At 65.7% G+C, this 115,343-nt stretch carries 96 protein-coding genes and 4 tRNA genes (1 of these 100 running past the window's edge); 31 read left to right on the top strand and 69 right to left on the bottom strand.

Annotated features, from left to right (window positions below):
- The 5 genes from CZ674_RS03460 to CZ674_RS03440 form a co-directional block, all read right to left on the bottom strand.
- Positions 1–171 carry the beginning of a hypothetical protein gene (locus CZ674_RS03460; protein WP_086991137.1) on the bottom strand. 195 nt of this gene lie to the left of the window's left edge, so the window shows 171 of its 366 coding nt (coding positions 1–171); its start codon is at positions 169–171; its stop codon lies beyond the left edge, outside the window.
- 9 nt (positions 172–180) lie between these two features.
- Positions 181–1,875, bottom strand: coding sequence for a hypothetical protein (locus tag CZ674_RS03455; protein WP_086991136.1), 1,695 nt, complete (start codon positions 1,873–1,875; stop codon positions 181–183).
- Positions 1,875–2,147 carry a hypothetical protein gene (locus CZ674_RS03450; protein ID WP_086991135.1) on the bottom strand — a complete coding sequence of 91 codons (273 nt, stop codon included), beginning with the start codon at positions 2,145–2,147 and terminating at the stop codon, positions 1,875–1,877. The genes CZ674_RS03455 and CZ674_RS03450 overlap by 1 nt, the downstream gene beginning before the upstream one ends.
- 292 nt (positions 2,148–2,439) lie before the next feature.
- Positions 2,440–3,246 carry an FHA domain-containing protein gene (locus CZ674_RS03445; RefSeq protein ID WP_234988405.1) on the bottom strand — a complete coding sequence of 269 codons (807 nt, stop codon included), beginning with the start codon at positions 3,244–3,246 and terminating at the stop codon, positions 2,440–2,442.
- A 103-nt stretch (positions 3,247–3,349) separates the two neighbouring features.
- Positions 3,350–4,165 carry a PP2C family protein-serine/threonine phosphatase gene (locus tag CZ674_RS03440; protein ID WP_086991133.1) on the bottom strand — a complete coding sequence of 272 codons (816 nt, stop codon included), beginning with the start codon at positions 4,163–4,165 and terminating at the stop codon, positions 3,350–3,352.
- Between the two features lie 150 nt (positions 4,166–4,315).
- Here CZ674_RS03440 and CZ674_RS03435 point away from each other — a divergent pair, with 150 nt between their 5' ends.
- Positions 4,316–5,284 (top strand): hypothetical protein, encoded by a 969-nt coding sequence (locus tag CZ674_RS03435; protein WP_086991132.1) that lies wholly within the window; start codon positions 4,316–4,318, stop codon positions 5,282–5,284.
- Positions 5,285–5,320: 36 nt separating this feature from the next.
- Here the strand turns inward: CZ674_RS03435 and CZ674_RS03430 are convergent, their stop codons facing one another.
- From CZ674_RS03430 to rpoB, 25 genes are all read right to left on the bottom strand, one after another.
- A complete protein-coding gene (locus CZ674_RS03430; RefSeq protein WP_086991131.1) occupies positions 5,321–6,448 on the bottom strand; it encodes an ABC transporter ATP-binding protein in 1,128 nt (375 codons plus the stop codon).
- 80 nt (positions 6,449–6,528) lie between these two features.
- Positions 6,529–7,878 (bottom strand): ABC transporter substrate-binding protein, encoded by a 1,350-nt coding sequence (locus CZ674_RS03425; protein WP_086991130.1) that lies wholly within the window; start codon positions 7,876–7,878, stop codon positions 6,529–6,531.
- Between the two features lie 29 nt (positions 7,879–7,907).
- A complete protein-coding gene (locus CZ674_RS03420) occupies positions 7,908–8,753 on the bottom strand; it encodes a carbohydrate ABC transporter permease (protein WP_086991129.1) in 846 nt (281 codons plus the stop codon).
- Positions 8,750–9,673: a carbohydrate ABC transporter permease gene (locus tag CZ674_RS03415; protein ID WP_086991128.1), complete on the bottom strand. Its 924-nt coding sequence runs from the start codon at positions 9,671–9,673 to the stop codon at positions 8,750–8,752. Before CZ674_RS03415 ends, CZ674_RS03420 begins: the two co-directional genes overlap by 4 nt.
- 122 nt (positions 9,674–9,795) lie before the next feature.
- Positions 9,796–10,083, bottom strand: coding sequence for a WXG100 family type VII secretion target (locus tag CZ674_RS03410; protein ID WP_234988403.1), 288 nt, complete (start codon positions 10,081–10,083; stop codon positions 9,796–9,798).
- Positions 10,084–10,272: 189 nt separating this feature from the next.
- The gene (locus CZ674_RS03405; protein WP_234988403.1) at positions 10,273–10,560 is read right to left on the bottom strand and encodes a WXG100 family type VII secretion target; all 288 of its coding nucleotides are present in this window, start codon (positions 10,558–10,560) and stop codon (positions 10,273–10,275) included.
- A gap of 90 nt (positions 10,561–10,650) precedes the next feature.
- Positions 10,651–11,268: a hypothetical protein gene (locus tag CZ674_RS03400; protein ID WP_086991127.1), complete on the bottom strand. Its 618-nt coding sequence runs from the start codon at positions 11,266–11,268 to the stop codon at positions 10,651–10,653.
- A complete protein-coding gene (locus CZ674_RS03395) occupies positions 11,265–11,960 on the bottom strand; it encodes a hypothetical protein (protein WP_086991126.1) in 696 nt (231 codons plus the stop codon). The genes CZ674_RS03400 and CZ674_RS03395 overlap by 4 nt, the downstream gene beginning before the upstream one ends.
- Entirely contained in the window at positions 11,953–12,618 is a 666-nt protein-coding gene (locus tag CZ674_RS03390; protein ID WP_086991125.1) for a hypothetical protein, read from the bottom strand. The genes CZ674_RS03395 and CZ674_RS03390 overlap by 8 nt, the downstream gene beginning before the upstream one ends.
- Positions 12,619–12,649: 31 nt before the next feature.
- Complete coding sequence (locus CZ674_RS03385; protein WP_086991124.1) at positions 12,650–13,939, bottom strand: hypothetical protein; 1,290 nt, start codon at positions 13,937–13,939, stop codon at positions 12,650–12,652.
- A gap of 28 nt (positions 13,940–13,967) precedes the next feature.
- Positions 13,968–14,273, bottom strand: coding sequence for a hypothetical protein (locus tag CZ674_RS03380; RefSeq protein WP_086991123.1), 306 nt, complete (start codon positions 14,271–14,273; stop codon positions 13,968–13,970).
- A 142-nt stretch (positions 14,274–14,415) separates the two neighbouring features.
- Positions 14,416–19,107: an FtsK/SpoIIIE domain-containing protein gene (locus tag CZ674_RS03375; protein WP_086991122.1), complete on the bottom strand. Its 4,692-nt coding sequence runs from the start codon at positions 19,105–19,107 to the stop codon at positions 14,416–14,418.
- Positions 19,108–19,138: 31 nt separating this feature from the next.
- Positions 19,139–19,858, bottom strand: a complete 720-nt coding sequence (locus CZ674_RS03370; RefSeq protein WP_200810033.1) for a hypothetical protein — start codon at positions 19,856–19,858, stop codon at positions 19,139–19,141.
- Positions 19,848–21,365, bottom strand: a complete 1,518-nt coding sequence (locus tag CZ674_RS03365) for a serine/threonine-protein kinase (RefSeq protein WP_086991121.1) — start codon at positions 21,363–21,365, stop codon at positions 19,848–19,850. The genes CZ674_RS03370 and CZ674_RS03365 overlap by 11 nt, the downstream gene beginning before the upstream one ends.
- Positions 21,362–22,678, bottom strand: a complete 1,317-nt coding sequence (locus tag CZ674_RS14110) for an FHA domain-containing protein (protein ID WP_159456885.1) — start codon at positions 22,676–22,678, stop codon at positions 21,362–21,364. The genes CZ674_RS03365 and CZ674_RS14110 overlap by 4 nt, the downstream gene beginning before the upstream one ends.
- Positions 22,675–24,183: an RDD family protein gene (locus CZ674_RS03350; RefSeq protein ID WP_086991119.1), complete on the bottom strand. Its 1,509-nt coding sequence runs from the start codon at positions 24,181–24,183 to the stop codon at positions 22,675–22,677. Before CZ674_RS03350 ends, CZ674_RS14110 begins: the two co-directional genes overlap by 4 nt.
- Positions 24,180–26,471 (bottom strand): transglutaminase domain-containing protein, encoded by a 2,292-nt coding sequence (locus CZ674_RS03345; RefSeq protein ID WP_086991118.1) that lies wholly within the window; start codon positions 26,469–26,471, stop codon positions 24,180–24,182. The genes CZ674_RS03350 and CZ674_RS03345 overlap by 4 nt, the downstream gene beginning before the upstream one ends.
- Positions 26,468–27,808 (bottom strand): DUF58 domain-containing protein, encoded by a 1,341-nt coding sequence (locus CZ674_RS03340; RefSeq protein WP_086991117.1) that lies wholly within the window; start codon positions 27,806–27,808, stop codon positions 26,468–26,470. Before CZ674_RS03340 ends, CZ674_RS03345 begins: the two co-directional genes overlap by 4 nt.
- Positions 27,805–28,788 carry an AAA family ATPase gene (locus CZ674_RS03335; RefSeq protein ID WP_086991287.1) on the bottom strand — a complete coding sequence of 328 codons (984 nt, stop codon included), beginning with the start codon at positions 28,786–28,788 and terminating at the stop codon, positions 27,805–27,807. The genes CZ674_RS03340 and CZ674_RS03335 overlap by 4 nt, the downstream gene beginning before the upstream one ends.
- Before the next feature lie 52 nt (positions 28,789–28,840).
- A complete protein-coding gene (locus tag CZ674_RS03330; protein WP_159456884.1) occupies positions 28,841–34,957 on the bottom strand; it encodes an Ig-like domain-containing protein in 6,117 nt (2,038 codons plus the stop codon).
- A gap of 146 nt (positions 34,958–35,103) precedes the next feature.
- Positions 35,104–41,250 carry an Ig-like domain-containing protein gene (locus tag CZ674_RS03325; protein WP_086991115.1) on the bottom strand — a complete coding sequence of 2,049 codons (6,147 nt, stop codon included), beginning with the start codon at positions 41,248–41,250 and terminating at the stop codon, positions 35,104–35,106.
- Between the two features lie 92 nt (positions 41,251–41,342).
- Entirely contained in the window at positions 41,343–43,040 is a 1,698-nt protein-coding gene (locus CZ674_RS03320) for a hypothetical protein (RefSeq protein WP_086991114.1), read from the bottom strand.
- A gap of 172 nt (positions 43,041–43,212) precedes the next feature.
- Positions 43,213–44,484 carry a YncE family protein gene (locus tag CZ674_RS03315; protein ID WP_143244619.1) on the bottom strand — a complete coding sequence of 424 codons (1,272 nt, stop codon included), beginning with the start codon at positions 44,482–44,484 and terminating at the stop codon, positions 43,213–43,215.
- 175 nt (positions 44,485–44,659) lie between these two features.
- Complete coding sequence (rpoC, locus tag CZ674_RS03310; RefSeq protein WP_086991112.1) at positions 44,660–48,547, bottom strand: DNA-directed RNA polymerase subunit beta'; 3,888 nt, start codon at positions 48,545–48,547, stop codon at positions 44,660–44,662.
- 45 nt (positions 48,548–48,592) lie between these two features.
- Positions 48,593–52,087 carry a DNA-directed RNA polymerase subunit beta gene (rpoB, locus tag CZ674_RS03305; protein WP_086991111.1) on the bottom strand — a complete coding sequence of 1,165 codons (3,495 nt, stop codon included), beginning with the start codon at positions 52,085–52,087 and terminating at the stop codon, positions 48,593–48,595.
- Positions 52,088–52,325: 238 nt separating this feature from the next.
- On the opposite strand from rpoB, the gene CZ674_RS03300 reads away from it, so the two are divergent.
- The 4 genes from CZ674_RS03300 (at position 52,326) to CZ674_RS03285 (ending at position 55,118) form a co-directional block, all read left to right on the top strand.
- Positions 52,326–53,141, top strand: a complete 816-nt coding sequence (locus CZ674_RS03300; protein WP_086991110.1) for a hypothetical protein — start codon at positions 52,326–52,328, stop codon at positions 53,139–53,141.
- A gap of 12 nt (positions 53,142–53,153) precedes the next feature.
- A complete protein-coding gene (locus tag CZ674_RS03295) occupies positions 53,154–54,002 on the top strand; it encodes a spermidine synthase (protein ID WP_086991109.1) in 849 nt (282 codons plus the stop codon).
- A gap of 76 nt (positions 54,003–54,078) precedes the next feature.
- Complete coding sequence (locus CZ674_RS03290) at positions 54,079–54,642, top strand: tetratricopeptide repeat protein (RefSeq protein WP_086991108.1); 564 nt, start codon at positions 54,079–54,081, stop codon at positions 54,640–54,642.
- Positions 54,643–54,659: 17 nt separating this feature from the next.
- Entirely contained in the window at positions 54,660–55,118 is a 459-nt protein-coding gene (locus tag CZ674_RS03285; RefSeq protein ID WP_086991107.1) for a SprT-like domain-containing protein, read from the top strand.
- Positions 55,119–55,121: 3 nt separating this feature from the next.
- On the opposite strand, the gene CZ674_RS03280 is transcribed toward CZ674_RS03285, so the two are convergent.
- Both CZ674_RS03280 and CZ674_RS03275 read right to left on the bottom strand, forming a co-directional pair.
- Entirely contained in the window at positions 55,122–56,165 is a 1,044-nt protein-coding gene (locus CZ674_RS03280; protein WP_086991106.1) for an aldo/keto reductase, read from the bottom strand.
- A gap of 59 nt (positions 56,166–56,224) precedes the next feature.
- On the bottom strand, positions 56,225–57,658 hold the full coding sequence (locus CZ674_RS03275) for an MFS transporter (protein ID WP_086991105.1): 1,434 nt from the start codon (positions 57,656–57,658) through the stop codon (positions 56,225–56,227).
- Between the two features lie 112 nt (positions 57,659–57,770).
- On the opposite strand from CZ674_RS03275, the gene CZ674_RS03270 reads away from it, so the two are divergent.
- Positions 57,771–58,874: a hypothetical protein gene (locus CZ674_RS03270; protein ID WP_086991104.1), complete on the top strand. Its 1,104-nt coding sequence runs from the start codon at positions 57,771–57,773 to the stop codon at positions 58,872–58,874.
- Here the strand turns inward: CZ674_RS03270 and CZ674_RS03265 are convergent.
- Positions 58,822–59,430 (bottom strand): NUDIX hydrolase, encoded by a 609-nt coding sequence (locus tag CZ674_RS03265; RefSeq protein ID WP_086991103.1) that lies wholly within the window; start codon positions 59,428–59,430, stop codon positions 58,822–58,824. The genes CZ674_RS03270 and CZ674_RS03265 overlap by 53 nt on opposite strands.
- A 205-nt stretch (positions 59,431–59,635) precedes the next feature.
- Between CZ674_RS03265 and CZ674_RS14595 the strand changes: the two genes are divergently transcribed.
- On the top strand, positions 59,636–60,334 hold the full coding sequence (locus tag CZ674_RS14595; protein ID WP_086991102.1) for a DUF222 domain-containing protein: 699 nt from the start codon (positions 59,636–59,638) through the stop codon (positions 60,332–60,334).
- Positions 60,335–60,412: 78 nt separating this feature from the next.
- A complete protein-coding gene (locus CZ674_RS14590; RefSeq protein ID WP_086991101.1) occupies positions 60,413–61,030 on the top strand; it encodes an HNH endonuclease signature motif containing protein in 618 nt (205 codons plus the stop codon).
- Here CZ674_RS14590 and CZ674_RS03250 read toward each other — a convergent pair.
- Complete coding sequence (locus CZ674_RS03250; protein ID WP_086991100.1) at positions 60,990–61,529, bottom strand: NUDIX hydrolase family protein; 540 nt, start codon at positions 61,527–61,529, stop codon at positions 60,990–60,992. The two genes, CZ674_RS14590 and CZ674_RS03250, sit on opposite strands and share 41 nt — an antisense overlap.
- 99 nt (positions 61,530–61,628) lie before the next feature.
- Between CZ674_RS03250 and CZ674_RS03245 the strand changes: the two genes are divergently transcribed.
- Positions 61,629–62,291, top strand: coding sequence for an alpha/beta hydrolase (locus CZ674_RS03245; protein WP_159456881.1), 663 nt, complete (start codon positions 61,629–61,631; stop codon positions 62,289–62,291).
- Between the two features lie 20 nt (positions 62,292–62,311).
- On the opposite strand, the gene CZ674_RS03240 is transcribed toward CZ674_RS03245, so the two are convergent.
- The 8 genes from CZ674_RS03240 to CZ674_RS03205 all read right to left on the bottom strand — a co-directional run bounded on the left by CZ674_RS03240 (position 62,312) and on the right by CZ674_RS03205 (position 70,832).
- Positions 62,312–62,962: a LysR family transcriptional regulator substrate-binding protein gene (locus CZ674_RS03240; RefSeq protein ID WP_086991098.1), complete on the bottom strand. Its 651-nt coding sequence runs from the start codon at positions 62,960–62,962 to the stop codon at positions 62,312–62,314.
- A complete protein-coding gene (locus tag CZ674_RS03235) occupies positions 62,959–65,448 on the bottom strand; it encodes a glycoside hydrolase family 65 protein (RefSeq protein ID WP_086991097.1) in 2,490 nt (829 codons plus the stop codon). The genes CZ674_RS03240 and CZ674_RS03235 overlap by 4 nt, the downstream gene beginning before the upstream one ends.
- A gap of 17 nt (positions 65,449–65,465) precedes the next feature.
- Complete coding sequence (locus CZ674_RS03230; RefSeq protein WP_086991096.1) at positions 65,466–66,197, bottom strand: HAD family hydrolase; 732 nt, start codon at positions 66,195–66,197, stop codon at positions 65,466–65,468.
- Positions 66,198–66,234: 37 nt separating this feature from the next.
- The gene (locus CZ674_RS03225; RefSeq protein ID WP_086991095.1) at positions 66,235–66,435 is read right to left on the bottom strand and encodes a hypothetical protein; all 201 of its coding nucleotides are present in this window, start codon (positions 66,433–66,435) and stop codon (positions 66,235–66,237) included.
- Positions 66,436–66,454: 19 nt separating this feature from the next.
- The gene (locus tag CZ674_RS03220; RefSeq protein WP_086991094.1) at positions 66,455–67,324 is read right to left on the bottom strand and encodes a carbohydrate ABC transporter permease; all 870 of its coding nucleotides are present in this window, start codon (positions 67,322–67,324) and stop codon (positions 66,455–66,457) included.
- A 1-nt stretch (position 67,325) separates the two neighbouring features.
- Positions 67,326–68,384 carry a carbohydrate ABC transporter permease gene (locus tag CZ674_RS03215; protein ID WP_086991286.1) on the bottom strand — a complete coding sequence of 353 codons (1,059 nt, stop codon included), beginning with the start codon at positions 68,382–68,384 and terminating at the stop codon, positions 67,326–67,328.
- A 24-nt stretch (positions 68,385–68,408) separates the two neighbouring features.
- A complete protein-coding gene (locus CZ674_RS03210; protein WP_086991093.1) occupies positions 68,409–69,674 on the bottom strand; it encodes an ABC transporter substrate-binding protein in 1,266 nt (421 codons plus the stop codon).
- A gap of 93 nt (positions 69,675–69,767) precedes the next feature.
- Positions 69,768–70,832 (bottom strand): ABC transporter ATP-binding protein, encoded by a 1,065-nt coding sequence (locus tag CZ674_RS03205; protein WP_086991092.1) that lies wholly within the window; start codon positions 70,830–70,832, stop codon positions 69,768–69,770.
- A 96-nt stretch (positions 70,833–70,928) separates the two neighbouring features.
- On the opposite strand from CZ674_RS03205, the gene CZ674_RS03200 reads away from it, so the two are divergent.
- Positions 70,929–71,879 (top strand): NYN domain-containing protein, encoded by a 951-nt coding sequence (locus CZ674_RS03200; RefSeq protein WP_086991091.1) that lies wholly within the window; start codon positions 70,929–70,931, stop codon positions 71,877–71,879.
- 6 nt (positions 71,880–71,885) lie between these two features.
- On the opposite strand, the gene mgtE is transcribed toward CZ674_RS03200, so the two are convergent.
- Positions 71,886–73,229, bottom strand: coding sequence for a magnesium transporter (mgtE, locus tag CZ674_RS03195; protein ID WP_086991090.1), 1,344 nt, complete (start codon positions 73,227–73,229; stop codon positions 71,886–71,888).
- A gap of 61 nt (positions 73,230–73,290) precedes the next feature.
- On the opposite strand from mgtE, the gene CZ674_RS03190 reads away from it, so the two are divergent.
- The 8 genes from CZ674_RS03190 (at position 73,291) to CZ674_RS03155 (ending at position 80,245) form a co-directional block, all read left to right on the top strand.
- Positions 73,291–74,424 carry a hypothetical protein gene (locus CZ674_RS03190; protein ID WP_086991089.1) on the top strand — a complete coding sequence of 378 codons (1,134 nt, stop codon included), beginning with the start codon at positions 73,291–73,293 and terminating at the stop codon, positions 74,422–74,424.
- Between the two features lie 33 nt (positions 74,425–74,457).
- Complete coding sequence (locus CZ674_RS03185) at positions 74,458–75,090, top strand: hypothetical protein (protein ID WP_086991088.1); 633 nt, start codon at positions 74,458–74,460, stop codon at positions 75,088–75,090.
- Between the two features lie 97 nt (positions 75,091–75,187).
- On the top strand, positions 75,188–75,889 hold the full coding sequence (locus CZ674_RS03180; protein WP_086991087.1) for an HAD family hydrolase: 702 nt from the start codon (positions 75,188–75,190) through the stop codon (positions 75,887–75,889).
- 9 nt (positions 75,890–75,898) lie between these two features.
- Positions 75,899–76,906, top strand: coding sequence for a phosphate/phosphite/phosphonate ABC transporter substrate-binding protein (gene phnD / locus CZ674_RS03175; RefSeq protein WP_086991086.1), 1,008 nt, complete (start codon positions 75,899–75,901; stop codon positions 76,904–76,906).
- A gap of 22 nt (positions 76,907–76,928) precedes the next feature.
- Positions 76,929–77,756 (top strand): phosphonate ABC transporter ATP-binding protein, encoded by an 828-nt coding sequence (phnC, locus tag CZ674_RS03170; protein ID WP_086991085.1) that lies wholly within the window; start codon positions 76,929–76,931, stop codon positions 77,754–77,756.
- Positions 77,753–78,556: a phosphonate ABC transporter, permease protein PhnE gene (phnE, locus tag CZ674_RS03165; protein WP_086991084.1), complete on the top strand. Its 804-nt coding sequence runs from the start codon at positions 77,753–77,755 to the stop codon at positions 78,554–78,556. The genes phnC and phnE (CZ674_RS03165) overlap by 4 nt, the downstream gene beginning before the upstream one ends.
- Complete coding sequence (gene phnE / locus CZ674_RS03160; RefSeq protein WP_086991083.1) at positions 78,553–79,407, top strand: phosphonate ABC transporter, permease protein PhnE; 855 nt, start codon at positions 78,553–78,555, stop codon at positions 79,405–79,407. The genes phnE (CZ674_RS03165) and phnE (CZ674_RS03160) overlap by 4 nt, the downstream gene beginning before the upstream one ends.
- Positions 79,385–80,245 (top strand): MurR/RpiR family transcriptional regulator, encoded by an 861-nt coding sequence (locus CZ674_RS03155; protein ID WP_234988402.1) that lies wholly within the window; start codon positions 79,385–79,387, stop codon positions 80,243–80,245. The genes phnE (CZ674_RS03160) and CZ674_RS03155 overlap by 23 nt, the downstream gene beginning before the upstream one ends.
- 4 nt (positions 80,246–80,249) lie before the next feature.
- Here the strand turns inward: CZ674_RS03155 and CZ674_RS03150 are convergent, their stop codons facing one another.
- Positions 80,250–82,310 (bottom strand): MMPL family transporter, encoded by a 2,061-nt coding sequence (locus tag CZ674_RS03150; RefSeq protein ID WP_086991285.1) that lies wholly within the window; start codon positions 82,308–82,310, stop codon positions 80,250–80,252.
- 260 nt (positions 82,311–82,570) lie between these two features.
- On the opposite strand from CZ674_RS03150, the gene CZ674_RS14105 reads away from it, so the two are divergent.
- A complete protein-coding gene (locus CZ674_RS14105; protein WP_159456880.1) occupies positions 82,571–82,738 on the top strand; it encodes a hypothetical protein in 168 nt (55 codons plus the stop codon).
- Positions 82,739–82,806: 68 nt separating this feature from the next.
- On the opposite strand, the gene CZ674_RS03145 is transcribed toward CZ674_RS14105, so the two are convergent.
- The 3 genes from CZ674_RS03145 to CZ674_RS03140 form a co-directional block, all read right to left on the bottom strand.
- The gene (locus CZ674_RS03145) at positions 82,807–83,523 is read right to left on the bottom strand and encodes a hypothetical protein (protein WP_143244617.1); all 717 of its coding nucleotides are present in this window, start codon (positions 83,521–83,523) and stop codon (positions 82,807–82,809) included.
- Between the two features lie 358 nt (positions 83,524–83,881).
- Positions 83,882–83,992 carry an FAD-dependent oxidoreductase gene (locus CZ674_RS14585; protein WP_200810031.1) on the bottom strand — a complete coding sequence of 37 codons (111 nt, stop codon included), beginning with the start codon at positions 83,990–83,992 and terminating at the stop codon, positions 83,882–83,884.
- Positions 83,993–84,056: 64 nt separating this feature from the next.
- Positions 84,057–84,142 (bottom strand) — tRNA-Ser (locus tag CZ674_RS03140).
- An 88-nt stretch (positions 84,143–84,230) separates the two neighbouring features.
- Here CZ674_RS03140 and radA point away from each other — a divergent pair.
- Positions 84,231–85,601: a DNA repair protein RadA gene (gene radA, locus CZ674_RS03135; RefSeq protein WP_086991080.1), complete on the top strand. Its 1,371-nt coding sequence runs from the start codon at positions 84,231–84,233 to the stop codon at positions 85,599–85,601.
- 23 nt (positions 85,602–85,624) lie between these two features.
- Here radA and CZ674_RS03130 read toward each other — a convergent pair whose 3' ends face one another.
- The 5 genes from CZ674_RS03130 to CZ674_RS03110 form a co-directional block, all read right to left on the bottom strand.
- Positions 85,625–86,260, bottom strand: coding sequence for a hypothetical protein (locus CZ674_RS03130; RefSeq protein WP_086991079.1), 636 nt, complete (start codon positions 86,258–86,260; stop codon positions 85,625–85,627).
- 9 nt (positions 86,261–86,269) lie between these two features.
- Complete coding sequence (locus CZ674_RS03125) at positions 86,270–86,773, bottom strand: amino-acid N-acetyltransferase (protein WP_086991078.1); 504 nt, start codon at positions 86,771–86,773, stop codon at positions 86,270–86,272.
- Positions 86,774–86,803: 30 nt separating this feature from the next.
- On the bottom strand, positions 86,804–87,358 hold the full coding sequence (locus CZ674_RS03120; RefSeq protein WP_086991077.1) for a dihydrofolate reductase family protein: 555 nt from the start codon (positions 87,356–87,358) through the stop codon (positions 86,804–86,806).
- Between the two features lie 114 nt (positions 87,359–87,472).
- Complete coding sequence (locus tag CZ674_RS03115) at positions 87,473–89,629, bottom strand: bifunctional metallophosphatase/5'-nucleotidase (RefSeq protein ID WP_086991076.1); 2,157 nt, start codon at positions 89,627–89,629, stop codon at positions 87,473–87,475.
- Positions 89,630–89,799: 170 nt separating this feature from the next.
- Entirely contained in the window at positions 89,800–92,355 is a 2,556-nt protein-coding gene (locus tag CZ674_RS03110) for an ATP-dependent Clp protease ATP-binding subunit (RefSeq protein WP_086991075.1), read from the bottom strand.
- A 187-nt stretch (positions 92,356–92,542) separates the two neighbouring features.
- Here CZ674_RS03110 and CZ674_RS03105 point away from each other — a divergent pair, with 187 nt between their 5' ends.
- The 3 genes from CZ674_RS03105 (at position 92,543) to CZ674_RS03095 (ending at position 95,113) form a co-directional block, all read left to right on the top strand.
- Complete coding sequence (locus CZ674_RS03105; protein WP_086991074.1) at positions 92,543–93,160, top strand: hypothetical protein; 618 nt, start codon at positions 92,543–92,545, stop codon at positions 93,158–93,160.
- Positions 93,160–93,393: a helix-turn-helix domain-containing protein gene (locus tag CZ674_RS03100; RefSeq protein ID WP_086991073.1), complete on the top strand. Its 234-nt coding sequence runs from the start codon at positions 93,160–93,162 to the stop codon at positions 93,391–93,393. Before CZ674_RS03105 ends, CZ674_RS03100 begins: the two co-directional genes overlap by 1 nt.
- 112 nt (positions 93,394–93,505) lie before the next feature.
- Positions 93,506–95,113 carry a CPBP family intramembrane glutamic endopeptidase gene (locus tag CZ674_RS03095; RefSeq protein WP_086991072.1) on the top strand — a complete coding sequence of 536 codons (1,608 nt, stop codon included), beginning with the start codon at positions 93,506–93,508 and terminating at the stop codon, positions 95,111–95,113.
- Positions 95,114–95,134: 21 nt separating this feature from the next.
- Here CZ674_RS03095 and CZ674_RS03090 read toward each other — a convergent pair whose 3' ends face one another.
- Positions 95,135–95,314, bottom strand: coding sequence for a hypothetical protein (locus CZ674_RS03090; protein WP_086991284.1), 180 nt, complete (start codon positions 95,312–95,314; stop codon positions 95,135–95,137).
- 59 nt (positions 95,315–95,373) lie between these two features.
- Positions 95,374–96,909 (bottom strand): lysine--tRNA ligase, encoded by a 1,536-nt coding sequence (gene lysS, locus CZ674_RS03085; RefSeq protein WP_086991071.1) that lies wholly within the window; start codon positions 96,907–96,909, stop codon positions 95,374–95,376.
- A 90-nt stretch (positions 96,910–96,999) separates the two neighbouring features.
- On the opposite strand from lysS, the gene CZ674_RS03080 reads away from it, so the two are divergent.
- On the top strand, positions 97,000–97,341 hold the full coding sequence (locus CZ674_RS03080; protein WP_086991070.1) for a hypothetical protein: 342 nt from the start codon (positions 97,000–97,002) through the stop codon (positions 97,339–97,341).
- 10 nt (positions 97,342–97,351) lie between these two features.
- On the opposite strand, the gene panC is transcribed toward CZ674_RS03080, so the two are convergent.
- The 12 genes from panC to tilS form a co-directional block, all read right to left on the bottom strand.
- Positions 97,352–98,209, bottom strand: coding sequence for a pantoate--beta-alanine ligase (gene panC / locus CZ674_RS03075; RefSeq protein ID WP_086991069.1), 858 nt, complete (start codon positions 98,207–98,209; stop codon positions 97,352–97,354).
- 34 nt (positions 98,210–98,243) lie between these two features.
- The gene (locus CZ674_RS03070; protein WP_086991068.1) at positions 98,244–98,933 is read right to left on the bottom strand and encodes a Rossmann-like and DUF2520 domain-containing protein; all 690 of its coding nucleotides are present in this window, start codon (positions 98,931–98,933) and stop codon (positions 98,244–98,246) included.
- Positions 98,934–100,844, bottom strand: a complete 1,911-nt coding sequence (locus CZ674_RS03065; RefSeq protein WP_086991067.1) for a PH domain-containing protein — start codon at positions 100,842–100,844, stop codon at positions 98,934–98,936.
- The gene (locus CZ674_RS03060) at positions 100,844–101,335 is read right to left on the bottom strand and encodes a PH domain-containing protein (RefSeq protein WP_086991066.1); all 492 of its coding nucleotides are present in this window, start codon (positions 101,333–101,335) and stop codon (positions 100,844–100,846) included. Before CZ674_RS03060 ends, CZ674_RS03065 begins: the two co-directional genes overlap by 1 nt.
- An 18-nt stretch (positions 101,336–101,353) precedes the next feature.
- Positions 101,354–101,818 (bottom strand): DUF3180 family protein, encoded by a 465-nt coding sequence (locus CZ674_RS03055; RefSeq protein WP_234988416.1) that lies wholly within the window; start codon positions 101,816–101,818, stop codon positions 101,354–101,356.
- Between the two features lie 5 nt (positions 101,819–101,823).
- A complete protein-coding gene (folK, locus tag CZ674_RS03050; RefSeq protein ID WP_234988400.1) occupies positions 101,824–102,336 on the bottom strand; it encodes a 2-amino-4-hydroxy-6-hydroxymethyldihydropteridine diphosphokinase in 513 nt (170 codons plus the stop codon).
- Complete coding sequence (gene folP / locus CZ674_RS03045; protein ID WP_159456879.1) at positions 102,333–103,514, bottom strand: dihydropteroate synthase; 1,182 nt, start codon at positions 103,512–103,514, stop codon at positions 102,333–102,335. Before folP ends, folK begins: the two co-directional genes overlap by 4 nt.
- The gene (folE, locus tag CZ674_RS03040; RefSeq protein WP_086991064.1) at positions 103,511–104,086 is read right to left on the bottom strand and encodes a GTP cyclohydrolase I FolE; all 576 of its coding nucleotides are present in this window, start codon (positions 104,084–104,086) and stop codon (positions 103,511–103,513) included. The genes folP and folE overlap by 4 nt, the downstream gene beginning before the upstream one ends.
- 10 nt (positions 104,087–104,096) lie before the next feature.
- Positions 104,097–106,082, bottom strand: a complete 1,986-nt coding sequence (gene ftsH, locus CZ674_RS03035) for an ATP-dependent zinc metalloprotease FtsH (RefSeq protein WP_086991282.1) — start codon at positions 106,080–106,082, stop codon at positions 104,097–104,099.
- Between the two features lie 77 nt (positions 106,083–106,159).
- Complete coding sequence (gene hpt, locus CZ674_RS03030; protein ID WP_086991063.1) at positions 106,160–106,720, bottom strand: hypoxanthine phosphoribosyltransferase; 561 nt, start codon at positions 106,718–106,720, stop codon at positions 106,160–106,162.
- A 47-nt stretch (positions 106,721–106,767) separates the two neighbouring features.
- A complete protein-coding gene (locus CZ674_RS03025; RefSeq protein WP_086991062.1) occupies positions 106,768–107,472 on the bottom strand; it encodes a hypothetical protein in 705 nt (234 codons plus the stop codon).
- A gap of 24 nt (positions 107,473–107,496) precedes the next feature.
- Positions 107,497–108,489 carry a tRNA lysidine(34) synthetase TilS gene (tilS, locus tag CZ674_RS03020; RefSeq protein WP_086991061.1) on the bottom strand — a complete coding sequence of 331 codons (993 nt, stop codon included), beginning with the start codon at positions 108,487–108,489 and terminating at the stop codon, positions 107,497–107,499.
- A 54-nt stretch (positions 108,490–108,543) separates the two neighbouring features.
- On the opposite strand from tilS, the gene CZ674_RS03015 reads away from it, so the two are divergent.
- Positions 108,544–109,089: an inorganic diphosphatase gene (locus tag CZ674_RS03015; protein ID WP_086991060.1), complete on the top strand. Its 546-nt coding sequence runs from the start codon at positions 108,544–108,546 to the stop codon at positions 109,087–109,089.
- Between the two features lie 65 nt (positions 109,090–109,154).
- On the opposite strand, the gene CZ674_RS03010 is transcribed toward CZ674_RS03015, so the two are convergent.
- Complete coding sequence (locus CZ674_RS03010; RefSeq protein WP_086991059.1) at positions 109,155–110,516, bottom strand: M23 family metallopeptidase; 1,362 nt, start codon at positions 110,514–110,516, stop codon at positions 109,155–109,157.
- Positions 110,517–110,786: 270 nt separating this feature from the next.
- On the opposite strand from CZ674_RS03010, the gene CZ674_RS03005 reads away from it, so the two are divergent.
- The 3 genes from CZ674_RS03005 to CZ674_RS02995 all read left to right on the top strand — a co-directional run bounded on the left by CZ674_RS03005 (position 110,787) and on the right by CZ674_RS02995 (position 111,092).
- Positions 110,787–110,859 (top strand) — tRNA-Glu (locus tag CZ674_RS03005).
- Positions 110,860–110,887: 28 nt separating this feature from the next.
- A tRNA-Asp gene (locus CZ674_RS03000) sits at positions 110,888–110,961 on the top strand.
- A gap of 58 nt (positions 110,962–111,019) precedes the next feature.
- A tRNA-Phe gene (locus tag CZ674_RS02995) sits at positions 111,020–111,092 on the top strand.
- Between the two features lie 757 nt (positions 111,093–111,849).
- Here CZ674_RS02995 and CZ674_RS14235 read toward each other — a convergent pair.
- Both CZ674_RS14235 and CZ674_RS02985 read right to left on the bottom strand, forming a co-directional pair.
- Positions 111,850–112,011: a hypothetical protein gene (locus CZ674_RS14235; protein ID WP_200810040.1), complete on the bottom strand. Its 162-nt coding sequence runs from the start codon at positions 112,009–112,011 to the stop codon at positions 111,850–111,852.
- A 582-nt stretch (positions 112,012–112,593) separates the two neighbouring features.
- Positions 112,594–113,556 carry a DUF2332 domain-containing protein gene (locus tag CZ674_RS02985; RefSeq protein WP_086991057.1) on the bottom strand — a complete coding sequence of 321 codons (963 nt, stop codon included), beginning with the start codon at positions 113,554–113,556 and terminating at the stop codon, positions 112,594–112,596.
- Between CZ674_RS02985 and CZ674_RS02980 the strand changes: the two genes are divergently transcribed.
- From CZ674_RS02980 to CZ674_RS02970, 3 genes are all read left to right on the top strand, one after another.
- Positions 113,542–113,943, top strand: coding sequence for a YdcF family protein (locus CZ674_RS02980; protein ID WP_143244613.1), 402 nt, complete (start codon positions 113,542–113,544; stop codon positions 113,941–113,943). The genes CZ674_RS02985 and CZ674_RS02980 overlap by 15 nt on opposite strands.
- Before the next feature lie 105 nt (positions 113,944–114,048).
- Complete coding sequence (locus CZ674_RS02975) at positions 114,049–114,648, top strand: hypothetical protein (protein WP_086991055.1); 600 nt, start codon at positions 114,049–114,051, stop codon at positions 114,646–114,648.
- A gap of 507 nt (positions 114,649–115,155) precedes the next feature.
- On the top strand, positions 115,156–115,343 hold a 188-nt coding region (locus CZ674_RS02970), incomplete at its 3' end, for a transposase (protein ID WP_200810030.1).

The following is a 115,343-nucleotide window of genomic DNA, read 5'->3' as shown; positions in this document are numbered from 1 at the left end:
GGCGAGCGCTGCGTCGAGCAGGGAGGGGTCGGCGGATGCGCCAGCTTCGATCTCGAGGAAGGCGCGGAATGCGGTGCGACCGGGTGATCCGTCGCTCGCTTCGCTGACGCGGGCTTCGCGCACGCCCTCGATGGCGCGCATCGCGTCGGCTGCCTGTTGCGTCCAGCTCACGGCGCCAGCCTAATTGATCGCGGGCTCGGAGTCGCCGCGTCGGTAGACGTACGAATCGCTCGACTCCTCGTCACTGAAGTAGTCGGGCAGATGCTGCTCGCTCCAGACGTCGGCCTGCGAGCCGCCGGTGTCGCCCTGATCCTGCACGCTCTTCGTGTAGGCGTCGCCGCTGTGGGGCACGAACGGGGCGTCGGACGGCGGCTCGACCTGGATGTTCGTGCGGTTCGGGTCGTCGCCGTAGTAGTCGCCGTCGGGGTTCTCGAGCCAGGGCACCGGGTCTGACATCGAGCCGTTGCCCCCGACGTGCTCGAACGACAGCACCGGAATGCTCGTGTCGATGTTGACGTCGTCGATCGGCGAACCCGAGACGACGATGCCGTCGACGCTGTAGGTGCTCGTGAAGTCAGAGTCTGCGGCGAGGTTGGCGGCAGTGATGCCACCGAGGCTCCAGCCCGTCAGCAGCACGCTGTCGCCCGGCTCGATGCCCGCACGCTGCATGGCGTCGATGACGGCCTGCTCGAGCTGGGTCTGCTCGGTGCCGAACTTCGCGTTCGCGTCGGAGCCGATGTCGTTGATGCCGTCGCCGTTCGGCATCCACTGCTGCGTGCTCGGGATGTTGACGCGGTACCGCACCTCGCCGTCGGGGCCGACGACCTCGGTGATCGTGATCATCGACGAGTTGCCGCCGTCGAGGCCGAACTCGCTGAGCACGTCACCGTACTGGCCGTCGACATCGACATTGCCCTGCTGCAGGGCGGCCAGCATGTCGCCCGACGACATCGGCAGGTCTCGCATGAAGTCGGGGTGCTCGTGGTGGCGCTGGAACTCGGGGGTGCCGAGGTCGGTTGCCACGAGCCAGTCGACAATGCCGGGGAACATGGCGTCGATCGTCTTCAGCACGCCTGCGGTGAACGCGGCGCCGAGGTCGCCGGTGTTGAAGAGGGTCTCGAGGAAGGAGTTGGATCCGCCCGTGAGCACCCAGGTGATGAGGCCGATGCCGGCGACGACCAGGAGCACCGCGACGAACGGGCCGGCCAGCACGGCCGCGACGAGCAGCGCGACCCCGGCGAGGATGGCCGCAATCGCCACCACGACCTTGGCGAGGAACTCGAGCACTGCCTGCAGCGCATCGCCGATCCAGGCGAGGGCCTCTGAGAAGAAGCCTTTGACGTCGTCCCACCACGAGTCGTTGATGTCAGCGTCGCTGATGATCTCGTTGATCTTGGCCGCAGCGGCATCTGCCGCCGTGTTCTTGCGCTGGAGGGCGGCATCCCACCCTGCCCGCGCATCCGACTTCGCCTGCTGATACACGGCGATCTGGCTGTCGTACCCGCTGAGGTCGGCGTCGCTGTCGCCGGATTTCGCGGAGTCGCGTGCCTGCTCGGCTCCGGCCAGGCTCGTCTCGGCTGCGGCGTAGCTCTCGATCGCGTCGTCGGCGGCGAGCTGCGCGGCCTGCAGCTCATCGGCGTAGTCGACGAGGGCGACGCCGGTCACGCTGTAGCGCTCGGTCGCCTTTGCGATCTCTTCTGAGACGCGTCCCGACTCATCGCGGACGCGGTCGATCGCCTTCGAGATCGTGGTGTCTTCGTCGCGAATGCGGCGCAGCATCGTGATCGCGTCTTCTATGGCCGCGGCGGTGTTGACGTAGGTCTCGCCGTGCCCCTCGACGACGTGGGGCTGGCCGTCGATCTGCTCGAGTGCCATCAGCCGCTCGCAGAGTCGTGGTCGAAGGCTTTGAATGCGTCGTGGACCTGCTCGATCGCGGCTGCCAGGTCATCGGCAGCGGTGGTGAACTTGCGGCGGTTGTCGTCCCAGTTGTCGGCGAACTCGCGCACTCGGCCGGCGAGCTGGTCGTGGGCGGTGGCGTCGGCGCAGGCGTCTGCGGTGTCGCCGGAGGCCTCGAACTGTGTTGCGACGTACTCGAGGTTCGTGACAGCACCGCGCAGGTCGTCATAGCTCAGCCGGATGTCTGGCATGGGCTCACCGCCTTCGTAGGTCCTGGGACGAGCCTAGGAAGATGCTGAGCGTTTGGCGAGGGTGAGAACTCCCCATTCGTTGGTCTTGTGGATGCCTGGGTTTGGGGGTATGAGAGGAAAACGCGTCGGCGTCATGGAAAGGGGTGCGCAATCATCAGCGGAGTCGGCTTCGTGGCTACGCATTTCATGCTCCGCACCTCCACCAACGTGCGATGACCCAGAAGGCAAGATCCGAAGAACAGAACCTGAACCGCAGCCAGCAGAGGTGAAAGTGGTGGCCAGATGAGGGGCGCTAGACCAGCTCGGGTTTGCGGGCGAGCGCGCCGATCGAGACGGTGAGTCCGTCGCCGAGCACGAGCGAGTCGCCGATCTGCAGGCGCATGGGGTGTCCGGGCAGGAGTCGCTGCGTCACGATCCCGGATCGTGTGACTGCCGTGCCGTTGGTCGAGCCCAGGTCTTCTGCGAGCAGCTGCTCGCCGTCCCAGGTGACAGCCAGGTGGTTACGAGAGACGACATGGCCGTCGCCGCCAAGCGCGATCAGCCGCGGCGGTCGAACCCCGTCAGCACCGCTCGAGTGCGGACGTCTTCCGAGAATGGCGCCCCTGTCAAGAGGGATCAGGTCGCCTGTCGGCAGCGCGAGGGCGAGCTCATCTGCATATGCGACGCTCGATCGGCGTGCCTCGGCGATCTCATCAGAGGTGAACACAGCGATCTCGTCAGTGTCATCGTCGATGCGAATATCTGCGGCTCGTGCAATGACTCCGGGAATCTGCGACGTGCGGCGGTCGAGCGTGACCCGCACTGCGCTCACGTTCGCGACCCCGCCTTCGAGCGGAAGCGTCCCGTCACGCAGCTCATCGACGTTGCCGAACTCGAGTGACGTCGCGTGAACCACCTGCTGCACACCCACGAACTCGGGGGCAAGCGGCACCTCAGCAGCGTCTGCCTGCAGTGGCACATCCTTCCAGCGCACGACCCGCGCACCCTGGCTATCGGCGACGATCACCGCGAAAGGAGTCGCTCCGAGCCGCTCGAGCGAAGCCGCAACACTGTTGGCGCCCCGCGCAGCCGTGAGCAGCGCATGGGCGGCGGACAGCATCGAAACAGGGGTCTCAGGAGCGAATACCGCAACCGCTCCCCTGGCCGTGACTGCCCATGCCCGGCCGGGGCTGAACTCACACCGCATCAGAGTTCGTGCTCCATCATGCACCTCGCGGAACGGTGTCACTGACGAGCAGACGATTGGTGTCTTCCCAACCGTCATCAGAATCGACGGCGTCGACATCGACGACCGCGATGCTGACGTTGTCGCGAGCGCCGGCTTGCAGGGTGAGCTGCAGCAATTCGGCAGCTGCGTTCGCTGGCGACGGATGCGCGCGCAGCACCCGCGCGATGGTCGCGTTGTCGACTTCACCGGTGAGGCCGTCTGAGCAAACCAGCAGTCGTTGGTTGCGCTCCACCGGCACGAGCCAGGTGTCGGGCTTGGTCAGGTATCCGCCACCGATAGAGCGCGTGATCACGTTGCGCATCGGGTGAGCTTTAGCTTCGTCGCTGGTCATCTCGCCCGAGTCGATCATCTCCTGCACGACCGAATGGTCGACACTGATCTGCTCGAGCTGACCGCCACGCAGCATGTATGTGCGGGAGTCGCCGATGTTCACGAAGTACCACTGGATGCCGCAATCGTCCTGCGTCAGAACTCCGCCCGTCAGGGTGGTGCCGGCATTCTCGGCGCCTGCTCCGAGCACGGCTCCGAAGGCACGCTGGATGGCGCTCTCAACCTGGTCGGCCTTCGGCAAGCCAGGGCCCAGCAGCTGCTCGAACGTGCCGAGCGCGAGTGAAGAAGCACGGTCGCCAGCTTGATGACCGCCCATGCCGTCTGCGATCAGAAAGACCGGGAACGAGGCGATCAGCGAATCCTCATTGATCTGCCGGCGCAGCCCCACGTGCGTCGTTGCGCCCCAGCGAATGCTGGCAGCCTCATGGTGATAGCGGTACTCCCGCAAGTTTTGCTCCATGCGGCGCCCCCTTTCACAATTCGACAGACGCAACGACACACCCCCACACAGGGTGGCGCACCGGGCAGCACGTATCTGTCGACTTTACGAGAGCTCTCGCTTCACCGCACCGGGGAGAAGTCCCCTCGGCCATCGAAATTGGGTGGAAGCATGACGCGGAACGCAGAATTCGACCTGGCTCCGTTGCGATCCGCTGTCTCGCAGGCCGACCGCAGCGCCTTCAGGAAGCAGCACGGCAGACACGGCCAGCACGGCACAGGGCTGTGGCTGGCCCCTGTGCTCGTGGTCGTCTCAGCTGCCGGCTTCTTCTTCGGACCGACCTTCGCGGGGCTCGCTGGCGGATTCACGCTCATCATCTTCGCAATGTGGCTGTATCTGCTGTTCTGGCTCCGCCGTGAGTCGACCCTCGGCGTGCGCCTCGCCCGCTTCGCCGAGGCGAACGGCCTCGACGTGATCCCGAGACGCACATCCGCCGAGAAGGACGGTGCCCGCTTCGCTTCAGGCTCCAACGGAGCCGTGCAGTACGAGCTCACGCAGCCTGATGGATTCCAGGTCGGCGTGTGGGAGCTCACCTATGCGCTCGGATGGGGCATCTCACAAGAGACCTATTCCTACATCACGGTGCCGACAGCGCTCGAGACACCGCGGCTGCTCATCGCCCCGAAAGGCAGCTGGCAGGCTGGCAGCTATCAGCACGACGTGGTGAAGGAGTTCGAAGACAGCCACTGGACCGCGGTCAATCTGGTCCCGGAGGAGTCGACGGATGCGCAGGTCGCCGCAGCCGCACAGTCGCTTCCGCTGCGAGAACTCGAGCGGGCGATGCCAGAGGCCGAGAGCGAGTGCCGCGCAAGCGCGGCCACGGTCTACGGCCGCGGCCGCTGGCGCATCAGCGAGGCCGCTGCCTGGAGCGGATTCGCAACGCTCGAGGCAGCTTGGCGGGGTGCGCAGTCGCTGACATCGCTGACGCCACCGCCTGCAGACAGCCCCCCGCAGACGCATCGCGGTATGGGCGTCGGCATGCAAGGCCTGCTGCTCGTGGTGCCGCTGTGCGCGCTCATCCTGGGCGGAGCCTTCGGAGCGATGCTGCTCAGCTTGCAGCTGTTCCCAGACAGCTACTGAGCTGACGCACCCACAACGAGGAGAAGTCCCCAAGCGTCAGACGCCGGCACCCGATCCGATGAGCCGCTGGGTCTGGGCGTCGAAGAACAGCACGCGCCGCGCATCCGCCGTGAGCGTCATGCGCTCCCCCGCGACCGGCTCGTGATCCTTGTCGATGCGGGCGACCAGCTGCTTGTCGTCTTCGGCTCCGTGCACCGATCCGTAGACATAGACGTCAGAGCCGACTGACTCGACCAGTGCGATGTCGATCGTGAAGCGGTCTTCGTCGTGCTCGCCGCCTTCTGCGCCGCCGTGAGCCTGGGTGTCAAGGTCTTCGGGACGCACGCCGACCACGATGTCGTCGTGCTCGAACTCGAGTCCCGCAGGAACCGGCAGCAGGTTGCGACCGACACGAACACGTCTTCCGGATGCGCCGTCCGACTCCAGACGCCCGGCGAGCAGGTTCATGGTCGGGGATCCGATGAAGCCTGCCACGAACAGCGTCTCGGGGCGGCTGTACAGCTCTTTCGGGGTGCCGACCTGCTCGATGCGGCCCGCATTCATGACGACGACGCGGTCGCCCATCGTCATCGCCTCTGTCTGGTCGTGGGTGACGTAGACGGTCGTGACGCCGAGTCGCTTCTGCAGCTGTGAGATCTGCGTGCGAGTCTGCACGCGCAGCTTCGCATCGAGGTTCGAGAGCGGCTCGTCCATCATGAACACCTGGGGGTCGCGCACGATCGCACGGCCCATGGCGACGCGCTGCCGCTGCCCGCCTGAGAGCTGGCGAGGCTTGCGGTCCAGGTACGGCTCGATGTCGAGCAGCCTGGCCGCCTCGACGATGCGCTCCCTGCGCTCGGCCTTCGGCACACCGATGTTCTTGAGCGCGAACTCCATGTTGCCCTCGACCGTCATGTGCGGGTAAAGCGCGTAGTTCTGAAACACCATGGCGATGTCGCGCTCGGCTGCGGGCGCGGTCGTCACGTCTTCGTCGCCGAAGAGGATCGTGCCCTCAGTCGGCAGCTCGAGGCCCGCCAGCATCCGCAGCGTCGTCGACTTGCCGCAGCCCGACGGCCCGACAAGCACGAGGAACTCTCCGTCGGCGATCTGCAGCGAGATCTCTTCGACGGCATTCCTGTCGGCGCCTGGGTAGCGAAGCCCGACGCGTTCGAGTGTGAGGTCCATGACTGATGCGATCCTTTCGTGCCCCGGGCGGGGCGGGAGCAGCCTCCTGGCACTCCCGCCCCGCTCAGTGCGAACGGTGCCTACTGCTCGAGCAGGGGCGCCATGTCGTTGTCGTAGAGATCCTGCAGCGTCGCCTCGAGGTCGGCGAGGGTGGCCTCGACGTCTGCATCGGTCGTGAGGATCTCCTGCAGCGTCTGCGACAGGTTGAGGTCGCCGCCGGGCAGGAACACGCGAGCGAAGTCCTGCGAGCGAGCGTTCTCGAGCTGGTTGACGGCTACCTCGAAGACCGGAGTCTCGGCGTAGACGTCGCTCATGTCGACATCGGTGCGAACGGGCAGGTAGCCGGTTCCTGCCGAGAACGTTGCGGTGTTCTCGGAGTTGGTCACGAAGTCGATGAACATCGCCGCGGCCAGCTGACGCTCGGGCGTCGACTTCGCGGCGATGCTGAGGCCGGCGCCGCCAGTGGGCACGACGGCGTTGTCGCCGCTGGGTCCGAGCGGCAGGAATCCGACGCCGATCTCGAAGTCGGCCGTCTCGAGGATGCCGCTGAGCGATCCGGTCGACGCGACGACCTGGCTGACAGCACCAGCTGAGAAGTCGGTGGCCGGGTCACCGCTGACGACGGTCGCCCAGTCGTCGTTCACTGCGTCCTGTGCGAACTGCAGCGCCTCGACAGTCTCGGGGCTTGAGACAGAAGAGAAGTCCCACTCGTCGCTCCAGGCGCCGCCGTGGCCCCAGACCAGGTTCGACATGGTCCACGCCGGGTACTCGGCCTGCGGCGGGAAGGCGAACGGCGTCGCGCCTGTGTCGGAGTCGGTCAGCGCCTGCGAGTGCGACGCGACTTCCTCCCACGTCTCGGGCGCGGCATCGAGGCCGGCAGCCTCGTAGTGCTCGGCGTTGTAGTAGAACAGCGGGGTCGAGCGCGCATACGGAGCTCCGTAGTGCGAGCCTTCGTAGAGGTAGTCGCCGTACAGGGCTTCCTGGTACGTGCCGGTGTCGGCTTCGATCGCCTCGAACAGCGGGTCGACGGGCGCAAGCGAGCCGTTGAGGTAGTTCGTGAACCAGGTGGCGTCCGAGAGCACGACGACATCGCCGACGTCGCCCGAAGCCTGCGCGGTCTGGAATCGCTCCGAGACCTCTTCGTAGTTGGCGCCCGCGGTCACGTGCTCGACCGTGATGCCGGTCTCGTCTTCGAAGGCCGCGATGAGATCCTTCTCGATATCCATCGAGCCACCGGGGTGGTTCGACCAGAACGTGATCGAGTCGGCGGGCTCGATGCTCGCGAAGTCGGTGTCGACCGCTGCGTCAGCGTCGGCGTCGGCGTCGGTCGAGACGCCGGGACCGCACGCGGTCAGCGCGAGGGTTGCCGCGGCAACGGCCGCGACGAGTGAGGCACCGCGGATGCGGCGGTGCGGGGAGCGATTGGACATGGGGTTCTTCTCCTTGTTCGGGATGGGTGTCACTTGACCGCACCCTGGGTGAGTCCGGCCACGATGTAGCGCTGCAGCGCAGCGAAGATGATGAGCACGGGCACGATGACGAGCACGGCGCCGGCCATGAGGATGCCGTAGGTGCCGGTCTGCCCCTCGATCGAATTGAGCAGGTTCAGCCCCACCGGGAGCGTCATCTTGTCGACCGAGTCGGTGATGATGAGCGGCCACAGGAAGTTGTTCCACTCGTTCACGATCGTCACGAGCCCGACCGTCGCAATGGTCGGCGCCGAGACGGGAACGATCACGCGCCACAGCCGCTTCCAGTGCCCGGCTCCGTCGAGCTCGGCCGCTTCGACGAGCGCGATCGGCACCGTCTTGAACTGCTGCCGCAGCAGGAACGTGCCGAAGGCTGTTCCGAGGCCCGGCAGGATGATGCCCCACAGCGTGTTTCGGCCGCCCAGCCCCGAGATCGTCAGGTAGTTTGGCAGCATCGCGACCTCGGGCGGCACCATGAGCGCGACGAGGATGCCCAGGAAGATCACGTTCTTGAAGCGCACGTTGATGAACACCAGCGCGTAGGCGGTCGTGATCGCCAGCATGACTTTGATCGCAGAGCCGACGGATGTGGTGATGATGCTGTTGAGGAACACCTGCCCCAGCGGCACCCGCTCGGCCACCTGCTGGTAGTTGTCGAACGTCGGGTCCTCTGGCCAGATCGTCGGAGTCACCGTGACGATCTCGCCGACCGGCTTGAACGACGAGATCACCATCCACACCAGCGGCAGCACGATGATGAGCAGTGCGAGCAGCATGGGCAGGTAGCCGCCGAGCACAGCAGACCACAGCTTCTTCGGAGTCAGTGCGCGCTTCATGCGTAGTGCACCTTCCGCTCGACGAACCGGATCTGCACGACGGTGACGATCAGCAGCACGAGGAACAGCACGACCGAGATCGACGCCGAGTATCCGGCTCGCTGATACGCGCCGAAGGACTGCAGGTACACCTCGAACAGGATGGTGTTCGTTCCGTTGCCGTCGGGCGTCATGATGCGCAGCACGTCGAAGGCCTGCATCGAGCTGAGGATGCTGGTGATGAGGATGAAGAACATCGTGGGGCTGAGCAGCGGCAGCACGACCCTGAAGAAGGTGCGGATCGAGCCGGATCGGTCGACGCTCGCAGCCTCGAGCAGATCATTGGGAATCGACTGCAGGCCAGCCAGGAAGATGACGGCACAGTAGCCGAGGTTCTTCCAGATGTAGACGACGATGACCATGACCAGCGCCAGGTCAGGGTCGAGGAACCACTCGGGCGAGTTCTTGCCGAAGAACGCGAAGACGTGACTCAGCACGCCCAGATTCGGGTCGAAGATGAAGCTCCAGACCAGGCCGACGCCCACGCCCGAGAGCACGTAGGGAGAGAACACCGCCGTGCGGACGATGGTCCTGCCCGGAAGGCGGCGGTTGAGCACCACCGCGAGAGCAAGCCCCAGCACCATCGAGCCGACGACGGTCGCAAGCGTGAACACGCCAGTGACTCGCCAGACCTCGGCGCCGGTCTCAGAGGTGAAGAACCGCAGATAGTTGTCGAAGCCGACGAACGAAGCCGTGTCTGCGCCGAGCCGCCAGTTGAGCATCGAGAAGCGGATGTTCGCGAACAGCGGGTAGTAGATGAACAGCAGGATCAGGGCGATGTTGGGGCCTGCGAACAGCAGGAATGTCGTCCAGTTGCGCGCGCTCCTGCGCCGAAGGGCCGAGCGGTGAGCGGAGCTTTGCACGGGATCGAACGTAACCATCCCTCATGGACGGCTTGGGCGCTTGCTGTGAACAGCCGGTGAACTGCTTGTGAATGGACACACAGCATGCGAAAGGGCGGGTGCCCCCGAAGGAGCACCCGCCCAAAAACTCAGCTGGCGTCTTAGCCGGCGAGCTGGTCGTCGAGGTCGCGAATAGCCTGACCCATCTGACGCAGAGCCTCAGCCATGTCCGTGACACCCTCAGCAGCCGACTTCATGCCGTCCGTCAGCTCCTGGTAGCCCTCCTGGAACTTGCCCGAAGCCTTCTCCGTCTTGAAACCATCAGCCACAAGGTCATCAACATAACCCTGGAGCTTGTCCATCAGGTCATCAATCTCGTCCTTGCCGTCATCGAGCTGCTTCGCAGTCGAGTCCATCTCGTCATAGGTGGCGCCGAAATCCGACATCATTCACATCCTTCATATGAGAGTTCAGCCCGACTACGGGCCCTTACAACCACAACACTACGAACCACACCACCCCAGCACAACGAGGAGAAGTCCCCACACAGCGCACGTTCACCTTCGGACAGCGTCTGCTGACATGCGAAAGGGCGGGTGCCCCCGAAGGAGCACCCGCCCGAAAACTCAGCTGGCGTCTTAGCCGGCGAGCTGGTCGTCGAGGTCGCGAATAGCCTGACCCATCTGACGCAGAGCCTCAGCCATGTCCGTGACACCCTCAGCAGCCGACTTCATGCCGTCCGTCAGCTCCTGGTAGCCCTCCTGGAACTTGCCCGAAGCCTTCTCCGTCTTGAAACCATCAGCCACAAGGTCATCAACATAACCCTGGAGCTTGTCCATCAGGTCATCAATCTCGTCCTTGCCGTCATCGAGCTGCTTCGCAGTCGAGTCCATCTCGTCATAGGTGGCGCCGAAATCCGACATCATTCACATCCTTAAAATTCAGCCCGACTCCGGGCCCGTACAACAACCACACTACGAACCACACCACCCCAGCACAACGAGGAGAAGTCCCCATTAGGACTTCGGTTCGATCCATCGCAGGGAGCTGACAATTGCGTCGAAAAGAGCGCGGATGCGGACTGCGGGCTCGTCGTCGGCCGGCACATCGACAGGCCTCATGAACGAAGCAGTCAACTGCAATGCCTTCTGACGCTTCGAGCCCGGCACAGGCGTGAGGTAGGTCACGGTGTCAATGATGATCTTCTCACCCTGCATGTCCTCTTCCCGCTCAGTCCGGAATCGCATGATTCTCGGATCACCGAACAGCGGCTGCGCGTTGAACTTGCGGATCATGCCGACTGCCATCTGATCCACGGTCATCTCGGCCGTCGATCGCCGTATGGAGGCCACTATGGAGCCTGGCACCATCACCATGTCGTCAGTGCGCTCCATCGGACCTATCGTGGCGATTGCCCTGGCGTCTTGCATCTTCGAGTACGCGCGATTGACCATGGGCCGAAGCTGAGCGAGAATCTCGGGCCTGCCCGCGGCCATCAGCCGCTTCGCGAGCTGAGACTGAACGCTCTTCTCAGCGGCCGTGCTGACTGGAGTCTTCGCCCAGCCTGCAGGCAGGTCGAACTCAAAGTCGGGCTCTTTGGCTGCTCCGAGTTCGTCGCGCAAGCTGGACGTCATCGTTGCTCCTTCGATGTGAGGTCATTCACCGTGTGCAGTTGACGGAAGTCGGTTCCAACGGCTCGTGTGTGTGTCTCGTCATCGATGAGCCCACGACGAAGGAGCACCCCGAGCGCCTCGTTGCGCACCTGCAGCATCTGGTCAGCGGTCTGTGACTCCTGGGCAGGCATGCTCGGCTTCGACGCAAGAAACTGCAGCCCCAGCACCAGCAGGGAGGCCGCAAGTGTGAGGATGCCGACTGCTGGCCATACGCCGGCAGCTCCCCCGCTGACTGAGATTCTCGTGAACATGAAGGCCAGACCCGCTGCGGTGCATATCGCGATGAAGCCGTTCGTCCAGACCGTGAGCCCCGAGCGGCGCCGACCACGACGCAGCCACCGGACCATGGAGAGAACAGGGCCGAGCAGTGCCAGGGCGAAGCAGACACCAGCAATGACGACAGCCGTGTCGGTCTCTATTCCGGTGAGCACGCCATGAGTCGGCTGGAATGCCATGAACGCAGCGGGCGCCACGATAGCCGCCAGCCAGGCCAGGCCCTCCAGAACATTCAGAGCCCACAGGTCCTTCTCAAGGTCTCCGGCCGCCAACCTGACCTTCGACTCGACCCTGGAAAGCGGCAGTGCTTCAGATTCGGGAGCAGTCCTCGCCCAGTCGAGCACCTCGGCCGGCCAGTCCCGGCTCAGCTCAGTCATTCTCAGCGCCCCCCGCTGCTTCGTCCTTCGGCTGCGGCCAGATGGTATCGAGCGCGACCAGCGGGTCATCGGGCACGGTCGAGAAACGAGTGCCGTCCGAGGCAGTGATGGTCAGCGAGTCGAGGAGCCCGCCGAGGCCGATCATGACTACTCGCAGCAGGTCTACCGGAGTCGGCTCGACCTCGACCACGAGCGCTGAATCTCCGTCTGAGAACACGAAGAGGGCGTGCGCCACGGTGACCACAGGCAGGTCCTCGTCTTCGAACTGCATCTGCCGGGTGAGCACTGCTTCGAACCCCGGTCCGATGTTCGTGGCCATGTCAGTGGGCCGCACTCGGTAACCGTCGGCCGCAAAATCAGGCATGCCCGCAGCACTGCCGAACCGAACCTCGACACTTGCAACGGCATCGATCTGCCTCGACCAGACCTGAAATGCAAAGTCAGTGCTGTCGTCACGCTGCTCGAGTCCCTGACGGATGATGTCGCGTGCCAGCGGTTCTCGTTCAGGGCTCCAGGAGTCACCGAGGAGCTCGGGCAGATCCGCAACTGCACCGTCTGCGAATCCCTCGTGGTCAGCCCCGGAAAGACGCGGAATCTCAAGCCACCCCGGGATGCGAACGTCGAACTCTATGTCCCAGCGGCCGGGCTCTGCAGTCATGCCTTCACACTAACAGGATCGGCAGGAGGCATCACCAGGGGATGTCGAGGACGGGCAGCTCACCAAACGGGGTCGTCGCCTTCGGCGCCGTCTTCAGACTGGGGATGTCAAGGCCACCGAGCCCACCGATCGAACTGACCCATCCCGAGTACTTGAAGGCCTGACCGACCAACGAGTGCGTGATCTCGATCGATCCGCCGACCAAGCTGAGAGGTGCTGTCAGCAGACGCGGGAAGAATCCTGTTCCGCGCATATTCGTGAAGTGCTTGGCAAACGAGTCGCCGAGCCCCTCGGAACTCTTGCCGAAGGCCAGCTGTGAAAGGATCTCGACGCCTCGTTCGCCCTTCGGCACTGTCAGGATGCCGTCGCCCTGCTTCATGAAGGTGGCGAGGCGGTTGCCCGAGCCAGACTTCCAGACATCTTTCAGTGCGCTCGCACCAGACTTGTACGTCTTCGGGTTGAAGTTCTTGACAGCAGTCTTGCCGAACTCTTTCAGGCCGGCCTTGTTCCAGAGCATGCCGACCTTGCCGAACGGTATGACGCCGACGACCGCCAGAGCAACGTCAAGCCAGCCCTTGTCGCCTCGGATCGCCTGATAGATCGTGAGGGCGAGCGTGACGACGGCAACCACAGCGGCGATCGCCGCGATGATCGGGCCACCGATGATCATGCCGGCGATCGCGAGCACGATGGCGGCAATCGTCAGTGCCGTCTGAATCCAACCCACGACCTGGTCGACCCTGTCCCAGAAGTCATCTTCGAGGCCGTCGTCGAGGACGTCGCCGATGTTGGTGACTGCGATGTCGAATGCATCGGACCAGTCTTTGTAGTTGCTGTCGTAGGAGTTCGCCTCTGTGACCCACTCCTGATACTTGGCCTCTTTGGCCTCATTCTGAGCATCAGCGGCCTTTGCATCCGGGTCGTCCTTGTCGTCGCCCTTCGCCTCAGGGTCAGCATCCTTGTTGCCAGGAAGCGCCTCGTACTCAGTCCACAGCGTCTCGCAGTTTCCGGAGTACACGCGAAGATTCCAGTGCGGAGTCGCAATGGCATCGGCATACGTGACCAGATACTCTCCGGTAGGCGAATACAGCTTGCCTGCTTTGTCGAGCATCTCGTATGTGTCGTCGGTGAGGTTGCGAAGCTTGTCAATTGCCTTGCCGAACTGACCGTAGTCAGATTCCTTCACTCCCTTGAGCACCCTCGCGCTCTCCACCATGCTCTCGCCGAGGTCGACGATTGCGGTGCCACGCGTGCGGATCGAGCTCGGCTCACAGTCGAGCGGAGCGATCTCGTTGCCTGCTGGTGAATTCGGCTGCGCCATTCTGGTTCACTCTTCCAATCGTGGTCGGCTACTCGGACTGCGAATTCTCGAACTGCGTTGCAGCCTCGGTATCGAACTTCTGAAACTCTTCTACGACAGCGTTGACATGCTCGGCGATCTTGCCGACGTCGCGGGAGAGGTCTTTCCGCTTGAGCGACCACTGAGATTCGAACTCGCCAGCCTTCTCGCGCAGTTCGCCCCGGCCATAGGGGTTCCCGATGGCTTCTTCCAGGTCGTTCGACCGGTCGACAGCGTTGTCCAGCTCCTCAACGATGTTGTTGAGCTGATCCTGCAGTGTCAGCAGCTGGTCCCACTTGATCAGAACGTCAGACACGGGCTTCTCCTCCGAAAACTTGAATGTTCATCATGCTCGGGCTGCGGCGAGCGATTCGAGCGGTTCGTCGCAGACACCAGCCTACGAATCAGGGCGAAACTCCACAACGAGGAGAAGTCCCCAGCAGGCCGCGGGTCCGCACCTACTCGCCTTCGGACTCGCTCTTCTCGCGCGCCTCGCGGCGCCTGCGCATCCGCTCTCTGCGCTCTTCTCGCTCCTTGTCTGCCGCAGCCTTCGCGGCCGCCTGGGCAGCCGCCTCAGCCGGGTCGACGACAGGCTCGTCGTTCGCGGGCCGCATGGGCGCCGACGACGCCGCGCTGGCAGCCGGCACGGGGTAGTCGTCGGGCACGAACGGCATCTGCATCGTGATCCATTTGCCGTTCTGCACGAAGATGCCGCGTCCGACCGGATACTCGGTTCGCTTCACGCGCGGGAACGGCACCTTGAAGAAGGTGTCGCCGTCGTGGGTGTCAGGCTTGAGCACAATGCCCTGACGCCCCTGCTTGAGCTCGCCGATGATGCCTGCGCTCGTCGTCATGCGCGAGATGTCGCCGTCGCCGAACAGCACATGGTCGCTCTTGTTGACCGCCTGCAGCATCGCTCGCATTGCGCGGTCGGCGCTGCCGTCGGCAAACTGCGGCGCATCCTCGAGGAAGATCGCGATGCGTCCGGGAATCGACTCGTCGACGAGGATCTCGGCAAGCTCGGTCGCGAGCTCCTTCGCGTCGTCATCGCGAGTGACGCTGCGCACCCACGGCCTGAAGTCGGTCAGCACCGAGCGTCGTCCGCCGAAGTGGAAGAGCTTGACGTCGGGGTCGAACTTCTCCATGGCGATGATGAGCGACTTCATGGCGTTGGTGCGACCCGACTGCGGCGGACCAGCCACCACGAATGTGCCGTATGCGTCGAAGCCCTTGGCCGCCAGTGTGTCTTCTGCGATGCCCCAGACCGGGAAGCCCTCGTCCTGAGCGGGCAGCTTCGTGACGGGGATCTTCGTGGGCAGCGCCCCGATCTCCTCGATCTCCTCGACGCCGCGGGAGACGAGGTCGGCTGCCATCTTGTCCATGGCCTTCGACTGCTCGGCGACGTTCGACTCGCCCGTGAGCACGGCCATCTGCACCTCGGCGCCGTCGACGATCGCACGCCCCGGAGCCGACTGCTCGTTGAGCACGTCTCGCGGCACGCCCAGCAGCGTGTAGCCCGACTCCTCTGACAGGCGCAGCACGATGCGTCGGGAGACGTTCGAGGCGACGCTCGACGAGATCGATCCGCCGCGGTCGACCGTCATGACGGCGTGCACGCCGAGGGGCCGACCTTCACCCAGGATGCGCATGAAGTTCTGATAGAACGGCGCTCTGGCGGCAGTGATCTCCCAGTTGTTCTTGAACTCTGCGAAGTTGTCGATCAGCACGATGATGCGCGGCATCGTCGGGTCGGCGAGCTGTCGGTACTCGGTGAGGTTCGAGGCGTCGACGCTGCCGAACTGCTTCGATCGGCGATCCATCTCCATGCCCAGCGACCGCAGCAGACGCTGCACGCGCTCGGCGTCCTCGCCGTCGATGACCGAGCCGACCTGCGGCAGGCGCTCTGCCGACCGCAGCGCGCCAGAGGCGAAGTCGAGGCCGTAGACCTCGGCCTTGCCCTGCTCGGGGTTCATGCCCGCGGCGACCGCGATCGACTTCAGCACGGTCGTCTTGCCCGAGCCCGACGTGCCGTAGACGAGCATCGAGCCGTCGCGGTCGGGGTTCCAGTACACGGGCAGCTGCTGCTGCCGCTCGGGCAGGTCAGCGATGCCGAGCACGATCTGCGAGTCGTTCGTCTCGGTCAGGTCCTCGAGCTTGATCGAGGTCGAGAGGTCGTCGAGCCACGGCCTGCGAGGCAGCGGAATGCCCGCCTTGTCAGCCGCCGTGATGACAGTCTTGACGACGCGCTTCTGGTCGTTGGGGCCGAGCTCCTCGTCGGTGAGGTCTGCCTCTGGGGCCTTGTCTGCCTCCCACTGCACAGTCGATCCGAACCGCAGCTCGGCGACCCGCACATCCGCGACGACCTCTTCTTCTGTCGTCCAGCCGCCCGCATACGCCGACTGGAACGGCACAAGACGACCGGGACCGGTCTTGGCGATGCCGCGCCCGGGGATCGAAGGGCTGAAGGATGCGGCGATCTCGTCATCGACGACGTCCTTCGAGTCCGACTCGTCGGCCATGCGAAGCGCCACACGAAGGTTGGTGTTGGCGCGGAGGTTGTCTTTGATGACACCGGCGGGGCGCTGCGTGGCCAGGATGAGGTGGATGCCGAGCGAGCGACCGCGCTGGGCGATGTCGACGACGCCGTCGACGAACTCGGGCACCTCGCCCGCGAGCGCCGCGAACTCGTCGACCACCAGCACGAGCGCCGGCGGCGTCTCGGGGTCGCGACGCTTCTCGAGCTCGAGCAGGTCTTTGGCCTTCTTGCGGTTGAACAGGTGCTCTCTGAAGTGCAGCTCGGCGCGCAGCGAGGTCAGTGCTCGGCGCACGAGGTGCGGCGAGAGGTCGGTCACGAGGCCGACGCAGTGCGGCAGCTCGACGCAGTCTGCGAACGCGGAGCCGCCCTTGTAGTCGACGAACAGGAATGTGACGCGGTCGGGGCTGTGCGCCGCGGCCATGCCGAGCACCCACGCCTGCAGGAACTCAGACTTGCCCGCACCGGTCGTGCCTCCGACGAGGGCGTGCGGGCCCTGGGTTCTGAGGTCGAGGGTCATCGGCTCTGCTGCGCCCTGACCGATGATGGCGCGCAGGTCGCCCGCCTTCTTCATGCGGGGCGGGTCTTTGGCCGTGCGGTCGATGATCGTGTTGTTCTCGCGCCAGCGGTCGATCACCGCTGCGGGATTCTCGGCGACCTCGTTGCCGACCAGCGACAGGAACATCACCGAGTTCGGGATGTCGGAGGCGTCTTCGATGACGGTGGAGGAGTCGACGACGGGAGCGAGCCGCTTGGCGAGCATCGTCATGTACTCGTTCGAGACGCCTTCGACGCGAGCTCCCTCGTGCACGACGCCCGACCGCACGACACCGACCGTCGCGTCATTGAGGCCCTTCGAGACGTCGATGAAGCTGCGGCAGGCTGCCGGCAGCGTCTCGACCGTGGGCGCGACGAACAGTGCGAAGACGCCGACCTCGGATCCGCGCTCGAGGATCTGCGTCAGCCGCGGGCGGTCGACGGGCGGGTCGCCGGCGACGATGAGCACGATCGCAGTGTTGCCCTTGAACGTCACGTCGCTGAGCGCACGGTCGATGTCGGAGCCGAAGTTCATCGGGTTCCAGTCGTCCTTGAACGGCTTCATGCGGCCGTTGCCGCCCTTCGAGCGGCCGATGACGATCTCTTCGAGGCTGCTGAGCAGCGCGCCGCCGCTGGATGCGGAGTCGGCGAGCGGGAGGTCCTTCAGCGGGTTCCGCTCGCTGGTGGTGTGCGGCATCCACTTGAGCCAGTCGAGCTCTTCCGTCCAGTCCGGGTCGGTCAGCGCGACCGTCACGACCTCGTTCGGAGCGTGCATGCCCAGCAGCTGCACGACGAGGCCGCGCAGAACGTCGCTCGTGATCGACTTGGGGCCTGCGACGCCGAATGATCCCGACGTCTGCAGCGACTCGAAGATCGGCACGTCGTCGATGTGCTTGTAGCGCTCGCGCAGGTGCTCGACGCGCTCGATGTACTCGGGCAGCGACTCGGGGTTGTCGCTCTCGCCGATGGTGTTGCGGCTCTCGTCGCGGCCGACGCCGAGGCGCAGCGCCAGGAAGTTCCAGTGCTCGGGCCTGCGGCTCCACAGCATGGGGCCGAGCTTCATCGCCTGGTCGAAGACGGTGGCGACCGCCGGAACCTCACGGCTGCGCACCTTGCGCTCCTTCGGGTTCTCCTTGTAGAAGAGCTCCTCGAGCTCTTCGTACTGCTTCTCGAAGATCGCGTCGTCCTTCTTGAACTGCAGACCGGCGCGGGCGCGCTGCGTGATGAAGTTTCCGAACATCATCATCGGCGTCGCTGCCATGATCAGCAGCGAGCGCACTCGACCGGTCATGGCATACAGCGCACCGGCCATCAGCAGCGGAGCCACCAGCATCGGCCACGGGAACATGTTCTTCATGCGCTCGGTGGGCATGCGCGGCTCTTTGAGCTCTTCGCCCGGGTAGCGCGGCTCGACGATCGGCGAGCGGTTGAACATCAGGGCGCCGCCGCGCTCGAGGATCGCGTCCTCGCCCTGCGCGCCGAAGCTGCCGACGACCTGCACCACGACGATCGTGTCGCCGAGCGTGAAGGGCTGGCCGGGGATGACGGTGAGCCGCTGCACGCGACCGCCGTCGACCACGATGCCGTTCGACGAGCCGAGGTCGACGATCTCGATGTGCTGCCCGACCTCGATGCGCGCGTGCTTCTTCGACACGAGCTGGTCGCTGAGCACGATGTCGTTGTCGGGTCCTCGCCCGATCGACGCCTGGCCGGGACGCAGATGGAACTCGGCCCCCGCATCCGGCCCCGAAGAGACGTGCAGGGTCGCCACGACCTCGGTTCCGTCGTCCATGACCGCCGATGACGTGCGCTGACCCAGGTTGACGACTCGGGCATTGAAGCCAGAGCCGATGGGCGCCTCGCCGATGAGCGTGTCGGGCGAGAGCGGCACGAGCTGCTGCTGCGTCGGAGGCGCGACCGCGACCGAGAGGACGTCGTCGGCACCAGCCCAGATCGTCTTGTCAGGGTCGGCCTCGGCGATCTGCCTCGCCACGTTCTCGACCGTCGCGGTCGAGTCGGCGGTGACGACGATGTCGGTCGGCATGACGCCGTCGCGGTGCAGTGTCAGCTTGACGCGCATTGTTGACTCCTAGGTGGGCAGAGCCCGGTGTTCAGTCTTGTGCCTTGAGCGACTCGTTGTCGAGCAGCGTGAGATCGGTCTTCGACACCAGCCGAGACGAGATCGCGTACTCGACGAGCCGTGCGCGACGGTGCGTCGCGAGCTTGCCGGGAGCCGCGCGCATGCCCTGCACGCCCATCTGGTCGAGCTTGTCGCAGAGGGTGTCGAGGCGGCGGTTGAACTTCGACATCGTCCAGCCGAGTCGCTCGGCAACCGCCGAGTTCGACGGCAGCTCGCTCGCGCCCACGGCGTCGCGTCGCAGCATCGGCTCTGCGAGCGCAACCACGAGCAGGCGCTGCGAGTCATTGAGGCGAAGCGGCATCACGGTCTCGGTGCCCACCGGGCGCCTGACCGAGGGGGTGATCTCGAACTCGGGCTGCGTGATCGAGATGTTGAACTCGTAGGTCGTCGGGCCAGCGGTGAACACGACCACGTAGTCGGCGAACACGAGCGGCATCGAAGCGCCGGGGGCCAGCCACGACTGCACCGTGCCTTCGCCGCTCGACACCGTTGCCGACAGCCGAGACCCGATGTTGGTCAGCCACCACAGGCGGTCGGCGAGGCCGATCTCGAGAAAGTGGCGGTGGAGGTATTGGTTCTCGTCGATCGCCAGATCGCCCTCGCGCCCGATGACGAACGGCCGCTCGCTCGAGACCGGAAACCACTCCCCGGCGAACTCGACCTGGACATCCGACTTGTTCTCACTGCTCATCGCTGCACTGCTCCGCATACTGAGAGGTCTGACCCGTTTCGCGAACGATCTGCACGTAGATGCAGGTCGTGCCGCTCGAGTCCTTGGGCACGGTCACCTGGGGCTCGTCGAGCCAGTCGGTGACGGGGTTCTCGCCGGTCTGCTCGTACCGGTAGCGGTACCGGTCGCCGTCGGCGGGCTGGGGGTTCACCCAGGTGAACGTCACGTCGTCGCCCTCTTCGACCACTGTGAATCCGGTCGGAAGCTGCGGTGCGGCAGGCGGCGGCGGAGGCGGTGGCTCCGAGGGGTTGCCATCGATGGCCTCGCCGCTGGGAATCAGGATCGCGATGACAATCACTGCGATCACGACGAATGCGGCGGCGATGCTCAGCGGAATCCACAGCTTTCGCGAGCGCTTGCGCTCCTCGGGCGTCGAAGCCGGAGCTTGGGGCTCTGCCTGCTGCTGCGGAGCGGCCTGGTCGAACACCTGCGCGCGGATGACCGTCTTGTCGTCGACCGCCTGCGGAACATTGCTCTGCACGACGGCGGACGGGCCAGCCAGAGGAGGCTGCGGCGCGTGCTGCGCGTCGATAGTGACGACGCCGCGGATGCGGGTTGCGCCTCCGTCTTCCTCCTCCATGTCGCCCTGGGCGACGGCGTCGTCGAGCACATCGATCTGCGTGACCGGCAGCGCCATGCTCGACTCGACGCGCTGCAGTGCGCGCCCCAGGTCGAGCGAGCTCGAGTACCGCTTGCGCCCATCCGCCTCCATGGCGATGCGCAGCGCATTCTCGAGCTCGGGAGGCACGTCGCTTCTGGCGAGCGGCGCCACTGCCCCGGCTTCGATGCGCTCGATCAGATCGAGGCTCGAGTTCGACTCCCCCGGCATCTCGAACGGCGTGCGGCCGGCGAGCAGCGTGTAGAGCGTGGCGGCCAGCGAGAACACGTCTGACTCGGGGCCGGCCCAAGGCTGGCTGGCAAACGCCTCGGGCGGCGACCACGGCACCGACATGCCGGTCTCCTGGTCGCTCACAGTGCCGGAGGTCGCGATGCCGAAGTCGGTCAGCGCCGGCCGGTTGTAGGCGGTGACGAGGATGTTCGCGGGCTTGATGTCGCGGTGCAGGATGCCGGCGCGGTGTGCGGTCTCGACGGCGCCCGCGATCTGCACGCCGAGCGTGAGCACCTCAGGGACCGAGAAGCGCTCGCGCTGATACCGTTGCCCGAGGTTGGCCTTCGGCGCGTACTCCATCGCCAGGTACGGCCGCCCGTCGGGCGTGACCGCGGCACCGTAGATCGTGACGATCGACGGGTGCTCCGAGAGCTGCGCCATGAGGTTGGCCTCGTTGCGAAAGTTCTCGATCGCGTTCTGGTTCACCTGCGACTGCAGCAGCACCTTGATCGCAACGCGCCTGCTGGGCAGCGCCTGCTGGTACAGGTACACATCAGCGAAGCCGCCCGACCCCAGCAGCTGGATGAAGTCGTAGCCGGGTATCTCGGGCGGCGGTGCCGGAGCGCGCTTCGGACTCACGGAGCGACCACGCTGATCACGACGCCTTCGCCGAGGTCGATGCGGTCGCCGATGTAGCCGAACACGGGCGACGAGCCGCGCAGACGCTGCGGCGGCTGGCCCTCCCGCTCGAGCACCGTGCCGTTGGTCGAGTCGAGGTCTTCGACGACCACGTTCCACTCTTCAATGCGAATCTCGCAGTGGCTGCGCGAGATGTCTTCGTCTGGGCTCTCGACGACGATCAGCTTCGGCGCGCGGCCCGGCTGCGTGCGTGCGCGGGGCCGGCGTCCGAACACGGCACCGTCAGAGAGCGGGATGCGCTGGCCGTTCGGCAGCTCGGCCACGACGAACTCGGGGCGCGGGCGCTGCTCGAGCGAGCCCGACACGACCGCGGCTCCGCAGACGAAGCAGTTGGGAATCGTCGGCGGATTCACGTGGCCGCTCGGGCAGACAGTCGACAGCACCAGCACGGCATCGGGATCCGCTGCGGGCACGACGGGGCGCGAGCCGGTCTCGGCCTCGGCAGCACGCTGTGCACGGAGTCGCTCGACGAGTCCGCGGGCGTCTTCCGCGCGCACGGTGCTGCCGTCGTGGTCGCCGAGCTGTGCCGGCGCCTGAGGCGTGGGCGAGAGTGCCGGCTGTGCGGGTGCGGCAGGTGCTGCTGCGGGCTCGGGCTGCGGCGCTGGCTCGGGCTGCGGTTCGGGCTCGGGGGCAGGCGCGGGCTGCTGAGCCTCGGGCTCGACCCTGCGGAATCCCGGAACCGAGTCGATGATCGGGCCGCTGGGTGCGGGCGCGGGTGCTGACTCGGGCTCTGGTGCAGGCTCAGGTGCAGGCTCCGGCTCAGGTGACGGTGCCGGATCGGCAATCGGATGCGCAGCCTGCAGCCCGCCGGGAGCCGCGGTCTCTGCAGAGAAGGGGGCAGCCCCATCCGTCGATCCTGCGAGAGCGACTCGCACCGCACTCACACGGATGACGCCGTCTGCCGCTGGCAGCACATCGGCGTCGAGCAGGTCGAGCTGCCCGACCGCGAGGCTTGCGCCGGCGACTGTGTCGACTTCGAGGGTGCTGGCAGCTCGCCGAGCCAGCGCATCGCCGTCGACCGCCGCCGGAACTCCCGAGCGGCGCAGCAGCTGACCATGGGCATCGGCGATGAACACGGCGAGGGGCGAGCCGAAGTCGGCTGGACTCTGGGCGATGGCTTCGGCGGTCGGCCCGGCTTCGAGCGCATCGTACGCGGCGACTGCCTCAGCTGGTGCGGCAGCAGCCGGAAGCACGAGCAGTCGAGCACCGCGGATCACGGCCCATGCGGCTCCTGGCGCGTAGTCGATTCTCATGATGCTCCTGCCTGGTCGCTCAGCGCGAAGGTGAGCGACCTGTCACCGAATCTCACCACATCGCCAGGCTGCACGGGCACCGGAACACCCGACACGAGCTCGGTCAGCGTGCCCTGGCGGTCGAGCGCCGAGCCGTTCGTCGAGTGGCGATCGACGACGCTGATGCCGGCAGGCGTCACCTCGATGAAGAGATGCGTCTTCGAGATCGACTGCGTCGGGTCTTCGATCGGCAGCGCGTGTGCGACGGTCTCGCCCGGCTCGGGCCGGGGGTTGCGGCCGATGAGGGCGCTGCCCGAAAGGTCGAAGCGGTCGCCCGTGTCGAGCTGGATCACGGCGACGATCGGCTGCTGCTGCGGACGGCGGCCCGACGACAGCCGCGTCTCGGCGACATCGTCTGGCAGTGCGTCGGGAGCGATCGTCTCGCCGCCCACCGGCGCCTGCGGCTGCACCGCGGGGCGAGGTGTCGCGATCTGCGTCGCGTCTGACCATCCGTCGTTGCGCGGGGCTGACTGCTGAGGGGCTGCCTGCTGGGGCGCAGGCTGCTGCTGGGGAGCGACGCCGCTCAGCGACCCGGGCCGGTATGGGGCCGAAGCAGGAGCGGGCGGCGCCGATGCGATGGGCTGCGCTGGCTGCTGCGGCTGCTGCGGTGGCTGCTGCACAGGCGCAGTCTGCTGCACAGGCGCCTGCTGCTGAGGCTGCTGCGGTGCACTCGCAGGGGGCGCACTCGCTGACGGCGCGCTGGCCGAGGGGCTCGCGGCTCCGAGCACACCGCTGCTCGTGCGCGCGGGCGCCACATAAGCCGAAGGCGCAGACTGCTGCACCCGCGCATCCGCCGCCGTCGCCAGGAACGGCAGCTGCTCCTCCTGCTCGACTGTGGCGTCGACCGACAGCGTCTTGCGGGCAATGCGCATGCGCTTCGAGTCGTAGGGGTTGAGCCCCTTCTTGATGTCGATGAACCACAGGTTGCCGACGTAGTCGAGCCAGCTGCGACCGCGCTTCTCGCCGTCGAAGAACACCGAGACGAACATCAGCACGGGGCCGATGACCGGCACCATGAACGACAGGTACATGACCAGGGCGCGCAGCAGCGTTCGGCCGATCTTCGGCTTCTCGAGGGTCTTGACGTTGATCGACCGGATGCCGACGAACGCCTTGCCGATCGTGACGCCCTTCGAGCCGTGCAGCGCGATCTGCACGATGATGAACGCGAGCGCGAGCACAGTCGAGAACAGGGCCACGAGCAGCAGGATGATGAAGTTCGGGTGCTGGAAGAAGCCGTACCAGTCGAGGGTTCCGGTGAAGATGCGCAGGAGGTACGGAAACACGAAGATGTAGAACGGCGCGACGAGCAGGCCATAGATGGCGAACTCGATGAGGCTCGAGACCGCGCGGCGCCCGAGCGGCGCCGGCACGAGTCCGAGATCGGCGGCGTACTGCGGGTCGGGCCGACCGTCTTCGTCGAGCCCTTCGATCTTCGGCTTCTTGTCGTCGATCTCCCAGATCATCGCGTTCTCCTTCGAGCGCTTCTGTTGCGCATGAACGAGCGTACCGAGAGGCGCGACTTCAGGCGATCCCAGAAGCTCGCCTCGTGCCGCATCGCCTCGACGCTGCGGTCGACGTCGCTCCAGAACGTCTCGACCTCGTCTTCGGGCGGCGACTGCGGCCCGAAGACCCCTGTGTCGACGTACTGGCCGATGTCGGATGCGCGCGACTGCGGGTACCGTTCGCTCACGTGAGCCGCGACCTTGGTGCGGGTCACACCCCGAGGCACCTCAAGGCCGAGGTCGACAGCCTGGTCGACGATCTCGTGCCAGCCGCCCGCGAGCCTGGCCGACGGGTCTTCTGCGTTTCTGCGCTTCTTGCGACGCGACAGCTTCATGAGTCCGATGATGATGAACGGCGAGAGCAGCAGCAGGATCGACAGCAGCACGATCAGCACCGTCATGACGATCGGCAGCCAGTCGAAGCCCTCCTCCTCGTCATCCATCGTGCCGCCTTCCGGCTGCACTTCGGGCGTCAGCTCGACGGGCTCTTCGATGGGCTGCGGAGGCTGCAGCACCTGCGGCTTCGGCTCGGGCTTCGGAACGGGATCCGGCTCGATCTGCGTCTGGTCTTCGGGCGGTGTCGCGTCGAATGGCACCCAGCCGAAGCCTTCGATCGGAATCTCGACCCACGCGTGCATGTCATCGCCGGTCAGCTCGACGCTGCCGGACTCGAATCCCTCGTCGGGGTACATGCCCATCACGACTCGCGCCGGAACACCGATGTACTGCAGGGCGAACGCGAACGCCACCGCGTACTGCTCGTCATCGCCGACGAGCGAGTCGACCTTGAACATCGAGTCCATGCGGAAGCTGCTGTGGCCGGCGAGCGATGTGGTCTCGTTCTCGAGGCCGTGGCTGAAGGCGCCCTTCTGCAGCTGAATCTGCATGGCGGTGATGTTCTCCATCGTCGTCGAGCCGTTCGTGCCGTGCTCAGACGCCCATGCCTGGATCTCGTCGGGAATCGCCGCCGGCTTCGGCACCGCCACGTCAGAGATCGTCGCCTGCTTGAGGTCGTCGACGTCGGGGTACTCGGGCACGATCGCGTGCACCTCGTAGGAGTCGCCCGTCTGCAGCCCGTTCAGCACGATCGCGCTGCCCGTGGCGCCGTTATAGGCGAGCGATGTCTGCAGCGCCTGCTGCCTGTCGCCCTCGAACTCGATCGACTGCGCGAACCCGGTCGACGGCAGCCAGATGCCCGAGTAGCCGTCGATGCTCACCGAGACCGTGGCCTCTTCGCCCGACTGCTGCACGCCGATGACGTCGCCCACGCGCGCGAACGAGCCCGCTGCGGATTCGTCGTCAGCACCGCCGACGGTGTAGACCTCGCCGTTGTGATAGTCCATGGTGGCCAGGCCCAGCCGCGCATCCGCCGGCATGCCGCTGACGGTCATGAGCGTCTCGTCGGAGTAGTTCTTGAGCCAGCCGCGGTAGCCGGCCAACGGGCTCGGGTAGTCAGCGAGCTCGATCGGCGGCTCGACCACATCGCGCAGCACATTGCGCCCTGCCGGGTTCACGAGCTGGCCGACGCCTGCGGCTCCGATGCTCGCGAGGGCCAGCATCGCGATGGCTCCGAGGAATCGCTTGCGCTCGAGGTCTTTTCGCAGCCTGCGCCCCGCCGTGACCTCGAGCTCGGTCTCCTTCGCGAGCGCGTCACGGTGGATCTTCGAGCGCCAGGCAAGCCATGCAACGGCGACACCGGCGAGCGCGACGCCGACCGCCACCGGGAACGACGCGATCTTCGTGCCGAACGTGATCCCCACGACCAGGGCGATCAGCACCGGGATCAGGGCGAACGAGCCGTGCCGGCGAAGCCGGAGCGCAAGGGTCGTGGCGACGGATGCGCACAGCAGCATCGTGAGGAACGGCACCACCAGCAGGCTGGGGAATCCCTCTGCGGGCGGCTCTGCGGTGAGCAGGCCCTTCCACGAGAAGACGGCGCCGAGCATGAGCTCGCGCAGCCCCTCGAACGAGGGCAGCACGTGCCACAGGGCCGTGGAAGGAACCGCGAGCTGCACGCCGAACAGCACGTACGCGAGCACAACGCCTGCGGCCGTGTAGAGCCAGCCCTGCAGCGAGCCGCGCGAGGTGAGCAGGCCGATCACGATGCCGAGCACAGCACCGCCGAAACCCGCCACGAAGAATCTCCAGCCGCCGAACACCGGCTGGAACGTCATGGTGATGAGGGCGAAGAGGATGAGCATCGCGGTGACGTTGATCGCGATCTGCAAAGGCGTCTGGCTGGATCTCATCGGTCCTCCAATGAGCGCAGGATGCGAGGCAGCGACTGCACGTCGTCGATGGTGACCATCTGCGCATCGCCGAGCTCGCGCACTCGCACCTTCGCATCCGTCTGCGGCTGAAACACGATCACTCGCGCCTGCGCCGGCAGCAGCAGGCGAGCACGACGCATCTCTTCCGGCGTGACTGTGGTGCCGGCGTGCATCACAACGAGCGAGGCACCCCCCTGCTCGCGGCCGATCTGCTGCGCGAGGCGGTAGAAGCGGCTGTTTCGGCCACTCCACTCGAGGCCGCTGAGGGCATCGAGCAGGCGCTTCGACCCGGCAACCGGCAGGCGGCCGGTGCTGGTCGTGACGCTGACGTCCATCTCGTCGCGAATGGCCTGCAGCCCGAGCGAGCCGAGCACGCTGATCGCGGTCTCGAATTCGTCGGGGTTCGCGTAGTCGTCGGGGCTGGTCGAGATGCCGAGGGCCAGGATCGAGCGCTTCGTCTGCTCGAACTGGCGCACCATGAGCTTGCCGGTTCGCGCCGACGACTTCCAGTGCACGTAGCGCCGGTCGTCGCCTGCCACGTAGTCGCGCAGCGCATGGAACGAGATGTCGCTCGCCGTGAGCTCGCGCGAGGTGATGCCTTCGAGGTCGCGCACGAGCCCGTGTGCAGAGGCCTCGAGGTGCACCGTCTTCGGGTGCACGTAGAGCTCGACCGGGTCGGTCCACTTCACCTGGCGCCGCAGCAGCGACATGGGGTCGGCACGCACGGAGCGCACGGGGCCGACCTGCAGCACGGCGCGGCGCCGCGTGGGAATCGCGAAGATGTCCTCGTGCATGTCGCCGGGCTCCATGCGAGGCAGGTCGAACGTCGCGACTGCGGTTCCGACGGGGACTTCAATGGATGCGGGGGCCAGCGTTCGCGTGTGCGACGAGTGGATCTCGATGCGGCCGAGGGCGCGCTCGCCGACGATGACGCGCGTGTACGCGAGGTCGAGCTCGATGCGGTAGCGAGTGCGACCCAGCACGAACAGCACGGCAAGCGCCATGAGTAGCAGCGCTGCGACGCCGATGACGATGACCTCGTGCCACTTGAACACGAGACCGCCGACGATCGCGGCGACGCCGAGCAGCAGCGTGATCCAGCCGATCCCGGTGATGGGACGCACCGCGGGTGCAACGAAGTCGGCTGCCTTCGCAAGCCGCTCGCGCATCCGCTCGAAGAATGTCGGTTCGTGATCCGGGCCGAACGCCGACTGCTCGGCCTCGCCGAACATGCGCGTGCGCGTGCGGTCGACGAACTGCACGACGCGTGATCGCGTCGACGTCGTCTGCCGTGTTCGGGTGCCGGTGTCGGTCATCGCTGCTGCGCTGTCGCGTCTTTCTCCTGCGGTGCGCTCACTGCGCTGACTGCCTTCTGGATGACGCTCGCGCCCGTGACCCCGGTGAACTCTGCCTCGGGGTCGAGCACGATGCGGTGAGCCCACACCGGCTCGATCAGGTCTTCGACATCATCGGGCAGCACGTAGTTGCGGCCACGGCTCGCAGCACGAGCCTTGACGGCGCGGGTGAGCGCCATGGCGCCGCGGACGGAGACGCCGAGGCGTGCGTCCTTGTTCTCGCGGGTCTGCTCGGCGAGCTCGGCGATGTAGCGCAGCACTGCCGGAGCAACGTGCACCGTGCCTGCCAGCGCGATCATCTCGGCGATCGCACCGGTCGTGATGACCGGCTGAATGCGGTTCGACGCGTTGCGGTTGGCCGAGCCGGCGAGGATGTCGACGGTCTGCTCGATCGCCGGGTAGCCGATCGAGGTCTTCATCAGGAAGCGGTCGAGCTGCGCCTCGGGCAGGCGGTAGGTGCCGGCCTGCTCGACAGGGTTCTGGGTTGCGATGACCATGAACGGGCTGCCGACCTCGTAGGGGTGGCCGTCAACCGTGACGCGCCCCTCCTCCATGACCTCGAGCAGTGCCGACTGCGTCTTCGGGCTTGCACGGTTGATCTCGTCTGCCAGCACGAGCGACGCGAAGATCGGGCCCTTGTGGAACTCGAACTTCTGCGTCTGCTGGTCGTAGACCATCACACCGGTCACGTCGCTGGGGAGCAGGTCGGGGGTGAACTGGATGCGGTGGTGCGTTCCCTGCACCGTCGCGGCCATCGACTTCGCCAGCTGTGTCTTTCCGGTGCCCGGTGCGTCCTCGAGCAGGAGGTGCCCCTCTGCGAGCATCGTGACGAAGGCGAGGCTGATGATGTCTTCCTTGCCGAGCACGACGCTGCCGACGGTCTTGACGAGCTTCTGGAAAGTCTCGGCAAACCAGGCAGCCTGCTGCTGCGAGAGGTTCATGGTCATCTGGGTTCCTTTCAGGAATTCAAGTAGAGCACAGCGGGCGGGCCTGCTACGGCCATCTCACCTTCGGAGTCGTCAGATCGACACCATTGCCCGTCAGCGTCATCCACGCGTTTCCTGCAAAGCCGGAGTAGCACATGGTGTCGCCGTTCGAGCGGCGCTGGGTCTTGCCAGTCTGGCTGTTCACCGTGATCTGACCCGACTGGAACTGCGTCTTGCCAGTCGTGTTGTTGTCGTGGTGGCAGGCGAAGTTGTAGGTGCCGCTCGGCAGATCATTCCAGTTGATCTCGAAGTAGTAGCAAGTCTCACCGTTTGCGCCGTGGCACGGATCTGATCCTCCAGTGTGGGCAGGGTCACCTCGCGACAGCGTGATCGACGGCTCGAGGCCGTTGCCAGAGGCGGTCGCGCTCTGCTCCTGCCGATCGCTTTCTGGACCCGATGTCGCGACCACGGTCAGCGACACCTTCTTGCCGTTGGGCGCGTTCACGGTCTGCGAATCACCGCTGTTGACCGTCTTGCCGTTGACCGTCAGCGTCACCGGGTATCCGTTGCCCTTCGGAGCCGTCCAGGTGAAGAGCACCTGACCCGGCTGCTCCTTCACCGTGATCGACGGCTTGCCGATCGGTCCGTACGGGTGGATCGACACCTTGCCCGACTGCGCCTCCGACGTGCTGTTGTTCTGGCCGTCGACCGTCGCCACTGCAGTCGCGACCACGCTGTGCTTGCCATTCGCTGCCGCGACGGTGACGTTGCCTGTGCCCGCGAGCACCCGGGCGCCGCCGTCGACGCTGTAGTAGTAGTCGACCTCGTCGGCACGGTACCCGTTCGTCGAACCGGGCTTGATGTTGACGACCGATTTTCCGTCGCTGTTCGAGACGAACGTGAGCGTCGGAGCATCCGGCTGCTTGATCGATCGCACCTCGTTCGTCTTGATCGAGTCGGAGGTGCCCACATCGTTGATGGCCTTGATGTCGAACGTGTAGCCGCTCTCAGACGGGGGCAGGTTCTCGAATGTGGCCGAGAGCGTTCCGCCGCCGACGGTGCGAGCGGAATCAGTCACTGCTGTAGTTCCGCGAATGGGGGTCACGACGTAGCTCTGCACGTCGACGCCATTGCCATCGAAGGCAGGCCAGTTGACTGCGATCTGCGTGCTCTGCTTGTCGGGGGCGAGGTTCGCGTTCGCCGTGGCCTTGCCGTCGGGAACGATGGGCTTGCCCGCAGGCACCTTCGCGGTCGACTCCGGCGACCACTCGCTGGGGTCGTCGGCGTTGTTCACGGCCTGCACGCTGAAGACGTAACCCGTGCCGTTCTCAAGGTTCTCCCACGTGTGCGACGTGCTCGAGCCCGAGACCTCGACCTGCGAGTTGCCCTCGAGGTCGGGCGGGCTGATCTGCAGCACATACGTCTCGATCGCAGACCCCTTGTTCACCGGAGCCTCCCACGACACATCAAGCTGCTGATCACCACGCACCGCCGTCGGCGCCTCCGGCTGCTCCGGCTTCACATCAGGACGAGCATCAATCGACGCACCAGAAGGATCCGACTCCCCCACCTCATTGATCGCACGAACCGTGAAATTGTACGTCGTGTCATTCGTCAACCCAGACACCGTGCACGTCGTCGACTCACACGGCTGCGAACCACCCGCATACTCCACCAAATACCCCGAAATAGGAGCACCATTCGACGACGGAGCCGCCCACGACAACGTCACCTCACTGTCACCAATCGCATTCACATTCGGACGCACCGGAGCATCCGGACGACCCTTCACATTCACCGAAATCGTCCCCGTCACCTGACGCTGCTCAGACTTCGTTGCATCCTGCACCGTGTACTGCAACGTCAACGTCCCCGCAAAATCACCACCAGGAACCACCGACACCGAACCACCATCCGACGACGGAGCACCCTCAGTGGTTCCGGAGACAACGCGAACGTCGATGATCTCGAGTGGCTCGCCGCGGTCGACGAAGGGGTTCACGTCGTTCTCGATCGCCGGGATCGTGACCTCGACACCCTGCTCGGTCTCAGCCGAGTCGGCGACGGCCTGCGGCAGCGGACGCGTGGATGCGACCACCTGCACCTGCACGGTGCCAGGCTCGGTGTTGCCGGCCGGGTCGGTGATCTCGATCTGGTAGGTCACATTGGATCCGGCCGGAGCATCAGGCTCGGCAGAGGCGATGAACGATTGCCCGCGCACGTCAGCATTGACGCCTTGACCCTCACCGCCGACGAGCGCGTAATCCATCTCTTCGACGTCGCCGGGGTCAGGGTCGCGAGTGGATGCCTTCAGATCGACTTCGACGGCGTCTTCAGCCGACTCGACCTGGATCGCCAACCCGGCGAATGAAGGAGGCACCTGACTCGACGGAATCACTTCGATCGGAATCGAAAGGCGAGCCGTCATAGCGTCGGGGTCGTCGGGGCCCTCACCGTCAGTCACCTCGAAGGTGATCGCCGCCTTGCCGACATAGCCCAGCTCAGAGGTATACGCGAGTGTCGACTCGTCGAGCACCAGCTCATCACCGTTGGCATTCGTCGCAGACACCGAATCGATCGTCGTGATGCGCGGCGTGCCGCCCTGCGGCATCTCCACGTGTTCACGCAGATCGATCTCCTTGAGCTCCCCTGACGGCACGGTCACCGCCGAATCGGCACTCAGATACGGGGCTTGCTTGCCCACCCCCGGCACGAACACGAAGGCCTCGCTCGAGCCGCCATCCATGTCGGTCACACGGTATGTGATGACCTGCCAGGTCTCTGACGGCACGACCTGAACCTGACCGTCGGTGACAGTGCCCGGGCCAGTCAGCACGCTCACATCGAGAATGGTCGGGTCACCATCGGCATCGCGATCATTGGCGCGCACGTCGACGTCGTAGGGCTCACCCTCGGCAAGCTCGGTCACGTCGACGACGTCATCGACGGCTGTAGGCGGCAGCAGCGGCGCCTCTTCGTCGACGATGATCCTGATGACACCGGTCGCCTCGGCTCCGCGGACATCCTTGATGGTGTACGAGACAAGCCACTCACCCGGCTCTTCGGGAGCCGTGAACTCAACGACCTCGACCTCATCGCCCATCCGCAGATCCTGGATCTCGTCGGGAGCGCCTTCTGTGTCGACGCCTACGAGGGCGATGTTGTCGCCGTCGGGGTCGGTGTCATTGTCGGTCACCGGAACAGCGACCGAACGGCCCGGCCTGACCGTCACGGTGTCGGTCTCGGCGAACGGAGCCTGGTTGACCGCACCGGGCTGTGCGATGCCGATGGTGATGGTCGAGACGCTCTCGGCCCCCCAACGGTCGCGAACGCGATACTCGACGGTCGTCGTGCCCGAGTCGGAGTCGAACGCCTCATAGTCGAAGTAGTCGCTGCCCACGTTGACGATCCGACCCTGCGCGGGGTTCGTGTCGTAGCCGACGAGCGCCACGCCGTCGCCGTCTGGGTCGATGCCCTCCAGCGGAATCGGGATGCGGATCATGCTGCCCGCGAGCACACGCGAGGTCAGCTCTTCTGGAACAGGCGCAGAGTTCGATTCGACGTCACGGCGCTCGACGCTCACTGTCAGCGTCGCGGACCCCTTGTTGCCCTGCGAGTCGACGATCTCGTACGTGACGTCGACCGTGTCGGGCCCATCGACGAGCACGTGCACGCGGATCTTGTCGCCGTCGACGAAGACCTCGCCCTCTTCTGGGCCCGCGAGCGATGTGTCGATGATCTTCGGGCTGACCTCGAACGGCAGGTTGTCGGGGCTGAAGTCGTTCTCGGTCACGTCGACCGAGGTGTAGTCGCCCTCGCGAAGCGTCGCGGTGTCGTCGACGCCGACGGGCGGGCGGCTGCTCGATGGAGGATCGACCGGGATCACGCGGATCTCGCCGGTGGCCTCCTCGGTGCCGTTCGACACCGAGTACTCGATCGTCATGGGCCCCTGCGCGCCGCGGTTGTCTTGGATGCGCAGCAGGTTTCGGTTGATGAGCTGGGTCGAGACCGGCGCACCGTCGACCATGACCGACTGCACCACCAGCACGCCGCCCGTCGGGTCGACGTCGTTCTCTGTGAGGTCGACGAGCGCCTCACCGCCGATCGGCAGCAGGGCGAGGTCGCGCACGGCGACCGGCTGCGCATCCTCGACCGGCTCTTTCACGTCGACGCGAATCGTGCCCTGCGCCGAGAACGGACCGGCACCCAGCACATAGTCGATCAGGTGCACGCCCGCGGATGCGCTCTCGATGATGACGGTGTTGGTCGACCTGTCGAGGCTCACCTCGAGCGCTGCGCCGTCACGGGCAGCGGCGCTCGCAACCCACGCCTTGCCACCACCGGGGATGAAGTCGTTGGCCATCGGCCTGATCGAGGCGCGTGAGTTCTCGCTCATCGCGATGAAGTCGGAGTTGGCGAGCGGCTTGCCCTCGCCGCGCTCGCTCACGGTCACCTTGACGACGCCTTCCGTGGTCTCGGTGCCGTCACTGACCTCGACAAACAGCTCAGTGGGCCCCACTTCGCCTGTCGCGGTATACATGACGCGGCCGTTGGGGCTGAACTGCACAGTGTCGCCCGACTCGCTCCACGCATTCAGCAGATAGACGTCGTCGCCATCTGGGTCGTACCATCCGTCGAGCACCGAATGCTCGTAAGTAGCCCGCTGCTCGACCTCGAACGACTGCTCGCGCAGCTCAGCCGGCGCCTCGTTCTGCCCCTCGCCGCTCAGCTGCATCGTGACCTTGGCCTGATCGGTGCCGCCGCGGCCGTCATTCACCTCGTACTCGAACGTCAGGCTCGAGTTGCCGTAGTCGGCCGGAATCTCGACCTGAAACTGCGTGTAGTTCTGCACCGGCGAGATGCGCACGCCCTCGGGCGCTCCGTCGACGAGTGCGACGGTGAGGATGTCGCCGTCGGGGTCAGTGTCATTGGTGGTGACCGGAACCAGGGTCGAGAGCCCCTTGCGAGCACCGAAGTCGGTGTCGTCGTTGGCGATCGGGTCGTTGTTCTCTTCAGACTGATCGGGCGCCCTGTTGTCGAGCACGTCTTCGCTCGACGAGTCGTCTTCTTCTTCGGTCTCTTCTTCAGACTCGGGCGGGATGAGATCCTGCCAATTGTCGACCATGATCAGCTCGTCGCTGACGAGCCACGAGACGCCCGACTTGATGTCATTCAGCGCGACGACGCCGCGGTGCTCGCGGAACACGACCGAGCCCGCGTCGACTTCGGTCACGATCTGCTCGAGATTCTGGCTCTGGTCGCCGCACTCGCGCTTGAGGGTCATCTCGCCTGTCGACAGCGAGAACACGCAGCCGGCAGCCTGCACGGGCGCGACCGCAGGCCCTTCGTCCGAATACTCGTCGATCGAGGCCTCTGCGCCTGAGAGCGGCTGGCTGATGAGCGAGCCGTTCGTGGCGATGAGCACATTCGGGCTCGCGGCGCTCGGCTGCTGCAGCACGGCGCTGTCGGGTACCGGCGTCGTGCTGCCGGATGCGAGCAGCAGCTGGTCGCCGGTGCCGTCGAGCGCGACCGCGTCAGTGCCGACCGAGGTCATCGAGAGCTCGTTCGAGCCCTTCAGCTCAGGGCGCTCGGTCTCGCCTGCTGCGACGAGGCCGTCTTCTGTCGACTCCCAGCTGAGCCAGGTGCCGTGCTTGCTCGACACCGCGTGCACGCCGCCCTCTTCGTCGGCGACGGCTGCGGCGCCCTGGCCGAGTTCGGCGATCGGCTTCGTCTCTTCTGAGTTGAACTGGCTCAGTGCGTCGGCGGGCATCGCCCAGAGGCGGCCGTCTGCCGGGTCGAGAATCGTCACGGTTCCGCCGCGAAGCGAGACGGATGCGCCGCCGGGAATCGGGACCTGCCCGGTCAGCGTCGCCTCACCGGTGTTGACGGAGTCGAGCGCAATGTTGGAGTCGTCTTTGAGCAGCACCGTGCCGTCGTACTGCAGCACGTCGAAGTCGGTGCTGGCAACCGTGAGGCCCGCGTCGATCTCGCCTGCCTGCTTGTTGATGTGGCCGAGCAGCGACTCGTCGTTCTTCGTGACCCAGACGCCGCCGTCGTGCATGTCGACGTTGGTGGTCGTGAAGCCCGGGTAGGTGAACGCCATGACTCCGAGGGCCACTGCCGCCGCGGTGATGATGCCCACGGACGCTGCCGAGCGCTTTCTGCGCTTGAGCCATCGCAACAACGAAATCTCCAAAGGTCGAACACCAGGGGGCGGGATGCCCAATCACTCAGTTTGACATCACGGAGTGAACTGACAGTGAACAGCCCACGCTAGGATACCCAGCCCAGGCCGGGTGTGTCATGCGATTTCTGCGCGTGCGCTGCCGATCACGGCGGCCAGCTGTAGTTCACCGTGCTGGTCATCACCCCGTGGTCATTCACCGAGGGGCCGGAGACGAGCTGCAGCGCAACGCCTTCGCGGTTGTTGCTGAAGCACTTGATCTCGTCTGGGTTGACGCCCGTCTTGCCGCTCGTGCTCGACGTGTTGATCGTGTACGGCGTGGTCGCCGACTGGCCGAACGCCTGCAGCTGCCCGTTCTTCACCTGCATGCAGACGACCTGGTACTGCCCCGGCTTGAGATCGGCGTACTGCAGCACCAGCAGCTCTCCGGTCTGACCGCTGTCGCTGCGCTGGCCGCCGCCGATGACCGAGAGTGTGGGCTTCGGATCAGTGACATTCCCGGTTGCCGTTGCTGTCGCGCTCCAGCCTGCCTTGTTCTGTGCCTGCACCTCGATGGTGATCGATTGTCCGGGGTTACCGGTGATCGTGGGCGATGTGATGCCGCCCACTGTGTTCCAATTCGACGTTCCCTGCTGTCTCCATCGGTAGCCGGTGATCGAACTACCATTGTCGCTGCCGGCAGACCAGGTGAACACGACGCTGTTCGTGTTCTGCGTCGACACAGAGACGTTCGGTGCGGCCGGCTTGCCGAAGGGGTTGATCGAGGCAGTGACCTCTGGGCTTCTAGCGCTGAGCCCGTTTCCGTCGTCTGCCACTGCAACGATCGTGAGCGTCTGCTTGCCGTTCGTCAGGCCCTCGATCCTGATGCCGTCACCTGTCTTGGTGAGTCCGGAGCCGCCGCCGCTTGCCGACCACTGGTAGTTGACCTCGCTGGCGCTGTACCCGTTTCTGCTGCCGGGGGTGATGTTCACAACGACGAAACCGTCGCCGTCTTCAACGAGCGTGACGCGAGGTGCGTCTGGCGGATTTACAGCGCGCAGCTCGCCCCCGTCGGCGGCGTCGGAATCGCCGACATCATTCGTCGCCACAATCCTGAACGTATACGGCTTCTCCGAGACGGGGAGGTTCTCGAAGACGATGGACTCGGTCACCGTCGTCGGACCGCTCGGGGTTTTGGTCTTGGGCGACACCGAGCTGACGGGTTTGCCGTCCTGCAGCGGCGTCACCGTGTAGTGGTCGATCGGCAGCCCGTTGCCATCTGAGACACCCCATGTGACGTTCACCTGGTTGATGCTGCCGCCCAGTTGCGTCGCGATCGCAGAGATACTCGTCGGAGCCGTCGGCTTGCCGGCCGGGATCGTGCCCCTCGACCACGGCGAGTCATCGCTCGGCTCATCCGCGCTGTTGACCGCCTGCACGCTGAAGCGGTACTCGGTGCCGTTCGTCAGCCCATCCCACGTATACGACGTCGTGCCACCCGGAACTTCAACCTGCGTCCGACCACCACTCGGCAACGGCGAAATCTTGAGCACATACGTGGTGATGGCCGAGCCTCGGTTCACGGGCTCCTCCCACGACACATCAAGCTGCTGATCACCACGCACCGCCGTCGGCGCCTCCGGCTGCTCAGGCTTCACATCAGGACGCGCATCAATCGACGCACCAGACGGATCCGACTCCCCCACCTCATTGATCGCACGAACCGTGAAGTTATACGTCGTGTCATTCGTCAAACCCGACACCGTGCACGTCGTCGACTCACACGCCTGCGACCCACCCGAATACTCCACCAAATACCCAGTAATCGGAGCACCATTCGACGACGGAGCCGCCCACGACAACGTCACCTCAGAATCACCAATAGCATTCACATTCGGCCGCACCGGAGCATCCGGACGACCCTTCACATTCACCGAAATCGAACCCGTCACCTGACGAGACTCCGACTTCGTCGCATCCTGCACCGTGTACTGCAACGTCAACGTGCCAGCAAAATCACCACCAGGAACCACCGACACCGAAGCACCATCCGTCGACGGAGCACCCTCGACGTCGCCTGCGACCGTGCGGACCGAGACGATCTCGAGCGGCTCGCCCCTGTCAGCGAACGGATTCACATCGTTGCCGATCGCGGGAATCGTGACCTCGACACCCTGCTCGGTCTCAGCGGTGTCGGCAACGGCCTGCGCGAGCTCCCTGGTCGAGGTGACGACCTGCACCTGCACGGTGCCCGGAACATCGTTGCCCGCGGGGTCGGTGAGCATGATCTGGTAAGTGACGGTCGTGCCTGCCGGAACATCTGCGTCTGCAGAGGCGACGAACGACTGGCCGCGCACGTCGGCATGCACTCCTTCGCCGCCGCCATCACCCAGCGAGTACACCATGGCGTCGACGTCGCCCTCGTCAGGGTCGCGCGTGTGCGGCTTGAGGTCGTATTCGACGGCGTCTTCAGCGGGCTCGACCTGGATCGCGAGGCCGTTGAACGTCGGCTTCACCTGGCTCGACGGAATCACATTGATCGGAACCGAGAGGCGCGCAGTCAGGGCGTCCGGGTCATCGGGGCCTTCTCCGTCGCTCACCTCGAAGGTGATCGCCGCCTTGCCGACATAGCCGAGCTCAGACGTATAGGCGAGCGTCGACTCGTCGATCACGAGCTCGTCGCCGTTCGCGTTGGTGGCCGAAACCGATTCGGTCGTCGTGATGCGAGGGGATCCGCCTTGCGGCATCACCACGTAGTCGATCAGTCTGATCTCGGCGAGCTCTCCCGACGGCACCGTCACTTCGGCATTGCCCGCCAGGTGCGGCGGCTGCTTGCCGACGCCAGGAACGAACACGAACGCCTCGCTCGAGCCGCCGTCGATGTCGGTCACGCGGTAGGTCACGACCTGCCACGTCTCTGAGGGCACGACCTGCACCTGGCCGCTCGACACCGTCGCCGGGCCTGTGACCACGCTGACCTCGAGCTCAGCCGGGTCGCCGTCAGCATCGCGGTCATTCGCCAGCACATCGACGTCGAAGGGCTCGCCCTCGACCAGATCGGTCACTTCGACGCTGTCGTCGACGGCGCTCGGTGCGATCAGCGGTGCCGTCTCTGACACCACGATGCGAACTGTGCCGGTCTGCGGCATCCCGCGCACATCCTCGATCGAATACGGCACCTGCCACTCGCCCTCGGACTCCGGCGCCGTGAACACGACGTGGCTGCCGTCCTCCGACAGCTGCAGACCCTGGATCTCGTCGTCGGCTGCCTCGGCGTCAACCGCGGTGAGCACGATGTTGTCGCCGTCTGGGTCGGTGTCATTGTCGAGCACCGCCACGGCGACCGACCTGCCCGGACGCACCGTCACGGTGTCGGTCTCGGCGACAGGGGGCTGGTTGATGGCGCCCGGCTGCGCGATGCCGACCGTGATGCTCGAGACGCTCTCGGCGCCCCACCGGTCGCGCACGCGGTACTGGAACACCGTCGTGCCGCCGTCGGCGTCGAACGCCTCGTAGTCGAAGTAGTCGGGGCCGACGTTCTCGATGCGGCCCTGCTCGGGGTTCGTGTCATAGCCGACCAGCGTCACGCCGTCGCCGTCGGGATCGATGCCGTCAAGCGGAATCGGGATGCGGATCGTGCTTCCCGCAAGCACGCGTGCGGTCACCTCCTTCGGCACAGGAGGGGCGTTCGACTCGGCATCACGCCGCTCGACCGCAACCGTGAGCGTGGCTGTGCCCTTGTTGCCCTGGGCGTCGACGATCTCGTACGTCACGTCGACCGCGCTCGGGCCTCCGACGAGCACGTGCACGCGAACCTTGTCGCCGTCGACGAAGACGCTGCCCTCCTCTGGGCCGGCGAGCGATGTCTCGACGATCTCGGGGCTGACCGAGAACGCGAGTCCGTCGGGGCTGAAGTCGTTGTCGGTCACATCGACGCTGACGAAGTCGCCCTCGCGCAGCGTCGCGGTGTCGTCGACGCCGACTGGCGGCCGCGGCTTGGTGGGCGGCGGCACGGGCACGATGCTGATCTCGCCGGTCGCTTCATCGCTGCCGTTCGACACCGAGTACTGGATCGTCATCGGCTCGAGCGCGCCGCGGTTGTCTTCTATGCGCAGCAGATTGCGGTTGATGAGCTTCGTCGAGACCGGGGCTCCGTCGACCATGACCGACTGCACCACCAGCACGCCGCCCGTCGGGTCGACGTCGTTCTCAGTGAGGTCGACGAGCGCCTCGCCGCCGACCGGCAGCAGGGCGAGGTCGCGCACGGCAACGGGCTGTGCATCCTCGACCGGCTCGAGCACGTCGACGCGAATCGTGCCCTGCGCCGAGAACGGACCGGCGCCGAGCACGTAGTCAACGAAGTGCACACCGGCGGATGCGCTCTCGAGCACCACAGTGTTCGTCGACCTGTCGAGGGTCGCCTGCACGCTGCCGTCACGCGACGTGACGCTGGCGACCCATGCCTTGCCGCCACCGGGGATGAAGTCATTGGCCATCGGCCTGATCGAGGCGCGCGAGTTCTCGCCCAGCGCGACGTAGTCTGCGTTCGCGAGCGGCTTGCCCTCGCCGCGCTCGCTCACCATCACCTTGATGACGCCCTCGGTGACCTCGGTGCCGTCGGTGATCTCGACGAAGAGCTCGGTGGGGCCGACCTCGCCGGTGGCGGTGTAGTTCACGCGCCCGTTGGGTGCGAACTGCACGGTGTCGCCAGACTCGCTCCACGCGTTCAGCAGGTAGACGTCGTCGCCGTCTGGGTCAAACCATCCATCCAGCACCGAATGCTCGTACGTCGCACGCTGCTCGACCTCGAACGACTGCTCGCGCAGCTCAGCCGGCGCCTCGTTCTGGGTCTCGTCGCGAAGCTGCAGCGTCACCCGCGCCCGATCGGTGCCGCCGCGGCCGTCGTTCACCTCGTACTCGAACGTCAGGCTCGAGTTGCCGTAGTCAGCCGGAATCTCGACCTGAAACTGCGTGTAGTTCTGCACCGGCGAAATGCGCACGCCGCCAGGAGCCTCGTCGACGAGCGAGACCGTCAGCAGGTCGCCGTCGGGATCGGTGTCGTTGTGCGTCACCGGCACGAGCGTCGAGAGGCCGCGCCTTGCGCCGAACAGCGTGTCGTCGTTGGCGACCGGGTCGCTGTTCTCCTCGGCGTCGTCGGGAGTGCGGTTGTCGAGCACGTCTTCGCTCGACGAGTCGTCTTCTTCTTCGGTCTCTTCCTCAGACTGCGGCGGAATCAGATCCTGCCAGTTGTCGACCATGATCAGCTGATCGCTCACCAGCCACGAGACGCCCTGCTGCACATCGTTGAGGGCGACGACGCCGCGGTGCTCGCGGAACACGATCGAGCCGGCATCGACGTCGGTCACGACCTCCTGCAGATCGCGAGCGGGATCAGAGCACGCACGAGTCAGCGTCATGTCTCCGGTCGAGACGGAGTACACGCACTCATCGACCTGCACGGGAGCAACGGCGCTCGTGCCCGGCGCCAGGTCGTCGATGACCGCGGCGCTGCCGTCGAGCGGCTGGGTGATGAGCGACTCGGGCGTGGCCACAATCACGTTCTGGCTTGCCTCGCCGGGCTGCTGCAGCACCGCGCCCGCCGGAACGTCGACCCGGGCATCCAGCAGCAGCAGCACTCCGTGTGCTTGGTCGAGTGCTGCAGCCTTGTCGCCGACCGAGGTGATCGTGAGATCTGTGGCCTCGCGCAGCTCGGGGCGCTCGGTCTCGGTCTGCAGCGCGAAGCCCTCAGCCGTCGACTGCCACGACTGCCACGTGCCGTTCGCGCTCGAGACCGCGTGCACCCCGCCGGTCTCATCGGCGACAGCGGCCGAGCCTGTTCCGAGCTCGGCCAGCGGCTGCGTCTCTTCAGAGCTGAACTGGGCCAGCGAGCTGACGGGCATGGCCCACAGGCGACCGTCGACGGGGTCGAGAATCGTCACGGTTCCGCCGCGAAGCGAGACGGATGCGCCCGGCGGAATCGGGACCTGCCCGGTGAGCGTCGCCGCACCGGTGTTCACGGCGTCGAGGGCGACGTTCGCGTTGTCTTTCAGCAGCACGTCGCCGTCGTACTGCAGCACGTCGAAGTCGCTGCTGGCGACCGTGAGGCCGGCGTCGAGCTCGCCCGCCTGCTGGTTGATGTGGCCGAGCAGCGAGGCGTCGTTCTTCGTGACCCACACACCGCCGTCGTGCATGTCGACGTTGGTGGTCGTGAAGCCGGGGTAGGTGAAGGCCATGACGCCGAGAGCGACGGCCGCCGCCGTGAGGATGCCCACGGACGCGGCAGAGCGCTTGCGCCTCTTCAGCCAACGCAGCACGTGCCCTCCCCCGGTCTTCCTGCGTGAGGGTCAGCTCCGCGGCGCGGGCGCTCTCCCGCAGGACACAGGGTTCAGAATAGCGTGAGGATCGGTCAGACCGCTTCGTTCTCGCGCTCGGTCTGGCGACGGTACTCTTCGATCTCTGTGTTGTAGCGCTCGCGCTGCTTGCGGCCGCGCTTCGAGACGATGCCGCCGAGCCAGATCGGCACCTCGCGTGCGAGCACGAACGTGACGACCGCGGCAGGTGCCACGATGCTGGGCACGATGCCCTCTCGCGTGAACGTGAACAGGTTGCCGAGCGACTCCCAGCCGCCGTTGTGCTCGAAGTTCGCCGCGAAGATGTATGCGCCGTACGCGAGCAGCGCCACGATGAAGCCGCCGAGCACGTGAGCCCACCATCCGGCGCGGTTCACGACCAGCGTCAGGATCCAGTAGGCCAGGAAGAACACGACCACCGGGAAGATCCACAGCGGCGAGAGCCAGACCGTCAGCAGCGAGCCTGCATCGAACTCAGTGTCGAACAGGTACTGCACGCCCACGAGCGCGAGGCCGAGCAGACCGCCGAAGACGATCGTCGACAGCAGCACGACCACGAAGCCGACGCCGCGGGCGCCGCGCTTGCGGGGCTCTGCCGGCTGCTCGACGAGCATGATGTCATCGACATCCCGTTCGCGGGCAGGAGGTGCGTCGACCGTTCTGGTGCGCGTGTCATCTGCTGCGGTGGGGGTTGCGGTGCCGTGTGCTGCGGTGCCGCCAGCGTGGGTTGCTTCTGCGTGGTGGCTGCTCGAGCCATGGCTCGCAGCTGCCGCGCCTGCGCCTGCAACGCCGACACCGGCGGCGCCGGCTGCGACTGCAGGGCCGACTGAGCCGTTGCGGTCGTCAGCGGCGTGGCCATCTGCTGCGTGCCCGTCAGCCGCGCGGCCATCTGCGGTCCGTGCGTCTGCCGCGTGCCCGTCTTCTGCCGGGCGGTGATCCTGGGTCTCGAGCACACGAGTCTGCTGGTCGTCGTGCGTTCGCGGGGTGCGAGCGTCGTGGTCGACTGCGGGATCACCGGCTGAACCGGCGGCGGCTGTGCCAGCTGCTGCGGTGCCGGCTGCTGCTGCCCCGGCGCCTGCGGCACCAGCGGCAGGCGCAGACGAAGCGGATGCGCTGTCGTCGTCTGCGAGAGCGGCTTCAGCCTCGCGCGCGTCAGCGATGGCGCGCTCGCGTCGACGCAGGCTGAGCTGCGGGCGAGCGGGCTCGACGAGCTCGTGCGAGTCGACGGCGTTCAGCTCGCCGGTCGGGTTTGCTCCGCGCAGCGTCGAGGGAGGAACCACCTGGGGCTCGACCTCGGCGTCGGGGGCAGGAGTGCTGGGCGACGGGCGGTACTCAGCCGTGGGCTCTTTGTCTTCGCCGTCGAACTCGGCCTGCCAGGCACGCTGCTCGTCCTCGACCGACGCAGCCGGCTTGGGCCCAGCAGCTGCGGGCTCGGCCGGTGCAGGCTCAGCAGCTGCGGCATCGCGCTCCACCGCATCTGCAAGAGGAGTCTCGTCGAAGTGCTCGTCCGATGCGGGCTCGCCGCCGAGCAGCGTCTGGTCATCGGCTGCGGCGGGCTCATCAGCCACAGCGTGCTCGTCAGAGACAGCGTGATCGTCTGCGACCACCGAGTCATTCGCGAGAGGCTGATCGTCGACAGCAGGTTCGTCTGCGCCGGTCTCGCGACTCGGCGATGCGGTGTCTTTCTGCTCGTCAGGGCTCGTGCCGCCGAACAGACGGTCGCGCCAGCTCTGCTGGCCGTTCTGGTCGCTCACAACTGCTCCTCAAGGTTCTCGTGAACGGATGCATCGCGGTTTTCACAGATGCTCCGCACTTCGGATTGTATGAATGCTCTCACTCTTCACGCCCGCGGCGCGCGGAATGAGGCCATATTGCGCCGAAACGGCCCCCTGCACGCGTGTCGCAGGGGGCCGCCTCGAGAACTGCTCAGCGCATCCCGGCGTCTGAGAGCACCACCTCGTTCGCCTCGACTCCGATCTCGGCTTCGCTCGTGACCGTGCCGGCGGCATAGTCGACGACCGCGACCGTGCCCGACTGCGGGTCGGTCACGTAGGCGAATCCGCCGTGTTCGACGAGCGACGGATGCGCGCCCTGCCATTCCGCAGGCGGCGTCCAGTCATCGAGCACCGACACCGATGTCGTCACCTCTCCGCTTTCGGCATCGAGCACGCGCAGCGTTCCGTCGGTGCCGAGCACCAGCACCGATCCGTCGATGCCGCGTGCGAGGCCTCGCCACGTGTAGCTCGAGCCTGCGTCGACGATCTGCATCTGCTCGGCTTCGACATCGATCAGCGCGATGTCGTGCAGCTCGATGCCTGCTTCTGCGTCTGTCTTGTAGTCGCCGAGCACGATGGAAGAGTCGTCGGCCGCGAACGCATTGCCGATGCGACCGAAGTCGTCAGGTGCGGGAATGTGGTGGAAGTGGTCGCCGTGCAGCACGAGCGCGCCGTTCTCGCAGCCCGCCAGCAGTCCGCCGTCTCCGTACGAGGTCTCACCGTGGATGCCCGGGCAGTCAGTGCTCTCGACCACGATGTCGTCGCTCTGGTCGAGCAGCGCTGCTCCGCTTCGTGAGTCAGCGTCGCCCACAGTCACAAACAGGCCGCCGGCTTCTGTGGGGACCGCGACTCCGTGGTGCGCCGCATCCGCCTGGTACTCGCGCAGCGGTGTCGCCTCGCCGTCTTCGGCAGCCTGTGCCCAGAGCGCGCTGTCGAACACCAGCACCTTGCCTGTGCCGTCGTCGAACAGGGTCGTCGTGCCGTCGTGATTCACGACGTGCCCCGGCGCAACGGCCGCGATCGAGAGGTCGGTGAGCGTCGGCTCGGTCTCGAACGAGTGGCCGTGGTCGCCGTGCGCCTCGGTCCATGTGCCGACATCGAGCAGCTGCCAGCCGCCCTGCGTCGAGACGAGCACGTGCCTGCCGTCGCCTGCAGGATTGATGCGGTTGAAGCCCTCGAGCGGAATGTCGGCCACCTCTTCGAGCGTGCCTGCATCGACGATCCTGATGCCGCCGTCGTACGTCATCACGATGCGCGGCTTGGGCCCTGCCGTCTCGACAGCCTCGCCGCTGTGCGCCGCGTGGTTGTGGTCTTCGTGCTCGTCTTCGGCCGGAGCCGCGGATGCGCATCCCGCAAGCGCCAGCGCTGCGGCGAGCGACAGAGCACCGAGTGCCCTCACCCGATTTCGTGGTTTCAGTGTCATAGCGGAGCCGCGTGAGCGGCCTTCCTTTCCAGCTGTCGGACCGACGGCGATGCGCCCATCCTTATTGCAAACGATTACCGTTAGCAATAGTAGGGCATGCTGGAACCTCCCGACAACGCAGCAGCTCCCCGGCCGGAAATGAATCCGATCGGGGAGCTGCTGCTGAGGGCGTCGGCTAGACGAGCTTGCCCGGCTCTTCGCCGAACGAGTCGCCTGCTGTGAACGTGTCGAAGTCGACGAAGTCGAGGTTCTCCTCGTTCACATCCCACGACTCAGAGAACAGGCGGTTGGGGTACCGCTCTGCCTTCGCCTCTTCTGTCGCGTCGACGTCAACATCGCGGTAGCGAGCCAGACCGGTACCGGCCGGGATCAGCTTTCCGATGATGACGTTCTCCTTGAGGCCGACCAGCGGGTCGCGCTTGCCGTCCATGGCGGCCTGCGTGAGCACACGCGTGGTCTCCTGGAACGAAGCGGCCGACAGCCACGACTCGGTTGCGAGCGAAGCCTTGGTGATGCCCATGACTTCCTGACGCGCGCTTGCCGTCTTCTTGCCGTCGACGAGTGCGCCGCGGTTGAGCTCGTTGTACCGCGAACGGTCGACGAGCTCGCCCGGAAGCAGGTCAGTCTCGCCGTGGTCGACGACCGTGACCTTGCGCAGCATCTGACGGACGATGACCTCGATGTGCTTGTCGTGAATCGGCACACCCTGCGAGCGGTAGACGTTCTGAACGCCCGAGACGAGGTGCTTCTGCACTTCGCGGACACCGCGCACGCGCAGCACTTCCTTCGGGTCGATCGAGCCGACCTGCAGCTGCTCGCCCTGCTCGACGTGGTCGCCGTCGGCAACCTCGAGAACAGCACGGCGGAGCACGGGGTACGCGATCTCTTCATCACCGTTGTCGGGGATGATGACGATGCGACGGCTCTTGTCGTCTTCTTCGATGCGCACGCGACCGGCAACCTCAGCGATGGGCGAGGCTCCCTTCGGCGTGCGAGCCTCGAAGAGCTCGGTCACACGGGGCAGACCCTGCGTGATGTCGGATGCACCAGCCGAACCACCGGTGTGGAACGTGCGCATCGTGAGCTGGGTTCCGGGCTCACCGATCGACTGTGCGGCGATGATGCCGACTGCCTCACCGATGTCGACGAGCTTGCCGGTTGCCAGCGAGCGGCCGTAGCACGCTGCGCAGACACCGACAGTGGACTCGCATGTCAGGACCGAACGGACCTTGACGGTCTCGATGCCGGAGTCGATGAGCTGTGCGAGTGCATCGTCGCCGATGTCCTCGCCGCCCTTGCCCAGCACGGTTCCGTCTTCTGCGACCACGTCGACAGCCAGGTTGCGCGCGTAGACGCTCGACTCGACGTTCTCGTGCAGCACGAGCTTGTCGCCGACCATCTCACCGATGGGCATCTCGATGCCCTTCTCGGTGCCGCAGTCGTCTTCGCGGATGATGACATCCTGCGAGACGTCGACGAGACGACGGGTCAGGTAGCCCGAGTCAGCCGTGCGGAGAGCCGTGTCAGCCGATCCCTTGCGAGCACCGTGCGTCGCGATGAAGTACTCGGCAACCGAGAGGCCTTCGCGGTACGACGAGATGATCGGGCGGGGAATGACCTCACCCTTCGGGTTCGTCACAAGACCACGCATGCCGGTGATGTTTCGGATCTGGATCCAGTTACCGTTGGCGCCTGCGGTGACCATGCGGTAGATCGAGTTGTTCTTGTCGAACGCATTCTCCGTTGCGAGCTGAACATCGTTCGTGGCCTTGGTCCAGAGCTCGGTGAGGTCCTGGCGACGCTCGGCGTCGGACAGGAGGCCCTTGTCGTACTGCGACTGGATTTTCGCGGCGGCCTCTTCAGCCCCTGCGACGATTCCGGCCTTCCCCGGCGGCGTGATGACGTCGGAGAGTGCGACGGTGATTCCCGAGCGGGTGGCCCAGTGGAAGCCGGCGTCCTTGATGCGGTCGAGCGTGGCTGCGACATCCGTCTTCGTGTAGCGCTCTGCGAGCGTGTTCACGATCTGCGAGATGACCGACTTGGTGGTCACCTCGGAGACGAAGGCGTAGTCAGCGGGGAGCGCCTCGTTGAAGAGTGCGCGACCCAGCGTCGTCTCGAACAGCACCTGCTCGCCCTCGACGAAGCCCTCGGGCTGGTCTGCGGGGCTCAGCACGAGGCTGTCGAAGCGGATCCGGACCTTCGCGTTGAGGTCAAGGCTGCCCTGGTCGAGAGCCATGATGGCCTCAGAGACCGACGAGAACACGCGGCCTTCGCCGACTGCGCCTTCCTTGACCGTGGTCAGGTGGTGCAGACCCGAGATCATCTCGTGCGACGGCAGGGTGACCGGGCGTCCGTCCGAGGGCTTCAGGATGTTGTTCGAAGCGAGCATCAGGATGCGCGCCTCGGCCTGGGCCTCGACCGACAGCGGCAGGTGCACAGCCATCTGGTCACCGTCGAAGTCAGCGTTGAACGCCGAGCAGACGAGCGGGTGCAGCTGGATTGCCTTGCCCTCGACGAGCATCGGCTCGAAGGCCTGGATGCCGAGACGGTGCAGCGTGGGAGCACGGTTGAGCAGCACGGGGCGCTCGCGGATGATCTCTTCGAGGACATCCCAGACCTGCGGCTTCGAACGCTCGACCATGCGCTTCGCGTGCTTGACGTTCTGCGAGTGCTGCAGGTCGATCAGGCGCTTGATCACGAACGGCTTGAAGAGCTCGAGAGCCATCTGCTTGGGCAGACCGCACTGGTGCAGCTTCAGCTGCGGGCCGACCACGATGACCGAACGGCCCGAGTAGTCGACGCGCTTGCCGAGGAGGTTCTGACGGAAGCGTCCCTGCTTGCCCTTGAGCATGTCGGAGAGCGACTTCAGCGCACGGTTGCCGGTGCCCGTGACGGGACGACCGCGGCGGCCGTTGTCGAACAGTGCGTCGACGGCCTCCTGCAGCATGCGCTTCTCGTTGTTCACGATGATCTCGGGAGCACCGAGGTCGAGCAGACGACGCAGACGGTTGTTGCGGTTGATGACACGACGGTAGAGGTCGTTCAGGTCGCTGGTCGCGAAGCGTCCGCCGTCGAGCTGCACCATGGGGCGAAGCTCCGGGGGGATGACCGGCACCACGTCGAGCACCATGGCAGCCGGGTTGTGGCCCGTCTGCACGAAGGAGTTGACGACCTTGAGGCGCTTGATCGCACGGATCTTGCGCTGGCCCTTGCCCTCTGCGATCTGCGTGTGGAGGTCGTCTGCCTCTGCCTGCAGGTCGAAGGTCTCGAGGCGGCGCTTGATGCCCTCCGCACCCATGTGGCCCTCGAAGTAGTCGCCGAAGCGGTCTTCCAGCTCGTGGTAGACGGCGTCCTCAGCCTTCAGGTCGCCGACCTTCAGGTTGCGGAACTCGTCGAAGACCTGCTCGAGCGTGCGGATCTGCTCGTCGGCGGCCTTGCGGATGCCCGCTTCTTCCTTCTCGGCGGCGTCGCGGACCTTGCGGATCGCGTCCGCCGTTGCACCGTCGGTCTCGAGCTGTGCGATGTCGTCTTCAGCCTGCTTCATGCGGGCTGCGATGTCGGCGTCTGCACGCTTCTGCAGCTCGCCCACCTCCAGACGGATCTCCTGCTCGAGGCCGGGAAGGTCTTCGTGGCGACCCTCCTCGTCGATGCTGATGACCATGTAGGCGGCGAAGTAGATGACCTTCTCGAGGTCCTTCGGCGCCATGTCAAGGAGGTAGCCGAGGCGGCTCGGAACACCCTTGAAGTACCAGATGTGCGTCACGGGCGCAGCGAGCTCGATGTGGCCCATGCGCTCACGGCGCACAGCCGACTTCGTCACCTCTACGCCGCAGCGCTCACACAGGATTCCCTTGAAGCGCACGCGCTTGTACTTGCCGCATGCACACTCCCAGTCGCGGCTGGGGCCGAAGATCTGCTCACCGAACAGACCGTCCTTCTCGGGCTTCAGCGTGCGGTAGTTGATCGTCTCGGGCTTCTTGACCTCACCGTGCGACCAGCCGCGGATGTCCTCCGCGGTAGCCAGGCCGATCCGGAGCTCGTCGAACGTTGTTGCGTCGATCACTCTGTATATTCCCTTACTTCAGATCTCGTCAGTTGCCGGCCGGATTCAGACTTCGTCAATCGACGAAAGCTCCGGGCGGGAGATGTTGATGCCGAGTTCCTCGGCCGTGCGGAGCGCCTCGTCTTCGTCGTCACGCAGGGTGACGACTTCGCCGGCTGCGTTGAGCACCTCGACGTTCAGGCAGAGCGACTGCATCTCCTTCATGAGCACCTTGAAGGACTCAGGGATGCCGGGCTCCTGGATGTTCTCACCCTTGACGATGGACTCGTAGACCTTCACGCGGCCGACGATGTCGTCGGACTTGATGGTCAGGAGCTCCTGCAGCGTGTAAGCGGCGCCATAGGCCTCGAGAGCCCAGACCTCCATCTCACCGAATCGCTGGCCGCCGAACTGCGCCTTGCCACCGAGCGGCTGCTGGGTGATCATCGAGTACGGACCCGTCGAGCGAGCGTGGATCTTGTCGTCGACAAGGTGGTGCAGCTTCAGGATGTACATGTAGCCGACCGAGACCGGGTACGGGTACGGCTCTCCTGAGCGGCCGTCGAACAGCGGGGCCTTGCCCGAGCCGTCGACCAGGCGCTTGCCGTCTGCCGTCGGAAGCGTCGAGTCGAGAAGACCGATGATCTCGTCCTCCTCAGCACCGTCGAAGACCGGAGTCGCGACCTTGGTGTTCGGAGCGGCCTCGAGTGCCTCTTCGCTCAGACGCGAAGCCCACTCGGGCTTGCCTTCGACCTTCCAGCCCGTCTTGGCGATCCAGCCGAGGTGCGTCTCGAGCACCTGGCCGAAGTTCATTCGCTTCGGGATTCCCAGCGGGTTCAGGATGATGTCGACAGGCGTGCCGTCCTCGAGGAAGGGCATGTCTTCCTCAGGGAGGATCTTCGCGATGACGCCCTTGTTGCCGTGGCGGCCTGCGAGCTTGTCGCCCTCAGTGATCTTGCGCTTCTGCGCGATGTACACGACAACCTTCTCGTGCACGCCCGAGCCGAGCTCGTCGTCGCCTGCGTCAACGCTAAACTGCTTGACGGCGATGACGGTTCCCTGCTCGCCGTGGGGCACCTTGAGCGAGGTGTCGCGGACTTCGCGGCTCTTCTCGTTGAAGATCGCGCGGAGCAGACGCTCCTCAGCGCTCAGCTCGGTCTCGCCCTTCGGCGTGACCTTGCCGACGAGGATGTCGCCGGGGCGAACCTCGGCACCGATGCGGACGATGCCGCGCTCGTCGAGCTCTGCGAGAAGATCCTGCGAGACGTTCGGCAGGTCGCGAGTGATCTCTTCCTTGCCGAGCTTGGTGTCGCGGGCGTCGATCTCGTACTCCTCGATGTGGATCGACGAGAGGACGTCGCCCTTCACGAGGTTCTGCGACAGGATGATCGCGTCTTCGTAGTTGTGACCCTCCCACGGCATGAATGCCACGAGGAGGTTCTTGCCAAGCGCGAGCTCGCCGTTGTCGGTCGCGGGACCGTCGGCGATGACCTCGCCTGCCTCGATGCGCTCGCCAGCCGAGACGACTACACGGTTGTTGTAGTTCGTTCCCTGGTTCGAGCGCTCGAACTTGCGCAGGTAGTAGGTCTGCGTGCCGCCCTCGTCGAGCTGCACCGTGACGTAGTCGGCCGAGACCTCGGCGATGACACCAGCGGCGTCAGCCGTGACGACGTCACCGGAGTCGATGGCCGTGAAGCCCTCCATGCCGGTTCCGACGAGCGGCGAGTCGCTGCGCAGCAGCGGAACAGCCTGACGCTGCATGTTCGCACCCATGAGGGCGCGGTTCGCGTCGTCGTGCTCGAGGAAGGGGATGAGGCTCGTCGCGACCGAGGCCATCTGGCGAGGCGAGACGTCCATGTAGTCGACGGCGGTGGGCTCGATCAGCTCGACCTCGCCGCCCTTCTTGCGAACGAGGACCGCCTCTTCTGTCAGCTTGCCCTTCTTGTCGAAGAGCGAGTTGGCCTGCGCGATGACGAACTCGTCTTCTTCGCTGGCTGTGAGGTAGTCGACGTCGTCGGTGACGACACCGTTCACAACGCGACGGTACGGCGTCTCGATGAAGCCGAAGGCGTTGATGCGGCCGAAGGTCGCGAGACGGCCGATGAGGCCGATGTTCGGGCCTTCAGGCGTCTCGATGGGGCACATGCGGCCGTAGTGCGACGGGTGGACGTCGCGGACCTCGACGCCTGCGCGCTCACGCGACAGACCGCCGGGGCCGAGTGCCGAGAGGGTGCGCTTGTGCGTCATGCCCGCAAGCGGGTTGTTCTGGTCCATGAACTGCGACAGCTGCGATGTTCCGAAGAACTCCTTGATCGCGGCGCTCACGGGGCGCACGTTGATCAGGGTCTGCGGCGTGATCGCCTCGATGTCCTGTGTCGACATGCGCTCGCGCACGACGCGCTCCATGCGAGCCAGGCCCGTGCGGACCTGGTTCTGGATGAGCTCGCCGACGGCGCGGATGCGACGGTTGCCGAAGTGGTCGATGTCGTCGGTGTCGAGACGGATGTCGACTGCCTCGCCCTTGCGGGTGCCCGGCAGCGTCTTGTCGCCTGCGTGCAGGGCGACGATGTACTTGATGGTCGCGACGATGTCTTCGACCGTGAGCACAGACGCGTTCAGCTCTGCATCGATGCCGAGCTTGCGGTTGACCTTGTAGCGGCCCACCTTCGCGAGGTCGTAGCGCTTCTCGTTGAAGTAGAAGTTGTCGAGGAGTGCACGCGCTGCCTCAGCAGCGACCTGCTCGCCCGGACGCAGACGCTTGTAGATGTCGCGAAGCGCCTCTTCCTTCGTCTCGACGGTGTCTTTGTCGAGCTGCGAGAGCACGGTCTCGTAGCCGGCGAACTCGGTCTCGATGTCGGAGCGCGTGAGGCCGAGGGCCTTGAGGAACACCGTGACGGGCTGCTTGCGCTTGCGGTCGATGCGCACGCCGACGGCGTCGCGCTTGTCGACCTCGAACTCGAGCCATGCACCGCGGCTGGGGATGATGCGTGCCGAGAAGAGGTCCTTGTCGGAGTTCTTCTCTGGGGTGCGCTCGAAGTACACGCCGGGCGAGCGGACGAGCTGCGACACGACGACGCGCTCGGTGCCGTTGATGATGAACGTGCCCTTTTCGGTCATGAGCGGGAAGTCGCCCATGAAGACCGTCTGCGACTTGATCTCGCCGGTCTCGTGGTTCATGAACTCAGCGGCCACGTAGAGCGGTGCGGCATACGTCTTCGAGCGCTCCTTGCACTCGTCGATCGTGTACTTCGGCTCTTCGAGCTCAGGCTCTGAGAACGAGAGCTGCATCTTCTCACCCAGGTCTTCGATGGGAGAGATCTCCTCGAAGATCTCCTCCAGACCGGATGCGAGAGCAAGGTCGGTTCGTCCCTCTGCCTGGCCTGCGGCGAGGCGCTGGCGCCAAGCCTCAGATCCGATGAGCCAGTCAAAGCTCTCGGTCTGCAGCGCGAGCAGATCGGGGACGGAAAGTGTTTCGGGGATCTTTGCGAAGCTCAGCCGGCTTGCGTTCCGGCCTGACTTAGGAGTGGCAGCAGCCAATGGTTTTCCCTCCGTGCCGCGCAGCAGGTTATGCTCGCGGTGTCGACGTCACAGGTGGTTTCGCTCCCAGGGGCACCGTTGAGGGGCGCCATGCCGACCGCAATATGAGGGCATGAAGAAACGCGGGAGCGCAAACACCCAATATAGCCCTACTTACCATCGCGTGTCCACCCACTCGCGCATCCGCGGCTCGGCGTGTCGCGCATCCGCTCATCTCGTCGCATTCAGCATCTCGAAACTCTGACCGTCCAGAGTGAACTCCATGGCCTCCAGACTCGCACTGTCCTCACTGCTGCTCATGCTGACCCTCGGCGCCGCCGGCTGCACACCCACGCCAGAGGACGACGGGGTCGACACCTCCCCCAGCGACACTGCGGCCGGTGACGACACGACGCAGACGGATGCGGCAGAAGAGCCCCTGCACGAGTGGCGGTTCGAAGAGGGAATGCACTGGGTCTACGACGTCGAGCCTCTGCACGAGGGCGAGTCGCTGCCGGAGGGCGCCTTCGACGAGATGCGGTGGGAGGTGCTCTCGGTCGAGGGCGACACGGTGCGCATGGAGCGCACCTACTACATCGGCGGCGAGGTGAGCGAGACAGAGCAGTACGACTACGTTCCGGCAGCGGACGGCAGCCTCAGCTACTCGACGAACGAGGACTTCGCTGCGGCCTTCGGTGTGCCCGGTGAGATCGAGCCGCTCGAACAGGAGGACTGGGAGGTGCCGGCACTGCAGGGCCAGACCGAACCCGTCGCCTGGCAGGGCGTCAACCTGTATGCCGACGTCGACGACGAGAGCATGCAGTACGGCTACCGCGCTGCGTTCGAGCGCGAGCCGCCGCAGGCCGAGACCATTGACGTGCTGGGCGAGCCGATGGAGGCTCTCTGCTACGAGACGCACGTGGCGTGGCACTGGCAGTACGGCCCCGCGGGCGAGCAGGAATTCGAGCAGAAACTGCGCGAATGCACGGTGATGGGCATGGGCAATGTGACCACTGAGCTCACCACAGTCGACATGCCCCAGGACGTCGCGACGCTGACCACACTCACGGAGACCAACGCGCTCGAAGGCGGTCAGTGACAGACTGTCGCCATGACTGACAAGCCCGCACTCGAGACCCGACTCTCCAGCGGCCTGCGGGCCGAGATGCGGCATTCGAGCTACGGCGGCTGGCAGCTCGTGGTCGACGGCACCCCGCAGTCGCACGTCGACGTCGAGCGGCCGAAGTACCTCGCGTACGAGTACTCGCGCCGCATCGGATACGTCATCGATGCGCTGCCCGCGGGGCCTCTGACCGCCCTGCACCTGGGCGCAGGGGCCATGAGCCTCGCCCGCTACATCAACGCCCAGCGGCCCGGCTCGCGCCAGCAGGTGCTCGAGCTCGAGCCGGCCCTCGTCGACCTCGTGCGCGGCGTCGCTCCGCTGCCGAAGGGCGCCAGCGTGCGCGTTCGATACGGCGACGCCCGCGAGACGCTCGGGAATCTGCCGAAGGGCCTCAAGGGCACGGTCGACGTCGTGATCGTCGACATCTTCGCCGGCAGCAAGACGCCCGGCCACGTCACGAGCGTCGAGTTCTACACGCTGATCCGCGAGCTGCTGGCTCCCCAGGGGCTCGTCGTCACGAACATCGCCGACGGCAAGGGCCTCGTGTTCGCGCGCGGACAGCTTGCGACGATGGAGCACGTCTTCGGGCACGCGGGAGCAATTGCGGATGCGGGGCTGCTGAAGGGCAAGCGGTTCGGCAACATCATCGGGGTCGCCGGCACGCAGTTCGAGGTCGTCGACGGGCTACCGCCTGAGCTCGGCCATGAGCTGTTTCCGTCGAAGCTCGTGCGCGGCGACGAGCTTCGCAGGCTGATTGCAGGGGCTCCTGTGATCACGGATGCGAACGCAATCGGATCGCCCGACCCCGACAAGCGGGTGTTCCAGGCGCGCAGCTGAACGGCGCGCTGACGACTGAAGGCCCTGAGCGGCGCGCTTGTGGAGTCGTGTCACCGGTGTGGTGCACCATGGATGCATGGATGAGTTCGTCGTCGGCTTCGACCGCACCACGCTACGGCCGACGCTCGACCTGGCCAAGGCGCGGGCACGGCTTGCCGAGATCGGGCAGACCCGCTCGATGAACGGCGTGCTCGAGCGCGCGAAGCTGCTCGCCGCCTGCGGCGAACTCGAGCAGGCTGCTGCGCTGGCGGCGAGTGCGGTCGTCCAGGCACGCACTTCAGGCCTGCGGGTCGAGGCCCTCGAAGCCCGACTCGTGCGCGCATCCGTCGCCGAGGCCCGCGGCCAGGCCGAGCGCGCGATCCGCGAAGCCTCATCGATCATCGACGAGGCTCGCCGCGGCGACTTCGTCGAGCCCTGGGCCCGCGCGCTGCAGCTGCGCGGCATCGCCCACTTCGAGATCGAGCAGTGGGCAGAGGCCGTCGCCGACTTCGAGCGTGCGCTCGCGCTGCGCACCGACGCCGAGGCACCCCGACACTTGATCGACGAGAGCGAAGTCTCGCTGCTCGTCGCAACCGACCGCATGGGGCACGCAGACCGGGGCGCTGTGCGTCGCCGAGCCGTGCATCCGCTCTTCGGATAGCGCTGGGCGGGATCAACATGGCAGAACTGCAGCGAGTGCGCGTGTGGGCAGACGCCCTCATCGCCCTGCACCTCGACAGCACGTGGCACTTCGCGTTCGACAATGCGCGCACGCGTGCCGGGCTCACGAACTTCTCGAAGCGCCAGATCTCGGTCTCACGTCACCTGGCCGTGCTCTGGAGCGACGACGACGTGCACCAGACGCTGCTGCATGAAGTGGCCCACGCGATGGCCGGGCCCGGCGCAGGGCACGGGCCTGTGTGGCAGCGGATCAGCCGTGAGATCGGATATGCCGGGGGTCGCACGCACCACGGCGAGATCGCCAGCGAGACCGCGAAGTGGCTCGGCGTCTGCCCGCAGGGGCACGAGCACTTTCGCTTTCGAAAGCCGTCGCGCATCGCCAGCTGCGTGCGGTGCGCACCGGGGCGTCGCGGATTCGACCCCCGCTACGTCATCAGCTGGCGCGCGCGGCGCTGAGGCTCAGGCCTCCTGCGTGCTGGTGCGAGCACCCGCCCAGCGGTCGATGCCCTCGGTGTCGTTGGCGATGCTGTCGATCTCGGCCAGCTCGTCGTCGGTGAACTCGATGTTCGCGAGCGCTGCGACGTTCTGCTCGAGCTGCTCGGGACGCGATGCGCCGATCGTGAGCGAGGTCATGCGGGTGTCGCGCAGCGCCCAGGCGAGGGCGAGCTGCGGCAGCGACTGGCCGCGACGCTCGGCGACGCTGTTGAGCGCACGCACGGTGGCCACGGTCTTCTCGGCTTCGTCGGCGGGCAGCGTCGAGCCGTCGGTCGCGGCGCGCGAGCCCTCGGGAACACCGTCGAGGTACTTGCCAGAGAGCAGCCCCTGCGCCATGGCGGTGAAGCCGACCATGCCGATGCCGAGCTCGCCGCAGGTCTCGACCAGGCCGTCGGACTCGATCCAGCGGTTGAGCATCGAGTACGAGGGCTGGTGCACCGAGAGCGGGGTGCCGAGGTCGGCAAGGATCTCGTGCGCCCTGCGAGTGTCTGCGGCCGAGTACGACGAGATGCCGACGTAGAGCGCCTTGCCGCTGCGAACAATGTCGTGCAGCGCCTGCATCGACTCCTCGATCGGCGTCTCGGGGTCTGGGCGGTGGTGGTAGTAGATGTCGACGTAGTCGAGCCCCATGCGGGCAAGCGACGCGTCGAGGCTCGAGATGAGGTACTTGCGGCTGCCGCCGAACTGGTACGGGCCGGGGCCCATGCGCCAGCCGGCCTTGGTTGCGATGACGAGGTCGTCGCGGTGTCCGGCGAGATCGGATGCCAGCAGCCGGCCGAAGTGCGATTCTGCGGCACCCGCAGGCGGTCCGTAGTTGTTGGCGAGGTCGAAGCTGGTGATGCCGAGGTCGGTCGCGGTGCGCACCAGTTCGCGCTGTCGCTCGAATGCGACGTTCTCGCCGAAGTTCTGCCAGAGGCCCAGCGTGAGGGGCGAGAGCTGCAGGCCGCTGTTGCCGAGGCGGCGGTGCTGGACGAGGTCGAAGCGGTCGGGGTTCGGCTGCCAGGTCATGCGATTCTCCTTGTCGTGCGGACTCGCGTGCCCCGCGCATCCGTCATGTTGATGCCACGCTACCGCGCAGACGCGGCGTCTGGGTCGGGCGATTCGCGACTGTCGATCGCGGCGGACGCCTCTGCCGCATAGATCGCCGACACCTTGCGGTAGACGGGCGTCATGAAGGCCACGGCCGCCGCCACGATCATGACCGCACCCGCGATGAGGAAGATGAGGGCGATGCCTCGTGCGTCGCCCGACCCGAGCAGCGGCTCAAGCGCCTTCGCCCCGTCGGCGCCGCGCGCGTACGGGATGATCCAGGCCTGGGCGATCGGTGCCACGAGAAAGGCGGTGATGGGTGCGGCCGCAGCCTCGAAGGCGCCAGCGAAGCCGAACACGCGACCCTGTCGCTCGAGCGGCACCACGCGCTGGATGATCGTCTGCTCGGCCGCTTCGATCGCGGGCACCACGGCCATGTACAGCCAGATGCCGACGAGGTACAGCCATCCCCACTCGCGCGTCGTGAAGGCAGCGCCGAGCGCGCCCATGAGCATGACTGCGAAGAGCATCGTGCGCAGCGGATTGCGCCCCAGTCCGAACTTTGCGATCAGCGCCCCTCCGAGCAGGAACCCCGTCGAGGCCAGAGCAAACCAGACGCCCCACCACTGCACCGTGAACAGCTCGATGCCATAGGGATCCATGAGCGCCATGTAGACGCCGCCGACGAGGTTGTTGAAGGTCGAGAACACGATGAGCGCGATGAGCCCCGGGATCGCCACGACTGCTGTCCATGAGCCCTTCAAGTCGAACGCGCCATGAGCGTCGGTGGCGGCCGGGCGCAGCTCTTCTGGCATACGCAGGAAGAGCAGGTGGGCGAGTGCGACGGCCGTTGCGGCGATCGCGATGATGATCGTGGGGCCCATGCCGAGGAACCCGACCGACAGCCCCGAGAACACGCTGGTGACCATGAAGGCGAGGCCCTGCACCATGCCGACGTAGCCGTTCGCGTTGGCGCGGCGGTCAGGGTCGATGAGAATCGTCACGGTCGTCGAGAGCGCGACGTTGCGCATGTTCTCGACGACTGCGCCGATGAGCGCGATGATCGAGAACAGCCAGAACCAGGGCTGCGTCAGGTCGAGCATCGACGCCTCGGGGGTCATGAAGAACACGAACGCCGAGAGCGTGAACATCACGAGCGTGAACGCGCCGGCGAACTTCATGACGCTGAGCTTTCGGAACCTGTCGACGAACGTGCCGAAGCTGATGCTGGTGACGGCGATCAGCAGCATGAACGCACCGCCGATGACCCCGGTTGCGATCACGTTGCGCGTCTCGTCGTAGATCCAGAATGTGATCGAGAACCACAGGTAGCTCGTGGTCACGTTCGCCAAGGCGGTGTTGCCGAGGATGCCTGCGAACGTGCGGTGCCGATCCGCCGCAGGGCGCACCGAGGCGTCAACTGCACTCGGGTCGACGAGCGCGGGAGCGTCGTCGGTCGGCTGGTCTTCCATGGCAGAAAGAGTACGCCCGGCCTCTGACATGAGGTTTGTCTTTTCGTGCGGTCATGCCGCGCCTCGTAGGCTGATCGGGTTGCAGTCGCCACAGCAGAGTCAGGAGCCGGGGATGGGCAGAGTCACGCGCGCAGGAGTCGTGGGGGTCGCGGCACTCACGGCGCTGGTCACAGGCTGCTCGTCGGCGTCGGCCGATGAGGCCTTCGCGCTGCAGCTGCAGCCCGTCGGCGACCAGGGCGCCTGGCTCGACAACGCCTACGCGGCAGGCACAGACGACGAGTACTCGACCGAGAGCACCGTGTGCGGCATCAGCGACGGGCTGATCATCGAGAGCGCGGAGGCCCAGGTGACGGTGACGAGCCTCTCGACTGGCGAGGCCGTGTTCGAAGTGGCTGAAGTCTCTTGCGGAGCCTGGTCAGCGGGCGGCGGGCTCGTGCCCCTGCTGCTCGACGGCAGCTGGCAGCTGCTCGACCTCGAGGGCGAGATGTCGGTGACTCCGCTCGAGTTTGCCGAAGAGCCCGACTCGCTCGCGATCGTGGCCGTCGCTGACGACGTCGCGGTCGCTGCGGATGCGGCAGACGGCACGCTCGTCGGGTTCAGCGGCGGCAGCGAGACGTGGAGGATCGATGGCGACTCGGGTCTCGCCGCGGTGCCGCTCGCGGGAGGACTGCTGGGCGTGACTCGCGCATCCGGCTCTCTGTCTGTCATCGACGCGGCCAGCGGCGAGGTGCTGCACGAGCAGAGCGTCGGCGGCGCGTCGAGCGTGACGTGGTCGAGCGACGGGTTTGTGCTGCAGGAGGCTGGCGAGGCCATTCTCGTCGAGCTCGACGGCACCGAGCGGAGTCGGGCGGATGCGGCGGCACAGTCGATCGTGCCGGGCACGTATGCAGGGGTCACGGTGTCGCTTGACGACCACGCGGCGGCCTCGAATGTCGTCGCGGTGTCGGCTGACGGAGCACCCGTGCTCGCGCTTGACGGCTCCGCTGTGGTCTCGGCAGACGGTGCGATCGACGGCCTCGCCGCCGAGCAGATGCTGGCGGTGTCGGCCGACGGCTCGACCGTGCTGTTCATTCGCAACAATCAGCTGGTGCTGCAGGAGATCGGGGCTGACGAGCTCATGCCGATTCGTGCGATTGCGGGCTCGGTGCGCATCGCCGACGGCCTCATCGTGATCGAGGGGACGCTGTCGACGGTTGTGATGGGACCGGCTGGCTGAGTGAGGGCAGCAGTCCTCTGGCGGCCGCTGTCGCTCGTGCGACGATCAGGGTCGGATCCATGATCTCGCCACTGGCAATCGCGGTGTCGAGTTCGAGCAGCGTCATGCGCGCCGATCTGACCTGCTCGGCCGGGTCTGAGACGTCTTTCGTGCCAGTGGTCGTTCCGTTCGCGCACAAGAAGACGTGGACGGGCCAGGATGCGCGGCCCGGGTTGGTGAAGAACGTGTGGAGTGGAGTCATTCGGGTCGCGATCAATCCGAGTTCCTCCTCGAGCTCGCGTCTGGCGGCTCGCTCGGGCGTCTCGTCTTCTGCGCCTGCTCCCCCGGGCAGGTCGTAGATCCATCGGTCGAGCGGGTACCGGTACTGCCTCGACAGCACGACATGCTTTCCTTCGACGACGAGGGTTGCGACAGCGAACGGGACGCTCTCGTCTACTTCATATCTGGCGCGGGTGCCGTCGGCGAGCACAACATCGTGCTCGACGAGCCTGACTCTGCCCGCATGAATCTCGTGCGAGCCCGTCTTCTGCCAACCCGCTTCGGCCTGATCCGTCATAGGGCCACTGTAAGGAAGACGCCAGGTTTTCGGTGTTCGCGGCGTCGATGAACTCGTGTCAGAGGTCGTGCGTAGTGTCTTGAGCAAGACGAAAACGACGGTATCGGCAGGAGATCGCAGCTGCGATCAACCCATGTCAGACGTCACCCGTAATGTCTTGATCAAGACGAAATCACTGGTTCCGCAGCACGAAAGGAGGCACCGGATGCTCGACGAGACTCGCATCGACAAGCTGCCGACCGAGCTGCTCAGCACCGGTGTATTTGCTGATGAGCACGGCGGGTTTGTTGCCGGTGATGTCGGTGCAGAATCTGTGGATCAGGCGCTGCAGTACTGGTCAGCGAAATCGATGCTCTACGCAACGATGCGAACTCTGACCGACCTCGATCAGGCGATCGAACAGCTGCAGGCAAACCGCGAGATCGTGCGCGCGCAATGCGCTGACTTGGCTGATGAATGCGCGGTGCAGCAGGTCTGCAGCCTCGACATGGCCCACGAGAACGAATGGCAGCACATGACCTCCGTGCTCGCCGTGAACGGGCGCCGCTCTGAGATGTCAGTGCATCAGCAACTCGGCACCGCACAGCAGCGGTGCACCGAGCTGCCGCTGACCGTGCAGGCGTGGCAAGACGGGGACATTCACCTCGGGCACGTGATCGCGATCGAGCGTGCAGCTTCGACCATCACCGAAGAGAATCGGGGCGAGTTCGAGGCCGAGGCGCTGCCGAAGGCAGATGGCCGCACGCCGCAGCAACTGTCTCCGATCGCACGCAGGATTGCCCGCAAGTACGAGTCGGTGGGGTTGCAGAAGAACCATGCCGAGGCGTTCAAGGAACGAGCTGTGTGGACGACGCCCGGAGAGCACGGCATGGAAATCGCATCGCGATTTCGTGGAAAGGGGTGAGCAGGCATCAGCTAAGCCGGTTTCGTGGCTACGCATTGCATGCTCCGCACCTCAACCAACGTGTAAGACCACCGCGGCATGCACCAATACATGGCAGACACCGCAGCAGCAGTGCTGCTCACGGGCACCTGCGACGCGGGCTGGCTCGACAACATCAAGGCTGAGGTCGTCGTGACCATGCCTGCGACCATGCTCACTGGTGAGGAGACCGGCCAGGCTGAGTTGCCCGCCGGGACCCTCGTCGACGACGACACGGCCCTCATGCTGGCTGGATCAGTGAGCTCCTGGACGCGGTTGTTCACCCATCCGGTCACCGGCGTCGCCGTGACTGCCGACGTCTACGCACCCACCGCAGCGCTTCGGCGGTTCGTCGTGCACCGGGACAGGACCTGTCGGTTCCCGGGGTGCGCAAGGATCGCGAAGCATGCCGATGTTGACCACACCAAGGACTGGCAACACGGTGGCAAGACCACGCCAGACAACCTCGCGTGTCTGTGCCGACATCACCACACACTCAAACACCGACTAGGACCCGACGAGGGCTGGAAAGTCAGGCAACTCGAACCCGGGGTACTGGAATGGACCGATCCACAGGGGCAGATCCGAACAACAGAACCGCCACCCGCGCCCAATGCGGTCAAGGAGCCGGCTCTGGTCAGCGCAGCGCGCCGAGGTGAGCGAGCGCTGCGCGAATGAGTGATCCGCGACCGCCTTCCATCTCTTCGGCGACCAGTTCGCTGGCTGCTGCCTCCGGTGTCAGCCAGGTGAGCTCCAGCGCGTCCTGGCGCGGGTCGCACGTGCCGGTGACGGGCACGATGTACGCGAGCGAGACGGCATGCTGACGGTCGTCGGTGTAGAGGCCGCCGTTCGGCAGCGGAAAGTACTCGGCGACCTGAAACGGCACGGGCGACACCGGCATCTGCGGAAACGCCATGTGCCCGAGATCCTTCTCGAGGTGCCGCTCGAGGGCGTCGCGAACGCTCTCGCCGTACATGACACGACCACTGACGACCGTGCGTGTGATCTCGCCGGCATCGTTGGCGCGCAGCAGGATTCCGACCTCGGTCACCTGGCCGATGCCATCGACCCTGATCGGGATCGCCTCGACGTAGAGAATCGGCATGCATCGCCGAACCTCTGCGAAGTGGTCATCGCTCAGCCAGCCGGGATTGGGGTCGGGAGTGCGCACGGACATCACCCCATTGTGCCTCGTAATCGGGAATCGATCCATGACCGGGATTGCTGACACGATGGAGAGACCAGCCGAAGCAGGGAGAACACCGTGGAGCAGCCAGTGACAGAGATCGACGAGAGCGCCATCCGCTGGCGCGATGCCAAGGACGGCCGCGAAGGATCACACCTGCTCGTGGTCATGCACGGGTACGCGAGCTACGAAGGCGATCTGATCGAGCTGGCTCCCGGGCTGCCCGACAATGTGACCGTTGCTTCCCTCCGCGCTCCGATCACCCTGCGCCCCGAGTCGCCGGCCCAGCAGGGCGCCTATGCGTGGTTCGCGATCGGCGGCGAGAGCCCCGACCGCTCGCTCATCGACCTCTCGGTCGACGCCGTCATCGCCTGGCTCGACTCGCTGGAGGCCAAGCATTCGACAGAGTTCGCCACGATCGGGCTCATGGGCTTCTCGCAGGGCGGAGTCATGACGCTGCAGCTCGCACGCACCCAGAGCGACCGCTTCGACTACCTCGTGCAGCTCAGCGGCTTCGCACATGCGGGCGAGCACTCAGGCGACGCTCGTCTCATGGAGCGCCAGCCGCGCATCCCGGCGTTCCAGGCGTGGGGAGACCACGATCCCGTGATCGCACCCAACGCGACGATGCGCACTCGCGAATGGATGGCGACGCACACCGATCACGAGGAGCACGAGTACAGCATGCCCCACGCCGTCGTGCCGCAGGAGGTTGCCGACATCAGCGCCTTCATCTCGAGGCAGATCGGCTGAGGCAGCAGGTCGGCTGAGGGTCAGCGTCCGCGGCGCTTCTGCATCCGTCTGGGCCGTGCACGCGGCGGGATGCGGTGGGCAGGCTTCGGTTTAGGCTTTGGTTTTGGCTTCTCTTCCTCGGGCTGTGCGGCACGCGACGAAGTGGCCTTGCGTCCGCGCACGATGCCGGCGAAGTCCTGGGTGTCGTCATCGTCGCGCTCTCGCAGCCAGACGAGCTCGACCGGGTGGCCCGGCGCATCCGTCACCACTCGCACGGTTGACCCCTTGCCGCCATACAACCGCGCGACCGACATGGGCATGAGCGCGATGCCGGCGCCGGTCTTGGCGGTGATCGCGGCGTCCTTGTGCGAGAGCCCGGTCACGTCGAGCAGCGTCTCGTTCTCGAGGTCGGCCATCGTGAGCTCGGCGAATGCGCCGATCGGATGGTCGTGCTCGGCAATGGCCGCGGTGCTCTCGGTGAACATCACGATGCGGTGCAGGCGCTCGTCGGCTTCTGCCGCACGCACGATCGCGAGGTCGGATTCGCCGGCGAGCACGGCCCGCAGCTGCCTCGGCTGGCCAACGCGCTCGTGCTCGATCGATCGCTCGGGATGGCGCGCATCCCAGACATCGAGCCACCTCGACGGGTTGATGCCCTCGACGTAGCGCAGGCGCAGATCGTCGTCGGTCATGTCAGGTCTTCGATGCCCGGGTGTGCCCCACGGCGGATCTCGGCGTCGGGAATCGATGCCGAGAGGCGCGAGCCGTCTTCGCGACGCTCGTTTGCGTACTTGCGCAGGGTCGGACGCCCGGGGATGCGCGGCGCACTGTCATCGAGCGGCACCGTCACCGAGCCGCCCGTGAGCCAGTGGTGCTCGCCTCGCACCGAGAAGTCGACCCTCTTGTCGGTCTCGGCCTCGATGGCGATCGAGTCCTGTTTGATCGTGACGTGCAGCTGCACGCCCTGCCACTGGAGTGCGAAGCGGATGCCGCTCCAGTCGGCGGGCAGGCGGGGGTCGAACGAGAGGTGGCCCGCGTGGTCGCGCATGCCGCCGAATCCTGAGACGAGCCCCGTCCAGACGCCGGCAGCCGATGCGACGTGCACGCCGTCTGAGGTGTTGGAGTGCAGGTTGGCCAGGTCGACGAATGCAGCCTGCTTGAAGTACTCGAGCGCGAGGTCGCTGTAGCCGACCTCAGCCGCGAGCACCGTCTGCACGACCGAAGACAGGGTCGAATCGCCGGTCGTCAGCGGGTCGTAGTACTCGAAGTCGGCGAGCTTCTCCTCTGCCGAGAAGTGATTGCCCTGCAGGAACAGCGCGAGCACCACGTCGGGCTGCTTGAGCACCTGGTACCGGTAGATCACCAGCGGGTGGAAGTGCAGCAGCAGGGGGTGCTGGTCGTCCGGGGTGTTCGCGACGTCCCAGACCTCCTTCTCGAGGAAGACGGCGTCCTGCGGGTGGATGCCGAGGTCATCGCTGTAGGGAATATGCATGGCGTCGGCGGCCGCCTCCCACGCCTCGATCTCAGCGGGGTGCAGCCCGAGGCGAGTGCAGAGCCGGTCGTAGTCGGCTGACGCATGCTCGGCCATGTGGCGCACGGTCGAGACCGCGTAGCGCAGATTGTTGCGCGCCATGACGTTCGTGTACAGGTTGTCGTTCACGACCGTCGTGTACTCGTCAGGGCCCGTCACACCGTGGATGTGGAAGGTCTCGGCTTGGCCGTTGGTGCCGAACCGCCAGAAGCCGAGCGTCGCCCACAGCCTCGCCGTCTCGACCGCGATGTCGGCGCCCTCTCGATGCAGGAAGTCGGTGTCGTCGGCAGCGCGCACGTACTTGCCGAGGGCAAAGGTCACGTCGGCGTTGATGTGGTACTGCGCGGTGCCGGCTGCGTAGTAGGCCGATGCCTCTTCGCCGTTGATCGTGCGCCACGGGAACAGCGCACCCGCCTCGTGCATCTGCTTCGCCCGACGGCGGGCGGCCGGAAGCATGAGGTACCGCATCCGCAGGGCATTCCTCGCCCACTGCGGTGACGTGTACGCGAGGAACGGCACGACGTAGCACTCGGTGTCCCAGAAGTAGTGGCCGCCATAGCCCGAACCGCTCACGCCCTTGGCCGGAATGCCGAGCTCATCGGCGCGAGCCGATGCCTGCGCGATCTGGAACAGGCACCACCTGGTCGCCTGCTGCAGCTCGTCCTGGCCCTCGATCTCGACGTCGCTGCGCTTCCAGTACGCCTCGCACCAGCGAGCCTGCCGCTCGAGGATCTTCTCCTCCCCGAGTGCGAGGGCGCGGTCGACTGTGCGGCGGCCCCTGTTCAGCAGCTCGCGCGGCGCCACGTCGTCGCCCGTGTGATAGCTGAAGTACTTCGTCACCTGCGTCGGAACACCAGCGGATGCGCGCACACGGAATACAGACTTGGCCAGGTCAGGCTCGACGACGGTGCGTGCGTCGTAGTGATTCTCGGTCTCGATGCGGTGGTCGGCGATGACTCCGAGCGTCATGCCCGAGTTGGTCACCTTGTACGAGAGCGCGGTGCGCAGCCCGTCGTGCCAGCTCTCGCTCGGCTGCAGCACTCGCTCGGAGAACTGGTCGGCTTTGCGGGGGTCGAAGCCGTTCTCTGCCTGTGCGACGCCGTATTCGCTGTCGCGATCCTGCCGGTTGATCACCTGGCAGCTGATCGTGACCGCCGCGTCGGCATTCAGCACCGTGACTCGCACCGATGCGAGCGCGAGGTGGCGCTCGTCGAACGAGACCATGCGTCGCGTCTCGACTCGCACCTCCTTGCCGCTGGGCAGAATCCACAGCAGCGACATCGTCAGCTGGCCGGTGCGGAAGTCGAGTGCGCGCTCGTAGTCGCGCAGGTCTGCCGTCTCGAGGGCAAGCGGCTCGTCATCGACGTAGACGCGCATGACCTTCGCGTCGGGGGCGTTGATGATCGTCTGGCCGACCTCGGCGAAGCCGAACGCCTGCTCGGCGTGCTGGATCGGGTAGACCTCATGGAAGCCGTTGACGAAGGTGCCGTGCTCACTGGCGCGGCCGCCGACCTCGCTGCTGCCCCGAATGCCGAGGTAGCCGTTGCCGACTGCGAAGATCGTCTCCGCGGCACCGAGATCGTCTGTCGAGTACTGCGCCTCGACGAGGCGCCACGGGTCAAGGGGAAAGCGGTCGCGGTTGATCATGCGGCTCCTCATGCCGATCAGTCGAGAAAGGCTGCCAGGTCATCGACGACGACGGTCGCCCCGGCATCGGTCAGCGCCGCCTCGCCTGCACCGCGATCGACGCCGATGACGTCGCGGAAGCCGCCGTCAGCGGCCGAGGCCACACCGCTCGTTGCGTCTTCGATCGCCGCACTGTCTGCTGGGTCGATGCCGAGCATCCGTGCCGCTGCGAGGAACACGTCGGGCGCAGGCTTCGAAGGCAGGCCCTCGCGCTCGGCGACGACGCCGTCGACGACGACTTCGAAGCGGTCGCGGATTCCGGCGGCCTGCAGCACGTGCTCGGCGTTCTTCGAGCTCGACACGACGGCCACGGGAACACCCGCAGCCTGCACGCGGTCGAGCAGCTCGACCGAGCTCGGGTACGGCGCGATGCCATCGGCGTTCAGCACGCTCAGGAAGGCGTCGTTCTTGCGGTTTCCGACGCCGCAGACGGTCTCTGCTTCGGGCGCATCAGAGGGGTCGCCCCACGGCAGGTCGATGTGGCGGCTCTGCAGCAGGCTCTTGACGCCGTCGTAGCGCTTCTTGCCGTCGAGGTGCAGGTAGTAGTCGCTGTCAGCATAGGGCGGCTCGACGCTGCGATCGGCGAAGACCTGCTCGAACACCTGGCGCCATGCGTGCATGTGCACGGACGCAGTGGGAGTCAGCACGCCGTCGAGGTCGAAGAGCACGCCGGCGCGTTCGGTCAGATTCGGAAGCTGGGTGTGGGACACAGTGACGAGCCTACCTTCGTAGCGGCTGAGGATTCTGTCAGCGGAGCGCGCGGTACCGGCGCAGCAGAACGAAGAACGCGATGATCAGCACGATGGCGATCACGAGCCCGAGCGGGTCGAGCGTGCTGCCGAGCGCCAGCGTGCCGACGACCGAGAACACCGCCATGACGCCGAAGAACCCGACGAATCCGAGCCACATCTGCAGCTGGTTTCGGCGCACCGACTCGTTTCTGCTCATCGTTGTCTGCTCACTGCTGTCAGCTCTTCACTCCGCCGGCAGTGAGGCCGGCGACGATGCGGCGCTGGAAGATCAGCACCATGATGACCAGCGGCACGGTGACGATGGTTCCGGCGGCCATGATCGCCGCATACGGCTGGATGTACGGGTTGTCGCCCGCGAACCTCGCGATCGCGACCGTCACCGGCTCGACATTCGGCCGCGAGAGCTGGCTCGCCAGCAGGTACTCGTTCCAGGTGGCGATGAACGCCAGGATCGCGGTCGTGAACACCGCCGGTGCCGCTAGCGGCAGGATCACCTTCATGAACGCCTGGCCGCGAGTCGCGCCGTCGACGCGTGCAGCCTCTTCGAGCTCCCACGGCAGATCGTGCAGAAAGGCGGTCAGCGTGTAGATCGTGAGCGGCAGCGCGAACGAGATGTTGGGCACGATGAGCGCCTGGTACGTGCCGATCCAACCCGCGTCGGTGAACAGCTGGAACAGCGGCGTGACGAGCGCCACGCCCGGAAACATCGACGCAGCGAGGATGATGCCGGTGATGAAGCCCTTGCCCTTGAAGTTGAGGCGTGCGAGCGCGTACGAGACCGTGACGCCGAGCAGCACGGCGATGCCGGTCGTGATCGCACTCACCAGCAGCGAGTTCCCGACTGCGCGCAGCAGATTGTTGCCGCCGGATGTGTTGAGCGCGGCAACGAAGTTGTCGAGTGTCAGGTGGGTGGGCCAGGGGGTGGTGTTGAACGTCTGCGAGACATCGCGGAAGGCGACGACCATCATCCAGTAGAACGGAAGCAGGCACCAGAGCACGATGACGCCGCCGCTGAAGTAGCTGCCCCAGCCTTCGCCGGTTCTGACACGGCGCTTGACTGGTGCGCTGTCTGCTGTCGTCGTCATCTCACTTGCCCCCTTCGCGAGGCATGACCATCGCCTTGGTCGAGCTGGTGTCGACGGCGACGAGCTTCTTCTGCTTGCCGCCTCCGACGGTGCGCTGGTCAGGCTGTGCCTGAGCCACCGCGTTGGCGCCGAGGCCCTTCACCATGAGGAACGCGCAGGCGAAGATGATGAGGAACACGATGGTCGACAGCGCCGAGGCGTTCGCGAAGTCGCCCTCGCGGATGGTAGCGGTGACGAGCATCGACATCGTCGTGGCGGCGCCCGACGTGTTGCCCTGCATGATCGCGGGCAGGTCGTACATGCGCAGCGCATCGAGCAGCCTGAACAGCACCGCGACGAGCAGCGCCGGCTTCACGAGCGGCAGCGTCACGCGGGTGAACTGCTGCCAGCGGGTCGCGCCGTCCATCTTGGCGGCGTCGTAGACGTCTTGCGGAATCATCTGCAGGCCCGCGAGGATCAGCAGCGCGACGAACGGCGTCGTCTTCCAGACGTCGGCGACGATCACTGCGGTCAGCAGCTCCCAGGTGCCGGTGGTCCACTGCGTCTCGAGGCCCGTGACGGCATTGACGATGCCCTGGGGCGCGAAGATGAACGCCCACAGCTTTGCGGTCACGGCGGTCGGGATCGCCCAGGGAACGAGCACGGATGCGCGCAGCAGGCCGCGTCCCCAGAGGTTGCGTCCCATGATGATCGCGATCCAGAAGCCGAGCACCACCTCGAGTGCGACAGTGATGCCGGTCAGCAGGAAGGTGACGCCGATGGCATCCCAGAACTGGCTGCCCGCAGTGCCCGGAGGGCACGAGTTCATGCCCTTGCCGCAGTCCTGCAGCAGCCAGTGCATGTAGTTGCTGAAGCCGGCGAAGCCGCCGTCTTCGAAGAATCCCGTCTCGGGGTTGAATGCGCGGTCTGCGTTGAACGACTGCACGATCGCGCTGACGATCGGATAGCCGATCACCACCGCGAGCACGAGCAGGGCGGGGGCTATCAGCCACAGGCCCGCACGGTTGTCGCTGCGCCTGCGCCGTTTGACGGGCGCAGGCGCAGCGACAGACTCATTCATCTGCATGGTCTGACGAGCCTTCGGCTACTCTCCGGTGCTTGCCGTGATGGCGTCAGACATGTCGGCGACCGCCTGGTCGACAGGCGTGCCCTCGACGATTGCCGCGTACGCGTTGTCAGCGATCGCCTTCGAGACCGCCGCGTAGTACGGGGTCACGGGGCGGGGCTGCGCGTTCTCGAGCGCATCCTTCAGCGCGGGCAGGTACGGGAACTCGGTGATGAGCTCTTCGTCGTCGTAGATCGAAGCGAGCACCGGCGGGAACGACTGCTCTGCGAACGAGCGCTGGTTCTCTTCGGACAGGATGAACTGCACGAAGTCGAACGCGGTCGCCTTGTTCTCGGAGAAGGCGTTGATGCCGTTGTTGTAGCCGCCGAGCGTGGATGCGCCGGGGCCGTCGGGGCCGACGATCGCAGCGACGTCGAAGTCGTCGCCGACCTCTGAAGTCGGCTCGTTCTTCGCCGTGTCGTACATGTACGGCCAGTTGTAGGCGAACACCGACTCGCCGGCGAGGAACGAGAGGTTCGTCTGCTCTTCGGTGAAGCCGTTGGCGTCCTTCGGGATGTCGCCGTTGGCGTACGCGTCGGCGAGTGCCTGGATGCCGGCCTTCGCCTCTTCTGAGTCGACGACAGGCGTCTGGCCGTCGGTGTCGACGACTGCGCCGCCCCACGAGTTGATCGCCTGCGTGGTCTGCACGGCGAGGCCCTCGTAGTTGCGCAGCTGCATGACCAGCAGGTCCATGTCGGCTTCGTCAGCGGCGTCGCGGCTGCTCAGCAGCTCGTCCCATGTGGTCGGAGCCTCTTCGACGATGTCGGTGCGGTAGAACAGCAGCTGTGCGTTGGTGTTCTGCGGAGCCGCGTACAGGGTGTCCATGTACGTCGCGCTGTCGACCGTCGCCGGCAGCAGGCCCGAGGTGTCGAGGGCGAGGTCGCCGTCGAGGGGCTGCAGCCATCCGTTGGCCGCGAACTCGGCCGTCCAGGTGACGTCGAGCGCCATGACGTCGTAGTCGCCGCTCTCAGCCTGCAGCGACTGCACGAGCTGGTCGCGCTGGCCGTTGGCCTCCTGCGGAAGCTCGACGAGCGAGACCTCTTCTTCAGGGTGCTCTGCGTTCCAGGCTTCGATGATCGGCTCGAGCTTGCCCGCGTCGTTCGCGCCCATTGCGAACGAGATGGGGCCACGAGTGTCAAGACCCTCTTCGGTGCCCTCACCCTCGCCTTCGCCGCCGCTCGCGCATCCGCTCAGCACCATGGCCGCAACAGCGCCCATCGCGATGATCCCGGTTCGTCTCTTCATGCCGTGCTCCCTTGCAATAACACATCCGGTCAATATGCTCAGCGTACCCCTGTGCACTGACGTGTGCACCGAGACGTTGTGAAGTTGTCACCATCAGTCGATGCGAAGACCGCTGTCTGTGTCGAAGAGGTGCAACAGGTCGGCCTCGGCGCTCAGTCGAAGACGTGATCCCTTCTCGGGAATCTCGTCGCCGACGGCGCGTGCGACCACGAGCGGAGAGCCCTCGAGGTCGGCCGTGCCGTACACATAGGCGTCGGAGCCGAGCTCTTCGACGAGGTCGACTTCGACCTCGATGCCGTCCTCTGCAGCAGGCCGCAGGTGCTCGGGCCTGACGCCGACGGTGACGCGCTGTCCGGGCTCGACCGTGCGCCCCTCGAGCGCGATGCCGCCCAGCGACACGCGGCCCTGTGCGTCTGCCTCAGTCTCGACGAGGTTCATGGCGGGCGACCCGACGAAGCCTGCGACGAACACGTTCGCGGGCCTGCTGTAGAGCACCCGCGGCGTGTCGACCTGCTGCAGCTCGCCCTTGTCGAGCACGGCCACGCGGTCGCCCATCGTCATCGCCTCGACCTGGTCGTGCGTGACGTAGACGGTTGTGACGCCCAGGCGCCGCTGCAGGCCGGCGATGTGCGACCTCGTCTGCACGCGCAGCTTGGCGTCGAGGTTCGAGAGCGGCTCGTCCATGCAGAACACCTGCGGCGAGCGCACGATCGCACGACCCATGGCGACGCGCTGGCGCTGGCCGCCCGAGAGCGCCTTCGGCTTGCGGTCGAGAAATTCCGTGAGGTCGAGCAGCTCGGCTGCCTCTTCGACCCGCTCGCGGATCTCGGCCTTCGGCTTCTTCGCGAGCTTGAGCGCGAAGCCCATGTTCTCGGCGACCGTCATGTGGGGGTAGAGCGCGTAGTTCTGAAAGACCATCGCGATGTCGCGATCCTTCGGATCCTTCTCGGTGACGTCGGTGTCGTCGATCAGGATCGAGCCCTCAGAGACCTGCTCGAGGCCTGCCAGCATGCGCAGCGTCGTCGACTTGCCGCAGCCGGATGGGCCGACCAGCACGAGGAACTCGCCGTCGTCGATGTGCAGGCTGAGGTCGCTGACCGACGGGCGTTCGGCCCCCGGATACTGCAGCGTGACTCGGTCGAACGTGATGGAGGCCATGGTGTTTCCTTCCTGGCGGGCACGCGCCAGACGATCCGTGTGAAGTGAACTGGTTTCGAGCATAGCCACAGCGCCGCGAGATGCGACACTGGTCGCATGGCCTCAGACAACGAAGCGCGCGTCGCCGTCTACATCGACTTCGACAACATCCTGATCTCCCGCTACGACCAGCTGCACGGTCGTGGAGCATTCCACAGCGACAAAGTGCGCACGCTGCCCGTCGACGGGCGCGAGTCGAAGGTGCGCACGCGCTTCGGCGAGGCCACCGTCGACCTCGGCGCGATCATCGACTACGCCTCGAGCTACGGGTCGATCGTGCTCAGCCGCGCCTACGCCGACTGGTCGGTGCCCGCCCACGCCGCGTACCGCGAGCAGCTGCTGGCCCGTGCCGTCGACCTCGTGCAGCTCTTCCCGACCACGCGCGCGCTGAAGAACGGCGCCGACATCCGCCTCGCCGTCGACGTGGTCGAAGACCTCTTCAGGCTCGACGACGTCTCGCACGTCGTGATCGTCGCCGGCGACAGCGACTACATCGCCCTCGCCCAGCGCGCGAAGCGGCTCGGCAAGTTCGTGGTCGGCATCGGCGTCGCCGGCTCGACCTCGAAGTCGCTCGCCGCGGCGTGCGACGAGTTCGCCGACTACGACGCGCTGCCCGGAGTCGAGCGCGTGGTCGTGCAGGACGAGACGGATGCCGACACGAGCGAGCCTGCAGCCGCAGAAGAGGCCGCCCCGGCAGCGAAGAGCCGCCGCAGACGACGCAAGAGCGGCGGCAGCTCAGGCGACGAGGAGGCTGCCCCCGAGCTCTCGCCCGACGACGCGGCGACCGGTCTGCTGGAACGCGCCCTGCGCATCCTCACCCAGAAGACCGACGACGAATGGCTGCACGCCAACGTCGTGAAAGAGCAGATGAAGCGCATGGATCCGGTGTTCAACGAGAAGTCGCTCGGCCACAAGTCGTTCTCTGACTTCGTGGGGGCGCGCGATGCCCTCGTCGAGCTGCGCGAAGACGGCCAGGCCAGGCTGCTGCGGCTGAAGCAGGCTGGCTGACGCCAGTCAGATTCCGAGCACTGCCTTCGCGATGCTGAAGTAGATGATGAGGCCCGTCGCATCGCAGAAGGTCGTGATGAACGGCGTCGAGAACACCGCCGGGTCGACCTTGATGGCTTTGGCCAGCAGGGGCATCGCGCCGCCGACGGAAGCGGCCATCGCGCAGATGCAGACGATCGTGAGGCCGATCACGACGCCCGTGGGCATGTCGTAGACGAGCGTGGCCAGCACGAAGCCGAGGGCGCCCATCAGCACCCCGAGCACCAGACCGACTCGCACTTCGCGCAGCAGGACGAGCCCCACATCCCGCGTCCGAACGTCGCCGACCGCGAGCGCTCGCGTGACCGTGCTCGCCGCCTGCGACCCCGTGTTGCCGCCGATCCCGGTCAGGAGCGGGATGAACATGGCCAGCACGACCGCCTGCTCGAGCGTCGTCTCGAAGATCTCGAGCACCTGCACCGTGAGCAGGCCTGAGACCGCGAGCACCAGCAGCCACACCACTCGCGAGCGCGCGATGCGCAGCACCGATGTCGAGAGGTACGGGCGTCGCAGCGGCTCGGCGCCGCCGGCTCGGGCGGCGTCCTCGTCGGCTTCGTCGCGAAGAATCTGGGCGGCGTCGTCGAGTGTGAGGATGCCCAGCACGTGATGCTCGCTGTCGGTGACCGGCACCAGCAGGTGCGCGCGGTCGACCAGTGCCAGCGCGGCGGCTTCGGCATCGTCGGTCGCTCGCACCGAGTCGGCCTCCTGCATGAGGTCGGCGATCGGCACCGAGGGGTCGCTCATGAGCACTTCGCGCAGGCTGACGACCCCCGCGAGTGTGCGCCCGGTGTCGGTGACGAGCATCGTGTAGACCGTCTCGGCCGTGTCGTCGAGGGCGCGTGCCTTCGCGAGCGCGGTCTCGGCGGTGTCATGCGGATGCACGCTCACGAAGTGCGGCGACATGCGGCGTCCGATGGTGCCGGCGGGATACCCGAGCACCGCGTTGGTGTGGCTGCGCTCTTCTGCAGAGAGCCCCGAGATCAGCCTCGTCGCCACGGCTGCGGGCACCTCGTCGACGAGCTTCGCGCGGTCGTCGGGGTCGAGGCTCTCGAACAGCGTGCCGACCTCGTCTTCGCAAAGGCTCGTGATCAGGTCGGCCTGGATGGGCGGCTCGAGCGCGTCGAACACGGCGGCCGCCTGGTCTTTGCCCAGCAGCCTGAACAGCACCGCGGCGCGACGGGTCGACACGCGTTCGAGCAGGTCGGCGGTCTCGTGTGTGCTGAGTGCGCCGAGCTGCACCGTGGCCTCGCTCAGATCGCCGATGACGAGGCTCTCGGTCGGCGTCTTCTCGAAGAACTGGGGATCAGACATGGCGCTCCCAACTCTAGGCGCACGCGGCATCTGCACAGCGCCGTGCGCGATGATCGTATGCATGCGCACCCTCACCCGCCCCCTGTCTGCTGCGGCCCTGCTCGGTGCCGCGGTGCTCGCGCTCACTGCCTGCAGCACAGAGCCCGCGCATGAGTACACGGTGTCGGGCGACGCAGGCCTCTGGCTCGACGACGGCTACTCGGCGGGCGTCTCCGAGACGTTCGACGCGGCCGGCCGCGTGTGCGGAGTCGCTGACGGCGTCTTCGTCGACCAGGTGCAGGCTGAGAACGGGCAGGTCTCGGTGCGTGCGATCGACACTGCAACGGGCGACGAGGTCTGGACCCTCGACGACGCGCTCTGCGGCGAGGCCCCCGGCGGCCAGGTCGCGGTCGCGAGCCTCGGCCCTGACGGCTCGCACATCGAGCTGGCTGACATCGCGACGGGCGATGCCGCTCCCCTGCTCGACGCCGACGGAGTCATCGAGAGCCTGTCGGTGCTCGGCGAGACTGAGCACGGCTGGATCGTCCAGTACGCGACCGGCAGCGAGACCAGGGTCGGCGTCCATGCGAGCCCCGACAGGCCGGCGTGGAGCGGGGCGTTCCCCGGCCAGCGCCAGTGCACGCTGCTCGACGGGCACGTCGGATGCGCGGGCGAGACGAGCTTCACGGTGCTGACGGCAGAGCGCGGCGAGGTCACTGCTGAGAACGCTGAACTCGGAACGCTGCGCATCACCTGGCTGAGCGACGGATACGTGCTGCAGGATCCGACGGCGTCAGAGGCTCCCGATCCGGTCGGCGCCCTGTACGCGCTCGACGGCAACGAGGTGCGCCTGATCGAGCAGACCGAGGATGTGCCGCCGGCGCCTGCCGGAGCACTCTTCACCAGCGCCGACTACATGCTTGACGACGCAGTGGCCGTGACAGCTGCGGGCAGTGCAGTCGCAACGGTCGACCGCGACGGCATCGAGTTCCACGGCGACGACGCAGCCGAGCCCGGCTCTGCCGCACTCGCGGTCAGCGCAGGCGGGCAGGCGCTCGCGGTCGACACAGGCGACGCCGTTGTGCTGCTGGGTGCCGACGGCGACGAGCTCGCGCAGCTCGGCCCATCCGGCTCTGAAGTGCACGTGGTCGACGGCTGGCTCGTCGTGTTCGACCCGGCTTCGTGGACGACCACGGTCTTTGCGCCGGCTGGCTGAGCCACCGAGTCGCGTCCCGTACGCTTGCGGTCTGTGAGCACTCTTCCGTCACTGGCCTCCGCCCTTGCGGCCATCCGCGATGATGCCGCCGCAGGACTGCTCGACGCCTGGGCGCTGTCGACGGTCATCGACGAGAACACGAACTCCCCCGTCATCGACGAGACGCTGTTCGACGCGCTGCATGCTGCGGCCGGAATCACTGCCGAGTGGCCGGTCGGCAACGCGGGCCTGCTACATGTCTACGGCTACTGGTTCTCGACCGTCGAGACGCCGTACGGCCTCAAGCGCGATCGCTGGGTCGACGGTCAGCTCACCGCTGCTCTCGGCCTGCCGACTGACGCTTTTCACTTCGACGAGAGCCGCGCGTCCACGCTCTTGAGACGCGTGACCGACGCGGTCATGCCGGTGCTGGTCGATCCCGATGCGCACGCGGTCACATGGGCCGATGTGCGGGTCGGCGATGCGCACACTGCCAGTCTGCAGACGCGTGCCGTTCTGGTGCGCTCGGCCGGCGCATCCGCCACCGCCCTCGTCTACGGTGTCGACGACGGATGCGGCATGCGGCTGGTGACCGTGTTTCCGATACAGGGCGAGACTGGGCCGGTGCTCGAAGAGTTCGTCAGTGAGCCGCGGCTTCGGTGGAACGCGGCGTCCAACGACTCGTAACCGAGTGTTCATCCTTCTGTAGACATTTCGTCCACTTTGACGAGATACTCTGGACGCATCGTCCGAAACGCGCTTCGAGCGCACAGAAGGAGCCTGAGTGACCGCCACCATCGTCTTCGACTTCGATGGCACGCTTGCCATCGGCCACGGCCCTGTCATGGCCTACGCCGAATGCGCCGCACCCCTTGCCGGAGCGCAGTACCTCGAGCGCGTCGAGACGGCACTGGCCGAGTACGACGCCGGCGGCGGCGGGTACCGCGACGGCTACGACGTGGTCGGCTCGCTTGCAGCAGCCGACGGCGTCGAAGCAGCAGCGCTCAGCGACGCCTACGCTCGCAGCCGCGACGTGCTCGGAACCCCCGAGGCGCCGGTCAGCGCTGTCGAGGGCATCGACGAGATTCTCGAGAGTCTCGGCAGGCACGCACGCCTGGTGCTCGCGACCAACGCACCCGCAGCCGGCGTGTACCGCGTGCTCGACTCGTGGGGCGTCCGAGAGCGCTTCGACGCGGTGCACTTTGCTGTCGGCAAGCCTGCGGGACTCACTCCGATCATCCGACTCGCCCTTGAAGACGGGCCCGTGCTCGCGATCGGCGACATCTTCGAGTTCGACCTGGCTCCGGCCGTCGCCCTCGGAGCGGACACAGCACTTGTCGGCGCGACAGCCTCGACGTCACCCGAATCGGTCACGATGCGCGGGCAGACGATCGCCGAGCTTCGCCCCGATATCGAAGCCTGGGCCGCATCCGCGGCATCCAGCACCCCAGCGCCAGAAGGCGCATCCCCCCGCCTCGAAAGGTAACTCCCGAGAATGCGCAAACCACTCATCGCGACCAGCACCCTCGTGGTCGCCTCACTTGCACTCGCTGGCTGCAGCGGCGACACCGGCGGCTCCGACTCTGGCGAGTCAGGCGACTGGCCCGACTCGATCACCATCTCACTCGTTCCCTCGGTCGAGGGCGAAGACCTCGCCGAAGCGCTCGACCCGCTGACCGCCTACCTCTCAGAGAACCTCGGCATCGAGGTCAACGGCGTCGTCGCCAACGACTACGCGGCAACCGTCGAGGCGCTCGGAGCAGACCAGGCGCAGGTCGTCATCACTGACGCAGGCTCGCTCTACAACGCGACCGAGCAGTTCGGCGCAGAGCTGATCCTGCGTGACGTGCGCTTCGGTGCCACCGCGTACTCGGCTGTCGCCTACACGAACAACCCCGACAAGTACTGCGACGACGAGCCCGTCATGGCGAACTACGCCGCCAGCGACATCGAGCTGTCGTTCTGCAACGGTATCGAGCCCGGCGAGACCTCGATGGGCGAGGGCCCCGCAGGTCTCGACGCCTTCTCGAACATCGACAGTGGCACCAAGGTCGCGCTGCAGGCCGCCACATCGCCGGCGGGCTACCAGTACCCCGTCGTCGCCATGCAGGATGCGGGCATCGACACCGACGCCGACATCACGCAGGTGCCGGTCGAGGGCAACAACAACGCTGTGCTCTCGGTCTACAACGGTGACGCCGAAGTCAGCTTCGCCTACTGGGACGCACGCACCACGGTGACCGAAGAGGCACCTGACGTGGCCGAAAAGGTCGTCGCCTTCGCCTACACCGAGATGATCCCGAACGGCGGCGTTGCAGTGTCGTCGTCACTGCCTGCTGACCTCACCGAGCAGCTCACCACCCTCATGGACGACTACGCCGACTCGTCAGACGAGGCCGCCGACGTGATGTTCAACCTTGTCGGTCTCTCCGACTGGACCAGCGAGACCGCAGAGGACGAGATCACCCGCTACGGCGAGATCCTCGCGCTCTTCTCGAACTGACCCACACCAGGAGCACATCCGCATGCACACTGATGCACGCCGCGTGGAGGCCGGAGACATTCCGGCCTCCACGTCGTGGCCCGTAGAGCTGAAGAGCGTCTCGGTCACCTACCCGAACGGAACGAAAGCGCTGCAAGACGTGTCGCTGCGCATCGAGCCGGGCGAAATGGTGTCGATCGTCGGTCTTTCAGGCTCGGGCAAGTCAACGCTAATCCGCACCATCAACGGCCTCGTGCAGGCCACCGACGGCACCGTGACCGTCGGACCCCACGAGATCACTGGCCTGAGCGGACGCCGCCTGCGCGAAGCGCGCGGCCACATCGGCATGATCTTCCAGGGCTTCAACCTTGCCGAACGCACCGACGTCTTCCACAACGTGCTCGTCGGCCGCTTCGCGCACTCCTCACCGTTTCGCACCCTGCTGGGACTGCCGACCAAGGCCGACCGCGAGCTGGCTCTGCGCGCCCTCGACTCGGTCGGGATGCTCGAGAAGGTCTGGGCGCGTGCGAACGCGTTGTCGGGCGGGCAGAAGCAGCGTGTGGCGATCGCCCGCGCACTGACGCAGCAGCCCAGCATCATGCTCGCTGACGAGCCTGTCGCGAGCCTGGACCCGCCCACGGCTCACGGTGTGATGCGCGACCTGCGTCGCATCAACGGCGAGCGCGGCCTCACAGTGCTCATCAACATCCACCTCATGGATCTCGCTCGTCAGTACACGACGCGCATGATCGGCCTGCGCGACGGCGCTGTCGTCTACGACGGGCCTGCGGGCGCGGCGACCGACGCCGACTTCGAGCAGATCTACGGCCGGCCCATTCAGTCGGACGACACCCTGGATGCGCGGGCATGACGACGGGTGAGCTAGCGGTTCCAGCGCGCCCGACGAACCGGTTTCGCACCGCGCTGATCGTCGCTGCCTTCGTCGCGTTCACGGTCGCCACGTGCATTCCGGCCATCGGCGGCATCGACCTCGACGTGGGCGCGATCGTGCGCAACTGGCGCAACGGAGCCGGCAAGATGCTGCAGCTGCTGCAGCCGAACTTCGCGTTCCTGCCGCGCACCTGGGCGCCCATGCTTGAGACCCTGCAGATGGCGCTCGTCGGTGCCGTCGCATCCGCCATCGTCTCTGTTCCGATCACCCTCTGGGCCGCTTCGCCGACGAACCCCAACTCGTGGACCCGCATCACTGTGCGCACGCTCGTCAACATTGTGCGTTCGGTCCCCGACCTCGTTTTCGCGACTGTGCTGGTTGCGATGGTCGGCGTCGGCGCTCTGCCCGGAGTGCTCACGCTGTTCCTGTTCAACATCGGCATCGTCGTGAAGCTCGTCTCTGAGGCAATCGACTCGTCTGACCACGGCTACATGGAAGCCGGTCACGCGGCTGGCGGCACGCAGCTGCAGATCAACCGCGTCACCGCACTGCCGCAGACGTGGCCGCTGTTCGCGAACCAGTGGCTGTACACACTCGAGCTCAACGTGCGCATTTCGGCGATCCTCGGCATCGTCGGTGCGGGCGGTATCGGCCGCATTCTCGACGAGCGTCGTGCGTTCTACGCCTACGGCGACGTCTCGGTGATCATCCTCGAGATTCTCGTGGTTGTCATTCTGATCGAGATCATGTCGAACCTGCTGCGAAAGAGGCTTGTATGACCGGATTGCAGACACCGGTGAAGCTTCCCGCCCAGACAGAGCTGCAGACTCCAACGAAGCCGAGCCGACTCTGGTCGACCGTGTTCGCGATCGCTGTCGGCGCCGTCGTGCTGGTGGCCGGCGCTGGACTCAAGATCACATGGAGCGACCTGCCCGCCATGCCGGGGCAGATCGCGCACTACCTGCGCCTTATGTTCGAAGCGCCCAACCTCGAGAAGCTGCCGAGGGCGCTGTTCGAGACCTGGCGATCGATCTCGATGGCGTGGCTCGGCGCGATCATGTGCGTCGTGGTGTCGATTCCACTCGGCATGCTCGCAGCCAACGGCGTCGGCCCGTGGTGGCTTCGCACGGCGCTTCGCGGTGTCTTCGCCGTGATCCGAGCCATTCCTGAAGTGATCATCGCCCTCATCCTGCTGACCGTGACCGGGCTGACACCCTTCACAGGTGCACTCGCCCTCGGCATCGCCGGCATCGGAACTCAGGGCAAGTGGGTCTACGAGACGATCGAATCGGTGCAGGAGGGCGCTTCGGAAGCTGTTCGAGCCGCTGGCGGCAACACCGCCGAGGTCACGCGTTGGGCGCTGTGGCCGGCTGCCGCGCCGACGCTCATGTCGTTCGCGCTCTACCGTTTTGAGATCAACATCCGCACCTCTGCTGTTCTCGGACTCGTGGGCGCCGGGGGCATCGGCAGTATGCTCTCGAACTACACCAACTTCAGGCAGTGGGACACCGTCGGGATGCTGCTGATCGTCGTCGTCATCGCGACGATGCTCATGGATGCAGTCTCGGGTGCGATCCGCCGCCGCATCATGGAAGGGGCCAAGGTCCGTGACGTGGCAAGGAGCAGCTGACGCACCGCCGAGCGCGCGCATCGTCTCGCTTGCGCCGTCGCTGCAGCCGACCGAGCGCCGTGTCGTTGAGTGGATCCTCGCCGACCGCTCGACGACGGTCGAAAGCACGGCGCAAGAGCTCGCAGACGCAGTCGGTGTCGGACGAACCACGGTGATTCGAGCCGCGCAGTCGCTGGGCTACGGCGGCTACCCGCAGCTGCGCGTCGCGCTCGCGCAGGAGCTCGCCATGCAACAGCCGACCGACGATGCCGGTGACGGTTCGATGCTCGGCGGCCTTCGCGCCCGCGTCGGGCGTTTCGGCGGCGAGCTCTCGCACGCGATGTCGGCGATGACTGAGGAATCGCTGGTCGCCTTCATCACGGCACTCGACGACGCCGACCGCGTGCTCGTGCTCGCGAACGGACTCTCGATTCCGCTCGGGCTCGACATGATGTTGCGCCTGAACTCGGCCGGTCGCCCAGCCGAGCAGCTGATGGATGCGATGGCGCAGCAGATCTCAGCGCGCCAGCTGGGTGCCGGGTCGGCGTGTGTGGCGTTCTCAGGCTCCGGGGCCAACCGTGCCACGCTCGACGCCATGCGCGCTGCGAAGGCCAGCGGCGCGAAGGTGCTCGCGATCACCTCGTTCGCGCGCTCGGCCGCTGCAGAGCTGGCCGATGTCACACTCGTCGTGCCGCCCGTCAACGAAAGCTTCCGCGACGAGTTGATTCACGCATCCCGCGCCGCCCATATGCTGCTCACCGAGCAGCTGGTCGATCTGTTCGTCGAGCACCGTGGTGACCGTGCCCGGGATGCGCGAGCCGTGTCGATGTCGATGCTCGGGAGCGCGCTGCAGGAGTAGCGAGCTAGTGGTCGGCCACCTGCTGCGGCTTCGTCGGCCACCAGATGCGGTCGCCCACGAGGGTGAAGATCGCCGGGACGATCACAGACCGCACCACGATCGTGTCGACGATCACACCGACGCCCACGATGAGCCCGAGCTGGCCGAGCGTGACCAGCGGCAGCACGCCGAGCGCCGCAAACACACCCGCGAGCACGATGCCTGCGCTGGTGATGACGGCACCCGTGTGCGACACCGCTTCGACCATGCCTGCGCGGGTTCCGAGCCTGCCCGCTTCGTGTCGGGCTCGGTGCACGAGGAAGATCGTGTAGTCGATGCCGAGTGCCACGAGGAACAGGAATGACAGCAGCGGCACCTGCAGATCGAGCGCGTGCTGGCCGAACAGCACGCGGCTGAGCCATGCGCCTGCGCCGATCGCCGCGATGGCACTCGCAAAGTTCACGAGCAGCAGCAGCACGGGGGCGATCACCGAGCGCAGCAGCAGCACCAGCACGATGAAGCAGACTGCGAGTACGAGCGGTGCGATGAGCAGCAGGTCCTGCACATTGCCGTCGCGCGCGTCCTGGTCGGTCGCGACTGCTCCCCCGACGAGCGCATCCGCTCCTTCGACTGCGTGAGCGGTCGCACGCAGCTCGGTGATCTGCTCGAGGCTCTCCGCAGTGCTCGGCGCGTACTCGCTCGTCACCATGATGCGAGTGAGCAACTCGTCTGTTGAGACACCGGCTGGGTGAGCACGCACGACGCCCTCGACATCCTGCACGGCCGCGACGACCGCATCCGCCTCATCGCTCGACGCGACGATGAAGATGGGCTGTGCTTCGCCCGCCGGAAAGTGGCCCGACAGCGTCTCGAGGCCGGCGGCCGACTCTGACTGCACGCGGAACTTCTCGACCTGGTCGAGTCCGACGGTGGTTCCGAAGAGGCCGACTGCCATGACCGCGAGAAGGCCGAGGCCTGCCGTGAGACTGACGACGGGGCGCGCGACGACGCGCGTTGCGATGCCGCGCCAGACGCTCCCCCGCTTGACCGCCTGGCCGGGGCGGGGCACGAAAGGCCAGAACACCTTGCGGCCGCAGACTGCGAGCAGCGGCGGAAGCATGAACAGCACTGCCGCGAGCGCGATCAGCAGGCCGATCGCCGACGAGATGCCGAGGCCGTGTGTGCCGGGGATGACGGCGAGCACGAGCGTGAGCAGGGCGAGCACGACCGTGACGTTCGAGGCGAGGATGGCCGGCATCGTCTTGCGCCATGCCTTGCTGAGCGCGATGCGGTGGTCGTCGTTGAGGGCGAGCTCTTCGCGGTAGCGCGAGATGAGCAGCAGGGCGTAGTTGGTGCCGGCTCCGAAGACGAGCACGCTGATGATCCCGCCGTCGAAATAGAGGCCCCAGGCTGAGCCCGCTGCTGCTGTCATGCGGCCGGCGAGGCCGTCTGCGAGGGCGACGACCACGAGTGGAATCAGCCACAGCACCGGCGAGCGGTACGTGATGATGAGCAGCACGGCGACGATGATGATCGTGACCAGCAGCAGGGTGAAGTTCGCACCTTCGAATGATCCGGCGATATCTGCACCGAATGCTGGGCCGCCCGTGACCTGCAGCGTGATGCCGTCGATCGCGTTGTCGGCGAGGTCTGCGCGGATCTCGCCGATGATGCCCGAGGTCTCGGTGTTGCTCTCGCCCACTTCGATGGGCATGACGAGCAGAGCGGCCTGACCGTCTTCGCTCACGATGGGGCCGTTGGATGCGTCGGCCGCGCGAGCGTCGAGCACCGGAAGCAGGTCTTCGAGTGCGGTCAGGTCTTTGTCCTTGAAGGCATCGCCGTCGTCGCGTGAGGCGACGACCATGATCGACTGCTTGTCGGCATCGGGGAACTGCTCAAGCAGCGCGTCGACCCGAGACGACTCGGAGTCGAGCGGTGCGGGCTTCGTGCCCTCAAGGGCTTGGGAGCTGCCGAATACGCCGAAAAGGGCGACCATGGCGATGATGGCTGCGGCGAGCGACCACCAGGCGCCCTTGCGTGAGGTGAGCTTGTCTGAGAAGCGTGTGCGAACGGGGTTGTCTTGCATGCTTTCAACTTCACCAGCGACGGTGATTCTGATCATCTTCCGCATGATGGAAGTGTGTGTCAGTCGTTCGGTTGTCAGTCAAACGGTTGACGACGCAGCGGGGTTCGGGTGGTGTTTGCGGAAAGCCGCAATGTGACCAGAAACCGCAGGTTCTGCGGCATCTCGCGCACGGATGCGCAAATCGCGGCATTTCGTGCACAGTTGCAGACCTCAGCCGGGTGGGGGAAGCGACGGGGGTCGGTGTCTCGTAGCGTTGCAGTATGGACGACGAGAAGGCCCACCCCAATTGGTACGCCGCGTTCATCGCCGCACTCTTCACAGCTGTGGTCCTCGGCATGCTCTGGGACGACTGGTTCTTCGGCATCGCGATCGGCGCGATGATCGGGATCGTCGTGGGCTTGACGTTCAAGACCAAGCCACGCGAGTAGTCGGGGCTCTCAAAACGCAGAACCCCGCAGCTTGAGGGCTGCGGGGTTCTGCGTCGAACGAAGCAGGGTCAGTTCGCGATCCAGTTGTCGTTGGCATCGCGCATGTAGTCCTTGACTTCGCCTGCAACGCCGATGGTGCCGTCGGTCATCGCCGACAGCTGCACCGTCGCGGTGGTGTCGCTCTTTCCGTCGGCGTCAACGGATGGAAGCTCAATCTCGATCGCGTTGTCCGGGTCGGTCGCGGAGGTGGCGCAATCGCCGACGACCGTAACCGTCGCGAAGTCTTCACTCACGTAAGTACCTTCCTCTGGCGCGGACTCGTCGAGGTCGGTCTGCACACGGGCGTCATCGAGCCCGAGGCTTTCCGCAACGATGGTGGTTCCCGGAGCCTGCTCGTCGGACGCGCTGCCGGCGTAGCGGTCGAAGACGTCCTGGCCAGTGTCGCCGTCCTGATAAGGGCTGAGATACGTGTCGCTCTCCAGATCGACCGGCGTACCGAAAAGGTCCTCGAAAGAGTCGGAGATGTCGCTCTCGCTGTAACCGCTCGCGATGCGGCTTTCGATCGCGCTGTCGAGCCATTCGACAACGGATGCTTCGTCGTCAACTCCGCTGTCGGGAATTCTGTTGATGAAGGTCTGAACCACGCTCTCACGGTCGGTAGGAGCATCGTTCGCCGCAATCATGTCCAGTGGCTGGTTCCCGAGGTAGCTCATGGAGAGATCGGCGGCGCAGTACTGGGCGTCGTCAAGTTCGCGTCCAGTCACAACGATCTGGTCAACGACCATGCCGTCCCCGTCCGTCCCCATAACCTCTCGGAGATCATCAGGGACTCGGATGGTCACTTCGTTCGACGGCTCGATGCCATTCGTCTGGAACTCGTAGACGCTGGCAGCGGAGTCGCCGTCGGTCTCCTCATCCGGCGCGTCTGCCTGGTCGGAGGAGCACCCCACAAGGGATAGCGCCAGGATGGCAGCGACGACCGCTCCCGCTGGTCTGTGCATTGTTCTCATCATCTGTCTCGCGCTCGGTGCGCGCTCCTCTCTGAGTACGATGTCTGCTCGTTTATGAGCCACATGCTATCTGGATCCGATCACTTTCCTCTGTGAGGTTTCTCTCCTCCGACACCTCCTCAGCGTCAGGTATCTAGGGGGCAGTGCTGACGAAACAGACGATCTCGGTGGTGAGCAGTCTTCCGCCGACGCGGTCACGGCCTTCGAGGACGAGGACGTCATGGCCGGCCTCGACGCGCTGCACGGCAGCACCCGCAGGGGGGCGCGGGCAAGGCAAAAGCCCCCTCGCAGGAGGGGGCTTTCAGCGGCGGTGACGGTGGGATTTGAACCCACGGTAGGGGTTGCCTACACGACATTTCGAGTGTCGCACCTTCGGCCGCTCGGACACGTCACCAATCCGGAAGCTTACACTTCCGCACGGTTGCGCCGCAAACCCGACCATCGCACCACTCGTGTCAGCGGTGACCGGTAGCGTTGCTCGCATGGCAAAAGCACAGTCCTCCTATCGTTGTGTCGAGTGCGGCTGGACTGGCCCCAAATGGGTTGGTCGGTGCTACGAGTGCCAGGCCTGGGGCACCGTCGAAGAGATCGGCTCGAGCGCCCTCGGCAAGCGAGCCGTCGTCGCCGTGGCACCCAGCGCATCCGCCCGCGCAGTGCCGATCACCGAGGTGACGACATCCGATGCACCGCGCCGCACATCCGGCATCGACGAGTTCGATCGCGTGCTCGGCGGCGGCATCGTTCCGGGTGCTGTCGTGCTGTGCTCGGGCGAGCCCGGCGTCGGCAAGTCGACGCTGCTGCTCGAGCTCGCCAGCCGCGTTGCCAAGACCGGCGAGAAGGTGCTCTACGTCAGCGCTGAAGAGTCGCTGCACCAGGTGCGACTGCGCGCCGAGCGCACGGGTGCTCTCACCGAGCATCTGCTGCTCGCCAGCGAAACCGACCTCGCCACGGTGCTCGGCCACATCACCGAGGTCGAGCCGTCGCTTGTGATCGTCGACTCCGTGCAGACGGTCGCCAATTCGGGCAACGACGGCATCGCCGGAGGCCCAAGCCAAGTTCGCGACGTCGCTGCGGCGCTCACGCGGCAGGCGAAGGCGTCGGGCATACCCATCCTCATCGTCGGCCACGTGACCAAAGACGGCAACGTCGCTGGCCCGCGCGTGCTCGAGCACTTGGTCGACGTCGTCGCCCACTTCGACGGCGACCGCCAGAGCGCCCTGCGCTTCATCCGCACCACAAAGAACCGCTTCGGCCCCACCGACGAGGTCGGCTGCTTCGAGATGACGGGCGACGGCATCAGAGAGGTGCCCGACCCGTCAGAGCTGTTCCTGTCACGCCAGCCCGAGCCCATGCAGGGCACCTGCGTGACGGTCGCTATGGAGGGCCGCCGCGCGATCCCCGTAGAGATCCAGGCGCTCGTCTCCCCCAGCTCGACCCCGAACCCTCGCCGCGTCGTCAATGGCGTCGACGGCAACCGCGTCGCGATGATCCTCGCCGTGCTGCAGCGGCACACGGGGGTCAATCTCGCAGCGGCTGATGTCTACGTCTCCACGGTCGGCGGCCTAAAGCTCGTCGAGCCCGCGACCGACCTCGCAATCGCCATCGCGATCGCCAGCAGCGCCCGCGCGTTCGCCCTGCCGCACACCGTCGCCGCGATCGGCGAGATCTCGCTCGCAGGCGAGGTGCGGCGCGCATCCGTCGAAGACCGCAGAACGAGCGAGGCTGCCCGGCTCGGCTATCGCGACGTCATCAGTGCGAAGGCCGGCACGGTCACGACTGCTGTCTCACTCGCGAAGAGGCTCGCAGACGCCTACTCGGCTCCGGCAGAGCCCAAGGGCATCCCCGACTTCTGACCTGCACCAGCTCTGACCGGGCGCTACTTGAGTGTGAACGGCACCGGCTCAACCGACTCGATGCCGGCGACGTAAACCGTCAGCGTGTACTCCACACCGCCCGCGGGAACCTCGTCGAGGTCGTCGTCACAGTTCTTCTCGTCGGAGTACGTGCGATCCCACTCGATGGGCGTCGTCACACGACCCTCATCGGGGTTGAGCGTCACAACCTGATCGACACGATCACTGGTGCAGTGGCTGTACTGATAGACAGTCTCGCCCTCCGCCTTGATCTCGTAATCCTGCTCGCCCGTGCCGACATTCACCTGGCACGGCACATCGCCCGTGTTCACGATCGAGAATCGCATCTCGACCTCGTCATCGGCGGCGTACGACTCTTTGTCAGTCAGCGCCTCGACCTGGATGTCGGCGTACTCGCAAGCTGGCGCATCGCTCGGCAGACCGCTGGGCCCTAGCCCCTCGTAGTCGACAGAGTCGCTCGGAGTCGCCTCTTCGCTCGGTTCAGCGGATGCGGTGGGGCTGGTCGTCGGCGGAGTCCCGCCTTCGTCAGCACTCGAGAAGTGCAGCACCGCCCACGCTGTCAGGCCGACGAGCACCAGCAGGATCAGCACCGTGAAGGTGCGTCGCCTGCGCTGTTTCGCCGAGAGTCGTTTCGCCACGCAAACAGGCTAGTCGAGCTGCTTGATCATTCGGGTGTTGCCGAGCGTGTTCTGCTTGACCGCAGCCAAGTCGAGGAACTCAGCGATGCCCCCGTCGGTCGAGCGCAGCAGCTCGTAGTAGGTGTCGCGGTCGACAACCTCTTCGGCAACAGCCTCAAATCCGCGCGACGAGAAGAACTCGACCTCGAACGTCAGACAGAACAGGCGCGACAGCCCCAGCTGCTTCGCACGCTCTTCAAGCGCCATGTAGATCGTCTTGCCGACGCCGTGACCGAGCGCTCCCTCGTCGACCGCGATCGTGCGGATCTCGCCGAGGTCTTCCCACATGACGTGCAACGCGCCGCATCCGACGACCTTGCCGTCGACTTCTGCGACAACGAACTCCTGGATCGCCTCGAAGAGGTTCACGAGCTCCTTGCCCAGCAGGATTCGTCGGTTGACGTACGGCTCGATCAGTCGATGCATCTGGCGAACGTCTGCCGGCAGCGCCTGCCGGACGCGGGTCTCAGCCACGCGAACCTCCTACTGGTCAATCAGCCAAGGCTATACCCGCCGCGTGACGTCGTATGCGTTCCAGACCACTCCCGACTCGAACGCCTTCGTCCACTTGAGTCGTAGCTTCGGAGCCGCCAGGTCATCGCGAAACAAGCCTCGCCCACGCCCCTGCCAGACGGGGTAGACGAGCAGGTGATACTCATCGACGACATCGGCTTCGGCCAGGGCATGCACCACTCGGATGCTGCCGGTCGCACCTGCAAGATCTCCCGGCGTCTCCCGCAGCTCGCGCACCGTGGCCACGGGATCACTGCCGACCGACCGGCTGTTCTGCCAGTGCAGATCGTCGGTCGACGACGTGACAACGAGCTTCTCGACCGTGTTGAGGTGCTCGGCGACTCCCGTCGTGTCGTCGGCCTGCTTCGGCCAGTAGCCGCGAAAGTCCTCGAACGTCTGCCTGCCGAGCACCAGATGTGACTCCCGTTCAGAGTGCTCGCGCATGGCCGCCGTCAGCTCTTCGTCTTGCAGCGTCGGGTCGAACCAGTCGTCGAGCATCTCGATCCGACCGTCGAGTGTCATGTTCTGTGTGACTGTGAAGCGCATCCGTCTTCCCTTCGTCGTGATTGCGCTTCACGCTACGCCGGATGCGCCTGCAATCTTTGTCTGAACGTGCGAAATGGGCGCCTCCGAAGAGACGCCCATTTCATTCAGCGGATGCTAGCTGCGGCGAGTGCGCAGGGTCAGGGCCCCGCCGCCGATCAGCACGACTGCTGCGAGTGCGAGCAGCACACCAGAGATCTCGAAGCCGGTCTCAGGCAGATCGTCGTCGCCAGTGGCGTCATCGTCTGTCGGAGTGGTCGGGTCGTCGGAGTCGGTCGGATCCGTGGGGTCGCTCGGGTCGGTCGGCTCGTCAGAGACGCCCGAAACCGCTACCGCGACATCCACGAGCACGCCGCCTGCGCGGATCTGCATGCCGTCGACTGCGACGTTCGGAACTTCGAACGACACAGCGGCCGAGTTGGCCTCGACCGGGAATGTCAGCTCATCGTCGCCGAAGAGCACCGTGATCTCTTCAGAGACCGGAGCGCCGATCGACGTGAGGTTGACCTTGTTGACGTCGAACGCGATGGTGTCGCCGACTGCAACCTCAAGCGTCCCAACAGGGTTCAAGCCGACCAGGTCGAGCTGCGTGCGGCTGTAGTCGGGCGTCAGCGGCTGGTTGTCCTTGAAGTACTGCTGGAACGCGTCAGAGTCGACGATGCCCGAGTCCATGACGTTGGCTCCGTCACCGAGGGTGAAGAAGTTGTCGCCCGTGCCCGAAGTCAGGAAGCTCGGCAGTGCAACGCGAATGACCTGCTCGTCAGTGACGAGCTCGCCCTCGAGCCAGATGCCCGTGATGCGGTCACCCTGCTCGCGTGACGAGTCAGACGTGTACTGCACGTTGTCGCTGAGACCGAGCTGCAGGTAGGGGCGGCTCGCCTCTGCCGGCTGCCACTGCTCTTCGAGCACTGCCTTGAGCTGCGCGCCCGTGAAGTCGCCCGTGAACAGGTTGTTCGCGAAGGGCAGCACATCGACAGCCTGGCGAACGGTCAGCTCGCCTGCGTTGGTCTCTTCGTAGAGGTCAGCGCGAAGACCACCCGGGTTGACGATGCCGATCTCGGCGCCGCCCTGCTCGGCGGTCGCGTCGCGGTACATGTTGGCGACGAGCGTGCCCATTGCGGATGCGTTGCCGCGGTCGTCGCGTACTTCACCCTGGAAGGCGGTCGTGATGTCGCCCTCGATGCTGCCGATGACCTCACCACCGAGGATCTCGGCCTCGGCTCCAGCGTCTGCGACGATCTGCGCGACCTGGTCAACGCGGTCGTTGCCCTCAGGAATCACGGCGCCCTTGGTCGGGTGCAGCTGGAAGTTGGCCGTGTCGACACTGACCTCACCGGTCGTGTTGTTCACGAGCAGCGGGATCTGGCCGATGTTGGCGGCGTACTCGCCGGCCTGCAGAACAGGACGCAGCTCGTCGCTGCCCGGAACAGGCGCCATCCAGTTGTACATCTTGTGGGTGTGGCCGTTGACGATGACGTCGACGTCAGCCGACGTCTCGTTGACGATGCTGTCGAAGGCCTGCTGCTCGCTCATCGCGGTCTGCAGCGCCGCGGCCTGAGCGTCCTGCTCTGCGTTCGCGGGCAGCTCGACCGTCGCACCCTCGTGGTAGGTCGCGATGATCACGTCGGCTGTGCCGCTCTCCTTGAGCGCCGACGCCTGCTCGTTGACCGCTGCGACCGGGTCGCCGAATTCAACGCCTTCGATGCCGGCCTGGTCGACGAGACCGGGGGTCTGCTGCGTGACAGCACCGATGATGCCGACCGTCACACCGCCGACGTCAACCAGTGTCACGCCGCCGTCTTCGCCGACGGGGGCTCCGTCGTGGGTGACGTTCGCACCCAGGTACGGGAAGTCGACACCGGGAAGAATCCGGTTCTCCAGGTCGTCGATGCCCTTGTCGAACTCGTGGTTGCCCAGTGCCGAGGCGTCGATCTCGAGTGCGTTGAGCACTGAGATCGTCGGGTCGTCGTTCTGCGACGACGAGGTGTAGAGCGTGCCGCCGACGCTGTCGCCTCCGGCGATGACGACCGAGTTCTCTTCGCCGTTCTCAGCGCGCAGCTCTTCGAGCTTTGCGGCGAAGCCGACCGTGAGGTTCTCGTAGGAGTCGAGACGACCGTGGAAGTCGTTGAAGTACAGGATGTTGACGAGGGACTCGTCATCACCGGGCGTTGTCGGATCGGCCTGAGCGGCAGCCGCAGCCGGCAGCAGAAGCGCTGCTGACACGGCGACTGCCGTGAGTCCGAAAGCCCGACGCGATGTGCGGTGCTTGATCACGTTCAGCTCATTTCATGGTGAGTCAACTGGCAAGGGGCCCCGACGGCGCAGGGACGCGCCAAGGGCATTGCAACAGTATCCCCCACGCATGAACCACAGGTAAAGGGCAGGCGTCAAAACGAAGAGGGAAGAGCCGAAGCCCTTCCCTCATTCGCCTTGACGCGGTGACGCTATGCGGACTCTTCTCCGCCTTCATCACCTGTCGTCTCGTCGCCATCTGTCGACTCGATCTGCGCATCCGTCTTCTCGGCTGCACCCACCGACACTGGCGTCGGCTCGGGAAGCTCGTGCTCGAACACGAACTCCTTGCCGTCGTAGTCGACCTTCACGTGGTGGCCTGCCAGCAGCTCGCCGTGCAGGATCTTCTCGCTGAGCGCGTCTTCGACGTTGCGCTGCACCGCACGACGGAGCGGACGCGCACCGAGCGTGGGGTCGTAGCCGAGCTCGATCAGCTTCTCCTTGGCGGCGGTGCTCACCTCGACGGTCATGGCGCGATCCATCAGACGATCCGACAGGCGCGCGACGAACAGGTCGACGATCTGCAGGAGGTCCTTCTTCGACAGCTGAGGGAACACGATCGTCTCGTCGAGACGGTTCAGGAACTCGGGGCGGAAGTTCTTCTTCAGCTCTTCGTTCACCTTGCCGCGCATGCGGTCGTAGTCGGTCTTCGTGTCGCCCTCTGCGACGAATCCGACGGGGCCGCCCGAGATGTCCTTCGTGCCGAGGTTGGTCGTCATGATGATGATCGTGTTCTTGAAGTCGACCACACGGCCCTGACCGTCGGTGAGACGGCCCTCTTCGAGAATCTGCAGCAGCGAGTTGAAGATGTCGGGGTGTGCCTTCTCGATCTCGTCGAACAGCACGACCGAGAACGGCTTGCGGCGCACCTTCTCGGTGAGCTGGCCGCCCTCGTCGAATCCGACGAATCCGGGAGGGGCTCCGAACAGGCGGCTGACGGTGTGCTTCTCACCGAACTCCGACATGTCGAGCGAGATCAGTGCGTCTTCGTCGTCGAACAGGAACTCGGCGAGTGCCTTCGCGAGCTCGGTCTTTCCGACGCCGGTCGGGCCAGCGAAGATGAACGAGCCGGATGGGCGGTTCGGGTCCTTGAGGCCGGCGCGCTGACGGCGGATGGTCTTGGCGAGCACGCTGACAGCCTCTTTCTGGCCGATGACGCGCTCGTGCAGCGCCTTCTCCATGAAGATGAGGCGTGCCGACTCCTCTTCGGTCAGCTTGAACACCGGGATGCCGGTCGCGTTTGCGAGCACCTCGGCGATGACGCCCTCGTCGAGGGTGCCCGTGGGGCCGCCCTCGCCCGAACGCCACTTCTTCTCGAGGCGCAGACGCTCGCCGAGCAGGTTCTTCTCTTCGTCGCGCAGCTTGGCAGCGCCCTCGAAGTCCTGCTCTTCGATCGCCTTCTCCTTGCGGGTGCGAACGTCGGCGATCTTGTCGTCGAAGTCGCGCAGCTCGGGAGGAGCCGACAGGATCGACAGGCGCAGACGCGCGCCGCCCTCGTCGATCAGGTCGATTGCCTTGTCGGGAAGGAAGCGGTCCTGCACGTAGCGGTCGGCGAGCGTGGCCGCCGACTCGAGCGCGCTGTCGGTGATGGTCACCTTGTGGAACGACTCGTAGCGGTCGCGCAGGCCCTTGAGGATGTTGATGGTGTGCGCCACCGAGGGCTCGGAGACCTGCACCGGCTGGAAGCGGCGCTCGAGAGCGGCGTCCTTCTCGAAGTGCTTGCGGAACTCGTCGGTCGTCGTCGCGCCGATCGTCTGCAGCTCACCGCGTGCGAGCAGCGGCTTCAGGATGTTCGCGGCATCGATCGCGCCCTCTGCGGCACCAGCGCCGACGAGGGTGTGGATCTCGTCGATGAACGTGATGATGTCGCCGCGGTTGCGGATCTCCTTCGTGACCTTCTTGAGGCGCTCTTCGAAGTCACCGCGGTAGCGGCTTCCGGCGATGAGGCTGCCGAGGTCGAGCGTGTAGACGTGCTTGTCCTTGAGCGTCTCGGGCACCTCGCCCTTGACGATGGCCTGCGCGAGGCCCTCGACGACGGCCGTCTTGCCGACGCCGGGCTCACCGATCAGCACGGGGTTGTTCTTGGAGCGGCGCGACAGGATCTGCATGACCCGCTCCATCTCCTTCTCGCGGCCGATGACGGGGTCGAGCTTGCCGTCGCGTGCGGCCTGCGTGAGGTTCTTGCCGAACTGGTCGAGAATCTGCGAGCCGCGCGTCTCGGATGCGGTGGCCGTGCCGGACTCGCCGCCGACAGCAGCGGTTTCCTTGCCCTGGCTGCCCGAGAGCAGCTGGTTGACCGTCTGGCGCACCGTGTTGAGGTCGGCGCCGAGCTTGACGAGCGCCTTCGCGGCGATGCCTTCGCCCTCGCGGATCAGGCCGAGCAGGATGTGCTCGGTGCCGATGTAGTTGTGGCCGAGCTGCAGAGCCTCGCGGAGGCTGAGCTCGAGCACCTTCTTCGCGCGCGGCGTGAAGGGGATGTGACCGGTCGACGGGGTGGCACCCGACCCGATCATCTCCTGCACGAGCTCGCGCACCGCATCCAGCGAGATTCCCAACTGGTCGAGCGCCTTCGCCGCAACACCTTCGCCCTCGTGAATGAGGCCGAGCAGGATGTGCTCGGTGCCGATGTAGTTGTGGTTCAGCATCTTCGCTTCTTCTTGCGCGAGCACGATGACGCGACGAGCGCGATCCGTAAACCTCTCGAACATGCGGTTCTCCTAACGTCTTGGCATCGACTGTAACCGCGCATGGGGTGTCTTTGTGCCGTTGTTCGCTGTCGGCGGGCAGGCACGAGGCGATCCGCGAGGGGCAAGTCGCCCTGAGGGATTGCGCGGCATAACGAATGTCGATAGGTTAGCGATTATCGATACCAACGACAATCGATATGGAGTGATCATGGACGAGCAGACGTCGGGCCCCGAGCCCCTCACCAAGAACGAGCGGTCGACGCTGCGGGTGTTGCAGGCGTTCGCGATCATCGGAGTCATCGGCGCGGCCATCGTGCTGGTGTTCGGGATCGTGGCGCCGTTCATCATGGGCGGCGTGCCGGTTCCGGTCGTGGTCGCCGACAGCTCGGCCGGCGCCCTCGTCGACGACCTGCCGAACGTCACGCTGAGCGGCATCGAGGGCACTGCCCTGGTTGAAGGTGCCGGCTGGGGCCTCTACGCCCTCTTCTACGCAAGCCTGGTCATCGGCGGCGGCGGGCTTCTCATCGTGCTGATCACAGTCGCGAACATGGCAGAGCGGATGCTGCGCGGCGACACCTTCCTGTCGCAGGCGAAGCACGCGTTCATCTGGGCTGCGGCAGGTGTCGCGGCGGCCTTTGTCGGCAGCGAGCTCATTCCGGGAGTGCTCAGCATGGCGGCGCTCGGCGCGTTCGACGACAACGCGGCGCTCGGAGCGGTCGCGACCATCAGCTCGACGTCGTTCCTGCTGATCGCAGCGCTCGGCGCCGCCGCAATCGCCTTCAGGGCAGGGCAGCGCGTGAAGAACGACGCCGACGGGCTCGTCTGATGCCGGGCGAAGTCAACCTCTCGCGCCTCCACTGCCGAGTCGGCGAGCTTGCGTACGAGCAGAGCCTCACGCTGACGCAGTTGGCGGATGCGGTGGGCATCAGCGTCGTGAACCTCTCGGTTCTCAAGAACGACAGGGCGAAGGCCATCAGGTTCTCGACGCTCATCGCACTCTGCGACGCCCTCGGCTGCCAGCCTGGCGATCTGTTCACCCTGCGGCCGCTGGAACCCTGAGCCCGCTGGCTGCTGCGCCCGCGCATCCGTGTCTCTGTTCGCTTGCCGCACAGTGTTCACCTGGCGCATAGGCGTCACGACTACCCTGGATACGATCTTCTGAAAGGGCGCGATGTCGTACACACCCGGTAACCCGTATGGCCAGAATCCGAACGGCCAGGCGGCGAATGCCCAGTCGGGCTATGTGCAGCCCCAGTTCGGACAGGGAGCCGGCAACTGGACGGCACCGGGAGCAGTCGGCGGCGCGCGTCCGTGGGATCTCGGTCCCGGCGGTGTTCCGTTGGCGCCGATGCAGCAGGCGCCTCAGCCGCGCAAGAGCGGCACGCCTGCGGTGATGCCGCTCGCCGGTCAGACCTATGCCAGCGCCTTCAGGCCGCTGCCGAAGCGCTGGGGCAGGTTCCTGCTCGGCCTCGGCATCGCACTGGGCATGTTCCTGCTCAGCCAGGCGCCGTCGACGATTCTCGTGTTCTTCCTGCTGGCCGACGCCCCGATGACGGCGCTGACCGATCCGAACCAGCTCATGTCGCTGCTCATGACCTCAGACTGGCTGCTGGTCGTGACCAACATCGGCTGGGGCATCATGATCGCGGGATCGATCGCGACGATGGCCATCTACGGTCCCGGAGCCTGGAAGTACTTGCTCAGCGTCGCCGGCAAGTGGCGGTGGGGCCTGACACTGAAGGCGCTCGGCCTCTTCGCCGGCCCGTTCGCGATCTACATCGGCTTCACACTCATGGTCGAAGAGGGGCTCACCTGGCAGTTCGACCCGAACTGGCTGCTGGTGTTCTCAGTGCTGCTGCTGACGCCGCTGCAGGCGACAGGTGAGGAGTTCCTGTTCCGCGGCGTGCTGACGCAGAAGATCGGCGGATGGATCCCCCACCAGATCGTCGCGGCACTCGTCTCGGGCGGTGTCACCGGGTTCATCTTCGGCGCCATCCACGGGCACGGATTCTCGCTCGCGACGCTGCAGCTCATGTGCGTCGGCTGGGTCTGCTCGCTGCTCACGCACCGCACCGGCGGGCTCGAGGCGGCATCCGCGCTGCACACGCTCAACAACATGTTCATCATGCTGCCGCTGGCGTTCATGGGCGTCTCGGCGCTCGACCCGACCATGGGCGGCGCCGCCGGCGTCCAGAGCCCGCTGATCGTGCTCGCATCCTTCGGGCTCGCGATGTTCGCGCTCGGATCCTCGTACGCACTGGCGCACTTCTTCTTGAAGAAGGAGCAGCGCGTCACTGTCGGAGCTCCCGGCGCCGAGGCGCTGCTGGCGCCCGCATATGCAGTCGCATTCGGCGGACCGGTCGGCTACGCAGGTGCACCTCGCCCCGCTGCTGGCGGTGTCTCGAACCCGATGGGCGGGTACGGGGCTGGAGGTCAGCAGTATGGGGGCCAGCCTGGGGCGCAGCAGTTCGGCAGGCAGCCTGGTTATGCGCCTCCTGCAAGTGCCGCGGCACCGACGTATGCTCCCCCGCCCAGCGCGGTTGCTCCTTCGCAGCACAACCCGTATGCGCCGCGCCCGCAGGGCGGTGCCCCAGTCGGCAGTGCCCCAGTCGGCAGTGCATCAGTGGGAAGTGCGCCGGCGGCGGATGGGCAGTCGTACGGCGGAGCGCGCGACGGCGCGTTCACGACACGCGAGCCGTTTGCGCAGCCGGGCTCAGAGCAGCGCGACGACGCGGGTCAGCAGTCGAACCGCGGACACTGGCAGCCGCCGACCAACTGAGCGGCAGCTAAGGCGCGGTGCTCAGGACTGCTTCGGCGGCAGTCCGGCCTTGGCGCGCTCTTCTGCTTCGATCTTGTCGTAGACGCGGCGCGCGGTGCGGTCGCCGCGGATGATGGTGCGCAGGATCCACCAGAACAGCAGCACAATGACCAACGTGGGAACGAGCGAGAAGATCGCGTTCGCCCAAAATTCTTCTGGCATGCCTGCCATTCTACCGCGTGCCCTGAACTCCAAAGGGAGTTCAGGGCCAGCGGCCCCGGCTACTTCACCAGCGGGAAGAGAATCGTCTCGCGAATGCCATTGCCGGTCACGGCCATCAGCAGGCGGTCGACACCCATGCCCATGCCTCCCGAAGGCGGCATGCCGTGCTCGAGAGCGGTCAGGAAGTCCTCGTCGAGCGGCATCGCCTCGACATCGCCACGCGACGCGAGCGACGCCTGCGCCACAAAGCGCTCGCGCTGGTCGACCGGGTCGATGAGCTCCGAGTATCCGGTTGCCAGCTCGAAGCCGCGCACGTAGAGGTCCCACTTCTCGACAACGCCCGGCTTCGACCGGTGCGCGGCGGTGAGCGGCGACGTGTCGACCGGAAAGTCGATGACGAAGGTGGGCTTGTCGAGCCCGGGCTTGACGTAGTGCTCCCACAGCTCTTCGACGAGCTTGCCGTGCGTCGGCTGGTCGACCTCAATCTCGAGCTCGCCTGCCCATGCCAGCAGCTCGTCGAGCGACGTCTCGACCGTGACCTCGCGGCCAGCGGCCTCCGAGAGCGACTCGTACATCGGCAGCTTCTGCCATTCGCCCGAGAAGTCATACACCGACCCATCGGTCAGCTCGACCTCGAGCCCGCCGGTAGCGGCCAGGGCGGCGTTCTGCACGAGCTCTTGCGTGAGGTCGGCGATCGTCATGTAATCGCCGTATGCCTCATACGCCTCGAGCATCGCGAACTCGGGGCTGTGCGTCGAGTCGGCTCCCTCGTTGCGGAAGTTGCGGTTGATCTCGAACACCCGCTCGAGTCCGCCGACGACAGCGCGCTTCAGGTAGAGCTCAGGCGCGATGCGCAGGAACAGCTCGGTGTCGAACGCGTTCGAGTGCGTCACGAACGGACGAGCGGATGCGCCGCCGTGCACGCGCTGCAGCATCGGCGTCTCGAGCTCGGTGAAGTCGTGGCCGGCGAAGGTCTCGCGCATCGACGCGTTGACAGCGGCACGGATGCGCACGTTCTGACGCGCCTGGTCGCGCACGATGAGGTCGAGGTAGCGCTGTCGCATGCGCGTCTCGTCATTCAGCTCGGCGTGCAGGTTCGGCATCGGGCGCAGGGCCTTCGATGCGATGTGCCAGTCGGTGACCATGATCGACAGCTCGCCGCGGCGCGACGAGATGACGCGACCGGTGACGAACACGTGGTCTGCCAGGTCGACGAGGTCCTTCCAGCTGGCCAGCGACTCCTCGCCGACCTCGGCCAGCGACACCATGGCCTGGATGCGGCTGCCGTCGCCCGACTGCAGCGAAGCGAAGCACAGCTTGCCCGTGTTGCGCGCGAACACGACGCGACCTGCGACGCCGACAACGGCATCCGTCTCTTCGCCCGACTCGAGGTGCGCGTACTGCTCGCGCACGTCTGCGATGCGGTGCGTGACCGCGACCGCGACGGGGTACGGGGCGATGCCTGAGTCGATCATGCGCTGGCGCTTCGCGAGGCGAACCTGGTGCTGCTCGGTGCTCTCTGCCTCAGCGGCGAGGGCTTCTTCAGCGGTCTGCGCGTTCTCGGGCGCGGCGGTGTTGTCGGGCACATCTGTCATGCCCTCAAGCCTATCGAGAGTCGGCGGATGCGGTGGCCCTGTCGGGTGTCGTCCAGAAGGCTCTGCAGGCGGTCGGCTACGCTCCCCCTCATGCGCAACGCCCTCGGAATCGTCGGAACACTCGCCTTCTTCGCGGGCGCCGTCCCCCTGGCGACGATCCTCTTCGAGGGAACGTGGGAGCAGGATTCGGTTCGCGGCACCTGGCTGGTGGTGCTGACAGTCGGCGGCCTGCTGATCGCCTGGAGCAGGCTGCTGCTTCCGGGCGGCATGGCACGCGGGCGCAGCAGCGACGGGATCGATGACCGCCGGCGCCGTCGCCGACGCGAGCGCCGCAACTCGTCATCCAGGTCGCGGCCGCGCCGCAGCGTCAGGTCGTCGAGGCGCTCGAAGCCCAGTCGCCGCACGCGATCGAAGCCGCGCCGACGCCGCTGAACTGGTCAGCTCAGTCGACGCTCACCATGGTGTTGTCGATCAGCCGCACGTCGCCAACGCGAGCGGCGATGATGACGCGGGCTGGTCCCCTGTGGTTGTCGGGGATCGCGCGGAATGTCTCGGGGTCGACGGCTGCGAGGTAGTCGAGCGACACCCCGCTGTCTGACTGCACGACGCCCTGCGCCGCACTGAGCATCGCCTCGACCCCCTGATCTGCCGAGCGGCTGGCTGCCCGCAACGCCTGGCTCAGCACCAGCGCATCCGCCTTTCGCGACGGCTCAATGCGGCCGTTGCGGCTCGAGAGGGCGAGCCCGCTGTCTTCGCGCTCGGTCGGCACGCCGACGATCTCGACGGGCATGTTGAGGTCGCGCACCATGCGCTTGACGAGAAACAGTTGCTGGGCGTCCTTCTCGCCGAACACCGCGACGTCGGGGTGCACGATGTGGAACAGCTTCGACACCACCGTCAGCACGCCGTCGAAGTGGCCGGGGCGGCTGCGGCCTTCGTACAGAAACCCGACAGCACCCGCCTGCACGACGGTCTCAGACTTGCCGTCGGGGTACATCTCATCGACAGTCGGCGCGAAGACCAGGCTGACACCGAGCTCTTCGAGCTGTGCGACGTCGGCGTCGAGCGTTCTCGGATACGCCTCGAGGTCGCTCGCCTCGCCGAACTGCATGGGGTTCACGAACACCGAGGCGACAACGATGTCTGCTCGCTCAGCCGCCTCGCGAACGAGCGCCAGATGCCCTTCGTGCAGCGCGCCCATCGTGGGAACGAGGGCGATCGTCTTGCCGGCAGCCCGCTCGGCGTCGAGGGCTTCACGGAGTTCGCGGATGCGCGTCAGAGTCGTAAGCACGCCTTCCATCGTATTGCCGCCCGGCAGGTGCTCGGCACAGCCCCTACTGCTCGGCGTCGTAGTTGCGCGAGAGCGCGGCTTCGACGCTCGAGCGCACCACCTGGCCCAGCACGCGGCCGGGCCTCTCGACGCCGAGCTGAGCGAGCATCCGCGCCGACTGCGACACGATCGAGTCGCTGAACTCGGTCGCCGTCGCAATCGCCTCGGCGTAGGCGGGCCGGTCGCCCTCTTCGATCACAACCGGCTCAGCGCCGAGCTCGACCGCGAGCGCCTGCGCGATCGGCAGCACGGCCGCCGGCGCAGTGACGGCGAACGACGAGAAGAGCAGCTGCTGCAGGTCGATCGAGGTGCCGGTGAACGTCATCGCCGGGTGCACGGCGAGCGGAATCGCCCCCTGCAGCCGGGCAGGCTCGAGCACCTGGGTGCCGAACGACGCGTCGGTGTGCAGCACGAGCTGCCCCGGCTGCCAGAGGCCGGCTTCGGCGAGGCCCGCCACGAGCTGCTCGAGCTGGTCGCGCGGCACCGCGAGCACGACGAGCTCGCTGCGCTCGAGAATCGTCGGCACATCGAGCAGCGGCGCATCCGGCATGAGTGCCTCGACACGCTCCCAGCCGTCTTCGCTGATGGCATGCACGCCGACGAGCGAGTGCCCGACGCCCGCAAGGGCAGCACCGAGCACCGGTCCGACGCGGCCGGCGCCGATGATGCCGACGCCGAGGCGTCCGGGCTGCATCTAGCGGCCGTCCTGGTAGTCGCTCTGCTGGTCGCCGAACTGGTCGCCAGTCTGCTGAGCACCGGGCGAGAACTGCGTCCAGCGGTTGGGGTCAGCCTGCGGCGGCTGCGAAGCAGACGGATGCGCGGGCGGGCCCGTCTGCACGATGCGCGCGCCCATAGGCGGCCCGGCCGGAGGCTGCAGGTGCTGCAGCGTCTCGGGAGCGACTGCGTATGCCGGGCTCGGCGGCGGCCCGTCGAACGCGGGCTTCGCAGCCTCGCCGTCGCTGCCCCAGGTCTCGGACTTGTCGCTCACCATGGCTCCTCGCACGGTCGTGTTCGCGTGGCCGAAGATGACGTTGACATCGTTCTGATCCATCGCGCCGAGGCTCATCAGGCCGAGCAGGCCGACGGTGTGGAACTGCACTCGAGCCAGCTTCGCGAGTCCGTAGATCGGGCCCTGCGAGATCGACACCGACTGCACGCGAGCGGCCGGCACGATGTTGACGGTGCGCCAGATGCGCCCCTTGCGCAGCACGAACAGCTCGTCGTTGGCGTGCATGCCGTTGCGCTTCAGCGAGAACCAGCGGAATGCCCGAGCGCGCTTGGGCGAGGTGATGAACCCGGCCTCGATGCCGCGCGAACCCTCGAGCGCCTCGTGCATGACGAACGGAACCCGATCGGGCGAGATGACCAGCCGCAGGATTGCTTCGACGTCGGCGCGGTTGCCGACCGGAAGCAGCACCGTGCCGAGGCTCGCCTGGCTGTTGCCGTTCGAGCTGGCCGTCGGCATCGTGGCGCGGCCGTAGCTGACCTTCCACCACCCGAACGGGCGCCACATCATCGGCTGCGTGACCGTGATCGAGAAGATGCGCCCGGGAGGAATCGTCTCGCTCGTCACCGACGCGAGCCCGCGCGAGACGCGAATGCCGTTGACGGTGCTCGCCACCGAGAACCTCAGCTGCCCGATGAGCTGTCCGAACACCGCGACGACGGTGATGATGGCAGTCGGCACGAACCCGAGCAGAATGAGCCATTCGCCCGTGGCGACCACGATCACGATGATGGCGATCGTCAGGAACACCGCCCACGGCAGGAAGTTCAGAAACGACGATGCGATCAGGCGGCCAGCGTGCATGCTGACGAGCTGGTGCTCCTGCTGCTGGAGGTCGGCCTCGGGGTTGAGAAACTCATTGCGCACCCCGCCGACGAACCCGGCGTGCGCACCCGGCTGCTGCGAGAATCCGCTTGTGTGCCCCTGCGGAGCCATCTGACCCTGCGGAGTCGCCTGCCCCTCTTCGCGCTTGCGACCGGATGCGCGGTGCAGAATCTCGCCGCGCAGTGCGGTCGCGAGATCGGCCTTGAGAAACGAGAGCTCGACTTTGCCGTCGCTCGACGCCTGCTCGATCTCGAGCTTGGCGAGCCCGAAGATGCGCGCGAGCCACGGCTTCTGCATCTCGATGCTCTGAATGCGGCCGAGGGGCGCACGCCGGTGCTTGCGGTTGAGAATGCCTTCGCGCAGCTCGACCACATCGCCCGTGATGCGGAACGTGCGCATTCGATACGAGACATAGAAGCCGACGACGCAGAGGATCAGGATGACGACGACCGCAGCGATCGCCGCGATGAGCCAGCCCGACTCGAGCAGCATCGTGATGGGGTCGTCTTCGTAGTAGCCGTATGCGTCGGGAAAGAACCAGCCGATGATGCGGTCGCGTCCCCAGGCGATCAGGACTCCGATGAACACCAGCAGCGTCAGCCCACCGCGCAGCAGCGGAGTGAGCGGGTGCATGCGGTGCCATTCGCCGTCTGAGAGGTTCTTGGCGTCTTGGTGCGTCTGCTGCGAGACACCCGGGTTCGGGGCACCGGGCGACGGATGTGCGGGCGGCTGAGCCTGCCCGTTCCAGTCGTTGGGAGGTGTGGGTGTCGACACTAGAGCCCGGCTCTCCGGGTCTCGGCCGAGGCGACCAGCTCGTCGCGCAGCGATTCGGCGCGCGCGGCGCTGAGGCCAGGCAGCACGACGCCGCTCGTGGCAGCGGCCGTGACGAACTTGAGCTTCTTGAGTCCGAACATTCGCTCGATGGGGCCCTGCTCGATGTCGACGATCTGCAGTCGGCCGTATGGCACTGCTACGAATCGGCGGAACATCATGCCCTGCCGCATCATGAAGTCGTCCTGGCGCTGCACGTAGCCGAGTGTGCGAGTTCTGAAGAACGAGAAGATCGCGTTGATGAGGGTCAGCACGAAGATCCCCCCGACGCTCAGGCCGATCGCGAGCCAGTTCTGGCTTGTCGCGAAGAACAGGATGACGCCCACGATCGCCATCAGCACTACCCCGCCGATGATGGTCGAGATCAGCTGCACCCAGAGGTACCGGGGCTCAACGCGCTCCCACTCGGCTGCGATTTCGATCCTGTCGCTCACGGTCACTCCTCGTCGCGATCACTGGTATCCCAGCGACGGCTTTCGCTCATCTGCCTGCTCGTCGTCTTCGGGAGGCAGCTTGCACCATCCCTCGGCAATGATGCCACAGACGGCCAGTGCGACCCCTCCGATTGCGGCGATCGCAAGGTGCACCACGGTTTCTCCCACGGTCACCGGTCTCGTCAGCACGAATGCCAGCGCTCCGAGCGCGTAGCCGCCCATGAGCGCACCCACGACGATGCCGGCCTTGGCTGCGGCGAGCACCGCCAGCGCGTACTTGAAGTCGATGCGCCGACTGCCCTTCGCAGCACCGCGAACCGGAGCGGCCAGCGCCAGGATCGCGGCTCCGAGCGCAGCGCACGAGATGCCGAACGTGAACGACGGAAGCATCGCCGCCCGGCCGCTGCCGACCAGCAGCAGATTGAGCGCGAGTCCGGCAAGCACCGCGACCAGAGAGACCGCGGCGATCACGCCAGGGCTCATTCTGTTCACGGGCGATACCGCCACACGTCGCCGTCAGCATACTCGGCGAGCTCGGCGACCGAGCCGTGGCCGGCGAGCTGCGCGTCAGGCTGCAGCTCGACCCACGGCTGCAGCACGAACTGCCGGGTGTGCGCCAGCGGATGCGGCAGCGTCAGCCGTTCGGTCGTCTGCTGCACGCCTTCGAAGGCGATGATGTCGACGTCGAGCGTGCGGTCGCCGTAGCGCTCAGAGCGGGTGCGGCCGAACGCGTCTTCCAGGGCGTTGGCCGCCTGCAGCAGCTCGTCGGGGCTGAGCGTCGTGCCGATGATGACGATCGTGTTGACGTAGTCGGGGGCGTCGCCGACGCTGTCGGGCTTCCAGGCGGGCGACTCCCAGAGGTCGCTCTTGGCGCGCACCCTGATGCCGTCCATGCGCTCGAGCAGCAGCATGGCGCGCTCGATCGTGGCAGCGCGGTCGCCGAGGTTCGCGCCGAACGACAGCACTGCCTCTCGCTCTACCACCAGGTGGAACTCCGTCACAGTGTCCAGTCTGCCTCGTTGAGACGGCTGACGCTGACTGCGACATCCCCGAACGGCACTCCGACAGGGGCATTCGGCTTGTGCACGGTGACGTGGGCGGCATCGACGAGCGGAAGCGCGGCACACGCGTCTGCGATGCGGCCGGCGAGCGCTTCGATCAAGTCGACGGGTTCGCCCTCGACCACACTGACCACCTTCTGGGCGATCTCGGCGTAGTTGACGGTGTCGGCGAGCGCGTCGCTCTCGACAGCACGCCCGAACCGGCCCGACAGGTCAACGTCGACGACGAACTCCTGGCCCACTGCGCGCTCTGCTGCGAGCACACCGTGGAATCCGTAGGCGCGAACGCCCTCGATGCGAATCGCGACGTCGTTGTCGACGTGATCATCAGCTGCTTCTTCGACGAGGTGCTGCACGCGAATGGCCGCGACGGTCGACGCGACATCGTGCACGCGCACTGCGTGAGCGCCGAGCTGGGCGGCGAGCATGCTGGTGGCGGCCGTCGCCGCATCGCGCTCGGTCGCATCCGCCCCCTCGGGCAGCACGTCGCCGAGAAACCGCTTGCGGCTCGTGCCGACGAGAATCGGCAGGCCGAGGCTCCGCAGGCGTCGCATGCCAGCCAGCAGGCGCCAGTTGTCGTGTGCGTCCTTCGAGAATCCGAAGCCCGGGTCGACGATGATCCGGTCGATGCTGATTCCCGCGGCTTCGGCAGCGCCGACGCGCTCGATCAGATGCTCGAGCACTTCGGTCACGACGTCGTCGTAGCCTGTGTCGACCAGCACATCGAGTCCGCGCGAATGCATCAGCACGATGCGCGCGTCGGTCGCAGCGACGGTCGCGAGCATCTCGGGGTCGTGCTCGCCCGCAGTGATGTCGTTGATGATCTCGGCACCGGCGTCGATCACGGCCTTCGCGGTCGTCGCGTGCACGGTGTCGACAGAGACGCGGATGCCCTCGTCGACGAGAGCACGCACCACCGGAAGAATGCGATCCAGTTCGTCGGCTGCGCTCAGAGGAGTCGCACCGGGCCTGGTGGACTCGCCGCCGATGTCGATGACGTCTGCACCCTGTGCGCGCATCCGTCTGGCGTGTGCGATCGCGGCGCCTGCGTCGACGTAGCGTCCGCCGTCGCTGAACGAGTCTGGCGTGACGTTCAGGATGCCCCAGACTTCAGTCATCGGGTCACCCGCTCCCCAATCAGCGCGAGCAGCTCGGCTCGTGCGACGGGCTCGGTCAGCGAGCCTCGGCTTGCGAGCGTCACCGTCGAGGCGTTGGACTGATTCGCGCCTCTTGTCGCGAGGCAGCCATGGCTGGCGTCGACGACCACGAGCACTCCGGCGGGGTCGAGGCCCTGCACGAGTGCGTCGGCGACCTCGTCGGTCAGCCGCTCCTGAATCTGGGGCCGGGCCGCGATCGTGCGCACCACTGCAGGGATTCGACCGAGACCGACGATCTTCGCGCCCGGCAGGTATGCAACGTGCGCGACGCCTGAGAACGGCAGCAGGTGGTGCTCGCACATCGAGGTGAACTCGATGTCGCGAAGCAGCACGACCTCGCCGGTCTGCTCGCCTACGTCGAGCGAATCGCGCAGGTGCTCGACGGGGTCGCTGCCCACTCCTCTGAAGAACTCGGCATACGCATCAGCGACTCGCCTCGGAGTCTCGTGCAGGCCGTCGCGGGCAGGGTCGTCGCCGATGGCGGCGAGCAGCTCGCTGACTGCGCGCTGCACTCTCTCACGGTCGATGCTCATGCGGGGCTCGTCAGTCTTCTGACTGCTGCGACTGCGCCTCGCCAGCGGCGTCCTGCGGGTCGATCGTGTCGGCCCCGACAGCCTCGCCGACGTCTTGCGACACGGGAAGCTCAATCGGAGGCAGGTCGCTCACGGGGCGCTCGGGACTCGAGAGCCACTGCGCGCGACGGGGCAGCTTGCGCACGTTCTTGAATATCTCGGCCAGAGCGGTGTGGTCGAGCGTCTCGCGCTCGAGCAGCTGGCGAGCCAGCTCGTCGAGCACGTCGCGGTTCTCGTTCAGCACCTGCCAGGCTTCGTCGTGCGCCTGCTCGACGAGGTCGCGCACTGCCGCGTCGACCTTCTCGCTGACCGACTCGGAGTAGTCGCGGCCACCAGACATCTCGCGGCCGAACACCTCGTTCTGATTGGTCGTGAGTCGCACCGAGCCGACTGCAGAGGTCATGCCGTATTCGGTGACCATCTTGCGCGCGATGCCCGTGGCCTTCTCGATGTCGTTCGAAGCACCCGTTGTGGGGTCGTGGAAGACGATCTCTTCTGCGACACGGCCGCCCATCGCGTACGACATCTGGTCGAGCAGCTCGTTGCGCGTCACCGAGTAGCGATCGTTCACGGGCACGACCATGGTGTAGCCCAGGGCGCGGCCGCGGGGCAGGATCGTGACCTTCGTGACGGGGTCGGAGTGGTTCATCGCGGCTGCTGCGAGTGCGTGACCGCCCTCGTGATAGGCCGTGATGAGCTTCTCTTTGTCGTTCATGACGCGCGAGCGGCGCTGCGGCCCGGCCATGACTCGGTCGACAGCCTCGTCGAGCACTGCCTCGGTGATCAGCTGCTGGCTGGCGCGGGCGGTGAGCAGCGCAGCCTCGTTGAGCACGTTGGCGAGGTCGGCGCCCGTGTAGCCGGGGGTCTTGCGCGCGAGCACATCGAAGTCGACGCTCGGGTCGACCGGCTTGCCCTTGGCGTGCACCTCGAGGATCTGGCGTCGGCCGATCATGTCGGGGGCGTCGACGCCGATCTGGCGGTCGAAGCGGCCGGGGCGCAGCAGCGCCGGGTCGAGGATGTCGGGGCGGTTCGTCGCCGCGATCAGAATGACGTTGGTCTTGACGTCGAAGCCGTCCATCTCGACCAGCAGCTGGTTGAGGGTCTGCTCGCGCTCGTCGTGGCCGCCGCCGACGCCGGCGCCGCGCTGGCGGCCGACCGCGTCGATCTCGTCGACGAAGATGATGGCAGGAGCACTCTGCTTGGCCTGCTCGAAGAGGTCGCGAACTCGGCTCGCGCCGACGCCCACGAACATCTCGACGAAGTCAGAGCCCGAGATCGAGTAGAACGGAACACCGGCTTCGCCCGCGACTGCGCGAGCGAGCAGGGTCTTGCCTGTTCCGGGAGGGCCGTACAGCAGCACGCCCTTCGGGATCTTGGCCCCGACTGCCTGGAACTTCTCGGGGTCTTCGAGGAACTCCTTGATCTCGCCGAGCTCCTCGACAGCCTCGTCGCTGCCTGCGACATCGGCGAACTTGACCTGAGGCATGTCCTTGCTGACAGCCTTGGCCTTCGACTTGCCGAACTGCATGACGCCTTTGCCGCCACCGGCCATCCGCGTCATGAGGAAGTAGAAGATGACGACCAGCAGCAGCGCCGGAAGCAGCACGCTGAGCATCGAGAGGAACCAGTTGCCCTGCGGCACCTCGTCGGAGTACCCCTCCTCGGGGTCGGCGGCATCGATGGCCTCGACGACTGCGTCGCCGCGCTGCTCGACGTAGTAGAACTGCACGCGGTCGCCGTACTTTTCGTCGGCCTCAGAGAGCATGAGGTCGACACGCTGTTCGCCGTCGACGATGAGCGCCTGCTTCACCTTGCCGTCTTCGATCAGCTGCATGCCGACATTGGTCGGGACAGACTGGAACGACGGCGTTGTGATGAACATCAACGCTGTTCCGATGATGACGACAGCAAGCACGACCCAGGGGATGGGCCCGCGGAGAATTTTCTTCAAGCTCATGAACACCTTCGACAGATAGCGACTCCTCAATGTATAGGCCAGACCTCTGTCTCGCCCGAGTGTTCGCTACGGGCGGGCTATTCCTCGCCGCCGTAGACGTGCGGGGCCAGCACTCCGACGCCTCGCAGATTGCGGTACTTCTCGGCGTAGTCGAGGCCGTAGCCGATCACGAACTTGTTCGGAATGTCGAAGCCGCAATACTTCACGTCGACCTCGACCTTGAGTGCATCGGGCTTTCGCAGCATCGTGCAGATCTCGACCGTGGCGGCACCGCGCGAGATGAGGTTCTGGCGCAGCCACGAGAGCGTGAGCCCCGAGTCGATGATGTCTTCGACGATCAGCACATGACGACCGGAGATGTCGGTGTCGAGGTCTTTCAGGATGCGCACGACACCGCTCGAGACGGTGCCCGAGCCGTATGACGAGACGGCCATCCAGTCCATCTCGATGTGGCGCCTGAGCGAGCGGGCGAGGTCGGCCATGACCATGACTGCGCCGCGCAGAACGCCGACCAGCAGGATGTCGCGACCGTCGTAGTCGGTCTCGATCTGACGCGCGAGCTCGCCGAGCTTGTCGTGCAGCTGCTGCTCGCTGATGAGCTCTTCTGCGAGGTCTTCGCGAATGTCGGCCAGTTCCATGGGTCAGCTCCTCAGGGTCGCTCTGCGGGGGTGTTCCAACGGTACCGCTATGCGGGCGGCTGGAACGACAGCAGGGATGCGCGGATCACTTCGAACTCGTCTTCGCCCAGGTAGTCGCGAGCGGCGTCGAGTGACTCGAACTCCCACTTGCCGTCAAGCTCGGGGTCGGGCAGCAGCGCAGTCGTGGCGACCATGTAGGGCAGCTCGTCCTGGATGAAGAACGAGACGCCGCAGGTGTCGGACTCGATGCGATCGGTCTCGATCACCCCGGCGGCGAACTGCACGCCGTCGTCGCCCGGCAGGGCGATCGCGACGTAGCTGAATGCGCTGTCGGCCGGCAGCTCGGCACTGTCGAGCAGCACAGCCTCGCCGTCGCCGGAGCACTGTGCAGGCGGGTTCTGCGAATCCTGCAGCGTGATCATCTCGTTGCCGTCGACCGTGAGGTGCACGATGTCGAGGTACTGGCCCGCGGGCACGCCGGCGGGCGTCTGGTACTCCCAGTTCCAGCCCCAGCCGGGCGGCACCTTGAGGCTTCCGCGGCCGTCCTGTGCGGCTGCCTCGCGCCAGTCCGACGTGTCAACGTCGTCGAATTCGGGCGCAGGCGTCTCGTCTTCGGTCGGCGAAGGCGCAAGCGTGGGCGGAGGTGCGGTGATCACCGTGTCGCTCTCGGAAGGCGACGGACTCGGGTCGTCTCCCGCGCATCCGACCAGCGCCAGCACGGCAACTACGGGGAGGGCAAGAACGCGTCGCATGCGACTATTCTGCCACCGGCCTGTCTATGCGGCGGTGAAGAAGATGCGCTTTCCTTCGCGACGCACCTGCAGACCCGGAAGATGCAGCGGGCCCTGGCCGTGCCAGTCGGTCACGAGGCGCGAGACTTCGAGCGTCTGCTGGCGCGTGAGCGAGACATGGAACTCGCTCTGCACCGCGAGTCGGATGATGCGCTGGCGCAGTGCCGGCGGGTTGGCTCGCAGCGCCTCGGCTTCGAGCGAGAGGCCGGCTTCTGCGTGCTCGACGAGGTCGCCGATCTGCTCCTGCGCGAAGTGCGCGAGGGCCTCTGCGTCTTCGCGCAGCTGGTCGGCGGTGCGCGTGAGGGCCAGTGCGACGCCGCCTCCGAGCTCTTCGTCGAGCATGGGCAGCACACGCTGACGGATGCGCACACGGGTGTAGCGGTCGTCGGAGTTGTGGGGGTCGTTCCAGGGTTCGATGCCCTGGTCGACACATGACTGGTGCGTCTGGTCGCGGCGGATCTGCAGCATCGGCCGCCGCATGGGGCCGATCACGGTGTGCATGCCCCACAGGCTCTCGGCGCCGGAGCCGCGGGCGAGGCCCAGCAGCACGGTCTCGGCCTGGTCGTCGAGGGTGTGGCCGAGCAGGATCGCTGCAGCGCCCGTCTCTTTGCGAACCGACATGAACGCGGCATAGCGCGCCTGGCGCGCGGCAGCCTCAGGGCCGCCCTGCTCGCCGACGTCGATGCGACGCACGATGACCGGGTCGAGGCCGAGCCCAGTCGCCTGCTCTGCCGCCCGCTGGGCCACCTCGTCGCTGCCCTCCTGCAGACCATGGTCGATGATCACGGCGCCAGCGCGGAGGCCAGCACGAGGAGCCTCGAATGCGGTGGCCGCGGCGAGTGCCAGCGAATCGGCGCCTCCGGAGAGCGCGACGAGTACCAGCTGACCCTCTGAGAGGTCGCCAAGGGACTCGCGCACAGCCCGACGGATGTCGGCCATTGCGGGAGTCAGACGGGGGCGCCTAGCGTTTTCGGGCATGAAGTAACCTTATGACCAATCCTAGTGACAATGCGAGAATGTGAGGATCAGCGGATGACCGCATATGACGTTGTGATCGAGATTCCCAAGGGAAGCCGCAACAAGTACGAGCTCGACCACGAGACGGGTCGCGTCTACCTAGACCGCGTGCTCTTCACCTCGTTCGCGTACCCCGCCGACTACGGCTTCTTCGAGGGCACGCTCGGCCTCGACGACGACCCTGTCGACGCGCTGGTGCTGCTCGACTACTCGGTGCCCCCGGGGGTCTTCGTGAAGGTTCGCCCGGTCGGCCAGCTGAACATGGAAGACGACGGCGGCATCGACACGAAGGTCATCTGCGTGCTCGAGAAGGACCCCCGCTGGGCACACATCCAGGACATCGGCGATGTGCCGCAGAACACCAAGGACGAGATCGAGCACTTCTTCGTGCACTACAAGGACCTCGAGCCCGGCAAGTGGGCCAAGGTCGGCGGCTGGGAGGGCGTCGAAGCAGCCACCAAGACCGTGACCGACGGCTTCGAAGCCTACGAGAAGGCCAACGGCGAGACCGACGAGTCGGTCGAAGCTGCCGAGGGCGGCCGCAAGGACGTCGCCGAGTAGTCACTCGCACACGAAGAACGCCCCGCTGAGCAGCTGCTCAGCGGGGCGTTTCTCATCACCTGTCGCTAGATGTTGACTCCGCGTGCCCGAAGCCACGGAACAGAGTCCTGGGCCACGCCGTTGACCCGCAGGATGAAGTGCAGGTGACAGCCTGTTGACCAGCCCGTCGTGCCCTCGTATGCAATGACGTCGCCTGCATTGACGTACTCACCCCATCCGCGGAACGTCGGATACATGTTGTGGTAGTACGAGGTCGAGACGCCGCCGCCATGGTTGATCGTCACGAAGTTCGCGCCGTAGCCGTCGACACCGATCTGCGAGATGGTTCCGGCTGCGGCAGCGCGGATCGGAGCACCGCATCCTGCGCTGAAGTCGGTGCCGTCGTGCAGCACGTAGCCCCACTGGCCGAGGGGGTCACTGCGCATCCCGAAGTGCGAGGTGATCCAGCCCGAGCTCGGACGAGTCCAGCCGCTGTTGGTTACGGGCGGGTCCGACGTGGGAGGAGGCGTGTAGGTGCCGGTGCCGGGGTTGTTGTTCTCTTCGCGCTCGCGAGCTTCCCGCTCTTCGCGCTCGCGGGCTTCACGCTCTTCACGCTCACGGCGCTCGCGCTCCTTGCGCTCGAGCTCTGCGCGGTACTCGACGCCAGCCTGGTAGTCGGCCTCAGTCGCGGCGCGGTCCTCTTCGAGCACGCTCAGCTGGGCCTCGAGCTCACCGCGGTGGTCCATCTCCTCGGTGACAGCCTGCTCGGCTGCCTGCTGCGCGGCCATCGCGTCATCAGCGGCCTGCTGCGCCTCCTGGTAGAGCTCGTCGCGCTTGTCTGAGGCCACCTTCGCCTGGTCCTTGAGGGCCAGTGCCGTGTTGGCGTCCTTCTGTGCCTGCTCGTACGAGACCGAGAGGGTGCCGCTGACGCGGTCCATCATGCCCAGGCGGTAGAGGTAGTCATCGGCTTCGCCGGGGTTGGCGAACAGCTCGACGCTCATGTTGCCGGTGCCGCCGGTGCGGGCGATCTCACCCGTCATGGCAGCGGCCTGCTTCTTCGACTCTTCGGCAGCCTCAGCAGCCTTCGCTGCCTGCTCGTCGAGATACATGGCGTTGCCTCGGGCCTCATTGAAGGCATCCTGAGCCACCGCCGCAGCCGTGGTCATCTCGCGGGCGTGGTCTTGGGCCGCTGCTGCCTGGTCTTCGAGGTTCGAGATCAAGGCCTTGATCTCTTTAATCTGCTGCTCTTTGGCGGCTTCGTTGCCGCGAGCGGCCTCAACTGCTGCCCAAGTGGGGTATCCGTTCTCGTCGGTCTCCTGTGCCTGAGCTGTGGTGCCGTTCACCGTTGTCGAGAAGAGTCCGGCGAGTGCAACGATCGACAGCAGCGCTGCGAGTCGCGTGCGGCGACGTGTTCCTGATCTGCGCGCGTTGTGAGATGCAGAGTGCATTCGAGTCCAATCCTGTTGTCGTCAGGCCCGGGCGACCGAACACAGACCGCCAAAGCGTATCAAGTTCATGCTCAACTTGAAAGAGTTTGGCGGGTACGGCAGATGGGCTGTCGCATCGAGAGCGGCACGTCTTGCGTTCTCGATTGGCGCGCGAGGCCGGTTTCTGCATACAATCGCGTGGGCCGTGAATGGCTCAAGTGCCGGGATTTGCAATTGCGTGAAACCATGCAGTACGCTCGATCTTCGGTAGTTGTGTGCCTGAAAGCACATGGCCCCATCGTCTAGTGGCCTAGGACGTCGCCCTTTCACGGCGGTAACACGGGTTCGAATCCCGTTGGGGTCACGCAAGACGGAAAAAAATAACACAATATGGCCCTGTAGCGCAGTTGGTTAGCGTGCCGCCCTGTCACGGCGGAGGTCGCGGGTTCAAGTCCCGTCAGGGTCGCAAAGCAATTGCCCTCTCGAAAGAGAGGGTTTTTGCCCAGGCGACGCGAGTCGTTGCCGGCTCTGTAGCTCAGTTGGTAGAGCGTTCGACTGAAAATCGAAAGGTCACCGGATCGATGCCGGTCGGAGCCACTGAAACCCCTCCTAGCTTCTACATGGAGGGGTTTCTTCTTGCCTCCAAACCGCATTTCGGAAGACTTTCTGAAGGCTGCCAATCGCCCTTGTGCCGGTTTTGTGCCGGTTGTCGACAAGTTTGAACCTCTCGCTTGCAACGCATGACGTACTGTTTGTCTCGACACTCGGAGGTTTGACACCAATGGACGAGACTCCCCCCATCGAGAGCACGCCAGTAGCATTGCCAAGTCCGTTTCTCGTAGTTCGAGGCACTGTCGTCGCAGGTCTGCTCCTGTCGGGAGTTCTGATGCTGTGCACACCTGCGCTCGCCTGGAATGCCGCTCATGAGTTAAGCAATTTCTCCCAACTCCCCTTCTACGGAGCTCTCGGCACCCTCCTCTATCTAGTTCCCACACTCGCGAACAGCTGGTGGATACCTCGGTTCGTCGGACTGCCGCCGATCGGGTGGTTCGCCGCAATCTGCAACTACTGCACCTTCATGCTCGGAATTGCCGTCGCGACAGCAGTGCTCTCCGAGAGTTCATTCGCATCCGGGCTAACGGGTGGGGTACTAGCAACCTTGTTCCTCGCGCCAGTCGTAGCAGTCGGAACTTTTGCGTCCGAAGCAATCCGGAGGCTCACCAGCCTAAGTACACCGTCGGCGATTTGCACCGGCGCAATCGGGCTGGCCGCTTGGATATTCATCCTCAGCCAAACCCACTAATGAAATCACTCACCCCTCCTGTGATTAAGCAGCTTTCCATCTGACGGTGGATCACAGCGCGCTCTCGCTTTTAGCCAGGCCGATGTAGGCGATGACGTCGTACCTGGCGCGCTCTTTCGTCGCGTAGACGGTGCGGTAGACACGTTCGTTCTTCAGCGCAGAGAAGAACGATTCCCACAGCCTGAGGAAACGCGATTGCCCGACAATGCTCAACTTCGAATGCCAAGCTATGATGTGAAAGAGGACCGAGTACTTACTAACAGTACCGACGAGTCGATGAGCAGTTGCACGGGCACCCGCCGATAACGGTCGATTCTGACTCCCTTGGTATTCCACCGCGGGAAGATGTCAATATTGGTTTAGCTCAATCTTGGCCGTCTGGCTAGGGAGAACTTGGAGTACTAACCGATCGTTGCCCCAGCGCCGGAGATCTTGCCGTGCTGGCATCCTCGGGGTGGACACCAGCGCCTACAGCATCGGCTACGTCGCCGGATGGATCGGCGGAGATGCGCCCATAATCCGCATTGCCGACCTCGTCGCACGCGGCCTGGGAGGGGCCGCCTGGTCACCAGCGCCGCTGCCTACCGCGGTCGCGAACGCAGCGTCTTCTTCTCACTCCACATCATCAATCTCTAGCAGCCCCTTGCCAGAGCTCCCCCTGGCACTAGTCTCGCCACTGCCCCGGCGACGACGTGGGATATGCATAAAGATGCACGCTCATCTTTCGAAAGTGCTGCTCAATGGGGTGACTCTATCGGCCGCTTTCCCATGGACACAAACGTCACAAGCGGTGATTCACAGCAGTTCGAGCGACTGGCCGTGAGGTCCTACTAGAGCCCGAGCTTGGCCGTTGACTGCAACAATCGTTCGGCCGTCGATGTCCTTCGAAACTTGTTCCGTCACACGGGGAAGCACAGCCGGCCCCTCGTTGCTGATCCAGGTAACCGGGAGCTGAGAAACGGTCTCCGTGAAGCGAGACCGCTCGTCTGGCGTCATGTAGACCAGGACGGCGCTGTGAAAGACGACAACACTTGCATCACGCGGAGCCTGCGCCACGAGGTCGGCGATTTCATCGCTCGCGTCGCCCCGGACGAGTTTCGGTGGGTCCTGCGCTGCGACCCGAGCCGCGCGGCGCAGTCGAGCGCGGCGTTCTTCGTGTTCAGGCCATACAAGTGCTTCTAGCCAGTCGACCTGCTCGGCGTCGCTTGCGTCCAGCGGGTTGAGGTCGATTCCGGCCCGGGAAGCGACCTCAGGAAGTCTAGGTGCCGCGAAGTCGGAGCCAACGACGGGGCAGGAGAATACAACGTCGCTTTCGCCGTCCCTGGGGTCGAGTTCGAGCACTCGACCGTGCAGGTCGTATCGGTAGCTGTAACGATCCGGGTAGAGGCAGAGACCTGCGGAAGCGCCGACTTCGATGAGGGCGATCGGCTGCGCCACTTCTGCGAAGAAGGGCAACAGGACTGCGCATCGCGCCGCCTCATTCGTCTGCGTCGAGCGCTGCATCACGAGCGCTCGCTCCATATCCCAATGCTCCAGAAGCCAACTCCGCAGCTCGTCATACCCCGCGACGGGCGCTCCGAGAGCCCGCGCGGCCGCAAAGATCAAATTCGGCTGACGCTTGCTCCGGGGAAGTTGCCCGATCAATTCGCAGACTTCCGCGTCGGCAGCGACCCCTCTCGCCCATCGCTCGTATACGGGTGAAACTCCTCGCGCTTCGATTTCTGCGAAGCGCAAGTAGGTGTCGTGTACCGCATTCATGGTCGCAGTCTAGGCGGTCGTGGAAGACGCCTGCTGGCGATCTCGGCATCGGGATTAAAGTCGAGCGGCGGTGGAACCGTGATCGGAGAAGTCCTCGAATCGCAGCTCATGGCGGAGTGCGCACGAGCGGCTCTTGGCTTCTCTGGCCTGGCACTCCTTGACCAGACAAGCCGGTCGACGTGGCAGAACATCGAGAACGCGATCCCCCTCATCGGAGAAGCCGGGTTGATCAAGATCGTACCGGCATCGCTGCGATGCTCACAGATCGCGGCATCATCGAATCAACCGGAGGCATTGCCGCCCTGCCGTTCGGCCAACGCGTCACGCAATACCGACTCACTGACAAACACGCGCAGCCGGCTGCATAGAGAGAGCCTCGACTATTGAAGGACGCGGCCGAACAGGGAACGGATATGGTGTTTATATTCCAATGATGTGATCGCCGGCTTTTCTCGTTTAAGAGTTTGTAACGAGGAGCAAGGAGTAAAGACGATGTTTACCACTCAACGGGAACCCCTTAACTTGGCAGTGTCTGGCGTCTTGCTTTCTCTTGCCGGCATCGCCCCGCTTCTCATTGATTTTGTAATCAGCCAGCAACTCGCTACATCGATGCTTCCTTTCTTCTACCAGGGCGGGCGACACCTCATTCACGGCGTACTACTGATTGCTGCCTTTGCGGTCTTGGCAATAGGACTACCTGGCAAGCAGCGTGTGGCTCGGAAGCCCCTGTTGATCGTGGCCCTCACCGGTTTTGGAGTGGGGCTGTTTGCGGGTCCTTTTCTTGCGAGCGCCGTGGAGACTTTGACGTTTGGCACTTCGCTCGTTATCGTGCTCGCTGCTCTGGGGATCCTGGCCGGTGTGGTGTTGCCCCGATCTGGAGTGGTGTCGGGCTGGGAGCGTTGGCTGCCCACGGTAACAATTCTCACAAGTGTCTACGTCCTGTTTTCATCACTGATCCCGCTACCGATTTTCCCCAGGTCTGTTCCGAGCCTCATCCTTCTGGCCGTTGGAGCGTTGCTTCTCATCTCCGGGATCCTCAGCAGGGAAAGCGCTGAGAGCCCTCGACCAGTTATGAGTGCCACTACGAATTAGCCCATTGGGGACTACCGATTGAACAACAACTCATCAAAGAGACCGCACACTTAGCAACGCAAGCTATTGGCTAGTCAGCAATCTTCGACGCTTCAAAGACCCGCAAGGTTTATCGAAGTTAGTACGGTTTATCCATCGAGAATAAACCCTGGGGCCCACCAAGAACACCCACCTAGTCAAGGCAACAACCCTAAAGATAAAACTCATACGCATGAGCCCCACATCCATGCTCCAAGGCGTCTCATTCAGTCTGCCTGGGATCAGTCACGACATGCGCCCTACCGGATGAAACCCACATCCGCAGGGTCGAGCACGTCGTCTGGAGCTCGCTCGATCTGTTGTTCATACTGAGCCAGCACAAACCGTTTGCGGGCCGATGTCAGGTCATAGGCCGGTGTTGCAAGCATCAGCTCTCGCGCCTCCCCCTGCGACAGCTCGGGACTGCTGCACGAATAGGTGACATCTGATCTGGCTTGCCCGTGGGGGTTGGCCTGGAAGGATGTTGCTGTGCCCAAGCCCTACCCGAGCGAGTTCCGTGACGATGTTGTGCGCGTCGTGAGGAACCGTGAGCCCGGCGTGACCATCGAGCAGATCGCGAAAGACTTCGGTGTCCACCCGATGACGCTGCAGAAATGGCTGCTGGGGTGTGACACTTCTTGTAGACAGTCGTTACCAGGAAGGCACGACAGAGACTC

Origin of the sequence: Agrococcus casei LMG 22410, from assembly GCF_900163565.1 — a bacterium.
GTDB classification, from domain to species: Bacteria; Actinomycetota; Actinomycetes; order Actinomycetales; family Microbacteriaceae; genus Agrococcus; species Agrococcus casei.
This window is presented reverse-complemented; position numbering and strand designations above follow the sequence as displayed.

What these genes read in the sequence shown, in the direction of transcription:
- CZ674_RS03455 (WP_086991136.1), bottom strand. Translation starts at nt 1,875, where the DNA reads ATGGCACTCGAGCAGATCGACGGCCAGCCCCACGTCGTCGAGGGGCAC.
- CZ674_RS03450 (WP_086991135.1), bottom strand. Translation starts at nt 2,147, where the DNA reads ATGCCAGACATCCGGCTGAGCTATGACGACCTGCGCGGTGCTGTCACG.
- CZ674_RS03445 (WP_234988405.1), bottom strand. Translation starts at nt 3,246, where the DNA reads ATGCTGTCCGCCGCCCATGCGCTGCTCACGGCTGCGCGGGGCGCCAAC.
- CZ674_RS03440 (WP_086991133.1), bottom strand. Translation starts at nt 4,165, where the DNA reads ATGGAGCAAAACTTGCGGGAGTACCGCTATCACCATGAGGCTGCCAGC.
- CZ674_RS03435 (WP_086991132.1), top strand. Translation starts at nt 4,316, where the DNA reads ATGACGCGGAACGCAGAATTCGACCTGGCTCCGTTGCGATCCGCTGTC.
- CZ674_RS03430 (WP_086991131.1), bottom strand. Translation starts at nt 6,448, where the DNA reads ATGGACCTCACACTCGAACGCGTCGGGCTTCGCTACCCAGGCGCCGAC.
- CZ674_RS03425 (WP_086991130.1), bottom strand. Translation starts at nt 7,878, where the DNA reads ATGTCCAATCGCTCCCCGCACCGCCGCATCCGCGGTGCCTCACTCGTC.
- CZ674_RS03420 (WP_086991129.1), bottom strand. Translation starts at nt 8,753, where the DNA reads ATGAAGCGCGCACTGACTCCGAAGAAGCTGTGGTCTGCTGTGCTCGGC.
- CZ674_RS03415 (WP_086991128.1), bottom strand. Translation starts at nt 9,673, where the DNA reads ATGGTTACGTTCGATCCCGTGCAAAGCTCCGCTCACCGCTCGGCCCTT.
- CZ674_RS03410 (WP_234988403.1), bottom strand. Translation starts at nt 10,083, where the DNA reads ATGATGTCGGATTTCGGCGCCACCTATGACGAGATGGACTCGACTGCG.
- CZ674_RS03405 (WP_234988403.1), bottom strand. Translation starts at nt 10,560, where the DNA reads ATGATGTCGGATTTCGGCGCCACCTATGACGAGATGGACTCGACTGCG.
- CZ674_RS03400 (WP_086991127.1), bottom strand. Translation starts at nt 11,268, where the DNA reads ATGACGTCCAGCTTGCGCGACGAACTCGGAGCAGCCAAAGAGCCCGAC.
- CZ674_RS03395 (WP_086991126.1), bottom strand. Translation starts at nt 11,960, where the DNA reads ATGACTGAGCTGAGCCGGGACTGGCCGGCCGAGGTGCTCGACTGGGCG.
- CZ674_RS03390 (WP_086991125.1), bottom strand. Translation starts at nt 12,618, where the DNA reads ATGACTGCAGAGCCCGGCCGCTGGGACATAGAGTTCGACGTTCGCATC.
- CZ674_RS03385 (WP_086991124.1), bottom strand. Translation starts at nt 13,939, where the DNA reads ATGGCGCAGCCGAATTCACCAGCAGGCAACGAGATCGCTCCGCTCGAC.
- CZ674_RS03375 (WP_086991122.1), bottom strand. Translation starts at nt 19,107, where the DNA reads ATGCGCGTCAAGCTGACACTGCACCGCGACGGCGTCATGCCGACCGAC.
- CZ674_RS03370 (WP_200810033.1), bottom strand. Translation starts at nt 19,858, where the DNA reads ATGAGCAGTGAGAACAAGTCGGATGTCCAGGTCGAGTTCGCCGGGGAG.
- CZ674_RS14110 (WP_159456885.1), bottom strand. Translation starts at nt 22,678, where the DNA reads ATGAGAATCGACTACGCGCCAGGAGCCGCATGGGCCGTGATCCGCGGT.
- CZ674_RS03350 (WP_086991119.1), bottom strand. Translation starts at nt 24,183, where the DNA reads ATGATCTGGGAGATCGACGACAAGAAGCCGAAGATCGAAGGGCTCGAC.
- CZ674_RS03345 (WP_086991118.1), bottom strand. Translation starts at nt 26,471, where the DNA reads ATGAGATCCAGCCAGACGCCTTTGCAGATCGCGATCAACGTCACCGCG.
- CZ674_RS03340 (WP_086991117.1), bottom strand. Translation starts at nt 27,808, where the DNA reads ATGACCGACACCGGCACCCGAACACGGCAGACGACGTCGACGCGATCA.
- CZ674_RS03335 (WP_086991287.1), bottom strand. Translation starts at nt 28,788, where the DNA reads ATGAACCTCTCGCAGCAGCAGGCTGCCTGGTTTGCCGAGACTTTCCAG.
- CZ674_RS03315 (WP_143244619.1), bottom strand. Translation starts at nt 44,484, where the DNA reads ATGACACTGAAACCACGAAATCGGGTGAGGGCACTCGGTGCTCTGTCG.
- CZ674_RS03300 (WP_086991110.1), top strand. Translation starts at nt 52,326, where the DNA reads ATGGCCTCCAGACTCGCACTGTCCTCACTGCTGCTCATGCTGACCCTC.
- CZ674_RS03295 (WP_086991109.1), top strand. Translation starts at nt 53,154, where the DNA reads ATGACTGACAAGCCCGCACTCGAGACCCGACTCTCCAGCGGCCTGCGG.
- CZ674_RS03290 (WP_086991108.1), top strand. Translation starts at nt 54,079, where the DNA reads ATGGATGAGTTCGTCGTCGGCTTCGACCGCACCACGCTACGGCCGACG.
- CZ674_RS03285 (WP_086991107.1), top strand. Translation starts at nt 54,660, where the DNA reads ATGGCAGAACTGCAGCGAGTGCGCGTGTGGGCAGACGCCCTCATCGCC.
- CZ674_RS03280 (WP_086991106.1), bottom strand. Translation starts at nt 56,165, where the DNA reads ATGACCTGGCAGCCGAACCCCGACCGCTTCGACCTCGTCCAGCACCGC.
- CZ674_RS03275 (WP_086991105.1), bottom strand. Translation starts at nt 57,658, where the DNA reads ATGGAAGACCAGCCGACCGACGACGCTCCCGCGCTCGTCGACCCGAGT.
- CZ674_RS03270 (WP_086991104.1), top strand. Translation starts at nt 57,771, where the DNA reads ATGGGCAGAGTCACGCGCGCAGGAGTCGTGGGGGTCGCGGCACTCACG.
- CZ674_RS03265 (WP_086991103.1), bottom strand. Translation starts at nt 59,430, where the DNA reads ATGACGGATCAGGCCGAAGCGGGTTGGCAGAAGACGGGCTCGCACGAG.
- CZ674_RS14595 (WP_086991102.1), top strand. Translation starts at nt 59,636, where the DNA reads ATGCTCGACGAGACTCGCATCGACAAGCTGCCGACCGAGCTGCTCAGC.
- CZ674_RS14590 (WP_086991101.1), top strand. Translation starts at nt 60,413, where the DNA reads ATGCACCAATACATGGCAGACACCGCAGCAGCAGTGCTGCTCACGGGC.
- CZ674_RS03250 (WP_086991100.1), bottom strand. Translation starts at nt 61,529, where the DNA reads ATGTCCGTGCGCACTCCCGACCCCAATCCCGGCTGGCTGAGCGATGAC.
- CZ674_RS03240 (WP_086991098.1), bottom strand. Translation starts at nt 62,962, where the DNA reads ATGACCGACGACGATCTGCGCCTGCGCTACGTCGAGGGCATCAACCCG.
- CZ674_RS03235 (WP_086991097.1), bottom strand. Translation starts at nt 65,448, where the DNA reads ATGATCAACCGCGACCGCTTTCCCCTTGACCCGTGGCGCCTCGTCGAG.
- CZ674_RS03225 (WP_086991095.1), bottom strand. Translation starts at nt 66,435, where the DNA reads ATGAGCAGAAACGAGTCGGTGCGCCGAAACCAGCTGCAGATGTGGCTC.
- CZ674_RS03220 (WP_086991094.1), bottom strand. Translation starts at nt 67,324, where the DNA reads ATGACGACGACAGCAGACAGCGCACCAGTCAAGCGCCGTGTCAGAACC.
- CZ674_RS03215 (WP_086991286.1), bottom strand. Translation starts at nt 68,384, where the DNA reads ATGAATGAGTCTGTCGCTGCGCCTGCGCCCGTCAAACGGCGCAGGCGC.
- CZ674_RS03210 (WP_086991093.1), bottom strand. Translation starts at nt 69,674, where the DNA reads ATGAAGAGACGAACCGGGATCATCGCGATGGGCGCTGTTGCGGCCATG.
- CZ674_RS03205 (WP_086991092.1), bottom strand. Translation starts at nt 70,832, where the DNA reads ATGGCCTCCATCACGTTCGACCGAGTCACGCTGCAGTATCCGGGGGCC.
- CZ674_RS03200 (WP_086991091.1), top strand. Translation starts at nt 70,929, where the DNA reads ATGGCCTCAGACAACGAAGCGCGCGTCGCCGTCTACATCGACTTCGAC.
- mgtE (WP_086991090.1), bottom strand. Translation starts at nt 73,229, where the DNA reads ATGTCTGATCCCCAGTTCTTCGAGAAGACGCCGACCGAGAGCCTCGTC.
- CZ674_RS03190 (WP_086991089.1), top strand. Translation starts at nt 73,291, where the DNA reads ATGCGCACCCTCACCCGCCCCCTGTCTGCTGCGGCCCTGCTCGGTGCC.
- phnD (WP_086991086.1), top strand. Translation starts at nt 75,899, where the DNA reads ATGCGCAAACCACTCATCGCGACCAGCACCCTCGTGGTCGCCTCACTT.
- phnC (WP_086991085.1), top strand. Translation starts at nt 76,929, where the DNA reads ATGCACACTGATGCACGCCGCGTGGAGGCCGGAGACATTCCGGCCTCC.
- phnE (WP_086991084.1), top strand. Translation starts at nt 77,753, where the DNA reads ATGACGACGGGTGAGCTAGCGGTTCCAGCGCGCCCGACGAACCGGTTT.
- phnE (WP_086991083.1), top strand. Translation starts at nt 78,553, where the DNA reads ATGACCGGATTGCAGACACCGGTGAAGCTTCCCGCCCAGACAGAGCTG.
- CZ674_RS03150 (WP_086991285.1), bottom strand. Translation starts at nt 82,310, where the DNA reads ATGCAAGACAACCCCGTTCGCACACGCTTCTCAGACAAGCTCACCTCA.
- CZ674_RS14105 (WP_159456880.1), top strand. Translation starts at nt 82,571, where the DNA reads ATGGACGACGAGAAGGCCCACCCCAATTGGTACGCCGCGTTCATCGCC.
- CZ674_RS03145 (WP_143244617.1), bottom strand. Translation starts at nt 83,523, where the DNA reads ATGGTCGTTGACCAGATCGTTGTGACTGGACGCGAACTTGACGACGCC.
- radA (WP_086991080.1), top strand. Translation starts at nt 84,231, where the DNA reads ATGGCAAAAGCACAGTCCTCCTATCGTTGTGTCGAGTGCGGCTGGACT.
- CZ674_RS03120 (WP_086991077.1), bottom strand. Translation starts at nt 87,358, where the DNA reads ATGCGCTTCACAGTCACACAGAACATGACACTCGACGGTCGGATCGAG.
- CZ674_RS03110 (WP_086991075.1), bottom strand. Translation starts at nt 92,355, where the DNA reads ATGTTCGAGAGGTTTACGGATCGCGCTCGTCGCGTCATCGTGCTCGCG.
- CZ674_RS03105 (WP_086991074.1), top strand. Translation starts at nt 92,543, where the DNA reads ATGGACGAGCAGACGTCGGGCCCCGAGCCCCTCACCAAGAACGAGCGG.
- CZ674_RS03100 (WP_086991073.1), top strand. Translation starts at nt 93,160, where the DNA reads ATGCCGGGCGAAGTCAACCTCTCGCGCCTCCACTGCCGAGTCGGCGAG.
- CZ674_RS03095 (WP_086991072.1), top strand. Translation starts at nt 93,506, where the DNA reads ATGTCGTACACACCCGGTAACCCGTATGGCCAGAATCCGAACGGCCAG.
- CZ674_RS03090 (WP_086991284.1), bottom strand. Translation starts at nt 95,314, where the DNA reads ATGCCAGAAGAATTTTGGGCGAACGCGATCTTCTCGCTCGTTCCCACG.
- lysS (WP_086991071.1), bottom strand. Translation starts at nt 96,909, where the DNA reads ATGACAGATGTGCCCGACAACACCGCCGCGCCCGAGAACGCGCAGACC.
- CZ674_RS03080 (WP_086991070.1), top strand. Translation starts at nt 97,000, where the DNA reads ATGCGCAACGCCCTCGGAATCGTCGGAACACTCGCCTTCTTCGCGGGC.
- panC (WP_086991069.1), bottom strand. Translation starts at nt 98,209, where the DNA reads ATGGAAGGCGTGCTTACGACTCTGACGCGCATCCGCGAACTCCGTGAA.
- CZ674_RS03070 (WP_086991068.1), bottom strand. Translation starts at nt 98,933, where the DNA reads ATGCAGCCCGGACGCCTCGGCGTCGGCATCATCGGCGCCGGCCGCGTC.
- CZ674_RS03055 (WP_234988416.1), bottom strand. Translation starts at nt 101,818, where the DNA reads ATGAGCCCTGGCGTGATCGCCGCGGTCTCTCTGGTCGCGGTGCTTGCC.
- folP (WP_159456879.1), bottom strand. Translation starts at nt 103,514, where the DNA reads ATGACTGAAGTCTGGGGCATCCTGAACGTCACGCCAGACTCGTTCAGC.
- folE (WP_086991064.1), bottom strand. Translation starts at nt 104,086, where the DNA reads ATGAGCATCGACCGTGAGAGAGTGCAGCGCGCAGTCAGCGAGCTGCTC.
- ftsH (WP_086991282.1), bottom strand. Translation starts at nt 106,082, where the DNA reads ATGAGCTTGAAGAAAATTCTCCGCGGGCCCATCCCCTGGGTCGTGCTT.
- hpt (WP_086991063.1), bottom strand. Translation starts at nt 106,720, where the DNA reads ATGGAACTGGCCGACATTCGCGAAGACCTCGCAGAAGAGCTCATCAGC.
- CZ674_RS03025 (WP_086991062.1), bottom strand. Translation starts at nt 107,472, where the DNA reads ATGCGACGCGTTCTTGCCCTCCCCGTAGTTGCCGTGCTGGCGCTGGTC.
- tilS (WP_086991061.1), bottom strand. Translation starts at nt 108,489, where the DNA reads ATGCCCGAAAACGCTAGGCGCCCCCGTCTGACTCCCGCAATGGCCGAC.
- CZ674_RS03015 (WP_086991060.1), top strand. Translation starts at nt 108,544, where the DNA reads ATGACCGCATATGACGTTGTGATCGAGATTCCCAAGGGAAGCCGCAAC.
- CZ674_RS03010 (WP_086991059.1), bottom strand. Translation starts at nt 110,516, where the DNA reads ATGCACTCTGCATCTCACAACGCGCGCAGATCAGGAACACGTCGCCGC.
- CZ674_RS02985 (WP_086991057.1), bottom strand. Translation starts at nt 113,556, where the DNA reads ATGAATGCGGTACACGACACCTACTTGCGCTTCGCAGAAATCGAAGCG.
- CZ674_RS02975 (WP_086991055.1), top strand. Translation starts at nt 114,049, where the DNA reads ATGTTTACCACTCAACGGGAACCCCTTAACTTGGCAGTGTCTGGCGTC.